The sequence below is a fragment of the Candidatus Mycobacterium wuenschmannii genome, assembly GCF_030252325.1.
GTDB classification, from domain to species: domain Bacteria; phylum Actinomycetota; class Actinomycetes; order Mycobacteriales; family Mycobacteriaceae; genus Mycobacterium; species Mycobacterium wuenschmannii.
This window is the reverse complement of sequence record NZ_CP126981.1, coordinates 3,592,688-3,706,083: the sequence shown is the minus strand read 5'-3', so window position 1 is coordinate 3,706,083 and position 113,396 is coordinate 3,592,688. Positions and strand designations below refer to the sequence as shown.

General features: G+C 67.6%; 113 protein-coding genes, 3 tRNA genes and 1 pseudogene (2 of these 117 running past the window's edge). 62 read left to right on the top strand and 55 right to left on the bottom strand.

Annotation, left to right across the window (positions count from 1 at the left end):
- Window positions 1-504: the 3' portion of a helix-turn-helix domain-containing protein gene (locus PT015_RS17840; RefSeq protein ID WP_285186208.1), read on the top strand. Its footprint begins 261 nt before the window's first position; the window shows 504 of its 765 coding nt (coding positions 262-765); its start codon lies beyond the left edge, outside the window; its stop codon occupies window positions 502-504.
- Between the two features lie 6 nt (window positions 505-510).
- Here PT015_RS17840 and PT015_RS17835 read toward each other — a convergent pair whose 3' ends face one another.
- Entirely contained in the window at window positions 511-939 is a 429-nt protein-coding gene (locus PT015_RS17835) for a cellulose-binding domain-containing protein (RefSeq protein ID WP_285186206.1), read from the bottom strand.
- A gap of 192 nt (window positions 940-1,131) precedes the next feature.
- On the opposite strand from PT015_RS17835, the gene PT015_RS17830 reads away from it, so the two are divergent.
- Window positions 1,132-3,873, top strand: a complete 2,742-nt coding sequence (locus PT015_RS17830; protein ID WP_285186204.1) for an AAA family ATPase — start codon at window positions 1,132-1,134, stop codon at window positions 3,871-3,873.
- Window positions 3,874-3,886: 13 nt separating this feature from the next.
- Here PT015_RS17830 and PT015_RS17825 read toward each other — a convergent pair whose 3' ends face one another.
- Window positions 3,887-4,639 (bottom strand): YoaK family protein, encoded by a 753-nt coding sequence (locus PT015_RS17825; protein ID WP_285186202.1) that lies wholly within the window; start codon window positions 4,637-4,639, stop codon window positions 3,887-3,889.
- Window positions 4,640-4,799: 160 nt separating this feature from the next.
- On the opposite strand from PT015_RS17825, the gene PT015_RS17820 reads away from it, so the two are divergent.
- The 4 genes from PT015_RS17820 to PT015_RS17805 all read left to right on the top strand — a co-directional run bounded on the left by PT015_RS17820 (window position 4,800) and on the right by PT015_RS17805 (window position 8,263).
- Window positions 4,800-6,287, top strand: coding sequence for a neutral zinc metallopeptidase (locus PT015_RS17820; RefSeq protein WP_285186201.1), 1,488 nt, complete (start codon window positions 4,800-4,802; stop codon window positions 6,285-6,287).
- On the top strand, window positions 6,284-6,892 hold the full coding sequence (locus PT015_RS17815) for a DUF4333 domain-containing protein (RefSeq protein WP_285186200.1): 609 nt from the start codon (window positions 6,284-6,286) through the stop codon (window positions 6,890-6,892). Before PT015_RS17820 ends, PT015_RS17815 begins: the two co-directional genes overlap by 4 nt.
- Before the next feature lie 62 nt (window positions 6,893-6,954).
- Entirely contained in the window at window positions 6,955-7,428 is a 474-nt protein-coding gene (locus tag PT015_RS17810) for an SRPBCC family protein (RefSeq protein WP_285186199.1), read from the top strand.
- Between the two features lie 64 nt (window positions 7,429-7,492).
- A complete protein-coding gene (locus PT015_RS17805; RefSeq protein WP_285186198.1) occupies window positions 7,493-8,263 on the top strand; it encodes a hypothetical protein in 771 nt (256 codons plus the stop codon).
- Here the strand turns inward: PT015_RS17805 and PT015_RS17800 are convergent.
- On the bottom strand, window positions 8,226-8,531 hold the full coding sequence (locus tag PT015_RS17800; RefSeq protein ID WP_285186197.1) for a hypothetical protein: 306 nt from the start codon (window positions 8,529-8,531) through the stop codon (window positions 8,226-8,228). The genes PT015_RS17805 and PT015_RS17800 overlap by 38 nt on opposite strands.
- A 126-nt stretch (window positions 8,532-8,657) precedes the next feature.
- Here PT015_RS17800 and PT015_RS17795 point away from each other — a divergent pair, with 126 nt between their 5' ends.
- The gene (locus PT015_RS17795; RefSeq protein ID WP_285186196.1) at window positions 8,658-9,113 is read left to right on the top strand and encodes a universal stress protein; all 456 of its coding nucleotides are present in this window, start codon (window positions 8,658-8,660) and stop codon (window positions 9,111-9,113) included.
- A 32-nt stretch (window positions 9,114-9,145) separates the two neighbouring features.
- On the opposite strand, the gene PT015_RS17790 is transcribed toward PT015_RS17795, so the two are convergent.
- The 3 genes from PT015_RS17790 to PT015_RS17780 form a co-directional block, all read right to left on the bottom strand.
- Window positions 9,146-10,066 (bottom strand): alpha/beta fold hydrolase, encoded by a 921-nt coding sequence (locus PT015_RS17790; protein WP_285186194.1) that lies wholly within the window; start codon window positions 10,064-10,066, stop codon window positions 9,146-9,148.
- Between the two features lie 51 nt (window positions 10,067-10,117).
- A complete protein-coding gene (locus tag PT015_RS17785) occupies window positions 10,118-10,267 on the bottom strand; it encodes a hypothetical protein (RefSeq protein WP_285186193.1) in 150 nt (49 codons plus the stop codon).
- Window positions 10,268-10,361: 94 nt separating this feature from the next.
- Window positions 10,362-12,032 carry a serine/threonine-protein kinase PknH/PknJ gene (locus PT015_RS17780; protein ID WP_285186191.1) on the bottom strand — a complete coding sequence of 557 codons (1,671 nt, stop codon included), beginning with the start codon at window positions 12,030-12,032 and terminating at the stop codon, window positions 10,362-10,364.
- Window positions 12,033-12,675: 643 nt separating this feature from the next.
- Here PT015_RS17780 and PT015_RS17775 point away from each other — a divergent pair.
- From PT015_RS17775 to PT015_RS17760, 4 genes are all read left to right on the top strand, one after another.
- A complete protein-coding gene (locus PT015_RS17775; protein WP_285186189.1) occupies window positions 12,676-14,259 on the top strand; it encodes a Na+/H+ antiporter in 1,584 nt (527 codons plus the stop codon).
- Window positions 14,260-14,352: 93 nt separating this feature from the next.
- Entirely contained in the window at window positions 14,353-14,838 is a 486-nt protein-coding gene (locus PT015_RS17770) for a YkgB family protein (RefSeq protein WP_285186188.1), read from the top strand.
- 2 nt (window positions 14,839-14,840) lie between these two features.
- Window positions 14,841-15,467 (top strand): RNA polymerase sigma factor, encoded by a 627-nt coding sequence (locus PT015_RS17765; RefSeq protein ID WP_285191160.1) that lies wholly within the window; start codon window positions 14,841-14,843, stop codon window positions 15,465-15,467.
- Complete coding sequence (locus PT015_RS17760; RefSeq protein ID WP_285186187.1) at window positions 15,464-15,709, top strand: anti-sigma factor family protein; 246 nt, start codon at window positions 15,464-15,466, stop codon at window positions 15,707-15,709. Before PT015_RS17765 ends, PT015_RS17760 begins: the two co-directional genes overlap by 4 nt.
- A 51-nt stretch (window positions 15,710-15,760) precedes the next feature.
- Here the strand turns inward: PT015_RS17760 and PT015_RS17755 are convergent, their stop codons facing one another.
- The 3 genes from PT015_RS17755 to PT015_RS17745 all read right to left on the bottom strand — a co-directional run bounded on the left by PT015_RS17755 (window position 15,761) and on the right by PT015_RS17745 (window position 17,241).
- Window positions 15,761-16,255: an LGFP repeat-containing protein gene (locus PT015_RS17755; protein ID WP_285186184.1), complete on the bottom strand. Its 495-nt coding sequence runs from the start codon at window positions 16,253-16,255 to the stop codon at window positions 15,761-15,763.
- 55 nt (window positions 16,256-16,310) lie between these two features.
- Window positions 16,311-16,829, bottom strand: a complete 519-nt coding sequence (locus tag PT015_RS17750) for a hypothetical protein (RefSeq protein WP_285186183.1) — start codon at window positions 16,827-16,829, stop codon at window positions 16,311-16,313.
- Window positions 16,830-16,905: 76 nt separating this feature from the next.
- Window positions 16,906-17,241, bottom strand: coding sequence for a DUF732 domain-containing protein (locus tag PT015_RS17745; RefSeq protein ID WP_285186182.1), 336 nt, complete (start codon window positions 17,239-17,241; stop codon window positions 16,906-16,908).
- Window positions 17,242-17,384: 143 nt separating this feature from the next.
- On the opposite strand from PT015_RS17745, the gene PT015_RS17740 reads away from it, so the two are divergent.
- Complete coding sequence (locus PT015_RS17740) at window positions 17,385-18,347, top strand: MerR family transcriptional regulator (protein ID WP_285186180.1); 963 nt, start codon at window positions 17,385-17,387, stop codon at window positions 18,345-18,347.
- A gap of 189 nt (window positions 18,348-18,536) precedes the next feature.
- Here PT015_RS17740 and dnaB read toward each other — a convergent pair whose 3' ends face one another.
- The 8 genes and pseudogenes from dnaB to PT015_RS17700 form a co-directional block, all read right to left on the bottom strand.
- Window positions 18,537-21,164: a replicative DNA helicase gene (gene dnaB, locus PT015_RS17735; protein ID WP_285186178.1), complete on the bottom strand. Its 2,628-nt coding sequence runs from the start codon at window positions 21,162-21,164 to the stop codon at window positions 18,537-18,539.
- Window positions 21,165-21,776: 612 nt separating this feature from the next.
- Entirely contained in the window at window positions 21,777-22,235 is a 459-nt protein-coding gene (gene rplI, locus PT015_RS17730) for a 50S ribosomal protein L9 (protein ID WP_285186177.1), read from the bottom strand.
- 30 nt (window positions 22,236-22,265) lie between these two features.
- A complete protein-coding gene (gene rpsR / locus PT015_RS17725) occupies window positions 22,266-22,520 on the bottom strand; it encodes a 30S ribosomal protein S18 (protein WP_285186176.1) in 255 nt (84 codons plus the stop codon).
- Window positions 22,521-22,550: 30 nt separating this feature from the next.
- A complete protein-coding gene (locus PT015_RS17720; RefSeq protein ID WP_285186175.1) occupies window positions 22,551-23,072 on the bottom strand; it encodes a single-stranded DNA-binding protein in 522 nt (173 codons plus the stop codon).
- Between the two features lie 108 nt (window positions 23,073-23,180).
- Window positions 23,181-23,471, bottom strand: a complete 291-nt coding sequence (gene rpsF, locus PT015_RS17715) for a 30S ribosomal protein S6 (RefSeq protein ID WP_285186173.1) — start codon at window positions 23,469-23,471, stop codon at window positions 23,181-23,183.
- 202 nt (window positions 23,472-23,673) lie between these two features.
- The gene (locus PT015_RS17710) at window positions 23,674-25,317 is read right to left on the bottom strand and encodes a glycosyltransferase family 87 protein (protein ID WP_285186171.1); all 1,644 of its coding nucleotides are present in this window, start codon (window positions 25,315-25,317) and stop codon (window positions 23,674-23,676) included.
- Window positions 25,314-27,826, bottom strand: a pseudogene (locus tag PT015_RS17705) (transglycosylase domain-containing protein). The gene PT015_RS17710 and the pseudogene PT015_RS17705 overlap by 4 nt, the downstream one beginning before the upstream one ends.
- The gene (locus PT015_RS17700) at window positions 27,819-28,250 is read right to left on the bottom strand and encodes a DUF5318 family protein (RefSeq protein WP_285186170.1); all 432 of its coding nucleotides are present in this window, start codon (window positions 28,248-28,250) and stop codon (window positions 27,819-27,821) included. Before PT015_RS17700 ends, PT015_RS17705 begins: the two are co-directional and overlap by 8 nt.
- Window positions 28,251-28,341: 91 nt before the next feature.
- On the opposite strand from PT015_RS17700, the gene PT015_RS17695 reads away from it, so the two are divergent.
- The 13 genes from PT015_RS17695 (at window position 28,342) to PT015_RS17635 (ending at window position 40,938) form a co-directional block, all read left to right on the top strand.
- Window positions 28,342-29,244 carry a DUF1707 SHOCT-like domain-containing protein gene (locus PT015_RS17695; RefSeq protein WP_285186169.1) on the top strand — a complete coding sequence of 301 codons (903 nt, stop codon included), beginning with the start codon at window positions 28,342-28,344 and terminating at the stop codon, window positions 29,242-29,244.
- Window positions 29,245-29,395: 151 nt separating this feature from the next.
- On the top strand, window positions 29,396-29,938 hold the full coding sequence (locus tag PT015_RS17690; protein ID WP_285186168.1) for a PadR family transcriptional regulator: 543 nt from the start codon (window positions 29,396-29,398) through the stop codon (window positions 29,936-29,938).
- 40 nt (window positions 29,939-29,978) lie between these two features.
- The gene (locus PT015_RS17685) at window positions 29,979-31,088 is read left to right on the top strand and encodes an inositol-3-phosphate synthase (RefSeq protein ID WP_285186167.1); all 1,110 of its coding nucleotides are present in this window, start codon (window positions 29,979-29,981) and stop codon (window positions 31,086-31,088) included.
- 132 nt (window positions 31,089-31,220) lie between these two features.
- The gene (locus tag PT015_RS17680) at window positions 31,221-32,348 is read left to right on the top strand and encodes an LLM class flavin-dependent oxidoreductase (RefSeq protein ID WP_285186166.1); all 1,128 of its coding nucleotides are present in this window, start codon (window positions 31,221-31,223) and stop codon (window positions 32,346-32,348) included.
- Window positions 32,345-33,508: a sulfotransferase family protein gene (locus PT015_RS17675; RefSeq protein ID WP_285186165.1), complete on the top strand. Its 1,164-nt coding sequence runs from the start codon at window positions 32,345-32,347 to the stop codon at window positions 33,506-33,508. The genes PT015_RS17680 and PT015_RS17675 overlap by 4 nt, the downstream gene beginning before the upstream one ends.
- A gap of 1 nt (window position 33,509) precedes the next feature.
- Complete coding sequence (locus PT015_RS17670) at window positions 33,510-34,268, top strand: sugar phosphate isomerase/epimerase family protein (protein WP_285186164.1); 759 nt, start codon at window positions 33,510-33,512, stop codon at window positions 34,266-34,268.
- A 1-nt stretch (window position 34,269) separates the two neighbouring features.
- A complete protein-coding gene (locus PT015_RS17665) occupies window positions 34,270-35,463 on the top strand; it encodes a hypothetical protein (protein ID WP_285186163.1) in 1,194 nt (397 codons plus the stop codon).
- 11 nt (window positions 35,464-35,474) lie between these two features.
- Window positions 35,475-36,374 (top strand): alpha/beta fold hydrolase, encoded by a 900-nt coding sequence (locus tag PT015_RS17660; RefSeq protein WP_285186160.1) that lies wholly within the window; start codon window positions 35,475-35,477, stop codon window positions 36,372-36,374.
- A 26-nt stretch (window positions 36,375-36,400) separates the two neighbouring features.
- Entirely contained in the window at window positions 36,401-37,186 is a 786-nt protein-coding gene (locus PT015_RS17655; protein ID WP_285186159.1) for an LLM class F420-dependent oxidoreductase, read from the top strand.
- Window positions 37,183-38,946, top strand: a complete 1,764-nt coding sequence (locus PT015_RS17650) for an ABC transporter substrate-binding protein/permease (RefSeq protein ID WP_285186156.1) — start codon at window positions 37,183-37,185, stop codon at window positions 38,944-38,946. Before PT015_RS17655 ends, PT015_RS17650 begins: the two co-directional genes overlap by 4 nt.
- Complete coding sequence (locus tag PT015_RS17645) at window positions 38,943-39,674, top strand: amino acid ABC transporter ATP-binding protein (protein WP_285186155.1); 732 nt, start codon at window positions 38,943-38,945, stop codon at window positions 39,672-39,674. The genes PT015_RS17650 and PT015_RS17645 overlap by 4 nt, the downstream gene beginning before the upstream one ends.
- Before the next feature lie 54 nt (window positions 39,675-39,728).
- Window positions 39,729-40,238 carry a MarR family winged helix-turn-helix transcriptional regulator gene (locus PT015_RS17640; RefSeq protein ID WP_285186154.1) on the top strand — a complete coding sequence of 170 codons (510 nt, stop codon included), beginning with the start codon at window positions 39,729-39,731 and terminating at the stop codon, window positions 40,236-40,238.
- A 31-nt stretch (window positions 40,239-40,269) separates the two neighbouring features.
- Window positions 40,270-40,938 carry an SDR family oxidoreductase gene (locus PT015_RS17635; RefSeq protein WP_285186151.1) on the top strand — a complete coding sequence of 223 codons (669 nt, stop codon included), beginning with the start codon at window positions 40,270-40,272 and terminating at the stop codon, window positions 40,936-40,938.
- Window positions 40,939-41,010: 72 nt separating this feature from the next.
- Here PT015_RS17635 and leuS read toward each other — a convergent pair whose 3' ends face one another.
- Window positions 41,011-43,863 carry a leucine--tRNA ligase gene (gene leuS / locus PT015_RS17630; RefSeq protein WP_285191159.1) on the bottom strand — a complete coding sequence of 951 codons (2,853 nt, stop codon included), beginning with the start codon at window positions 43,861-43,863 and terminating at the stop codon, window positions 41,011-41,013.
- Between the two features lie 185 nt (window positions 43,864-44,048).
- Between leuS and PT015_RS17625 the strand changes: the two genes are divergently transcribed.
- The 3 genes from PT015_RS17625 to PT015_RS17615 are packed head-to-tail and all read left to right on the top strand — an operon-like array spanning window position 44,049 to window position 46,425.
- On the top strand, window positions 44,049-45,089 hold the full coding sequence (locus PT015_RS17625) for an LpqN/LpqT family lipoprotein (protein ID WP_285186150.1): 1,041 nt from the start codon (window positions 44,049-44,051) through the stop codon (window positions 45,087-45,089).
- Complete coding sequence (locus PT015_RS17620) at window positions 45,020-45,361, top strand: hypothetical protein (RefSeq protein WP_285186148.1); 342 nt, start codon at window positions 45,020-45,022, stop codon at window positions 45,359-45,361. The genes PT015_RS17625 and PT015_RS17620 overlap by 70 nt, the downstream gene beginning before the upstream one ends.
- 11 nt (window positions 45,362-45,372) lie before the next feature.
- Complete coding sequence (locus tag PT015_RS17615) at window positions 45,373-46,425, top strand: bile acid:sodium symporter family protein (protein WP_285186145.1); 1,053 nt, start codon at window positions 45,373-45,375, stop codon at window positions 46,423-46,425.
- A 51-nt stretch (window positions 46,426-46,476) separates the two neighbouring features.
- Here PT015_RS17615 and PT015_RS17610 read toward each other — a convergent pair whose 3' ends face one another.
- Window positions 46,477-47,082, bottom strand: a complete 606-nt coding sequence (locus PT015_RS17610; protein ID WP_285186144.1) for a YqgE/AlgH family protein — start codon at window positions 47,080-47,082, stop codon at window positions 46,477-46,479.
- Window positions 47,083-47,200: 118 nt separating this feature from the next.
- Here PT015_RS17610 and PT015_RS17605 point away from each other — a divergent pair, with 118 nt between their 5' ends.
- From PT015_RS17605 to PT015_RS17590, 4 genes are read left to right on the top strand one after another with little or no spacing between them, the layout of a single operon-like run.
- The gene (locus PT015_RS17605; protein ID WP_285186143.1) at window positions 47,201-48,469 is read left to right on the top strand and encodes an MFS transporter; all 1,269 of its coding nucleotides are present in this window, start codon (window positions 47,201-47,203) and stop codon (window positions 48,467-48,469) included.
- A gap of 9 nt (window positions 48,470-48,478) precedes the next feature.
- Window positions 48,479-49,252 (top strand): TIGR03084 family metal-binding protein, encoded by a 774-nt coding sequence (locus tag PT015_RS17600; protein ID WP_285186142.1) that lies wholly within the window; start codon window positions 48,479-48,481, stop codon window positions 49,250-49,252.
- A gap of 38 nt (window positions 49,253-49,290) precedes the next feature.
- The gene (locus PT015_RS17595) at window positions 49,291-49,902 is read left to right on the top strand and encodes a GNAT family N-acetyltransferase (RefSeq protein WP_285186141.1); all 612 of its coding nucleotides are present in this window, start codon (window positions 49,291-49,293) and stop codon (window positions 49,900-49,902) included.
- A 52-nt stretch (window positions 49,903-49,954) separates the two neighbouring features.
- The gene (locus tag PT015_RS17590; protein ID WP_285186140.1) at window positions 49,955-50,719 is read left to right on the top strand and encodes a sensor domain-containing protein; all 765 of its coding nucleotides are present in this window, start codon (window positions 49,955-49,957) and stop codon (window positions 50,717-50,719) included.
- A 60-nt stretch (window positions 50,720-50,779) separates the two neighbouring features.
- Here PT015_RS17590 and PT015_RS17585 read toward each other — a convergent pair whose 3' ends face one another.
- Genes PT015_RS17585 through PT015_RS17560 form a run of 6 tightly spaced genes read right to left on the bottom strand, consistent with a single transcriptional unit; the run spans window position 50,780 to window position 57,088 of the window.
- Window positions 50,780-52,030: an HNH endonuclease signature motif containing protein gene (locus tag PT015_RS17585; protein ID WP_285186139.1), complete on the bottom strand. Its 1,251-nt coding sequence runs from the start codon at window positions 52,028-52,030 to the stop codon at window positions 50,780-50,782.
- 47 nt (window positions 52,031-52,077) lie between these two features.
- Window positions 52,078-53,226, bottom strand: a complete 1,149-nt coding sequence (gene mbtN / locus PT015_RS17580; RefSeq protein WP_285186136.1) for a mycobactin biosynthesis acyl-ACP dehydrogenase MbtN — start codon at window positions 53,224-53,226, stop codon at window positions 52,078-52,080.
- A complete protein-coding gene (gene mbtM, locus PT015_RS17575) occupies window positions 53,223-54,800 on the bottom strand; it encodes a long-chain-fatty acid--ACP ligase MbtM (protein WP_285186135.1) in 1,578 nt (525 codons plus the stop codon). The genes mbtN and mbtM overlap by 4 nt, the downstream gene beginning before the upstream one ends.
- The gene (locus PT015_RS17570) at window positions 54,797-55,063 is read right to left on the bottom strand and encodes an acyl carrier protein (RefSeq protein WP_285186134.1); all 267 of its coding nucleotides are present in this window, start codon (window positions 55,061-55,063) and stop codon (window positions 54,797-54,799) included. Before PT015_RS17570 ends, mbtM begins: the two co-directional genes overlap by 4 nt.
- 39 nt (window positions 55,064-55,102) lie before the next feature.
- Window positions 55,103-55,621 carry a pullulanase gene (locus PT015_RS17565; RefSeq protein ID WP_285186132.1) on the bottom strand — a complete coding sequence of 173 codons (519 nt, stop codon included), beginning with the start codon at window positions 55,619-55,621 and terminating at the stop codon, window positions 55,103-55,105.
- A gap of 24 nt (window positions 55,622-55,645) precedes the next feature.
- Window positions 55,646-57,088 carry a CCA tRNA nucleotidyltransferase gene (locus PT015_RS17560; protein ID WP_285186130.1) on the bottom strand — a complete coding sequence of 481 codons (1,443 nt, stop codon included), beginning with the start codon at window positions 57,086-57,088 and terminating at the stop codon, window positions 55,646-55,648.
- A 142-nt stretch (window positions 57,089-57,230) separates the two neighbouring features.
- Between PT015_RS17560 and PT015_RS17555 the strand changes: the two genes are divergently transcribed.
- The 8 genes from PT015_RS17555 (at window position 57,231) to PT015_RS17520 (ending at window position 68,157) form a co-directional block, all read left to right on the top strand.
- A complete protein-coding gene (locus PT015_RS17555) occupies window positions 57,231-57,980 on the top strand; it encodes an NUDIX hydrolase (RefSeq protein WP_285186129.1) in 750 nt (249 codons plus the stop codon).
- A 21-nt stretch (window positions 57,981-58,001) separates the two neighbouring features.
- Window positions 58,002-60,425 (top strand): DUF6049 family protein, encoded by a 2,424-nt coding sequence (locus PT015_RS17550; protein ID WP_285186128.1) that lies wholly within the window; start codon window positions 58,002-58,004, stop codon window positions 60,423-60,425.
- Window positions 60,422-64,060 (top strand): murein biosynthesis integral membrane protein MurJ, encoded by a 3,639-nt coding sequence (murJ, locus tag PT015_RS17545; protein WP_390887851.1) that lies wholly within the window; start codon window positions 60,422-60,424, stop codon window positions 64,058-64,060. Before PT015_RS17550 ends, murJ begins: the two co-directional genes overlap by 4 nt.
- A 54-nt stretch (window positions 64,061-64,114) precedes the next feature.
- A complete protein-coding gene (gene sigM / locus PT015_RS17540) occupies window positions 64,115-64,699 on the top strand; it encodes an RNA polymerase sigma factor SigM (protein WP_390887850.1) in 585 nt (194 codons plus the stop codon).
- 34 nt (window positions 64,700-64,733) lie between these two features.
- A complete protein-coding gene (locus PT015_RS17535) occupies window positions 64,734-65,390 on the top strand; it encodes a hypothetical protein (protein WP_285186127.1) in 657 nt (218 codons plus the stop codon).
- Window positions 65,391-65,459: 69 nt separating this feature from the next.
- The gene (gene trxB / locus PT015_RS17530; RefSeq protein WP_285186126.1) at window positions 65,460-66,452 is read left to right on the top strand and encodes a thioredoxin-disulfide reductase; all 993 of its coding nucleotides are present in this window, start codon (window positions 65,460-65,462) and stop codon (window positions 66,450-66,452) included.
- A 14-nt stretch (window positions 66,453-66,466) separates the two neighbouring features.
- Entirely contained in the window at window positions 66,467-66,817 is a 351-nt protein-coding gene (trxA, locus tag PT015_RS17525; RefSeq protein WP_285186124.1) for a thioredoxin, read from the top strand.
- A gap of 122 nt (window positions 66,818-66,939) precedes the next feature.
- A complete protein-coding gene (locus tag PT015_RS17520) occupies window positions 66,940-68,157 on the top strand; it encodes an N-acetylmuramoyl-L-alanine amidase (protein WP_285186123.1) in 1,218 nt (405 codons plus the stop codon).
- On the opposite strand, the gene PT015_RS17515 is transcribed toward PT015_RS17520, so the two are convergent.
- The 9 genes from PT015_RS17515 to rpmH form a co-directional block, all read right to left on the bottom strand.
- Window positions 68,144-68,908: an acetyltransferase gene (locus tag PT015_RS17515; RefSeq protein WP_285186121.1), complete on the bottom strand. Its 765-nt coding sequence runs from the start codon at window positions 68,906-68,908 to the stop codon at window positions 68,144-68,146. The genes PT015_RS17520 and PT015_RS17515 overlap by 14 nt on opposite strands.
- Before the next feature lie 293 nt (window positions 68,909-69,201).
- A complete protein-coding gene (locus tag PT015_RS17510) occupies window positions 69,202-70,188 on the bottom strand; it encodes a ParB/RepB/Spo0J family partition protein (RefSeq protein WP_285186120.1) in 987 nt (328 codons plus the stop codon).
- On the bottom strand, window positions 70,185-71,129 hold the full coding sequence (locus PT015_RS17505) for a ParA family protein (protein ID WP_390887849.1): 945 nt from the start codon (window positions 71,127-71,129) through the stop codon (window positions 70,185-70,187). Before PT015_RS17505 ends, PT015_RS17510 begins: the two co-directional genes overlap by 4 nt.
- Window positions 71,126-71,854, bottom strand: a complete 729-nt coding sequence (gene rsmG / locus PT015_RS17500) for a 16S rRNA (guanine(527)-N(7))-methyltransferase RsmG (RefSeq protein ID WP_285191156.1) — start codon at window positions 71,852-71,854, stop codon at window positions 71,126-71,128. Before rsmG ends, PT015_RS17505 begins: the two co-directional genes overlap by 4 nt.
- Before the next feature lie 56 nt (window positions 71,855-71,910).
- Window positions 71,911-72,486 carry a Jag family protein gene (locus PT015_RS17495; RefSeq protein WP_390887848.1) on the bottom strand — a complete coding sequence of 192 codons (576 nt, stop codon included), beginning with the start codon at window positions 72,484-72,486 and terminating at the stop codon, window positions 71,911-71,913.
- 72 nt (window positions 72,487-72,558) lie between these two features.
- Window positions 72,559-73,545, bottom strand: coding sequence for a membrane protein insertase YidC (yidC, locus tag PT015_RS17490; RefSeq protein WP_390888035.1), 987 nt, complete (start codon window positions 73,543-73,545; stop codon window positions 72,559-72,561).
- 43 nt (window positions 73,546-73,588) lie between these two features.
- Window positions 73,589-73,912: a membrane protein insertion efficiency factor YidD gene (gene yidD / locus PT015_RS17485; RefSeq protein ID WP_285186118.1), complete on the bottom strand. Its 324-nt coding sequence runs from the start codon at window positions 73,910-73,912 to the stop codon at window positions 73,589-73,591.
- 5 nt (window positions 73,913-73,917) lie between these two features.
- Window positions 73,918-74,253 (bottom strand): ribonuclease P protein component, encoded by a 336-nt coding sequence (rnpA, locus tag PT015_RS17480; protein ID WP_285191153.1) that lies wholly within the window; start codon window positions 74,251-74,253, stop codon window positions 73,918-73,920.
- A gap of 23 nt (window positions 74,254-74,276) precedes the next feature.
- Complete coding sequence (gene rpmH / locus PT015_RS17475; protein ID WP_180916038.1) at window positions 74,277-74,420, bottom strand: 50S ribosomal protein L34; 144 nt, start codon at window positions 74,418-74,420, stop codon at window positions 74,277-74,279.
- A 562-nt stretch (window positions 74,421-74,982) separates the two neighbouring features.
- Between rpmH and dnaA the strand changes: the two genes are divergently transcribed.
- From dnaA to PT015_RS17420, 11 genes are all read left to right on the top strand, one after another.
- A complete protein-coding gene (gene dnaA, locus PT015_RS17470) occupies window positions 74,983-76,497 on the top strand; it encodes a chromosomal replication initiator protein DnaA (RefSeq protein WP_285186117.1) in 1,515 nt (504 codons plus the stop codon).
- 595 nt (window positions 76,498-77,092) lie between these two features.
- Window positions 77,093-78,292 carry a DNA polymerase III subunit beta gene (gene dnaN / locus PT015_RS17465; protein ID WP_285186115.1) on the top strand — a complete coding sequence of 400 codons (1,200 nt, stop codon included), beginning with the start codon at window positions 77,093-77,095 and terminating at the stop codon, window positions 78,290-78,292.
- A 7-nt stretch (window positions 78,293-78,299) separates the two neighbouring features.
- Window positions 78,300-79,454 carry a DNA replication/repair protein RecF gene (recF, locus tag PT015_RS17460; protein ID WP_285186114.1) on the top strand — a complete coding sequence of 385 codons (1,155 nt, stop codon included), beginning with the start codon at window positions 78,300-78,302 and terminating at the stop codon, window positions 79,452-79,454.
- Between the two features lie 4 nt (window positions 79,455-79,458).
- Window positions 79,459-80,034, top strand: coding sequence for a DUF721 family protein (locus tag PT015_RS17455; RefSeq protein WP_285186113.1), 576 nt, complete (start codon window positions 79,459-79,461; stop codon window positions 80,032-80,034).
- Window positions 80,035-80,266: 232 nt separating this feature from the next.
- On the top strand, window positions 80,267-82,279 hold the full coding sequence (gene gyrB / locus PT015_RS17450) for a DNA topoisomerase (ATP-hydrolyzing) subunit B (protein WP_285186112.1): 2,013 nt from the start codon (window positions 80,267-80,269) through the stop codon (window positions 82,277-82,279).
- A 47-nt stretch (window positions 82,280-82,326) separates the two neighbouring features.
- Window positions 82,327-84,858 carry a DNA gyrase subunit A gene (gene gyrA / locus PT015_RS17445; RefSeq protein WP_285186110.1) on the top strand — a complete coding sequence of 844 codons (2,532 nt, stop codon included), beginning with the start codon at window positions 82,327-82,329 and terminating at the stop codon, window positions 84,856-84,858.
- A 32-nt stretch (window positions 84,859-84,890) separates the two neighbouring features.
- Complete coding sequence (locus PT015_RS17440; protein WP_285186109.1) at window positions 84,891-85,664, top strand: DUF3566 domain-containing protein; 774 nt, start codon at window positions 84,891-84,893, stop codon at window positions 85,662-85,664.
- Window positions 85,665-85,722: 58 nt separating this feature from the next.
- Window positions 85,723-85,796 (top strand) — tRNA-Ile (locus PT015_RS17435).
- A 26-nt stretch (window positions 85,797-85,822) separates the two neighbouring features.
- Window positions 85,823-85,945 (top strand): hypothetical protein, encoded by a 123-nt coding sequence (locus tag PT015_RS17430; protein ID WP_285186108.1) that lies wholly within the window; start codon window positions 85,823-85,825, stop codon window positions 85,943-85,945.
- Window positions 85,946-85,950: 5 nt separating this feature from the next.
- Window positions 85,951-86,023, top strand: a tRNA-Ala gene (locus tag PT015_RS17425).
- A 90-nt stretch (window positions 86,024-86,113) separates the two neighbouring features.
- Window positions 86,114-86,614: a flagellar basal body-associated FliL family protein gene (locus PT015_RS17420; protein WP_285186107.1), complete on the top strand. Its 501-nt coding sequence runs from the start codon at window positions 86,114-86,116 to the stop codon at window positions 86,612-86,614.
- 247 nt (window positions 86,615-86,861) lie between these two features.
- On the opposite strand, the gene PT015_RS17415 is transcribed toward PT015_RS17420, so the two are convergent.
- Complete coding sequence (locus PT015_RS17415; RefSeq protein ID WP_285186106.1) at window positions 86,862-87,320, bottom strand: hypothetical protein; 459 nt, start codon at window positions 87,318-87,320, stop codon at window positions 86,862-86,864.
- 116 nt (window positions 87,321-87,436) lie between these two features.
- Between PT015_RS17415 and PT015_RS17410 the strand changes: the two genes are divergently transcribed.
- On the top strand, window positions 87,437-87,817 hold the full coding sequence (locus PT015_RS17410) for a hypothetical protein (RefSeq protein WP_285186105.1): 381 nt from the start codon (window positions 87,437-87,439) through the stop codon (window positions 87,815-87,817).
- Window positions 87,818-88,119: 302 nt separating this feature from the next.
- Here the strand turns inward: PT015_RS17410 and PT015_RS17405 are convergent, their stop codons facing one another.
- A complete protein-coding gene (locus PT015_RS17405; RefSeq protein WP_285186104.1) occupies window positions 88,120-88,335 on the bottom strand; it encodes a ribosome modulation factor in 216 nt (71 codons plus the stop codon).
- Window positions 88,336-88,413: 78 nt separating this feature from the next.
- On the bottom strand, window positions 88,414-88,770 hold the full coding sequence (locus tag PT015_RS17400) for a hypothetical protein (RefSeq protein ID WP_285186102.1): 357 nt from the start codon (window positions 88,768-88,770) through the stop codon (window positions 88,414-88,416).
- Between the two features lie 172 nt (window positions 88,771-88,942).
- Between PT015_RS17400 and PT015_RS17395 the strand changes: the two genes are divergently transcribed.
- Window positions 88,943-89,278, top strand: coding sequence for a hypothetical protein (locus PT015_RS17395; protein WP_285186100.1), 336 nt, complete (start codon window positions 88,943-88,945; stop codon window positions 89,276-89,278).
- A gap of 9 nt (window positions 89,279-89,287) precedes the next feature.
- Here the strand turns inward: PT015_RS17395 and PT015_RS17390 are convergent, their stop codons facing one another.
- Both PT015_RS17390 and cwsA read right to left on the bottom strand, forming a co-directional pair.
- The gene (locus PT015_RS17390) at window positions 89,288-89,503 is read right to left on the bottom strand and encodes a hypothetical protein (protein ID WP_285186098.1); all 216 of its coding nucleotides are present in this window, start codon (window positions 89,501-89,503) and stop codon (window positions 89,288-89,290) included.
- 2 nt (window positions 89,504-89,505) lie between these two features.
- Entirely contained in the window at window positions 89,506-89,931 is a 426-nt protein-coding gene (gene cwsA / locus PT015_RS17385; protein ID WP_285186097.1) for a cell wall synthesis protein CwsA, read from the bottom strand.
- A 75-nt stretch (window positions 89,932-90,006) separates the two neighbouring features.
- Here cwsA and PT015_RS17380 point away from each other — a divergent pair, with 75 nt between their 5' ends.
- Entirely contained in the window at window positions 90,007-90,555 is a 549-nt protein-coding gene (locus tag PT015_RS17380) for a peptidylprolyl isomerase (protein ID WP_285186096.1), read from the top strand.
- Window positions 90,556-90,608: 53 nt separating this feature from the next.
- Here PT015_RS17380 and PT015_RS17375 read toward each other — a convergent pair whose 3' ends face one another.
- On the bottom strand, window positions 90,609-91,037 hold the full coding sequence (locus PT015_RS17375; RefSeq protein ID WP_285186095.1) for a PH domain-containing protein: 429 nt from the start codon (window positions 91,035-91,037) through the stop codon (window positions 90,609-90,611).
- A 121-nt stretch (window positions 91,038-91,158) separates the two neighbouring features.
- Complete coding sequence (gene crgA, locus PT015_RS17370) at window positions 91,159-91,440, bottom strand: cell division protein CrgA (RefSeq protein WP_285186094.1); 282 nt, start codon at window positions 91,438-91,440, stop codon at window positions 91,159-91,161.
- Between the two features lie 77 nt (window positions 91,441-91,517).
- Here crgA and PT015_RS17365 point away from each other — a divergent pair, with 77 nt between their 5' ends.
- Both PT015_RS17365 and PT015_RS17360 read left to right on the top strand, forming a co-directional pair.
- Complete coding sequence (locus PT015_RS17365) at window positions 91,518-92,306, top strand: DUF881 domain-containing protein (protein ID WP_285186093.1); 789 nt, start codon at window positions 91,518-91,520, stop codon at window positions 92,304-92,306.
- Window positions 92,307-92,335: 29 nt separating this feature from the next.
- Complete coding sequence (locus PT015_RS17360; RefSeq protein WP_285186092.1) at window positions 92,336-92,995, top strand: aminodeoxychorismate/anthranilate synthase component II; 660 nt, start codon at window positions 92,336-92,338, stop codon at window positions 92,993-92,995.
- Here PT015_RS17360 and pknB read toward each other — a convergent pair.
- The 7 genes from pknB to PT015_RS17325 all read right to left on the bottom strand — a co-directional run bounded on the left by pknB (window position 92,973) and on the right by PT015_RS17325 (window position 102,728).
- A complete protein-coding gene (gene pknB / locus PT015_RS17355; RefSeq protein ID WP_285186091.1) occupies window positions 92,973-94,853 on the bottom strand; it encodes a Stk1 family PASTA domain-containing Ser/Thr kinase in 1,881 nt (626 codons plus the stop codon). The genes PT015_RS17360 and pknB overlap by 23 nt on opposite strands.
- Window positions 94,850-96,163 carry a serine/threonine-protein kinase gene (locus PT015_RS17350; RefSeq protein WP_285186090.1) on the bottom strand — a complete coding sequence of 438 codons (1,314 nt, stop codon included), beginning with the start codon at window positions 96,161-96,163 and terminating at the stop codon, window positions 94,850-94,852. The genes pknB and PT015_RS17350 overlap by 4 nt, the downstream gene beginning before the upstream one ends.
- Before the next feature lie 73 nt (window positions 96,164-96,236).
- The gene (pbpA, locus tag PT015_RS17345) at window positions 96,237-97,712 is read right to left on the bottom strand and encodes a D,D-transpeptidase PbpA (protein WP_285186089.1); all 1,476 of its coding nucleotides are present in this window, start codon (window positions 97,710-97,712) and stop codon (window positions 96,237-96,239) included.
- Complete coding sequence (locus PT015_RS17340; RefSeq protein WP_285186088.1) at window positions 97,709-99,118, bottom strand: FtsW/RodA/SpoVE family cell cycle protein; 1,410 nt, start codon at window positions 99,116-99,118, stop codon at window positions 97,709-97,711. Before PT015_RS17340 ends, pbpA begins: the two co-directional genes overlap by 4 nt.
- The gene (locus PT015_RS17335) at window positions 99,115-100,581 is read right to left on the bottom strand and encodes a PP2C family protein-serine/threonine phosphatase (RefSeq protein WP_285186087.1); all 1,467 of its coding nucleotides are present in this window, start codon (window positions 100,579-100,581) and stop codon (window positions 99,115-99,117) included. Before PT015_RS17335 ends, PT015_RS17340 begins: the two co-directional genes overlap by 4 nt.
- Window positions 100,582-100,633: 52 nt before the next feature.
- Window positions 100,634-101,101: an FHA domain-containing protein FhaB/FipA gene (locus tag PT015_RS17330; protein WP_285186075.1), complete on the bottom strand. Its 468-nt coding sequence runs from the start codon at window positions 101,099-101,101 to the stop codon at window positions 100,634-100,636.
- 112 nt (window positions 101,102-101,213) lie between these two features.
- Window positions 101,214-102,728 carry a DUF3662 and FHA domain-containing protein gene (locus PT015_RS17325; RefSeq protein ID WP_285186074.1) on the bottom strand — a complete coding sequence of 505 codons (1,515 nt, stop codon included), beginning with the start codon at window positions 102,726-102,728 and terminating at the stop codon, window positions 101,214-101,216.
- A gap of 204 nt (window positions 102,729-102,932) precedes the next feature.
- Here PT015_RS17325 and PT015_RS17320 point away from each other — a divergent pair.
- Window positions 102,933-103,015, top strand: a tRNA-Leu gene (locus PT015_RS17320).
- A 236-nt stretch (window positions 103,016-103,251) separates the two neighbouring features.
- Here PT015_RS17320 and PT015_RS17315 read toward each other — a convergent pair.
- The 4 genes from PT015_RS17315 to fadD32 all read right to left on the bottom strand — a co-directional run bounded on the left by PT015_RS17315 (window position 103,252) and on the right by fadD32 (window position 107,492).
- On the bottom strand, window positions 103,252-103,521 hold the full coding sequence (locus tag PT015_RS17315; protein WP_285186073.1) for a hypothetical protein: 270 nt from the start codon (window positions 103,519-103,521) through the stop codon (window positions 103,252-103,254).
- A gap of 52 nt (window positions 103,522-103,573) precedes the next feature.
- Complete coding sequence (locus tag PT015_RS17310) at window positions 103,574-105,220, bottom strand: hypothetical protein (RefSeq protein ID WP_285186072.1); 1,647 nt, start codon at window positions 105,218-105,220, stop codon at window positions 103,574-103,576.
- Between the two features lie 5 nt (window positions 105,221-105,225).
- Window positions 105,226-105,561 (bottom strand): WXG100 family type VII secretion target, encoded by a 336-nt coding sequence (locus PT015_RS17305; RefSeq protein WP_285186070.1) that lies wholly within the window; start codon window positions 105,559-105,561, stop codon window positions 105,226-105,228.
- Between the two features lie 62 nt (window positions 105,562-105,623).
- Window positions 105,624-107,492, bottom strand: a complete 1,869-nt coding sequence (gene fadD32, locus PT015_RS17300) for a long-chain-fatty-acid--AMP ligase FadD32 (protein ID WP_285186069.1) — start codon at window positions 107,490-107,492, stop codon at window positions 105,624-105,626.
- Window positions 107,493-107,759: 267 nt separating this feature from the next.
- On the opposite strand from fadD32, the gene PT015_RS17295 reads away from it, so the two are divergent.
- Entirely contained in the window at window positions 107,760-108,641 is an 882-nt protein-coding gene (locus PT015_RS17295; protein WP_285186067.1) for a TIGR03854 family LLM class F420-dependent oxidoreductase, read from the top strand.
- Between the two features lies 1 nt (window position 108,642).
- Here the strand turns inward: PT015_RS17295 and PT015_RS17290 are convergent, their stop codons facing one another.
- The 3 genes from PT015_RS17290 to PT015_RS17280 form a co-directional block, all read right to left on the bottom strand.
- A complete protein-coding gene (locus tag PT015_RS17290; protein WP_285186066.1) occupies window positions 108,643-108,975 on the bottom strand; it encodes a GNAT family N-acetyltransferase in 333 nt (110 codons plus the stop codon).
- A 6-nt stretch (window positions 108,976-108,981) separates the two neighbouring features.
- Window positions 108,982-110,364, bottom strand: a complete 1,383-nt coding sequence (locus tag PT015_RS17285) for an acyl-CoA dehydrogenase family protein (protein ID WP_285186065.1) — start codon at window positions 110,362-110,364, stop codon at window positions 108,982-108,984.
- Between the two features lie 78 nt (window positions 110,365-110,442).
- Window positions 110,443-110,859: a WhiB family transcriptional regulator gene (locus PT015_RS17280; protein ID WP_285186064.1), complete on the bottom strand. Its 417-nt coding sequence runs from the start codon at window positions 110,857-110,859 to the stop codon at window positions 110,443-110,445.
- A 143-nt stretch (window positions 110,860-111,002) separates the two neighbouring features.
- Between PT015_RS17280 and PT015_RS17275 the strand changes: the two genes are divergently transcribed.
- The 4 genes in view from PT015_RS17275 to PT015_RS17260 are tightly spaced (at most 37 nt apart) and all read left to right on the top strand, a layout consistent with a single transcriptional unit that may run on beyond the window.
- Entirely contained in the window at window positions 111,003-111,758 is a 756-nt protein-coding gene (locus PT015_RS17275) for a helix-turn-helix domain-containing protein (protein WP_285186063.1), read from the top strand.
- On the top strand, window positions 111,755-112,573 hold the full coding sequence (locus PT015_RS17270) for a C40 family peptidase (protein ID WP_285186062.1): 819 nt from the start codon (window positions 111,755-111,757) through the stop codon (window positions 112,571-112,573). The genes PT015_RS17275 and PT015_RS17270 overlap by 4 nt, the downstream gene beginning before the upstream one ends.
- A gap of 5 nt (window positions 112,574-112,578) precedes the next feature.
- Window positions 112,579-112,968 (top strand): DUF4226 domain-containing protein, encoded by a 390-nt coding sequence (locus PT015_RS17265; protein ID WP_285186061.1) that lies wholly within the window; start codon window positions 112,579-112,581, stop codon window positions 112,966-112,968.
- A gap of 37 nt (window positions 112,969-113,005) precedes the next feature.
- Window positions 113,006-113,396, top strand: partial view of a DUF4226 domain-containing protein gene (locus PT015_RS17260; RefSeq protein ID WP_285186060.1) — the 5' end (the start) only. 746 nt of this gene lie beyond the right edge of the window; 391 of the gene's 1,137 nt are visible here — the first part of the coding sequence; it begins with the start codon at window positions 113,006-113,008; the stop codon falls past the right edge of the window.

The window sequence follows — 113,396 nt, the reverse complement described above, 5'->3', positions numbered from 1 at the left end:
GACCCGTCGTCGGGGCGCGCCACCGCGTGCCGGGATCTGTGCCACGAATCGCCCAACGGCGTCTTCGTCGACCACGACGCGCAGCGCACCTTAACCGCGATCCCGTCGGACGCCGACCACGCGCGGCGCTGGATCGAGATTGCCGCACCTGTGTCGGCTCACCCGATGAATCATCGAATCACGTTGGCGGTCAAACGAATACGCAGCTCGCTGCCCGAATCGCCGTCGCTACGCGACCTCGCGGTTGACGCGAGCCTCTCCGAGTCGCGCTTCCTGCAACTCTTTCGCCAAGAGGCGGGCACCAGCCTGCGCCGCTACCGCTCCTGGTCGCGACTCCTCCGGGTGGGCTTGGGCGTCTCCGCGGGACTGACTTTGACCGACGCCGCCGCCGAAGCCGGGTTCGCCAGCCCGTCGCATCTTTCCGACACCTTCAAGGCCACATTCGGCCTGACCGCGTCCCAGTTGCTGGCCAGCGGAACGGCGTTGCACGTGGCGACGGACTGATCGCGGCTACGAGCAGCGGTACTGCCGGTTGAGCTGACAATTCACCGGCGGCGAATACGTGCCGGACAAGACACCTCGCATGCCACCGGTCGCCGACCCACCGGGCGGGATGATGCGATTCCAGCTCACCGGGCTCACCACGAAGTGCGTACCGGACTGGGTGACCGTGCTACTCCACGCGTGCGAGACGGACTCACCGGACGGCATGTCGAATTCGAGCCGCCAATCCGACATCGGCACCGAGCTCGAGTTGGTGACGGTGAAATGGGCGATGAAGCCCGTCTGCCAGGTCGACGACACCGACAGGGTCGCGGCGGCCGCCGCCGCACGAGCAACGGGAACGGAGGCGAGCCCGGCGGTGGTCACCAGCGTTGCGGACAGCGCCACATGAAGCGCTGTGCGCCAGCGCTTCACCCGATTGCCGACTGTGCCCATGCCCGCCACGGTATGGCCGAGCACGCACGACCGCACTGCGCATCGCCGGAGGCTGCCATACCTTTGCGCAACTGAGACCGAGGCGAAATTCAGCCGCTGGCCACGCGAAAATGTGAGAACCACAAAATCTCCTGTGAGCTTTCCGTAAGTTGGCTGGCGGATCCTGAAGAGCGGCAATTGAGGGGATTGCTGATGCGCCAGCCAGAGCCCGACGCGACACGCGACTTTCTGACCCGTGCGTCGTCCGGGCCGGCCGGGATGGTCATCTCCGGCGAGGCCGGCATCGGCAAGACGACCCTGCTCTGGAAGGTCGCCGAAGAGGCTGTGGCCCAGAACTTTCGGGTCCTGTCGACCTGTGCCTCGCCGAACGAGGTTCGCTACGCCTACGCGGCGGTGACTGACGTGCTGCGCGAGGTCGATCCGGACGTCTACGCCGACCTGCCGACGGTGCAGCGAACCGCGCTCGAGCGGGTGCTGCTTCACGAGTGTGAGGGCCAACCGACCGACGAGCGCATTGTCGCGACGGCGTTCCTATCGGTCGTGCAGCAGCCCCGTCTCGCCGCGCCAGTGCTGGTGACCATCGACGACGCACAGTGGCTCGACGCCTCCAGCCAGGCGGTGTTCGCATTCGCGGCGCGTCGGCTGACCGGTCCAGTCGGCATCATGGCCGCGGTCCGTACCGAGGCCGGCGCGGCAGCCGACACGCTCCCGTGGCTACAACTCTCCCGGCTAGATTCGGTGACCCGTCTCACGCTGCGTCCGCTGAGTTTCGGCGGCGTCCACGCATTGATCCTCCAGCGGTTGGGCCACACCCTGCCCCGGCCCGTCATCACCCGCATCCACGAAATATCCGGTGGTAATCCATTTTTCGCGCTCGAGCTGGCCCGATCGGTCGCCGACCAACCGGAGCCGAATGTCGTCGACCTCCCCGAATCCCTGACATCGCTGGTGGCCCAGCGCATCGGCCGGCCCGACGACGAGATCCGCTCAGTACTGCTGGCCGCCTCATGCGCGGCTCCGCCGACCGTCGAACGGGTCAGCGCTATCACCAACCTCACTGCTGACCGTGTTGTCGAGATCATCGAATCTCCCCATGCGACAACGGTTGTCGAGCTGAGGGGCAACACCATCCAGTTCTGCCACCCGCTGTTCGCCCACGGCATCTACACCGGTGTCAGCCCGGCGCGGCGCCGGGAGATGCATCGTCGTCTGGCGGCGGTCGTCGACACTCCAGAGCTCAAAGCGCGGCATCTCGCACTGTCCGCCACCACCAGCACTCCGGATCTGCTCGCGGCGCTCGACGACGCCGCCCGAGCCACCCTGGCCCAAGGCGCTCCGGCCGTGGCGGCCGAATTGACCGAGCTCGCAATAAAACTGGGCGGCGATACACCTATTCGCCGCCTGCGCGCCGCCGAACAGCACTTCCGCGCCGGGGCGCTGAAACAGGCCCAGACACACTTGCAGGCGGCCCTCGACGTGCTGCCGCCCACCGGCGCCCTCCGATGCAGTGCCCTGATCGTGCTTGCCGCGGGGTTGGTCCACGACGAAAGCATGGCCGGGGCGGTCGATGCACTCACCGAGGCGATCGGCGCCGCGGACGAACCCACGATGAAGCTGTACGCCCGGCTGCTTCTGATCCCGGCGCTGAATCAGGCCGGGCGCATGAAGGACTGCGTCGAGCACGCCCGAATCGCCATCGCCGAAGCAGACCAGCTTGGCATCGACGGCCTGCGCAGCCAGGCTTTGGCGATCTGGGCCCTGGTCAGTTTCATGTACGGCCTCGGCGTCGATGACGCCGCCCTGACCAATGCCCTCAACCTGGAGGACCCCAACGCCCGTACGACAGTGACCTTGCGGGCCTGCGCCGTCGCCGCGCTGCTCGCCAGTTGGACCGGTCGACTCGAGTCCGCGCAAGAACAGATGGGCGAAGTACGAAAGGCAGTGCTGCAGAACGGAACCGAGATCGACATCTTGTGGGCAACGGTCGAAGCATCGCGGATCGAGATGTGGCTGGGTCGTTACGACTCCGCCGTCGCACTCAACCAGGATGCCATCCAACGCGCCGAACAGATCGGCGGCCGGCACGTCATGTCCGGCCTGTGGGGGCTGCAGGCCGAGATCGCCTCCCACACCGGGGACGCATTCCTGACGCGCACCGCGGCCCACGCCGGTATCGACGCCGCCCGGGAGACCGGCGCCCTCTACCTCGTCCGCCCGGGTGCCACCGCGCTGGGGTTTCTCGAGGTTTCGCTCGGCAACCACGCAGCAGCCCTTGCGACGCTCCAACCCCTGATCGACGAGTTCGACCCACGGCACGACACCGAAATCGCCATGGCTGGTTGGATTCCCGACGCGGTCGAGGCCCTGAGCGCACTCGGGCGCGCCGATGATGCCGAGCCGCTCGTTGCCGCGCTCGAACACAGCGGCGCCCAGTACGACAGGCCCTGGATGCTGGCCATCGGGGCCCGCGGTCGCTGCCAATTGCACACCGTGCGAGGCGATCTCGACGCGGCAGAGGCCGCCGCCGAGCGAGCGATCCGGCACCACGAACGCCTCCCCATGCCCTTCGAGACGGCCCGGACCCAACTGCTGCTGGGACAGTTGCAGCGCCGACGACGCCGCAGACAGGTCGCCGAACCCAACCTGCGCACCGCCCTGCTCACCTTCGAACGCCTCGGCACCCCGATATGGGCGGAACGCGCCCGCGCCGAACTCGCCCGCCTGGCACGTCCCGTCGACGGCGCCGTGGGGCTCACCGCGGCCGAGCAACGCATCGCCGAGCGCGCCGCCGCCGGATTGTCGAACAAGCAGATCGCCGCCGAACTCTTCCTCGCACCCAAGACCGTCGAGAGCAACCTGAGCAGCGTGTACCGAAAGCTCGGCATCCGATCGCGAACCGCGCTCGCCGCCGCGCTCCAGCCACCGACGGTGTGACGGGTTCCGGCGTCTAGACCCGCGCCGCCTCGCGCCGCAGGCGACTCAACGACATGCGATGCCGCAGCATCGCAGCGCCCGCCATCGCTATGCAGGCGGCCGCGGGCGCCGCGAGCGCGTAACCCCCGTACCGGGAGCCCGCGACGATTCCGGCGGCACCGCCGACCAGGAAGAGGACGAGAGTGAGGCCCAGCGTCAACGCCTTCCACCGATCGACCCCGTGCCGGCGGCTACGCCCGACGATCAGACCCAGGTCGGTGATGGTCCCGGTGAAATGCGTTGTGCGCACGGCCATGTCGCGGAAGCTCGACGTCAGCCCATTTTGTAGCCCGAGCGCGGCGGCGGCCAACAGGGCTTGCACCGCGGGGAGCTCGACGCCGGACGCCGTGATCGCCTCCCTGATGTAGGTCTCCTCGACTCCCGCGGCGGCGACGAGCAACAACACGGCCTCGATGCACAGCACTAGCGCCGAGCGCGAGCTCACGTGGGAGTGCTTCACCGGCAGCACGGAACCGGCCAACACCGCACCGAGGAAGAAACCGATCATCACGGCCGCGAGCACGTGGCCCTCGTACAGCAGCGGGTTGCCCGCCTTCATCCCGAGTTGCGTGGTGACTCCGGTGAGGTTGCCGACCGGCAGGGCGAAGATCAGGATCGCGACGGCGTTGACGAACCCGGCGGTGAGCGCCAGCAACGCGCTGTAGCTGAGGACGATCTGACGCACGACGAGCAGGCTGCGCTCGCGGTTCACGCTGTTCGGTGACATAAGGGGGCGTTACTCACTATCGATGCCGGTACTTGTTCACCCTAACGATCCGTGCGGCGTCGCGCTCACTGATGGCGGTGAACTCACAATTTCGACGCCACGTGCGCGTTTGCGTTAACGTCGCCGCATTGGCAGCGCATTCGATCGCTGGGAGGGGCGCATGCAGCACTGCCCGCACCGGGATGCGGCGCGGCCGTCGCGCCTCCGCACCGCCGTCGCCGTCCTGCTGGCGGCGATCTGTCTGGTCCCCGCGACTGCGGGATGCTCGCCCACCGTGCTGGCCGGTCGTCCGGCATCGATGCTGTACGACCCGGACCGAGTCGGCGGCCTGCCCGCCAGCGGGGGATTCAGCGGCCGCCGGCCGGATGCCGGGCCACCCCGCGGCAGCGTCGAGGGCTCCAACGGCAGCGACGACGATCGGCTGGCGTTGTTGGCCGTCAACGACATTCAAGATTTCTGGACCGCCACCTACCCGCAATTCTTTTCCGGGCAGTATCGTCCCATCGCGAAAGTCAGGTCCTACGACTCGAACACGCGGGGCAGCATCGCGGCCTGCGGTCAGCGCAACGGCTACAAGTCGGTCAACGCGTCGTACTGTCGCACCGACGACTCGATCGCCTGGGACCGGGGTGTGCTGGTTCCCATGACGCGCAAGTACTTTGGTGACATCTCCGTCGCCGGGACACTGGCCCACGAGTTCGGTCATGCCGTGCAGACCCGAGCTCATAGCGTGCACACGTTGACCCGCACCCTGGTCAAGGAGCAGCAGGCCGACTGCTTCGCCGGCGTCTACCTGCGCTGGGTTGCCCAGGGCCATTCGACGCGGTTCGCGATGAACACCACCGACGGTCTCGACCACGTGCTCGCCGGGGGAATCACGCTGCGAGACCCCACGGACGAACCCGAAAACGCCCGCGACGCACACGGTTCCGCGCTTGACCGGGTCGCGGCCTTTCAGGAAGGGTTCAATGGCGACCCGGCCGTCTGCGCCGCCATCGACCGCGACGAGATCGCGCGCCGGCACGTCGGCCTTCCGGCGGCTCTGCAGACGTACTCGGCCGACGAGTCGCCCGCCGGCGAAATGTCGATCACCGAAAACTCTTTGGGCTTGCTGATGGAAACCCTCACGGCGATCTTTCACCCCGCTAAGGCTCCGGCCTTGACTGTCGGCGGCTCCGGCGACTGCGCCCAGACACGGCCGAGCCCGCCCGCGTCCTACTGCCCCGCCACCAACACCGTCAACGTCGATCTCGCGGGTCTGCGCGAGATCGGCACCTACGCGGACAACGAGACGCGGCAACTCTTGCAGGGCGACGACACCGCCTTCTCCGTCGTCACCTCGCGGTACATGCTGGCCGTGCAGCAAGAGCAAGGCGTCGGGTTGACGGGTGAGCGCGCCGCCCTTCGCACCGCATGCCTCACCGGCGTCGCGCAGCGAGCCATGGCCGAGCCCGTCGCGGTTCCGTCCGGCAACAACCTCACCCTCAACGCCGGCGACCTGGACGAAGCTATATCCGGTCTGCTCACGAATCATCTCGTCGCCAGCGACACCAACGGCGACAGCGTCCCGGCAGGCTTCACCCGTATCACGGCGTTCCGCTCGGGTCTGGTCGGCGACGCCGCGCAGTGCTATCGGAACTTCCCGTGAACCGGCCGCCGTCAGGACCCCCGGGCGAACCGCCACCGGGCACACCCTGGCATCTGCGCCGACCCGGCCCCGACGACCGCACAGGCGTCGCCAGACCTCGTCCGCGGCCCGCCCCGCCACCACCGCCCGGCAATCCCCCGCAACGGCCACCGGAGATCCCGTGGTACCTGCAGCGGCCAGATCGCCCGCCGCCACCGCCGCCCGCCGCGCACATCGAGCCGCCCAAGCCCGCCGTCGCCGCACCACGCGACGCCACAACGGATCTCAAGAAGTTCCTGCCGTGGCTGTTCTTGGCGGTGGCCGGGGTGGCCGCAATGATCGCCGCGACGGTGTTGGTCAGCACCATGACGCACTTGGCTCGCATCGGCGGTGCGGTCTTGGATGTGACCAAGGTGCAGGCCGGCGTGCTCCAGACGCTGTCGGACCCGGCCAGCGGCTACGGGGCGAACACGGTCTCCAACGTCAGCTGCAACGGCGGCCGCAACCCCAGCGCGCGGCAGGGGACGACATTCTCCTGCGACGCCACCGTCAACGGCGTCCCCCGTCATGTCGCAGTGCTTGTCTCCGACGACCACGGCACGTATGAAATCGACAGTCCCAGATAGGCCATCCGCGACGTTTCGACGAGTGCTCGTAAAATCGGCACGTACAGAGTTGAGGTGACCCCATGACCGTTCATGTCGTCGATGCCGGCCCACGCCGCATCTGCCGTTCAGTCGAGGTGGCCGCACCTGCCGAGGAGCTCTACGCGATGGCGGCAGATCCTCGCCGGCATCACGAACTCGACGGGTCGGGCACCGTCCGAACCAACATTTCGATGCCGTCGAACCTTGTTGTCGGATCCAAGTTTTCGACGCGCATGAAGGTGCTGGGCGTGCCCTACCGCATCACCAGCACGGTCACCGCGCTCACGCCGAACGAGTTGTTCGAGTGGCGTCATCCGGTCGGGCATCACTGGCGCTGGCAGTTCGAGTCGCTCTCGCCGACGACGACACGGGTCACCGAAACGTTCGACTATCACGATGCCGGCCCGATCAAGAATGCGATCGGCTATTACCACCTGATCGGTGCGACGAAATTCAACGTCACCGGCATCGAGAAGACGCTGGCCAAACTGGAGGATCGGTATGCCAGTCACTAGCGCGGCCTACACCTAGACTCCCCCTGGTCAGCCGTTGGCCGTGACGGCTTGGGAGAGGACGCCGATGCCCGCATTTGTCCGGCTACAGCTGTTCTGGCTGGCCGTCTCGTTGTCGATTCCGGCCGTGTGCATGGTTCTCGCGGTGACACACGCCGCAGACCCACTGCTGTTGACCGATATCGCGCTGCCTGGCCTGCTGAGCTGCTGGATCGTCGCATTGGCGACGCCATTCCTGTTCGGCGGCAACGAAAGTCGCGAGCTGCGACGGACGGGTTTCGTCCTGATGTGGTCCGCGATCGCCATCGTCTTCCCGCTGAGCTGGGACCTGCCCTGGGCAATATTGCACGACTGGGTCAACGGCGCCACCGCTGCGGACACGTCGAAGTGGTATTTCTGGGCCTACGCGGTGGCCGACACCCGCTTCCTGCGCAGCGACCCACTGATGATCCTCGTCGAATACTGGTCCGGCGTCATCGGCATCGTCGAAATCACTTTCGTGACGCTGTTTCTGCGCAATCGCACCGCGGCGGCGATCCGGTTCTTCGTCGCAGCCGGGTGCTTCCAGTTTTACGGCTGCACAGTGTTTTTCGTCTCCCAGCTGATGCGCCACCTGGCCGACATCCGTCCCGATGCACTCAGCTATTTCAAGTTCTTCGGCTTGAACGGCATGTGGATGATCGTGCCCGCCATTTCGGGCTACCTGCTGATTCAGCTGACCAAAGATCCGGACTACGACGCCCGGGCCGCCGCCCGCGCCCTGTTGGGTAAACCGCCGAAAGCCTTGTCCCGCAACGCAGTCAGTTCGACCAGGGATAGGCAAACAGCGGGCCGGTGACGCCGTAGGTCAGAAGCCAGGCCAGCGCGCACAGGATGAGTAGCTGGATCGCCCAGTTCACGAGTCGCAAACGGTTGGCCGACACCAACTCGAACCGGATTGCGGCGCCGAGCCGGGCGAGGTCGCCGGCGCTCAGCACCACCTTGCCCGTTCCCACCCTCAGCACATAGCCACTCGTTCCGGTGGGCTGGTCCACGCGCGCAAGCTGGAGTCGATCCCCGTCGTCGTCCCGCAGACCGATGAGGCTGGTGAGTTCAGGCTGTCGCACGGCTGTGGCTTCCTGCTGGTGGGATCTTCAGGCTACGCCCGGCGGGAGCGTAATAATGCCTCTTGCCTGCATCGCAGTGCCTACTGCATAGTAAGAACAGTTGTTCACTGAAATTCGGGAGGCGTGGTGGCGGACTACAAGGTGATCGTTGTCGGCACTGACGGGTCGGAGACCTCGATGCGCGCGGTCGACAAGGCCGCCGCGATCGCCGCCGAATCGAACGCGCAGCTGATCGTGGCGTCGGCGCATTCGGCATCGAGCGAGCACGGACAGTCCGGCATCGACCCCGACCAGGCGAAGAACGAGAACTATCGCACTCAGGGGAACGCGCCGGTCTACGACCTCCTCCAAGAAGCGGCGGCGCGTGCGAGGCAGGGCGGCGCAACCGATGTGAAGCAGCGAGCCGTGGAGGGCGCTCCGGCTGACGCGCTCATTGCTCTGGCGGACGAGGTGCACGCCGATCTGCTCGTTGTCGGCAGCGTGGGGATGAGTTCGCTCGTCGGGCGGCTCATCGGCTCCGTTCCGAAAATCATCAAGCGCCGCGCCAACACCGAAGTCTTGGTCGTCGAGACGGACGACTGACCGGGAAAACTGCTGTCACTCCGTAGTTCTCGTCAGCCGACTGGTGGCGGACCGATGAACTCGACGCCGGCGTTGATCGCGGGGCGGTGCCGCAGGATTCGATAGTGCGCGAGTCGGCCGAGCCCCTTCGTGGCGAGAAACTGCGCGCCTTCCCAAGCCTTGGCCAGTCGCGCGGTGGCGGCAAACGGACTGTCCGGGTCGTCGGGGTCGTGGATGAGAAGCAAGGGCGGGTAGTTGGCTCGTCGGCCGATATGCGTCATGTTCGTCTCCGGCAGCGTCATGTTGATTCGCTTCTCCAGACGACGGTGCAAACCCGCGCGGATCCGGCGGCCGAAGCCGTGCCGAGCAGCGAACAGGTCGAGGTAGAGAGGGAAATCGGCCATCGGGGCCAGGAAGACCAGGCGCCCGACGGGTGCGCCGTCCGCCGCGGCCAACGCCGTCGCGTTCGAGCCGAGCGAGTGCGCGACCACCGCGTGGGCGGGTCCGTGCGCTTGGATCATCGCCGCAACCGCGCTGGCGCACTCGGTCGCGGTGGTGCGCCCCGGCGCGAGCGCACCCGGATCCGATTCGTTGTGGCTGGGCAGGTCGAAGGCAATGGCCCGGTAACCCGCTTCGACCAGCGGTTTGACGAATACCGCCAGGTGGGGACGCTGGCCGCCCCAGCCGTGCACCAGATATACCGGCGGCCCCTCGCCCCACTGCTCACCGACGACGCGGTGTCCCTCCCAATACGCTTCGACCGGCTTGCCCGGAGACACACCCGGGGGCATACGCAGGCTCGACTCGAGAATCGGTGGGGTGCACCACAATTCGACCGCCCACCGCGACCCGATCCAGGGCGCGAACCGCTCGAGCAGGCCGAAACGCCGGCGCACCTCGTCCGATACCGGGGGCAGGATCCCGGAGCCCTCGACGTCGAGCGGGCCGATCTCGCCAGGTACTTCTTCAGTCATCAACCGCGATCCTAGTGTCGGCCGCCTGATGACCCTGCGGGAAGTCGAAAGTCAGCGGGCCTCGTTGGCATCGCCAGGGTGCGGCACGTTGTCTTCGTCTACGTAGGGGTGGTGGTCGGTGTCGACGTTCTGATGGTCACGCGGTCCTTCGTTGGCTCCGTCAGACTCGTTGGCGTCCGCGGCGTCGCTGGGCATCGTCATATGCAGGTCCTCCCCGTTCTCCCGTCGGACAGAGCCCGACGGATCAGATGTCGGTGGGAGTGTGCCCGCTTCGCAGCGCACCGAACCTCGAGCATCAGGGGGCGGCCGCGACTTTGGCGGCAAGCGCGTTGACGATGGTGATGGCGTGATTGGGGGCGGTGGAGTCACAGGTCGCGGCGTCGACGATGACGTTTCTGCGTGCCGCCATGGCGTGTTGGCAGCCGTTGCTGGTGGGGAAACCCTCCAGGGTGAACGTGATCATCGGAATGTCGTCGGCGTTGGTGACGGGACCGAAACGGTAGGTGGTTTCGTGCTCGGTACGAGTGGTGACGGTCTTGCCGACGCAGGCTTGCCACTGCGCGGTTTGGTCGCTCACAACTCGTTGCGCCGCCTGCGCGCTCGGGAAGGCGATGAGCGCCTGGGTGGCGGTGCTGTGTGAGTTGTCGCCGGCGAGCAGTTGGAAATGTGCGCCCATCGAGCCGGTGCCGTAGAAGGCGGCGAGTTCGCCCGGCTGAAAGGCCCCGGCGCACGGCTTGTCGTCGTCGCTCATCAGCAACGATTGGGCATCGAACGATTTCAGGTCGACGACGGGGGCGATGTCCGGGGTGCCGACGATGTCGGCGATCTGGGGAGCCGGCAGCATCAGGCGGCTGAGGGCCGAGACAAGGATGAGTGGCGTCGCGGTGGTGGTCGGTGCCGCGGCAGTGGTGGTTTGCGTTGGCGCGTTGGTGCGGACACCCTTGACCAGGAACACAGTCGCCCCGACCAGCAGCACCGCCGCGGTCACGGCCGCGGCGATCAGGTAGGCGCGTCGGCGCGGCTTCTTCTCGGTAGTGGTTGCGGGAGTGTCTGATTCGCGCGGATGTGTCACCCGTTGCGGGCTGTCGCGACTGCTCGACCAAGGGTGCGTCTGCGGTTCGCCCAGCGGGGAGGTCTGGCGCAGCGCGTGTGTGGCGGCCAGTGCGAATGCGCGGGCGGACGGGTAGCGGTAGTCGGGGCTTTTGGCCATTGCGGTGGCGATGACGGTATCCATTGCCCGGGGCAGGCCGGGGACGCGGTCGCTGACTGTGGGTGGCGGTTGATGGAGATGTCCGGCGATGGTGGCGGCGGCGCCACTGTCGCCGGCGAACGGGGCTTGTCCGGTGAGTAGCCGAAACAGTGTGCAGCCCAACGAATACAGGTCGGCGCGGCCGTCGACCGGTTGCGCGGTCAGCACTTCGGGTGCGGCATAGGACAGGGTGGCCATCACGGCGCCGGTCGCGGTGATGCCGGTGTGGCCCAGTGCCCGTGCGATCCCGAAATCGCCGAGCAGGACCCGCCCGTCGCCGTCGCTGGACTCGTCGAGCAGGAAGTTGCCGGGTTTGATGTCACGGTGGATGACACCCCGTTGGTGCGCGTAGTCGACGGCCTTGGCCACCTCGCTGATGACGTGCACGGCTCGCGATGGCGGCATCGCGCCCGCACGCCAGGCGGCGTCGGCGTCGATTCCGTCGACGAACTGCATCGCAATCCAGAGTTGGCCCTCGTGTTGGCCGCGCTGATAGACGGAGACGATGTTGGGGTGATCGAGGCTGGCGGCGATGTCGGCTTCCTGGGTGAAGCGCGCGCGAAATTCAGGGTCACCTGACAACTCCGGGGACAGGATCTTGAGGGCTTCGCGGCGTGGTAGATCAGGGTTGCGGGCCAGATATACGGCGCCCATGCCCCCGCTGCCAAGCGGTCGCTCGATGCGGTATCCCGCGAAATACGATCCCGCGCTTAGCATTTCGACCTTTGTCGACCGTTCGGCGTACTCGATGCAGCATCGAGCCGACAGCTGTGCGCCGTCGATCTCTGGTCGAGGGGTGCCACCGCGCCACGATAACGGACCCGCGCCCTCCGAGCGGCCGGAAGTTTGAGCGGACTGCAGGCGGGCCAGCGTTGCCACGACTGGACGTCGCCATCGCCGTCGGGCTCCACCAGCGCAAGCTTGCGCGGCAATGCTTTTGCGCCAAAATGTAGGCCGTCAGCAGATCGACGCAGCTTCGTCTTGTGGGTTCAGGAAGGTGCGAACTCTGTGATATCGGGGTTGTCGTCAATTTTGACCATAGAGAGCTCGTTGGCGCGAGACTCTGCGCTCGACGTGTCGGTTGTGCGGTAGCCGCGTCGGCATGCAGTGAACTCACAGGCGCAGGTGGGAGGCTGTGCCCATCCATCAAGACGCCGAGCGGTGCGCGGCGGCGTGCGGAACCTGGCACCCACCGCTCGCACAAGTAGAAAATGATCTAGACCCTCACCCATCCCCGCAACTGTGAATAACGCCGCTTCCACCGGGGGTGTTGACTGCTCGGCGCGACCGAAGATGAACTGACACAACACCACTCACGCGGACAGACGGTCGGCCGCGCCATCACCCCGGAGGTAAGGCTGTGATTCCGGCCACCTATACGATCCTGTTGCTCTGCGGGCCGGCAATCGCCATTGCCGCGGTGTGGGGCGCCGAACGCATCGGTGTGCCGTTCCCGGTCCTGCTGCTCGGTGTCGGGGTGTTTCTGAGCTGGTTCCCCTGGACACCGTCGCCGGAGATACCGCCGGAGATCGTGTTCTACCTATTCTTGCCGCCTCTGGTTTACTACGCCGCGCTGTTCGTCGCGCCGGACGACCTTCGCAAGTACGCCCGCATCGTCGTCCTGCTGGCGGTGGGGTTGGTGCTGGCGACGGCGGCTGCAGTCGCGGGTGTCTTGATCTGGCTGACCAGCCTGTCCGTAGTGGTCGCGATCGTCATCGGCGCGATTGTGGCGCCGACCGATACGGTTTCGGCGATATCGATCTTCCGGAGACTGGATGCGCCGGAAGGCCTCTCGACCATCGTCGAAGGCGAAGGCCTGACCAACGACGGCACGGCGCTGGTGTTGTATGTGGGCGCCGTCGACACCGCGGTCGCCCAGGTGGTGCACCCCGGCCAACTCACGATCACGTTCCTGCTCGGTCCGGTCGGCGGCGCCGCACTAGGCTTCGCCATCGCCTGGGTGATGGTGCGCGTGCGGATCCGGATGCACCACCCGGCGCTGGAAATCACCATTTCACTGGCCACCCCGTATTTCACGTATGCAGCCGCAGACGCCGCCGGCATGTCGGGTGTACTAGCCACCGCCGCCGCCGGTTTGTATGTGGGCGCCCGAATGAGCGACCTGTACTCGCCCGGCGCGCGGCTGCAGGCATTGGCCTTTCTCGACGTGTTCGTGTTCCTACTCAACGCAGTTCTGTTCATCCTGGTGGGCATCCAGCTGCATCAGCAGGTGCACTGGGCGCTGAACAAAGCGAACCTGCACCTGCTGCTGGTGTTGACGGCGGTGGTCACCGCGGTGATCGTGATGAGGCTGGTGTTCACCCTTGCCGGACCAGCCCTCGACAGATGGCGCGGACGCGCAGTTAACGCCGACCTGTGGCGGGAGCGCTCGGTGGTCGGCTGGGCCGGGATGCGCGGCGGCGTCTCGCTGGCCGCGGCGCTCGCCGTGCCCCTGCACCGAGCCGACGGATCGCCGTTTCCCGGCCGCGACTTCGTCATATTGACCACGGCGGCAGTCATTCTCGCCACCCTTGTGCTACAAGGGGTCACGTTGCCGTGGCTGGTTCGCCGCCTCGGACTCAAGCCTGACGACTTTCAGACCGAAGAAAACGAGGCCCGCCTGCACGCAACGCACGCCGCGTTGGCCTGGCTGGACCAACGAGTTCACGACGGCGACAGCACCGACGCCGCGCACTCATTGCACGTTCTCTACGAGGCGAGGGCACGGCGCCTGGAGGCAAAAGCCCGGGTTGCAGCAGACGCCAGCGGCGCCGAACCTGACATCGACCAACAGCGGAGCTATGTCGCATTGCGGCTCGAGGCGCTGAGCATCGAGCGTTCGGAAGTCTTGAATCTGCGTCGCGAGGGCCGCATCACCGCGGCAGTACTGCGCGCCCTGGAGCGGGGCTTCGACCTCGAGGAGTCCCGGCTCAACAGCCGCTGATGGCGACCCAATCGGCCAAACCGTGTAACGCCCGCGGCTTGCCGACACACTCCCTTTGTGTCACCGCCACATCGGAGCGCAAAGGACGCGAACATGACCGTCTCCCAGGAACACTCAATCAGCCAGCTGCAGGTCGCCGTCGCCCGGACCGGGTCCGCGCTACTTCGATACGGGCTGGTGCTCGTCATCGGCTGGATCGGACTCTTGAAGTTCACCAACTACGAAGCGCACAACATCCAACCGCTGGTGGCCCACAGCCCCTTCATGAGTTGGCTCTACAGCATCTTGTCGGTGCAGGCGCTCTCCGCACTCCTGGGAGTGGTCGAGGTTGGCACCGCGCTGTTGCTCGCAGTCAAGCCGTGGTTGCCCCGACTCTCGGCGGCCGGCAGCGTGATGGCCATCGGGTTATTTGTGGCGACTACCAGCTTCCTGTTCACGACGCCAGGAATCGGCGAGGCCACGGCCGGAGGATTCCCCCGCCTCTCGATGACGGGCCAATTTCTGATCAAAGACGTTGTGCTCCTTGGTGCCTCGGTATGGACGCTCGGCGAGGCGCTGGCCGCTAGGATCCGCACGTAGTGATCGCCGCACCACTCGACGAAGCCGACCTCGTCTCCGCGCTACGCACCGGAGACGAGGCGGCCTTCGCTTCTCTCGTCGACCGGCACACGCCGGCGATGCTGCGAGTCGCCCGCGGCTACGTGCGGAACCACGAAGCTGCCGAGGAGGTGGTCCAAGAGACCTGGATTGCACTCCTGAAAGGCATCGAAAAATTCGAAGGCCGATCGTCGCTACGCACTTGGCTCTTCACGGTCCTCGTGAACATCGCCAAGGCCAAAGGTCTGAGGGAACGCCGTGGCGGCGACGGCCTGGTGTTCCCCGCCCGTACTGTGAACCCGGATAGATTCCAGCCTGCCGGCGACGACTTACCCGGTCACTGGAAGGACCTGGAAACGCCTGTCCCATTTCCCGATACACCGGAAGGGTCGGTGCTGGGGACCGAACTCTTGGCCGTGACTCGTCGTGAACTCGACAAACTGCCGTCCCGGCAGCGCGAAGTCGTCACGCTGCGCGACGTACTCGAGCTGGACAGCGGCGAGGTGTGCGCACTGCTCGACATCACCACCGCCAATCAGCGGGTTCTGCTTCATCGCGGCCGCGCCTCGATCCGGCAAGCTCTCGAGGACTATCTAAAGGGAGCGTCATGACGTCCGGAGATGCAATGGACTGCAACGAACTGGTCGAACTAGTGACCGCCTACCTCGACGGCACACTCGATCTGCACACTCGGGCGCGCTTCGACGCCCACCTACTCGAGTGCGACGGCTGCGAGAGTTATCTGCAGCAAATGCGCGCGACCGTGGACACTCTCGGCAAGATTCCCGACGACACCTTAGACCCAAAATTTCGCGCCAAGCTGTTGACCGCCTTCCGCGAATGGCCGCGCTGACTCGATTAAGTAGTTGAAGCGCAAGCTTTTTCGTCGACTGGGTACCGCAACTCACGACCCCGCAGCGGGCGGGCTGAACTCGACATGAGTATGGCCGTCAGCACTGTCGTTGATGGTGCCGTGCTGGAACCGTTGTTGGGGACCGCCTGGTGCGCTGTGTGCGTCACTGGTCGGATAGCCGAGTGGGCCCGCGGGTCCACCGTGGTCGAATTCCCATGTGTTGCGGATGTTTCCGGCGACGACGTGGGCTCCAGTTTGAGGAGTCCAATAGATGGCGCCGGCTTCGAAGAGGGTGAACCGGCCATTCCCGGGTGCGGGCTTTTCGTTGCTGATCGGCGATCCCAGCGAGCTGGTAGACCCTCCGGCGTCGAGATACTTCTGCAAGATCTGCCCCTGGAGGAGAAACTTCCCCGACGGCGCGGCGACCCATTTCGTCGTCATCTGGGTTGTCGAGACGTCGCTCGGACTCTCTGCGGTCGAGCATCCGGCGCCGAGGATCGCCAGCGTCGCGGCGGCGACGGCAATAGAGGGTCGACGGGCAGACATGGAGGCCTTTCGGTAGCGACTGGTCAGAGACACCCCGCGGGTGAGGGTGGTGGGTTCACCCGCGGGGTGGGTCTGTAGCGCTGCCGTCGAGCGAGCCTTTGGGCCGAGAAGCGGCGCGGCGGCCCCCTGGCAGCCGATCGACGAAACGGCCGAGTCGGGCCACGGTGGTGTCGAGTGGATCGACGATCTCCGTCAATCGCTCCAGGGTCGGCATGATCTGGGAGACCGCCTTGATCTCGGTGGTCAGTTGCCCGGCCTGAACATCAATGCCCTGTGCGGCGTGCGTCAACTCGGCCAGGTTGTTCGCGATTGATTGCGCCGAGTGCCGAAGTTCCGCGATGTCGTCGAGTGCGGTTCCTGCGCGATCCAGCAATCCCATCAGCGCGCCCACCCGGCGCAACGCGACCTGCACTGTCGACGATGTCGAGGTCAGGGCGGGGCCGATCAGCGGAACCCGCTCCGCCATCTCGTCACCGGCCGACGTGAGTACGCGCCACCAAGCGCCGAAGGCGTCCCCGGTCGCGTCGGTCTGCTGCCGTGTCAGCGCCGGTTCCATCACGCCGACCATCATCATTGTTTACATTGAACAATGTCAACAATTGATTCGGCGATGCCGGTTTCGGACGCCCAGGGTGCGCTCTAGTGCTTGCTCAGCAGTGCAGGTTGGTTATCGCCGCGGTCATGAGTTCGACAGCGTCGGCCTCGGATACGCCGAGGTCACGGGTGACCATTGCGACATTGTCGAACCCGTTACGACCACCGTCGACCGCGGCGCAGATCCGGTGGCCCTCCCCGACGAGCTGGCCGGCGGACAAAAAAGCAAACTTTTGATGCAGCGCCGACACGTAGTCGGCCTCGTCCGCCTGCGCCGGTGCCGCCTGCCCCACCAACGCGGCGATCGCCGCAGCACCAGCGATGCCGGCGAGCCGAAGAGGCGCTGTCCGGAGAGAACCTGTAGCCATAGCGCCAATGGTCAATGTCAGCATTGGCCAATGTCAACAATTGTGATGCACACGTCCTGGAGTCGTTTACGTATCCGGCGTCACATGCGGGCTTACAATCACGCGGTGTTCCAGCGCTCGCAGCGGGGCTCGGATTCTGCCGCGACGACCGAGTTATAGGGTCCGGCATGGCTTCAGAGCGTTCCCGACGACCGCACAACAAAGCCGTGTCGGCGATGCTGTCCAACCTGCGCCGCGCCTCCAAGCCGGTGCGCCAACACGGTCGCGATGTGTTCGACACGACCGTTGCGCAGATGTTCGACGCCCTGTCCGCCCCGCCCGCGGAGGACGACGGTCGTGGCGAATACCGCATGGAGGAACTGGCCCGGCTGGCCGGAACCACGACCCGCAACATCCGCCTGTATCGCGATCGCGGTCTGCTCGACCCGCCGCAGCGGATGGGCCGCCTCGCCATCTACAACGACAGTCACCTGCACCGGCTGCGTCTGATTCACCGGCTACTCAAGCGGGGCTACACCATCTCGAATGTGCGCGAACTGCTCACCTTCCACCACGACGGCAAGTCGCTCGCCGATCTTCTTGAACTGCCGCCGATTTCGACCGCGACCGTCGCATGGGCCGCGGAGGAGCCACGCACCCTGTCGCTGAGTCAGGCGCAAGACCTGGTCGCCGATCCGCCTGCCTTCGAACGTCTGGTCGCGATGGGGTTGCTTCGCGTCGACAACAACTCCGCAATTCTGTTGCGGCCCACTCTCATCGACACCTTCAACGAATTGCGCGCGTACGGCATCACCATGGACGAGTTGCTCGACCTGCACGAGCAAGTGCTGCCCCACGTCGGCCAGATCAGTGACGTCCTCGTCCAAGCCGGAGCCGAGTACGCCGCGAACCTGTTGGCCTCCGACCGCCGGCCGTCCAACGACACCGAATTCGCCGACCTGATCGCATCGTTGATCGCGTTCGGTCCGCTGGCTCTCACCTCCATCAACGGCACCCTGACCGCGTCGATCCGCGCGGCCGCCCAAACCGTGGTCGCGCGCATGGTCAGCGATTTCGTGCGCGAATCCGGGTCCGGTCCCGAACAGTCCCAACACACGCCACCGCCCGGGACCGCCCCGCCGCGGGAATGATGCCGGCACTCTCGGTGTCAGCTGGTGCGCCACTGCCATCGTTTTCGCCAGATACACAGGCGAGTTTGCTCGCGACTTCGCGAATGGCCATTGCGACAGCCGATTCCGTGCCCGCCGATAACGGTTAATTAAGTCAACCGCGACAGGTGAAGCTGTTCCACCACACCAACGGCTTCGCTTAGAGGTCTCTCAACGCGCCATGTTCGCGAAGCGCGACAGGTGCAGCTGGTGCGCGACGGTCACCGTCTTGGTTGGGCCGTTACGGTGTTTGGCCACAATGAGATCCGCTTCGCCGCCGCGCGGGTCGTCGCGCTCGAAAGCATCGGGGCGGTTGAGCAGGATGACCATGTCGGCGTCCTGCTCCAGCGACCCGGACTCACGAAGGTCGGACAGCATCGGCTTCTTGTCGGTGCGCTGCTCGGGACCACGGTTCAGCTGGCTGATCGCGATCACCGGAACTTCGAGTTCCTTCGCCAAAAGCTTGAGATGCCTTGAGAATTCGGAGACCTCGATCTGGCGGGACTCGACCTTCTTGCCCGACGTCATTAGCTGTAGGTAGTCGACGACGACCAGTCGCAGGTCAGCCTTCTGCTTCAACCGGCGCGCCTTAGCGCGGATCTCCATCATCGTCAGGTTCGGTGAATCGTCGATATACAGTGGCGCTTCGCTGATTTCGCTCATCCGCCGCGCCAGCCGCGTCCAGTCGTCGTCGCTCATCCGGCCGGAGCGCATATCGCCGAGCTTGATCTTGGCCTCGGCAGACAACAGGCGCATGACGATTTCGGACTTGCTCATTTCCAGCGAGAAGATGACGCTGGCCATCCGGTTCTTGATCGAGCACGACCGCATGAAGTCCAGCCCCAGCGTCGAGTTGTGCGTCGGAACCATGGACTCGCTCGCCAAATACATATGGTCGGCGTTGTCGACCTCCACGCATCGGACCGGGACGCTGTCGATCGAACGCACGTCGACGATGAACCGCGATCCCGAGCGCGCGGTGTTGACGGCACCACGGCGCTCCTTGTGCAACAATGCCTTTCGCTGCAGCCCGAACACCTCGTCATCCGTCGAGAACGTCAGCGTGTAAGCGATGCTGGACGACTCGCGACGACCGGTGACACGCTTCGTTGAGGTCTGGCAGCGGTAGCCGAGGCTCACCACCAGCTCCGCGACGTCGGTCGCCAGCCGGTGGCTAGTGACCGAGAACTGCACGCTGCCGCCCCCGGTCACCGTTCCGTCGGTGTCGAGCAATCCAGCAAGCAGAGCGCGCCGCTGCGCGACCGAGCCTCGTAGGTACTCGACTGGAATGTGTTTGTTTCCTAGCACTCCGATGGTGCGCAGGCGCGCCTGCAAAGTTCCTACCGAGTTGTGGCACCCTTGGCACAGCCGCAAGCCGGCCGACGGACCGCCGCAGCGAGCGCAGGTCGGTGCCGGGACGGGCGCGGACATGAAACGGGCCCGCCCGCCGCACGACCGTCCGCAGGTCCGCACCTGGCTCGTCTGCGGAACGAATTCGCTGCCGCACACCACGCACTCGCGGGCCGCGACCTCGTCGCCGGCAGCCAGTCGCAACTGATACCGGTAGCGGGCGGACTCGGACGCAACCGCTACGTAGCCCTCGGCTTCGATCCGCATGATGATCTCGGGGTCGGCCGAGGTGATCTGAGCGGCGGCGCTGGTGCCATCACCGAGCCATGCCCCGAATGTGTACGGGGCGATGAGGAATTCGCGGTCTGGCAATTCAATCGCAGCCGCGTTGGTCACGCTGTGGTTTAGCCGGGCGTCCAAGGTGTCGCAGCGCACGGTAGTCGCGATCTCGGCGGTCGTCCGTACCGCCGCGAAGGTCCGCTGGCTCCGCATGCGGTTGTAGCCGGCCGCAGCGGCCTGGGCCGATTTCCGCGATGCGCGGGTATCCGTCAGCCACTGGTGCTCCGCATCCGCCACAATCACGGTGCCGTCGGAGAATTCGACCTCGTAGCACGGCCGGCCCAGCATGATCTCCGTTGCAGCCACCACCCGCGTCGGCCGCCCGTCGGCGCCGATCAGCTCGTCGCCGACGGCGACGTCGCCCATGGTCGTCCAGCCGTCCGGCGTCGGCAGCGGCGTGTCCAGCGCCAACGCCTTACCCACACCAGGTCGAGCCGCGACGATGATCATCTGCCCGGCGTGCAGACCGTTGGTCAACTCGTCGAGTTCGGTGAACCCCGTCGGCACACCGCGGGAGATCCCGCCGTTGGAGGCGATGGCGTCGATCTCGTCCATCGTCGGCTGCAGCAGATCTTCCAGCGGGACGAAGTCTTCCGACGTCCGCCGCCCCTCGGTGACCTCGTACATCTCGGCCTGCGCACGGTCGATGACCTCGGCGACGTCTGCCCCCTCGGCGCCGGCGTAGCCGTACTGCACCACGCGCGTCCCGGCCTCGACGAGGCGGCGCAGCAGCGCCTTCTCCGCGACGATGCCCGCGTAGTAGCCGGCGTTGGCGGCGGTCGGCACCGTCGAGATGAGGGTGTGCAGATAGGGCGCCCCGCCGATCCGGCGCAGCAGCCCGCGCCGGTCCAACTCGGCGGCGACCGTCACCGCGTCGGCCGGCTCGCCGCGGCCGTACAGATCGAGGATGGCGTCGTAGACGTTCTGATGCGCAGGCCGATAGAAGTCGCTGGGCCGCAGCCGCTCGAGGACGTCGGCGATCGCGTCCTTGCTCAGCAGCATGCCGCCCAACACCGACTGCTCGGCGGCGAGATCCTGCGGCGGCTGGCGGCCGTAATCCTCGCTCGGCGGAGCCTCGCTGGGACGACCCAGATCATCAACGACAGCCACGAAACTCCCGCCTCCTCCACGACGTTCGAACGCATATTCGACGCCGATGGCACGACGTTAGGTCACACCACCGACATCGCTCGACTCAGCCAGGCCGCCCAGTGCCCCCGACAATCGGGAACCCCACCCCGGGGCGGATCCACGGCCTTCGCCCTCGTGATCGACCTCGTCTCGCAGGCGGCGGGACCTCCACCGCGAGCCGGATTGTCGATCTTCGAACGCCAGCATCACCTCACGACGGGTCGACGTTAAAGGTTGCTGGCGAGGACACAAAACGAGGCTGTTAATAGATCTGTGCATGGTGTGTGCATATCCGTCTGCGCCCGTGTTGAGGGGGTGTGGAGAACTTGTGGAGCAATATGCGACTTTGCAACATCACCGCAGATAAGCGGACCACACACCTGCATATTTCGTGTGTATAGGAATCCCTACGGCGTGTCGCGCGCGGTTGCCACTTCGGGCGTGTTGTGTTTCGCCGAATGATTAACGGCGTAAACGGACGGTAACGTTCGCTATCGGTTGCTGGCCACTGGGTGTTCGCTATGGACACACCAAAAACCCCCGGGGCAGCCGATTCGGGCTACCACCGAGGGTTCAGTGAGCTAAGGGCGCTCAGGCCTCCGCGACGACGTCCAGCGCGACCTTGACGTCCACGTCGGGGTGCACGTGCAAGGTGATCGGGTGGCTGCCGACGGCCTTGATGTGGCCCTTGGGCAAACGCACCACGCGCTTGTCGAGGTTCGGCCCGCCGGCCTTGCGGATCGCCGTCACGACGGCGCCCGTGGTGACCGAGCCGAACAGCTTGCCGGAGTCGCCGGAGGTCTTCACCGGGAGCGAGACGCTGCCCAGGCCCTCGATGGCGGCCTTGATCTCGTTGGCGTGCTCGAGGTCGCGCACCTGCTTGGTGTCGCGGGCCCGGCGGATGTCGTCCGCCTGCTTCTGCGCGCCGCGGGAGGCCACGACGGCCAGGCCGCGCGGCAGCAGGAAGTTGCGGCCGTAGCCGTCCTTGACCTCGACGGTCTCGCCGACGGCACCGAGGTGGTCGACGTCAGCGGTCAAAATGAGCTTCATTGTTCTGCTAATCCGTTCTGCGTGCCGCGGTTACCGCGTCGAAGAGGTGAAGGGCAGCAAGGCCACCTCGCGGGCGTTCTTGACTGCGATCGCGACGTCGCGCTGGTGCTGGACGCAGTTGCCGGTCACCCGGCGGGCACGGATTTTGCCGCGCTCGCTGATGTAGGTACGCAGCAACTGGGTGTCCTTGTAATCGATGTCCTGGCCCTTCTTGGAGCAGAACACGCACTTGCGGGCCTTGACCGGCTTTTCCGGCGCCGGGCGCCGCTTGGTGGACTTCGCCATGGTTTTCTCTTTCGTTCTTTCGCTGAAGTGTTAGAAGGGGGGCTCGTCGTCGCCGCCGCCGAACGAACCCGACGCCGGGGCGCTGCCCCACGGGTCGTCGCCGCCGGCGCTGCCGCCGCCGCCCTGGGATGGTGCCGACTGGCGGGATCCCCCGCCGCCGCCGAATCCGCCGCCACCGCCGCCGCTGCGGCTGGCCTTGTTGACCTTGGCGGTGGCGTACCGCAGTGAGGGGCCGATCTCGTCGACTTCGAGCTCGACGACCGTGCGCTTCTCGCCCTCTTTGGTCTCGAACGAACGCTGCTTGAGCCGTCCGCTGACGATGACCCGCGCGCCGCGGGTGAGGCTCTCGGCCACGTTCTCGGCGGCCTCACGCCAGATGCTGCAGCGGAGGAACAGCGCTTCGCCGTCCTTCCACTCGTTGGTCTGACGGTCGAACTGCCGCGGGGTCGACGCCACCGTGAAGTTCGCGACGGCCGCACCGGACGGCGTGAAACGCAGTTCGGGGTCGGCGGTCAGGTTTCCGATAACAGTGATGACGGTGTCACCAGCCACTATGAGCTCCTCAATCCGGATGGGCACGCCCAAATCGGCGAATGGTCGTGAGTCACGCTGAGCCTACGCAACGGCTCGGACGCACTGCGGCCATTCGCCAACAGGTGGTCAGTGCTTGTCGGTACGCATCACCTTGGTGCGCAGCACCGACTCGTTCAGGCTGAGCTGACGGTCGAGCTCGGACACCGTGGCGGGTTCGGCCTTGAGATCGATCACCGCGTAAATGCCTTCGGCATGCTTGGCGATCTCGTAGGCGAGCCGGCGCTTGCCCCAGATGTCGACCTTCTCCACCGAGCCACCGTCCTTGCGGACGACGTTCAGAAAGGTCTCCAGGGACGGAGCTACGGTGCGCTCGTCGAGAGTGGGGTCGAGGATGACCATTAATTCGTATGGACGCATGGGAACCTCATCACCTCCTATGGTCGTGTGCGGCCACGGGAATCCCCGCGGCAGGAGGGTCGCCTGCGTCGGCAACCGGGTCAGGCTACCGGACGGCGGTCTCACCCGCGAAATCCGGAGCGGCGGGTTGCTCCGCGGACCTCCTGCTGTAGCGCTCCGTCGAGCGTGCACTCAGGGTGAAAATTTCGGCACTTTTCCGCCCTCAGTGCACGTTCGACGCGGTGGCTTCAGTGGCCGGAGCCGATGCGGTTGCACGCTGTAGCCCGCGCGGTCGCAACCACGCCGGAAGTGCCTCGGACGGCGCGTCGGGGGCGCGATCGAACACCCCACCCGCCGGGTCGTCGACCCGCCCGCCCCAGCGGACCAGGTCGTCCTCGGTCCGGTAGATCTGGCGGACCACCAACGCGCACAGCACCAGCACCGCGATGTCGCGCAGCAACACCGTGGTGGTGAACCACTGCTGGGGCAGTCCGCGGTCGGGCACGCTGTACAGGTAGTACATCCGCGGTACCCAGACCAGGGCGTCGATCGTCATCCACACCAACAGGATTCGCCGGTGCGGCAGCGCCAGGACCGCCAGCGGCACGAGCCACAGTGAGAACTGCGGGCTCCAGACCTTATTCGTCAGCAGGAACGCGGCGACAACCAGAAATGCCAACTGCGCGACGCGTGGGCGGCGCGGCGCGGTCAAAGCGACGTAAGCGATTGCCGCGCAGGCCACTACGAACAGCGCCAACACCACGTTGTTGAGCACCTTCGGCGGCTCCCAGAAGCCGGCGTCGGGATCGAAACCCGCCCAGCCGGTGAACGACTTCACGACATTGAACAGCGAGTCCATGTCTTCGCCACGACGGGCGTTGAGCCGGAAGAACTCCGACCAACCCCGCGGAAACAGCAGCAGCACAGGCAGATTCACCAGCAGCCATGTCACCGCCGCGGCGGCGCCGGTGCGGGCCACCTCCCGCAACCGGCCGGTGCGGACGCCCAGCACCAGCAACGGGCCGAGCAGTAACAGCGGATAGAGCTTGGCCGCGCCACCCAGGCCGATCAGCATGCCGGCCAGCACCGGCCGTCGGCGCGCCCATGCCAGCAACCCGCCGAGCGCGAAAGCCGTTGCCAGTGCGTCGAAGTTGGTGAAGATCTGAAAGATAACCAGCGGCGACGCGGCGACCAGAGCGGCGTCCCACACCCGTCGCCCGGCCAGCCCGGCGGTGGCCCACAGCGTCGCCAGCCACGCTACCGCCAACCCCAACGCGGCGATATCGAAGAACACCACCACCTCGGCGACCACCGGTAGCGGGATCGTCTTGCTGACCGCGGTGTAGGTCTTGGCCAGCGACATCGCCACGTACTGGTAGACCCCGGTGAGCACCGGATACTCCATGTAGCGCACCGCGGGCTTGCCGTCGTAACGGGTCTGCGGCTTGCCGCTGTTGTCCCGCTCGATCCAACTCGACTTGTACGGAAAACGCCCTTGGCTCAACAACTCCGCGCCGTACAGCGGCACGGTGTCGGAGTAGCAGAGTTCGTAGTAGGCCCGCTGGTTCTGCCAGTTGGCGACGCGCTGGTCGCCCGGACCGGTCCCGACGGTCTGCAGGCACGGCGCCTTGGTCGACCAGCCCAGCGCCAGGAACACCAGCGCGATCATGAACATCACCCGCAGCGGCGTCAGCGTGCGCGTGCGCCCGATGATGGCGTGCCGACCCACCGGTCCACCGATGACGTTCGACAACGCCGAGCCCAGAAAGTCGTTGCGGCTCGGGCAATCTCGATCGTCGGCGGAGCGTAGGTCGGCGGCCAGTCGCCGCGGTGAGATGCCGGCCTGATCCGCCTCGGCGACGGTCACGGTGGCGGCGGCGCTCCCGCCGGCGCGGGCGCACCGGGCGCGGGCGGTGGGCCGGGCGGCGGCCCGACGGGCACCGTCTGCGGCGGACCGATCGGAATTGTGATGCCCGGCGCGATCTCCATCGTGGGCTGAATGACCGTCATCTGCGGCGGCTGCGGCGGTGGCGGGGTGCCGCCGGCACACCCGCGGAGCCGCCGATCTCCGTCGGCTTCGGGAAGGTCTCATTGGTGGTGCCCTTGAGGGCGCCGTCCATGGTCGCCTTCCAGATGTCGGATGGCAGACCCGATCCGTAGATGGCGGCACCACCTTTGGTCACCAACGGGATGTCGCCGCGCGCGGTGCCGATCCACACCGCGGTCGACAGCGACGGGGTGTAGCCGACCATCCAGGCGTCCTTGTCGGCGTCGCCGGTGTCACCGAACTGGGTGGTACCGGTCTTGGACGCCGACGCCCGTCCACCGGCCAGATTGTGGCCGCGCGACCAGCCGGCGATCGGCTGCATGGCGGAGGTGACGTTGTCGGCGACGTCCTTGGGGATGCGCTGCTCGCCGGAGTTGTCCGACCCGCCCGCGTCGAAGAGCACCTTGCCCTCGGCATTGACCACCTTCTGCACGAAGTGCGGGCGGTGGTAGATGCCCGAGTCGGCCAGCGTGGCGTACGCGGAGGCCATGTCGATCGCGCGAGTCTGGTACTGGCCCAGCACAATTCCATTGTTGGGCGGGCCGCCCTTGCCGTCCTCGGACAGCGTGTGCGAGACGCCGGGGAAGCTGTCCGCCACGCCGGCCTGATGCGCGGCCTGCGCCACGTCTTCCGGGCCGTTCTTCAGCTTCAGCATCAGCCGGTAGTAGGAGGTGTTCAGCGACCGCTTCAGCGCCTCGGCGATGTTGCAGACCCCACAGCCCTCGCCCTCGACGTTGGTGATCTTGATGCCGTTGACGGTCAGCGGCGAGCTGTCGACCTGATAGCCCAGGCCGATGCCCTGCTCGAGCGCGGCGATCAGCGCGAACACCTTGAACGACGACCCGGTCTGCAAACCGGCCTGGGCGAAGTCGAATCCGTTGGCGTCGGCGCCGCCGTAGTAGGCCTTGACGGCGCCGTTGTGTGGATCGATCGATACGACCGCGGTCCGCATCTCGGCGTTCTGCCCGGCCAGGTACTTCGCCACCGCGTCCTCGGCGGCCTTTTGCGCCGTCGGGTCGATCGTGGTGGTGATCTGCAGTCCCTGGGTGTTCAGCGTCTGCTCGTCGATGTTGAAGAGCTCCATCAGCTCCCGGGTGACCTGGCGCTGGATCAGCCCGTTGGGTCCGGTGGTCTGGTTCTCCTCGCGGGCCCGCTCGGGCGGAACCGTCGGCGGGAACTGCTGGGCGGCGCGGTCTTTCGGCGAAAGTGCCTTGTCGTCGACCATTCCGTCGAGCACCCAGTTCCACCGGCCCTGGGCGCCGACCATGTTGACCGCGGGGTCCAGCGTCGAGGGCCGCTGGATGAGCGCGGCCAGCAGGGCGCCGTCGGCGACGGTGAGTTGTTCGACGGGTTTGTCGAAGTAGGCGCGCGACGCCGCGGAGATGCCGTAGGCGCCACGACCGAAGTAGATGATGTTCAGATAGGCCTGCAGCACATCGTCTTTGGACCACTCGCCGGTCATCTTGGTGGCGATGACGAGTTCCTTGGCCTTGCGAACGAGGCCGCCGACACCGGCCCGCTGCGCCCCGACCAACGCGTTCTTGACGTACTGCTGGGTGATCGTCGAGCCACCCTGGGTGTCGCCGCCGAAGATGTTGTTCTTGAACGCCCGCGCGAAGCCGGTGAACGAGAAGCCCGGGTTGGAGTAGAAGTTGCGGTCCTCGGCCGCGATCACCGCCTGCCGGACATGCACCGGGACCTGGTCGATGTTGACGTCGACCCGATTACCCTCGGGCGGAACGATTTTGGCGAGCTCGGAGCCGTCGCTGGCCAGGATCGTCGATACCTGGTTGGTGCGGATGTCGCCCGGCTTGGGGATGTCGACGATCGCATAGGCCATCGCGAACGTGACGATCGGCAACAGCAGGATCACCACGGCACTGACGTAGAGCCCGCGCCGGACCCACTTCCAGTTGATGCGCTCGAGCCACTCCCAGTCGAGGCGCTGCGCCCATCCCGGCAGCGGTGGCTTCTTACGCGGCGGTTCCTTGCGCGACGGGCCCTTGGGCGGGTCGGTCGGCGGCGGGCCGCTCGGCGGTGGCTTGCGCGAGGCCGACTTGGCGTTCAATGCGGACGAGGCCATCTCCAGCGGGTCGCGCCGATCAGACGACCGCGACGTCGGCCGGCCGTCGAGAGCCGCCTTCACCGCGTCGATCGGATCCTTGAAGCGGTTAGGGGTGTCGTCCTTGACCGGGGGCAGGATCGTGGTGAGCCGGTCGTCAGGCGGCGGAGTCGGCCGTGCCGGCCGGGGCCGCTTGGACGCGGCATCGCCCGCTGAACCTTTCCGGTTGTCAGCGGCTGATTGGTCTTGCTGCCCTTCGTTATTCACTGGCCGTGCGGGCGCCGTCGCGCGCCGTCCGGGTGCTGCGCTTGCGCGGCGGACGTGCCGCGGGTGTCGCGCCGAGCACATACGACTTGACCAAGTGATTCCAGCTGCAGGTTCGACATACCTCCACCACATGTACCGCGAATTCTTCGAACCGCGACGCTAGCAAGACAAGCTCTTCGGCAGACCGCGCAGACCCTGACACGGCGCCGAGGTGTTCGCCGAACACCCACGAGACCAGCGTCAACTGCTCCTTGCGGCAGATCGGGCACATGACCGCGCTGACCTTGCCGTGATACTTGGCGGCGCGCAGCAGGTAGGGGTTGGCGTCGCAGACCTCGGTGACGCCGGTGCGGCCGGAGTAGACCTCCGCGAGCAGCGACCGGCGCTTGAGCGCGTAGTCCACCACCTGCCGCTGCAACCGCACGATGACCAGAGTACGTCCGCTCGGCCGGTGCGGAGAGGTAGGTCGGTCACGTTTTCGATCGCGGCAAACCGCTCGACTCTAGGATCATCGCGTGGCTAAGTGGCTTGCAGCGCCCGGGGCTCGCGGCGCTACGGCGGGAACCCGCGCCCGAGACAGCGACCGGCAGGACGCCTGCCGGCTGTTGGACGACGCGCTCAACAGCGGTGAGCTCTCCATGGAGGAGCACCGCGAGCGGGTGAAGGCCGCCACCAACGCCGTGACGTTGGGCGATCTCCGAAAACTGGTCGACGACCTACAGTCCGACGGCGGCGCCTCGTCCGCGCTGCAGTCACGGGAAACGCCCGTCGGGCTGCTCGGCTATGTGCGCGCCCGCATCAGGCGCGCCGGACTGCCCGCTCTGGTGGTCGCCCTGCTCGCGGGACTCGTCTTCGGCATCGGGATCGGTTGGGGCATCTACAGCGACTCCAGCTCCCCGTTCACGGTCTCCTCTGACCCCGGCGCCCGGCCGGACGGCGTCGCCCCGGTGGTGCTGAAGCCGCCCACGCAACTTCATTCGGTCGGCGGGCTGACCGGCCTGATCGAGCAGGCACGCAAGCGGTTCGGCAACGTCATCGGCTACCGGCTGCTCGTCTACCCGACCTATGCGTCCATTGACCGCCCCGACCCGTCGGACGACCGGCGGATTCTCGACTCGGACTACCGCGGCGGCTGGGACGACCCGACGAACAAGGCCAAGAGCGGCATCGATTCGCCCGATCCGGTGGACCTCAGCGCGTTCGACATCCCGACGGTCATCGGCATCCTGCGTGGCGCACCCGACACCCTGCACATCAAGCAGGCCGAGGTGAAGAACACCTACTTGATCATCGAGCCCGCGCCCCGGCCGGTGACGCCGGGAGCGTTGCAGCTGTCGGTGCACGTCTCCAGCGACTTCGGTAGCGGCTCGCTCACCTTCGCCGGTGACGGCACCATCAAACGGGTGGATCTGCCGTAGCCATTGGCGCCTCGGCGACCACCGGTTGAACGTCGCGCTAACAAGAGCTGGCCGCCCGAAGTAGCGGCGAATATATCGGGCCGATACTATGCAGCGAGACTGTTTCTCGACATAACAGCGACGCAATCCGTGCAGCAAAGGAGGTGGATCGATGCTGGAGCTTGCCATCCTGGGACTTCTGCTCGAGTCGCCCATGCACGGTTACGAGCTGCGCAAACGGTTGACCGGTCTGCTCGGGGCGTTCAGAGCATTCTCCTACGGATCGCTGTATCCCGCGCTGCGGCGGATGCAGACCGACGGGATGATCGCCGAGAACGCCGCGCCTGCCGGAACGCCGGTGCGGCGGGCACGGCGCGTGTACGAAATGACCGACGCCGGCCGCCAGCGTTTCAGCGAGCTGGTCGCCGACACCGGGCCGCACAACTACACCGACGACGGGTTCGGTGTGCACCTGGCATTTTTCAACCGCACGCCCGCCGAGGCGCGGATGCGCATCCTGGAGGGCCGTCGCCGCCAGGTCGAAGAACGACGAGAAGGTCTGCGTGAAGCCATTGCGCGGGCCAGTAGCTCTCTGGACCGCTACACCCGCCAGCTGCACCAACTCGGGCTGGAGTCCAGCGAGCGTGAAGTCAACTGGCTCAACGAGCTGATCGCGGCCGAACGTTTAGCGCAGACAAGCGCTGAGCAGGCCTGAGTCCAAAACCCCCCCAAAGAGAAGTCAAGGAGAACGCCGTATGAGTGAGCAGAACGCGCCGCAGGCGTCCACCGAGGTCCGAGTCGCCATTGTCGGAGTCGGCAACTGCGCGTCCTCGCTGGTACAGGGCGTCCAGTACTACTACGACGCCGACGAGAACAGCAGCGTGCCCGGCCTGATGCACGTGAAGTTCGGCCAGTACCACGTCCGCGACGTCAAGTTCGTCGCCGCGTTCGACGTGGACGCCAAGAAGGTCGGCTTCGACCTCTCCGAGGCGATCTTCGCGTCGGAGAACAACACCATCAAGATCGCGGACGTGCCGCCGACCAACATCACTGTGCAGCGCGGCCCGACGCTCGACGGCATCGGCAAGTACTACGCCGACACCATCGATCTGTCCGACGCCGAGCCGGTCGACGTGGTGCAGGTGCTCAAGGACAACGCCGTCGACGTCCTGGTCTCCTACCTTCCCGTCGGCTCGGACGAGGCCGACAAGTTCTACGCGCAGTGCGCGATCGACGCGGGCGTCGCGTTCGTCAACGCGCTGCCGGTGTTCATCGCCTCCGACCCGGTCTGGGCCAAGAAGTTCGCCGACGCCGGCGTCCCGATCGTCGGCGACGACATCAAGAGCCAGGTCGGCGCGACGATCACCCACCGGGTGATGGCCAAGCTGTTCGAGGACCGCGGGGTCACGCTGGACCGCACCTACCAGCTCAACGTCGGCGGAAACATGGACTTCAAGAACATGCTCGAGCGGGAGCGCCTGCAGTCCAAGAAGGTCTCCAAGACGCAGGCCGTGACGTCGAACCTGACCGGCACGCTGGCCGGCAAGGTCGAGGACAAGAACGTGCACATCGGCCCGTCCGACCACGTGGCGTGGCTCGATGACCGCAAGTGGGCCTACGTGCGGCTGGAGGGTCGCGCTTTCGGTGACGCGCCGCTGAACCTGGAGTACAAGCTCGAGGTCTGGGACTCGCCGAACTCGGCCGGCATCATCATCGACGCGGTCCGCGCGGCCAAGATCGCCAAGGACCGGGGCATCGGCGGACCGGTGATCCCGGCGTCGGCGTACCTGATGAAGAGCCCGCCGCAGCAGCTGCCCGACGACATCGCGCGCGCGCAGCTCGAGGAGTTCATCATCGAGGGCTAGACCCTTCAGTACCTGCTCGAACGTCGAGTTGTTGGGGTGAAAGACGCGAAAATCGCCCAGCAACTCGACGTTCGGCATTGGTAGGACCATTCGGCCGCGCGATGCTGAGCAAGTGCTTAGCATCAACTCTCGATGAAGGTTCAGCCCGCCGCGTTCCTGCGCACCACCCTGCCGCTGGACTGGTCGCGGCTCGCCGACCTGGACAGCGGCCGCTACCACTCGATCTGGCTGCCCGACCACATGGTCAGCTTCTGGCCCGATTCGATCTGGACACCCGAATTCACCGACCTGGCAACGGTTTCCCCGTCACCGCATCGCCATCTCGACGGCCTGGCGGTCGCGTCGGCCGCGGCGGCCCTCACCAATAACGTCCCGTTGGTGACCTCCGTCGTCGACACGGTTCGCCGCCATCCCGCGATGCTTGCGCAGACCGCGCTGACCATCGACCATGTGGCCGGCGGACGATTCATCCTCGGCCTCGGCAGTGGCGAGAGTGAGAACACGCTGCCCTACGGGTTCGACTTCGCGCGGCCCGTCGCGCGATTCGAAGAGGCGCTACAGGTGATTCGACTGCTGTGGGAGAGCGACGGTCCCGTCGACTTCGACGGCCAATTCCATCACCTGCACCATGCCCGGCTGGACACCGAAGGCTACAAGGGTCGGTATCCGCCGATCTGGGTCGGGGCCAGCGGTCCGCGGATGCTCGACATCGCCGGCCGCTACGCCGACGGCTGGTGGCCAGCCGGGGCGTGGACGCCGGAGCACTACGCCGAGATGCTCTCCGCCGTAAGGGCTTCCGCCGATCGCGCGGGCCGCGACCCGCTGGCGATTACGCCGTGCTTCATCCAGGTGTGCCTGATCGGCAACGACGAGGCCGCGCTCGCCGAGATCCTGCAGGCCCCGCTGGTGAAGGCCTTCCTGCTACAGGTGTCGGCGGAGACGTTGCGCGGCTTCGGATTTGAGCATCCGATGGGCCCGGCCTGGCGCGGCTTCCAGGACATCGACCCGGCGCTGCTGACCCGCGAGCGAATTCTGGAGTTCCTGGCCAAGGTGCAGCCGGAGATGTTGCTGGCGGTCGTGCCGCACGGGACACCGAAGGAGGTGGCCGCGAAGATCAAGACATTTGTAGACGCAGGTCTGCGGGTGCCCAAGATCCTGGATTACGGCGCGATGGCCGGGCTGGCCTACTCGGCGGCATCGGCGGCGAATGTCGTTGCGGCAGAAGACGAATTGCTCGCGTTGTGCGGAGATATCCGATGAGGCTGAACGCCGCCGAGTTGCTCGCCGCCGCGTCCGCGGAGACGGGTCTGCACGATTACGGAGACCCGACGCTACCGGAGCGATTCGCGGTGGCCGTCGAGCACCTCAACGGCCTCGGCATGGACAGCGCCGGTGTCGACGCAGCGGCCGAGGTGTGCCGGTGGCTGCTGACCTCGCGGCTGGAACTACTCGAGGATCGAAACCGCTACCCGATCGCCGACGAAGCGGTCGCGGCGCCGATGTTCGTCACCGGCGAACCCCGCTCGGGCACAACGCTGATGCACGCGCTGATGGCGGTCGACCCCGCCGCCCGGGCGCTGCGGTTCTGGGAAGTGATGTACCCCTCGCCGCCTCCCGGACTGACCGACGAGAACGACCCCCGGCGGGCGCGGGCGGACGACGACTGGCGGGAGATCAACGCCAAGATGCCGAAGTGGCTGCACAGTCACCCCTACAACGACATGCTCGGCGATGGATTGCCCGAGGACGAGCGCACCTGGGCGTTCGACTTCCGGGTGATGACTCCGACGGCGTGGTGGCGGGTGCCGATGCAGTCGCTGGTCGGCGGCCTGGTTACCGATGCCGTGGCGCAGTATCGCCTGCACAAGGCGGTGCTTCAGCAGCTGCAATACGCGCGGCCCCGGAAACGCTGGGTGCTCAAGGGTTTTCACGGCTTTCGCCTGACCGAGATGTTCGAGGCCTACCCCGACGCGACGTTGGTCTGGTTGCACCGCGACCCGGTGCAGGTCGCCGCGTCGCGGACGATGATGATGGCCGACATCGCCGACGGCATGGTCGGCCAGGTCGACCTGCACGCGCTGGCGAAGATGCACCTCGACCTGACCCGCGTCGGGGTCACCAACACGATGACCAAACCGATGGTCGACGATCCGCGAATCCTGCACGTCCGCTACACCGACTTCGTCGCGGATCAGATTGCGACCCTTCGGCGTTACTACGAGTTCGCCGGGCGCGAGTTGACGCCGGCCGCTGAGCAAGCAATGCGGACGTATCTCGCCGAGAACCGCGGCGACCGGCACGGCAAGTTTCGCTACTCGACGCAGCTGCTGGTCGACATCGGCGAAGACCTCGACGCACTACACGAGGAATTCGCGCCGTTTCGTGCGCGATTCGGCGTCGAGATCGAGAACCGGGGCTGACGTGACGCACGAGCGCCTCTCGGTGCACAACGTGACGTTCTACGGCGCGACGGTGCCCGAGTTAGAGCAACATTGGACCGATCTCGGTCTGACCAGGTTGAGCATCCTCGACAGCCAGCTGGCAGAGGTGTCAATGCTGCTGTCGCACAACGACTATACCGTCGAGGCCGTCTACCACCTGTTCGATCCGACCGCGCTGCCGCAGGTGATCGATGACGCCGCCGCGGCCGGGGCCCGCACGGTGTACATGCTCACCGGCGGCCGCGGCGAACTCACCTGGCGGCAGGCCGCCGAGCGGTTCTGCGACAGGGTCGCGCCGTGTGTGCACCGTGCCCGCGACGCCGGCGTCGCCCTGGCGATCGAGAACGCGTCGAGCCTCTACGCCGATCTGCACATCGCCCACACGCTGCGAGACACCGTCGCCCTCGCCGAGATGAGCGGGCTCGACCTCTGCATCGACCTCTTCCACTGCTGGGCGGAGGCGGGCGTCGACGACCTACTCCGCGACGCGTTGCCCCGGACCCGGCTCATCCAGCTCAGCGACTACGTGCTCGGCGACCGGTCGCTGCCGGGCCGCGCGGTGCCTGGCGACGGAGCGATCCCGATCGAATCCCTTGTCGCGCAGGCATTGCGGGCCGGCTACACCGGCGGTTTCGACCTGGAGTTGATCGGGCCCCGCATCGAGGAGGAAGGCCGGCTCAATGCGGCCCGGCGGGCGTGTGATGTCGTCGGGGCGATGCTGGACAGGTTGGGCGCCTGAGATGGCGTTCGGTGACGGCCGCGACGACGCCTCGCTGCAAGCGGCGTGGCGCGCGTTCTGCGATCGGCTGCGCGACGCCGGCGAGCAGGTGTTCAAGGACGCCAACTCGCCCTCGGGGGCGCAGCGGGTCGACGCGTTCCGCTTCCTCACCCAAAACCTCGGCCAGGCATTCGATCTGGCGCTGGAGACACGGGACACCCGCTACCCGACGCTGCACGCGTTCTGCGGCCCCACCCGCAAACTCGGCGGCGACTGCGGCGACTTCACCTACCAGCAGGCGTGGATCGACGGCGACTCGACGTATCGATTGATCGGAAACCGTGGCACGGCAAGGTTTTTCAACGTGACCGTGCAGGGCCGTCGCACAGCCGGACCCGGCGTGCTGCACGAGCCGTTCGGCGACACCCCGGAAGCCAACACCTTCGACGTCGGCGAGGGCGAATTCGAGCTGTACATCGGCGGGCCTCAGCGCCCCGGCAACTGGCTGCCCACCACTTCGGAATCGCGAAAGCTGTTCATCCGACAGGGTTTTGACCGCTGGGATGAGCAGCCCGCGCAGCTCCGGATCGAGCGGGTCGACATGACCACACCCAAGCCGCTGCCCACCGCCGAGGCGATGCTCGAGGCAATCAGCTGGGCGGGCGACTTCGTCACCGGCCTGATGTCGGACTGGCCGGAGTTCCCGTTCGCCTACGGCGGCGTCGACGCTGACCACCCGAACACCTTCCCGGCGGTCGAAGCGACGGGCGCCGATGCCAAACGCGGCCGCGCCGCGGCCAACATGTACTGGGAGCTCGGCCCGGACGAAGCGTTGATCGTCGAGTTCGACGCCCACGACGGGCTCTGGATGCTGACCAACATGGGCGTCTTCTTCAACAGCATGGACTACCTCTACCGGCCGGTGAGCTACACACCGGGCCGGGCCGCCGTCGACGCCGACGGGCGGATCCGGCTGGTGATGACGCATCGCGATCCCGGCGTGCAGAACTGGCTGGACACCCAGGGCTTCGAGCGCGGCAACCTGACGTATCGGCACATGCTCGAGGGCCAGCCCGCCGTCCTGAGCACCCGGGTCGTCGCGCACGACGAACTGCTCGAAGAACTTCCGCCCGACACGACGCGAGTCACCGAGGCCGAGCGGACCGCCGCGATGTGGGAACGATTCCGCGGTATCCGCCGCCGGTACGTCCTTTAGTGTCGAGAGCCATGACCGACATCTCCGACGACGAGCTGCTGGGACTGTCCGAATTCGGGCTGCTGCCCGAGAACGCCGAGCAGGCCGGCGTCGACGGCCCGCTGCCGTCGGTGCGGCGGATCGAGTCCGGCGGCGTCAGCGCCCTGCAGTGGGGAGACGAGTCGCCGCGGGTGGTGTTCTTCCACGGCGGCGGGCAGAACGCGCACACCTGGGACACCGTCATCGTCGGCCTCGGCGTGCCCGCGCTCGCGGTCGACCTACCGGGCCACGGGCATTCGGCCTGGCGGGAGGATGGCGACTACTCGCCGCAACACAATGCCGCGGCGGTCAAGCCGGTGATCGAGGAGCTGGCCCCCGACGCCGATCTGGTGGTCGGCATGTCGCTGGGTGGGCTCACCGCGATCGGGCTGGGCGCGATCGCGCCGGGACTATTGCGCGAACTGGTGCTGGTCGACGTCACCCCGTCGGCGATGAAGCGGGTCGCCAAGATGACCAAGGAGCAGCAAGGCACGGTCGCGCTGATGCAGGGCGACCGGGAATTCGACAGCTTCGAGGCGATCCTCGACATCACCACCGCCGCGGCACCGCACCGCGATCGGAAGTCGCTGCGCCGCGGCGTGTTTCATAACACTCGTCAGCTCGACAACGGCAACTGGACCTGGCGCTGGGACACCATCCGGGAATTCCCCGACTTCGACGGCCTGTGGGACGCCGTCTCGGGCCTGTCGATCCCGGTCAGGTTGGTGCGGGGCGGGACGTCGGGTTTCGTCACCGACGAGGACGCCGACGAGCTGGCCGGGCGCGCGCGGCAGTTCCGGGGAGTTCAGATCGTCGAGAATTCAGGTCACTCGGTGCAGAGCGACCAGCCGCTGGTGCTGACCGAGATCCTGCGCGGCGTGCTCGCGGGCTGAATCCGGCGCGCGCCTACCGTGGGGGCATGACTTCCTCCGCCCGCCCGATTCGCATCGGCGTCCAGCTGCAGCCCCAGCACGCTCCCGACTACGGCAATCTGCGCGACGCGGTGCGCCGCTGCGAGGACATCGGCGTCGACATCGCCTTCAACTGGGACCACTTCTTCCCGCTGTACGGCGACCCGGACGGCGCCCACTTCGAGTGCTGGACCATGCTCGGCGCGTGGGCCGAGCAGACATCCCGCATCGAGATCGGCGCGCTGGTGACCTGCAACTCCTACCGCAACCCGGAGCTGCTGGCCGACATGGCTCGCACCGTCGACCACATCTCGGACGGCCGGCTCATTCTCGGCATCGGGTCGGGTTGGAAGCAGCGGGACTACGACGAATACGGCTACGAGTTCGGCACGGTCGGCAGCCGGCTCGACGACCTGGGCGGGGCGATACCGCGCATCAACGACCGGCTGGCCAAGCTGAACCCGGCGCCCACCCGTGACATTCCGCTGCTGATCGGCGGCAAGGGACCGAAGAAGACGCTGCGACTGGTCGCCGAGTACGGCGCCATCTGGCACGGTTTCACCACCGTCGACAGCTACCCGCAGGCCGCGGAGACGCTGGCCGAGCATTGCGCCGCGGTCGGTCGCGACCCCGCCACCATCGAGCGCAGCGCGGGCGTCGACGCCGACAATCTGCTCGCCGACGCCGAGGGCCTGGTCGCGCTGGGGGTGACGCTGCTGACCGTCGGCGTCAACGGCCCGGACTACGACCTGAGCAACGCCGAGGCGCTGTGCCGGTGGCGTGATTCGGCATGAGGGCCGGCGCGACGAAACTGGCCGCGCTACTGGCCACGATCCTGCTGACCTACACGCTGACGCCGATCGCGCCGGCCAACGCCGACAACGACCTGTGCAAGCCGGTCGGTAAGGAAGGCGCGATCGCGCTGCCGCGCAAGCTCGCCACCGCCAACAGGCCGCGCGAGGACAAGTACACCAGCGCCAACGTGCAGCCGTTGAGCTCGGTGAACATCGGCGCGCTGGGCCTGCGCACACCCGGCACGCTGGTCGTCGGGACTCAGCCCGGCGGCCCGCCGACCAGCTGCCTGGACGGCACCGGGCGCTACACCGGCTACGACAACGAGTTGCTGCGGGCGATCGCGGCCAAGCTCGGGCTGCATGTCGTCTTCGCCGGCACGGACTTCGCCGGCCTGCTCGCTCAGGTTGCGTCGCGGCGCTTCGACGTCGGCTCGTCATCGATCATGGCGACCGAAGCACGCCGTCGCACAGTCGGTTTCACCAACGGCTACGACTTCGGCTACCTGTCGCTGATCGTGCCGTCGGGCTCGTCGCTGGGCAGCTTCGACGACCTCGCGCCCGGGCAGCGGATCGGCGTGGTGCAGGGCACGGTCGAGGAGGCCTACGTCGTCGACACCCTGCACATCGAGCCGGTCAAGTTTCCCGACTTCACCACCGTCTACACCAGCGTGAAGACCCACCAGATCGATGCGTGGGTGGCGCCGGCGATGGAGGCCACCAACGTGATGCGGCCGGGCGACACCGCGTCGATCGCCGCGTACACGTTCGGGCTCGGCAACTTCGTGGCGTACGCGGTGTCCAAGGACAACCAGCCGCTGATCGCGGCGCTCAACGCCGGCCTGGACGCCGTGATCGCCGACGGCACCTGGTCGCAGCTCTACACCGACTGGGTGCCGCGGCCGCTGCCGCGCGGCTGGCATCCGGGCTCGAAATCCGCTCTGACGCCGCACCTTCCGGACTTCGCGGCGATCGCCGAGCACAATCACCGGGCGATCGACGAGGCCGCGCCGCCGAAGTCGACGCTGACCCAGTTGCGGGATTCGTTCTTCGACTGGGAGCTCTACAAGCAGGCCATCCCGACGATGCTGAAGACGGGCCTGCCGAACACCCTGTTCCTGACGTTGAGTTCGGGGGTGATCGGGCTGGTGGTCGGCATGGGGCTCGCGGTCGCCGGCATTTCGCGGGTCCGCTGGCTGCGCTGGCCGGCGCGGGTGTACACCGACATCTTCCGCGGCCTGCCCGAGGTGGTGATCATCCTGCTGATCGGTCTCGGGATCGGGCCGATCGTGGGCGGGCTGACCAATAACAACCCCTATCCGCTGGGCATCGCGGCGTTGGGTCTCACGGCGGCGGCGTACGTCGGCGAGATATTTCGCTCCGGCATCCAGAGTGTCGAACCTGGGCAGCTCGACGCCGCCCGCGCGCTCGGCCTGAGCTACCAGACTGCGATGCGGATGGTGGTCATTCCGCAGGGCATCCGCCGGGTGCTGCCCGCGCTGGTCAACCAGTTCATCGCGCTGCTGAAAGGTTCTGCGCTGGTGTACTTCCTGGGCCTGATCGCCGGCCAGCGCGAGCTATTCCAGGTCGGCCGCGACCTCAACGCCCAGACCGGCAGTCTTTCGCCGCTGGTCGCCGCGGGCGCCTTCTACCTGATCCTGACCATCCCGCTGACGCATCTGGTCAACGTCGTCGACCATCGGCTGCGACACGGCAAACCCGCGACCGAACCGACGCTGACGGGCAACGAGGAGATGACATGACCGGCTCGGTGTCGTTGGCCGGCAAGGGAATTCACCTGGCATTCGGCCACAACAAGGTGTTGCGCGGCGTCGACATCACCGCGCCCGCCGGCAAGACCGTCGCGGTGATCGGGCCGTCGGGATCGGGCAAGTCGACGCTGATGCGCACGCTGAACCGGCTGCACGAACCCGACCAGGGCGACATCCTGCTCGACGGCACATCCGTCCTGACCGAGGATCCCGACGCGGTGCGGCAGCGGATCGGCATGGTGTTCCAGCACTTCAATCTGTTCCCGCATCTCAGCGTGCTCGACAACGTAACGTTGGCACCGCGCAAGCTCAAACGGCTCTCCGGCGACGCGGCCCGGGAGTTGGCGCTGGCCCACCTCGACCGCGTCGGCATGAAGCACAAGGCCGACAGCCGCCCCGGCGCGCTGTCGGGTGGTCAACAGCAGCGGGTGGCGATCGCCCGCGCGCTGGCGATGGAGCCCCAGGTGATGCTGTTCGACGAGGCCACCTCGGCGCTGGATCCCGAACTGGTCAAGGGCATCCTCGCGTTGATCGCCGACCTGGGTTCTGACGGCATGACGATGCTGGTGGTGACCCACGAAATGGCGTTCGCCAGGTCGACATCCGACGCCGTGGTGTTCATGGACCACGGTCAGGTCGTGGAGACCGGGCCGCCGGCGCAGATCTTCGAGGCAGCGGCGACCGAGCGTTTGCAGCGCTTCTTGTCACAGGTGCTATGAGCACGAAGGCCATTTGCGGGCCCTTGAACAGGCGACAGGTTAGACTGTCGAACTATGACGGAGACTGGGGCTACCAGCCCTGAGCTCATCGAGCTCGCGGAGGGGCTTCACCGTACGCTCTCCAAACTGTTCTCCATCCTGCGCCGCGGCGATCCCAGCGCCGGCAAGGAAGCCGCCCAGGACCTGACGCTGGCCCAGCTGTCGATTCTGGTGACGCTGCTGGACCGCGGGCCGATCCGGATGACCGATCTGGCCGCGCACGAGCGGGTCCGAACCCCCACCACCACAGTCGCGATTCGCCGGCTGGAGAAGATCGGCCTGGTGAAGCGGTCCCGCGACCCCTCGGACCTGCGCGCGGTGCTCGTCGACATCACCCCGCGCGGCCTGGCGGTTCACCGCGAATCGCTGAGCAACCGCATCACCGCGCTGGCCGCGCTGATCGGCAATCTGGATGGCTCCGAGGTCGAGGCATTGACCAAGGCCCTGGCTCCGCTAGAGCGGTTGGCCGCCAGTGAGGCCGTGGCCACCCCGGCCGCGGCCGCCAACGGAGACGCCACCGCGTAAATCGTTGCCGCGCAAAGGTAGCGTGGCTTCTATGCGGACCGCACTCATCACCGGTGCCAGCCGTGGAATCGGCGCCGCGATCGCCGATGCCCTGGCACCCACCCACACCTTGTTGCTGGCCGGACGGCCGTCGCCCGCGCTGCAGGCCACCGCGGAGCAGCTCGGCGCGACGACACTTCCCCTCGACGTGACCGACGCCGACGCGATCGCGGACGCGACGGCGACCATCGGCGAACTCGACGTGCTGGTGCACAACGCGGGGGTGTCGCTGCCCGGGCGCATCGCCGAGTCCACCGTCGAGCAGTGGCGCACCACCTTCGACGTGAATGTCGTTGGTGCCGTTGCCGTTACATTGGCGCTGCTGCCGGCGCTGCGCAAGGCGCACGGTCAGGTCGTGTTCATCAACTCTGGGTCGGGCCGCAAGGCCTCGGAGAACATGGCGTCGTATTCGGCGAGCAAGTTCGCGCTGCGCGCGTTCGCCGATTCGCTGCGGCTGAGCGAGCCGGACCTGCGGGTCACCACCGTCTACCCCGGCCGCACCGACACCGACATGCAGCGCGAGCTGGTGTCCTATGAGGGCGGCGACTACGACGCCGCGAAGTTCCTGCGGGCCGAGACCGTCGCCGCGGCCGTCGCGCAGGCGGTGGCGACCCCGCCCGACGGGCATCTGCAGGAGGTCATCCTGCGACCTCGCGGATAGACGCCTTTGCCGCGAAACTGAAGCCAGGGCTGCGATCTCGCGGCATCCGCGACCCTGACTTCAGGCTCGCGGCTAGACGACGAGGTTGACCATCTTGCCGGGAACCACGATCACCTTTTTCGGGGCGCCGCCGGCCAGGAATGCCTGCACCTTCTCGTCGGCCAGCGCGGCGGCCTCCACGGCGTCGGCAGCGGCGTTGGCGGATACCGTGATTCGGCCACGCACCTTGCCGTTGACCTGAACCGGGTATTCCACCGAGTCCTCGACCAGGTACGCCGGATCGGCCACCGGGAACGGCCCGTGGGCCAGCGAGTCGGAATGTCCGAGCCGCTGCCACAATTCCTCCGCGAGGTGCGGCGCAACGGGGGCCAGCATCAGCACCAGGGGCTCGGCCGCCGCCCGCGGCACCGAGTCGCGGTGCTGCTTGGTCAGGTGGTTGGTGTATTCGATCAGCTTGGCGACCGCGGTGTTATTGCGCAGTGCCGCATAGTCTTCGGACACCCCGGCGATGGTCCGGTGTAGCAGCCGCAGCGTCGCGGTGTCCAGGTCGGTGTCGGTGACCCGGGCCGCGCCGGAGCCCTCGTCGATCACCAACCGCCAGGCCCGCTGCAGGAAACGTTGCGCGCCAACGACATCCTTGGTCGCCCACGGCCGCGACGCCTCGATCGGACCCATCGACATCTCGTACACCCGCAGGGTGTCGGCGCCGTAGTCGTCGCACATCTCGTCCGGCGAGATCGAATTCTTCAGGCTCTTACCGATCTTGCCGAATTCCTGGAAGACCTCGATCTCCTCGCCCTCTCCCGGGTGGAAGAACTTGCCGAGGCGCTCCACCACGTCGGCGGCCGTCACATACGCACCACGAGCGTCGGTGTAGGCGAACGCCTGGATATAGCCCTGGTTGATCAATCGCCGGTAGGGCTCGCGGGAACTGACATGGCCGAGGTCGTAGAGCACCTTGTGCCAGAACCGCGAATACAGCAGGTGCAGCACGGCGTGCTCGGCGCCGCCGACGTAGAGGTCGACCCCGCCCGGGTCGTTCGGCCCATGCTCGGCGGGTCGCGGGCCCATCCAGTAAGCCTCGTTTTCCTTGCCGCAGAACCGATCCGGGTTGTGCGGGTCGGTGTAGCGCAGCTCGTACCAGGAGCTGCCCGCCCACTGCGGCATGACGTTGGTGTCACGGGCGTAGTGCCGCAGGCCGTCGCCGAGATCGAGTTCGACGTTCACCCAGTCGGTGGCCTTGCCCAGCGGCGGCGACGGCTCACTGCCGGCGTCGTCGGGGTCGAACAGCACCGGCGAGTAGTCCGGCACGTCCGGCAGTTCTACTGGCAGCGCCGCGTCGTCGAGCGCGTGCGCACGACCGTCGTCGTCGTAGACGATCGGGAACGGTTCGCCCCAGTAGCGTTGCCGCGCGAACAGCCAGTCCCGCAGCTTGTATTCGATGCGGGCCCGGCCGCGGCCCTCGGACTCCAACCGCTCGGTGATGGTCTGCTTGGCCGCGGCGACGTCGAACCCATTGAGGTAGTCCGAGTTGACCAGGGTGCCGTCGCCGGCGTAGGCGCCCAGCGAAACATCGCCGCCGGCAATGACTTCCACGACCGGCAGGCCGAACGCGTTGGCGAACTCCCAGTCCCGCTGGTCGTGACCAGGCACCGCCATGATCGCGCCGGTGCCGTAGCCGGCCAGCACGTAGTCGGCGATGAAGACCGGCACCTGCCCACCGTTGGCCGGATTGGTGGCGTACGCGCCGAGGAAGACGCCGGTCTTGGTCTTGTTCTCCTGGCGCTCCAGGTCGGACTTCGCGGCGATCGCCTGGCGGTAGTCGGCGACGGCCTGCGCAGGTGTGTCGGCGCCGTAGGTCCAGTGCGCGTTCACCCCGTCCGGCCAGTGCGCCGCGACCAGGCCGTCGACCAGTTCGTGTTCGGGCGCCAACACCAGATACGTTGCGCCGAACAGGGTATCGGGCCGGGTGGTGAATACCTCGATGTCGCCGGCAGCCGACGAGAACAGCGCCTCCGCGCCGGTGGATCGCCCGATCCAGTTGCGTTGCATGGTCTTGACCTTCTCCGGCCAGTCCAGCACGTCGAGGTCGTCGAGCAGTCGGTCGGAGTAGGCGGTGATGCGCATCATCCACTGCCGCAGTCGCTTCCGGAACACCGGGAAGTTACCGCGTTCGCTGCGGCCGTCGGCGGTGACCTCCTCGTTGGCCAGTACGGTGCCCAGGCCCGGACACCAGTTGACCATCGACTCGGTCTGGTAGACCAAGCGATGGCTGTCGATCACGTCGGCGCGTTCGCCGGTCGATAGCGCCGACCACGGGCGACCGTCATCCAATGAGCGCGCGCCGGAATCGAATTCGGCGATCAGCTCAGCGATGGGCCGGGCCTTGGCGGCGTCGGTGTCGAACCACGCGTTGTAGATCTGCAGGAAGATCCACTGGGTCCACTTGTAGAAGTCGACGTCGGTGGTGGAGAAGCTGCGGCGGTTGTCGTGCCCGAAGCCCAGCCGGCCGAGCTGGCGCCGGAAGTTGACGATGTTCGCCTCGGTCCGCGTGCGAGGGTGGGTGCCGGTCTGCACCGCGTACTGCTCGGCGGGCAGTCCAAAAGCGTCGAAGCCCAAGGCGTGCAACACGTTACGGCCCAGCATCCGGAAGTAGCGGGCGTAGACGTCGGTGGCGATGTAACCGAGCGGGTGCCCGACGTGCAGACCCTCCCCCGAGGGGTAGGGGAACATGTCCTGGACGAACATCTTGTCGTCGGGCACCGGGGCGCCGTCGGCCGGCGCCAGCGAGCCGACGGGATTGGGCACGTTGAAGGTCCCCAGCCGGTTCCAGTTGTCCTGCCAGGTCTGTTCGATGCGGCCGGCCAGGTCCGCGGTGTAGCGGTACCGCGGTGCGTCGGGGTCGGAGTCGGTCACGCCCAACAGGTTATAAGGACGACGTCGAGCGACCCGCCGACCGTCGACGGTCTCGGTTGGATTGCGGACCGGTCAGGGGTTGGTTCCAGGTGGGTCAAAGGTCGATTGCAGTCCTGGAAGCCACGACTTCCCGCTGGTTACAGTCGCTTTCTGCGACTTCGAAACGACCCGAGCACCCTCGGAAGGACCCTCTCATGAAGCACATGCCCCGTAGCTGGCGAGCAACGGTCGCGGGTCTGGCCGTCGGTGCCGCCGGCGTGCTCAGCGTTGCCTGCCCCATCGCGTCGGCCGATCCGGTGTTCCCGCCCCGGCCCGGCCCCGTCCCGGTTCCCGCGCCCGTACCGCAGGTCCCGCAGGCCGTGCCCGGCGCGCTCGGCAACCCGATGCCCGGCCTCGCGCCGCAGGCCCCCCTGGCCGTGCCCGCCGCGGCGCCCGTCGCACCCGTGCCGGCGCCTCCCCCCGCGGCTGCCGTCCCACCGGCGCTGATGCCCGCGACCGCCGGCACGTTGCGCGAGTTCTTCAACGGCAAGGGCGTCAAAATGGAGCCGCAGAAGGCCGCCGGCTTCAACGCCCTCGACCTCGTGCTGCCGGTGCCGCAGGGCTGGACGCAGGTTCCCGACCCCAACGTCCCGGACGCGTTCGTGGTGATCGCCAACCGCCGCAGCCCGAGCCTGTACGCCCCCAACGCCCAGCTCGTGGTGTACCGACTGGTCGGGGATTTCGATCCGCATGAGGCCATCTCGCACGGCTACATCGACACCCAGCAGCTGCCGGCCTGGCGCAACACCGACGCCTCGCTGGTCGATTACAACGGCTCCCCGTCGGCGCTCATCGAGGGCACCTTCCGGCAGAACGAGATGACGCTGAACACCTCGCGGCGCCACGTCATCGTCACGTCCGGACCGGACAAGTACCTGGTCTCACTGTCCGTCACCACCGAGGCCGGCGGCGGCGTCGGGGAGGCGCAGGCCACCGACGGCATCGTCAACGGGTTCCGCGCGGGCGCGCCCGGGTCCAACCCGCCCGCCAGCGGCCCGGCCCCCGTTGCTCCCCCGCAGGCCCGGCCGCTCCCCAGCCCCGGCCCCGGCCGTCCCACCACCGGCGGCGCCCACGCGCTGACCAACCGGGCGCTGCACCCGGCGCGGACGCCTCGTATGGTGTCCCCATGCTCATCACGGGAGTGCTGTGCGTCTGCGCGGCGGGTGTTCTGGCCGTTCTCGGACTGCGGTCGCTGACCCGTCCCGCCGTCACCAGCACCGCCGGACTGGTGATGCGTTCGGTCGCGCCGCCCCAACTGGCCGCCGCCACCATGCTGGCCGTCGCCGGGGCGGTGGCCCTGGCCGCGCCGCCGGCCACCGCGCTGACCGTCGTATGCGTCTGCATTGCGGGTGCGCTGGGAACCGTCGCCGCAGGGTCGTACCAGACCGCGCGCTACGCGCTGCGCCAGGAGGAGAACGCCGGGAGCTGCGGCGGCGCCTGTGCCGGTTGCACCCTGACCTGCCACTGACCGGCGTTCGCATGCTGAAGAAGCTGCCGATCGACACTTTTCTGCTGGCCATGGCGGCCACCGTCGCGCTCGCGGCGTTGTTCCCGGCTCGTGGCGCCTTTGCCGATGTCATGTCGGTGGCCGCGAAAGTCGTTATCGCCCTGCTGTTTTGGCTCTACGGCGCGCGGCTTTCGCCGCAGCAGGCCTGGCAGGGCGTGAAGCGCTGGCAGCTGCACCTGTTGGTGCTGGCCACCACCTTCGTGGTGTTCCCGCTGCTCGGCGTGGCCTGCCGAGGCCTGGTGCCATGGGCGCTGAACCTCGATCTGTACAACGGGCTGCTGTTCCTGTGCCTGGTGCCGTCGACGGTGCAGTCCTCGATCGCGTTCACATCGATTGCGCGGGGCAATGTTTCGGCCGCCCTGGTGAGCGCTTCAGTGTCCAACATCGTCGGGATCGCGCTGACACCGCTGCTGGTCGTGCTGCTGATGAACACCAGCGGCGGGGCCCGAATGGACGCCACCGCCGTGCGCGACGTGCTGGTGCAGTTGCTGCTGCCGTTCGTGGCGGGCCAGTTGATGCGGCCGTGGATCGCCGACTGGGTCCTGCGGCACGCCGCGCTGACCAAGGCCGTCGACCGCGGGTCGATTCTGGTGGTGGTCTACACCGCATTCTCGATGGGCATGGTCGAACACATCTGGGCCAGCGTGGATCCGTGGAAGCTGGCCGTCGTCACGGTGGTCGACGCGCTGCTGCTGGCGCTGGTGCTGGCGTTGACCTGGTTCGTCGGCCGCCTGGTGGGCCTGGACCGCGGCGACAGCATCGTGCTGCTGTTCTGCGGGTCGAAGAAGAGCCTGGCGTCCGGGCTCCCGATGGCACTGGTGTTCTTCCCCGCCGCGACCGTCGGCGTGATCATGTTGCCGCTGATGATCTTTCACCAGATCCAGCTGATCGTGTGCTCGGTGATCGCGAGCGGCTCTCGCGCGACTCCCACGACGACGAACCCGCCGCCGCGCCCGCTTAGTCCCGGCTCGCTGAAAGGGCGACCCGCTTCGACCGGAAAAACACCGGCCTCGCGATCGCCCTAGTCTGAAAGGGCGACCCGCTTCGACCGGAAAAACACCGGCCTCGCGATCGCCCTAGTTGCGGCTGACGTCGATCGGGTGCGTCGCGAGCATCGCCAGCGGTTGCGGCTGACGGCGCAGCACGCGTCCCCACAGGTCCACCCGCGGCTCGACCAACACGTCAGAAGGCAACGCGGACAACACAATCCAGTCGTCGCGCTCGATCTCACCTTCGAGTTGGCCGATCGTCCAACCCGAGTAGCCGGCGAAAATCCGGACACCCTCGACCGCGGCGCCGATCGCCTCGGGGTCGGCGTCCAGGTCGACCATCGCCATCCGGCCGGCCACATGGCGCAGGCCGGGCACGTCGTCGGGAACCGCGCCGACCCGCAACACCGCCAGGCACAGCGCCGCATCGCGCTTGACCGGCCCGCCGATAAACATCGTCTTCGGCTTCGACGCCAGGTCGGTCCACTGCGGCAGCACGTTGTAGACCGCCGTCTCGCTGGGCCGGTTGAGCACCACGCCGAGCGTGCCCCCGTCGTTGTGCTCGACGATGTAGATCACGCTGCGCCGGAACGTCGGCTCGAGCAGATCGGTGTTGGCCAGCAGCAAGGTGCCCGCGCGCACTCGATGTGCGGCAGGGGCAATGAAATCCTCTGGGTCCTCGGGCTGCGCCACCCGACCATCATGGCACCCGGGCCCGACGGCGGTGGTCAACCCGAAGCGCGGTCGGCCAGAATTTGTAGTGTTGTGACAGGCGCTCGATAATCGCCCGACCAATCGGGAAGCAGGTTCCGTGACTCATCCGAGCGCGCCGGTCGCCGTATGGCGAACGGTGCGCGCGCTGCCCGACTTCTGGCGGCTGCTACGGCTTCGGCTCGCGAGCCAGTTCGCCGACGGCCTCTTCCAGGCCGGCCTCGCCGGGGCACTGCTGTTCAACCCCGCCCGGGCGTCCAGCCCGCTGGCCATCGCCGGCGCGTTCGCCGTGCTGTTCCTGCCGTACTCGCTGCTCGGCCCGTTCGCCGGGGCACTGATGGACCGCTGGGACCGGCGGCTGGTGTTGATCTTCGCCAATGCGGGCCGGGTGGTGTCCGTCGCCGCCGTCGGCGTCAGCTTGGCGCTGAGCGCACGTGATTCGATCGTGCTGTGCGGCGCGCTGGTGGTCAACGGGCTGGCGCGGTTCGTCGCGTCCGGGTTGTCGGCGGCGCTGCCGCACGTGGTGCCGCGCGAGCAGGTCGTCACGATGAACTCGATCGCGTCGGCGGTCGGGGCGATCGCGGCGTTCCTCGGCGCCAACTTCATGCTGGTGCCGCGCGCGCTGTTCGGCTCCGGCGACACCGGGGCCGCGTCGATCATCTTGCTGGTGGTCGCGCCGTTGCTGGTGGCGCTGCTGTTCTCGCTGCGGTTCGCCGGCCATGTGCTCGGTCCCGACGACACCTCCCGCGCGATCCACGGTTCGGTGGCCTACGCCGTGGTCACCGGCTGGCTGCACGGCGTGCGGACCGTGCTGCAGCGGCCGACCGTGGCGGCCACCCTGTCCGGGCTCGCGTCGCACCGGATGGTGTTCGGCATCAACTCGCTACTGGTGCTGCTGCTGGTGCGCAACGGCCACGCCGCGTCGGTGTCGCCGCTGGGCAGCGCCATGCTGTTCGTCGCGGCGGCGGGCGGCGGTTCGTTTCTGGCCAACCTTGTGACGCCGGCGGCCGTGCGGCGCTGGGGGCGCTACGCCACCGCCAACGGCGCCCTGCTGCTGGCCGCCGGCATCGAGATCGTCGGTGTCGGCCTGCAGCTGTGGGTGCTGGTGGCGGGCGGGTTGCTGCTCGGGGCGCTCGGCCAGGTGCTCAAGTTGTGCGCCGACACCGCGATCCAGATGGATGTCGACGACGCGTTGCGCGGACACGTGTTCGCCGTGCAGGACTCGCTGTTCTGGGTGGCCTTCATCGCCGCGATCACCGTGGCGGCCTGCGTGATTCCCGCGGACGGCCGTGCGCCCGCCCTGGTGATGTCGGGCAGCGTCGTCTACCTCTGCGGGCTGGTGGCGCACAGCGTGATCGGGCGTCGTTAAAGTACGCGGATGGCCGACTTTTCGCAGATTGTCGACGACCTGCGCGCCGAGAGCGACGAGCTGGACGCGCTCGTCGCGTCGCTGCCGGACGACCGTTGGGCCACGCCGACGCCCGCGGCCGGCTGGACCGTCGCCCACCAGATCGGGCACCTGCTGTGGACCGACCGCGGCGCGCTGGTGTCGGTCACCGACGCCGACGGCTTCGCCGACATCGTCAACACGGCGCTGGAGGACCCTATCGGATTCGTCAATACCGCGGCCGACGAGCTGGCCTCGGTGCCGCCCGCAGAGCTGCTCGCCGACTGGCGGGCCACCCGCGCGCAGTTGCACGCCGAACTGCTGACCGTCGACGAGGGCCGCAAGCTGCCGTGGTTCGGCCCGCCGATGAGCGGCCCGTCGATGGCGACGGCGCGGCTGATGGAGACCTGGGCGCACGGCCTCGACGTCGCCGACGCGCTGGGCGTGACCCGGCAGCCCACGGCGCGGCTGCGGTCGATCGCCCACATCGGGGTGCGCACCCGCGACTTCGCGTTCGTCATCAACGAGCTGGCGCCGCCGGCCGAGCCGTTTCACGTGGAACTGCGCGCGCCGGACGGCGAGCTGTGGACCTGGGGTCCGGACGATGCGGCGCAGCGGGTGACCGGGTCGGCCGAGGACTTCTGCTTCCTGGTTACGCAGCGCCGGCCGCTCGGTGAGTTGGACGTAGCGGCTTCTGGTGACGACGCGGCGCACTGGCTGACGATCGCGCAGGCCTTCGCGGGGCCGCCCGGCCCGGGGCGTTAGGCGACCCTAACTTCGCTTCGGTAAGCTCTCCGATCGTTATGAGCTTTGTCCTGCCGCGGGAGCTGACCGAGATCAGCGACGACGTCCGCGCCGCTCCCCCGCCGCCGACACCGGTTCTCACCGATCCGTACGCGCTGCGGCCGGTCGACCCGGACGCCGACGCGCCGATGATCTCGCGGTGGATGAACATGCCGCACCTCGTCGAGGCTTGGGAGTCGGATTGGCCGGAGCCGCGGTGGCGCGACTACCTGCACGCCCAGGTGGCCGGCGACTACTCCCGGCCATTCGTCGGCCGCATGAACGGCGAAGACAGCGGCTACGTCGAGGTCTACCGCGCCGCAAGGGATTCCATCGCCACCCGCTACGACGCCGACCCGTATGACGTCGGCCTGCACGCGGCGATCGCCGAGCTGTCGATCGTCAACAAGGGCCTCGGCCCGTTCCTGTTGCCGCGCATCGTCGCCAGCGTCTTCGAGGTCGAACCCCGTTGTCGCCGAATCATGTTCGACCCCGACCACCGGAACACCTCGGCGCGTCGGCTGTGCGAGTACGCCGGCTGCACGTTCCTCGGCGAGCACGATATGAGCAACCGGCGGATGGCGCTGTATGCGCTGCCGCGCACCCCTGAGGACGTGCCCGCGGCGCGCTAGCGCAGGCGGTCGCCCCATTGGGCCGGGCGGCGCAACCACTACCGTTGGCCTGGTGAGCCATTCGTTGGGGTATGTCCGGATGCTGGCTTGCGGCGTAGTCGTGGTGGCGGGCTGTTCGCACAGCGTCGGCGGACACCCGGTCGCCAGGCGGTCGGAAAGCTCCCCGGCGGCGTCCGCGCAACTTCTCCGGCAGTTCATACCCGACGACGGCGACATATCCGGTGCCGTCCGGGCTCCGATGAAGACCGCCTTGGTCGGGCGTCCCGGCGGGCTCGAGCGGCTGCCCAACGGCATGGCAGAAGCATCGCCGATGGAGTGCCTGGGCGCCGCAACCCCGGGCATGCAACAGACCTACGAACCCGCCCCGGTGCGCGGGACCATCGAAGCCGAGTGGGAGTCCGTTTCCGGCGCCGAGATGTTTCCCGAACCGGATTACCGCCTCTATGTCACGCTGGTGGAGTTGGATTCACCGGCGAGCGCACACTCCTTCTACACCCGGTTCGTCTCGCAGTGGCGACGCTGCGAGGGCAGGTCCGTGCGCACGAAAAGCGCGATCATCGGTGCTGATTCGGATGACTTCGCCGATATCACCCGCGTGAACGAGGACGGTGGCGTCCTCAACGCCATCGTGTTGGACAAGTCCGGGGAGACCGACAACAACCCTCTTCCAAGGATGCGCGCGCTCACCGCCGTGTCGCGTTATCTGGTGGACGTCGGAGTTGCCCAGATCGTCGGTCGGCGCGGCGAGCCGACCACCAGCGCCCCGGCCGTCGCCGTGGCCCGCGTGGTCGCTGATCGCATCGTCTCCACGGGCTGAGCTGCCCGCGGCCCCGCACCTCAGAAGATGTGCCCGCCGCGCGCCAGGTTTCGCCCGCGATTAGTTGGTCGACGGTGGTGGTTGCGGTTGAAAAGGGTCGTACCACCACCAGTCGGCGCGTTCGCCGAGGGGTCCTGGACAGGGCGGGACATCCGGCGGGGGTTGTGTGGGCGGGCGTGCCAGTGATGCCGGGCTGAGTGCGTGACCCTGGTTGTCGGTGACGGTGAGGTTGCTCGCGGGTCCGGTGATGGTGATGACGCCTCGGTGGTGCAACCGGTGATGATAGGGGCACAGCAATACCAGGTTGGCCAACTCGGTGGGGCCGCCGTCTTCCCAATGCTGGATGTGGTGGGCGTGTAGGCCGCGCGTCGCTTCGCAACCGGGAACCGCGCACGTGCGATCGCGATGCTCGAGCGCGCGGCGCAGCCGACGATTGACAGTTCGCGTGGTCCGGCCGGCGCCAATGACCTCGCCGCGGCGCTCGAACCAGACTTCACACGTGGCATCACAGGTCAGATACCGGCGTTCGGCGTCGGTGAGCAGCGGACCCAGATGCAGTGCGGCGGCGCGCTGTTCGACGTCGACATGCACCACCGCGGTGGTGTGCTGCCCGTGCGGGCGTCGCGCAGTCTCGGTGTCCCAGCCGGCTTCGATGAGTCGCATGAACGCCTCGGCGGTGTTGGGTAGTGGGGGTCGCTGATCTGGGTCGCCCGCGCCGCCGCCGTGATCGTGCTTCCACTCGGCGATCAGCGCATCGAGGTGAGATGCCAAGGCAGCGTCGAACTTCGCGGCGTCGTGGTGGTCAAGGGTGATCCGGTAGCGGCTGCCGTGCTCGGTGCGGGTCGTGGTGATCGAGCGCTCGGGCTTGGGCCGAGGATCGGGGTCGGGTCGCGGTTCCAAGCTGACGGCGGTGCGCAGCTGAGCAACGGTGGCGACACTGGCCAGCTGGGCATAGTGCGCGTCGGATCCCTCGCCGGCCCGCGCCGCTATGACGCCTACCTGATCCAGCGACAGGCGGCCCTCTCGCATGCCTTCGGCGCAGCGGGGGAACTCCGGCAGACGGCTCGCGATTGTGCTGACCGTATGAGCGTTTGCGAGCGAGCAGCCGGTCTTCCACGCCACCAACGCCCGCACCGACCGCGCCCCGGTGGCGCCCCACAACCCGTCGTGATCGATCTCGGCGACGATCTCAACGACGCGCCCGTCGATCGCGTTACGCTGGCCAGACAGCTCCGCCAACTCCTCGAACAGCATCTCCAGACGCTCGGCGCGGCTCACCGCCGAAGCATCAACGCATCCGATCGAGGACATGACGCGATCATGACAGACACTACCGACAAGTTCGGGCCGGCAGCTCGTTAGGCGCGCAGCTCGTGATACCCGTCGATGTCGGGTTTCATTGCGGCAGCGACCAATTCCCACAGCACCTCGTCAGTGCCGCCGCCAACGCGGGCCAGCTTCATGTCCCGCCACCATCTGCCGAGCGGCGTCTCGTCGACCAGGTACCCGGATCCGCCGAAGATGTGCATGCACTCCGACAGCACCTCTTCGCCGAGTCGCGCCGCGGTGACTTTCACCGCGGCGGCGGCCCGTAGGTCGAGTTTGCCCTCGGCGGCTATTCCGTTGAGGCCGTGCCGAAGTAGGTCGACGCGAGCCTGCAGATCGGCCATCCGCAGCCGCAGCGCCTGATGCTCGAACAGCGTCGCGCCGAACTGCCGCCGCTCCACCATCCGCGCGTGGGTGATGCCGAGCACCCGTTGGCAGCCCCCGGCGACCTGGCCGGCGATCGACATCCGCTCGTGTGCGAGCCCCCAGGAGATCGCCGCCAAACCCGTTCCGGGACGGGCGATCAGCGCATCGGCGGGCACCCAGGTGTCGATGTGCACGGCGGCGGTGTCAAGTGGTCCGGCCCCGACTTTGCGGTAGGGGGTCTGGACCTCGGCCTGCTCCAACGGGACCGCGATCAGCAACACGTTGCCGTGCCGGCTAGCGGTGTCGTCGTCGACGCCGCGACCGACCACCATGATGTAGTCGGCGACCGGAGACAGCGACACGTACTTCTTGATGCCCTTGACTTCGAATCCGTTTCGGACAGAACGGACTTCGGTCTCGCAGATCTGCAGGTCCGAGCCGCCCGACTCCTCGGAGGCGCCGATGCAGAGCACCGCCTCACCGCGGATGGCCTGTTCGGCGATGTCCTTCAGGTAGTCCGACCGGGCGAAGCGGCGCAGGATGGCGATCGCCGAGTCGTGCAGGCTGACGCCGACGCCGATGCCGGCCGAGCCGAGCTTGCCCAACTCGATCGCCAGCGCGATGAGCTTGGCCACGTCGGGGTGCTGGCCGTTCAGCCATTTCTGGGTGAAGACGCCGCGCTCTCCCAGGTGCTCGATCAGCTTGCGTGGAAACCGTTCGCTCTCTTCGGCTTCCGCGGTCCACTTGAGGACGTCGTCGTTGAAGACATCGCCGAGCAGCGCCCGGTAGTCCTCGATGCTCAGCTCGTCGGTCATGTCGTGGCTCCTGCCAGATTGCGCTTGACCTCGAGGCGGCGCAGCTTGCCCGACGAGGTGCGCGGCAGCGTTCCCGGCCGGACGAACACCACGTTGGCCGGAACGATGCCGCATTCGGAGGCCACCTTGGCGACCAGTTCGCTGCGGGCGCCGGCTTCATCAGGGCCGCGGAACTCGGCGGTGATCACCAGTCCGGGGCGAGTCGCATCGTCGTCGGTGCCGACGGCGACGACGGCTCCCTCACGCACGCCACGGATTTCAGCCGCGACGCGCTCGATCTCGGCGGGGAAGATGTTGCGCCCGGCGACGGTGATGATCTCCTTCGCCCGGCCGCAGACCACCAAGCCGTCATCGGTCAGGTAGCCCAGATCGCCCGTCGGGAACCAGGCGGCGGGGTCGACCGGAGCATCGCCCAGGTAGCCGGAAAACATTGAGGTACCGCGGATCTCGATCTCACCGACGTCCCGGCCGGGCACCTCGGCGGAGTGGTCGGACTCGTGGTTGACGCGGACTTCCATGCCGTCGATCGGCTCGCCCAGCATCGCGTGCCGGCGCGGTTCGCCCGTGCCGGAATCGATGTCGTCGTAGCGCAGACCCCGGCCCGGCTGCGGGATCGTCACCGCGCAGGTCGACTCGGCCAATCCATACGACGGGGCCAGGGCCCCGGCGTCGAAACCGAAGGGGCGCAACGCCTCCGCGAAGCGTTCCATGCCGACGCAGTCGACCGGCTCGCCGCCGTTGATGGAGAACCGCACGCGGCCGAGGTCGACATCGGACACCAGCCGGGCGTACTTGCCGATCATGCTGTAGGCCATGTTGGGGGCGGCCGTCAGCGTCATGCCGCTCTCGCTGAGCCAGCGCAGCCACCGGAACGGCGACGCGGTGAATGCCGACGTCGGCGCGAGCCAGACGGGCACCCCGCCCAGCGCGCCGCTGAGCAGGAACGTCAGCCCCATGTCGTGGTAGAGCGGCAACCAGGTGCAGCCGCCGTCGACCGCCGGGTCGACCCCGAGGCGGTTCAGCAGGCCTTGGGTGTTGTTCAGCACGGCCTCACCGGAAAGCATTGCGGTACGCGGAGTTCCGGTCGAGCCGGCCGTGCCCTGCAGGATCGCCGGTGTCCCGGGCGCGGGGTCGACTGGCGTGAAGGTGGTCGACGGCTCGTGCGCGACAGCGGTCAGGTCGAGGACCGTCGGCCCGTCCCGGCCCTGAAGCAGCGCGAGTTCCTCGCCGTGGGTGAAGACCGTCCGGACGCCGAGGCCCGCGAACCGGGCCAGCGTCGCCTCCGCCCACCGCTGCGGGTCGGCACCGCGGACCGGGCCGGGCAGGATCGACAGGCTCTGGCCGGCCAGCCAGGTCGCCTGGACGGCGGCGACGAAGTCGGCGGTCGGCTCACCGACCAGACCGACCGCGCCCTGCGCGGGCTGGTCGAGGATGCGGGTGGCAATGCCTTCGGCGCGGGCGTGCACCTGCGACCACGGCTGGCGCAACCACCCGTCGGACTCCTTGTCGAAGACGACGAGGTCGTGAGCAGAGGCGCGCATCGCCCTGGACAGGGCGGTGGCCAGCGCGCTCACTGGCCGACCGGGACCTTTGCCCGGATCACGTTCTCGAGGTCGCCGACGGTGTCACAGCCCAGCAGCTCCTGCTCGTTCACCACGACGCCGAGCTTGTCTTCGATCGCGACCATGCCGACCGCGAAGGCCACCGAATCCAGGCCCACGTCGTCGACCAGGCGCGACTCCGGGGTCACGCGGCTGACGTCGATGTTGAGGTCGTCGCGCAGGATCTCGGTCAGGGCAGCGCTCACCGAGTCCGGGCGCGACAAGTCGGAGGTCATGGGCCGTCACAGTACCGGCCGGCCCGCCCCGGCAGGGGCCTACGTTGTCGGCGTCACCGCGCTGGCAGCGTCCGCGGCGCCGTCCCCATCGGTGTCGCTGAGTTTGACGTCCCAGCGGCCGTCGCCGTCGGTGTCGACGTAGCCGGTCACGCCGTCGGCGCCGCTGACCAGAGCGCGGTCCGCCAGGCCGTTGCCGTCGCTGTCCACCAGCCGAACGTCCCCGGCGCCGAAGTCGGTCAGGGGCGCGCCGGTGTGCTCGACCCCGTCGAGGCCGAACCACCGCAGGCCCGCCGCCGGCCGGGGCGGGCGATCGGCGGCGATCGCCCAGGTTCCGGTGCCGTCGTCGGTGACGTAGCGCTCGCCGCCACCGCCGACGTCGTAGACGGCGTGATCGGCGATCCCATCGCCGTCCAGATCGGCCAGCGCGTCGTCGGCCAGTCCGTCATGGTCCAGATCCAGACCGAAAGCGTCCAACCGGCCATCGCCGTCGAGGTCGAGATCCGGTCCGTGATCGAACATCGATGCAGCGCCGTCCCCGGCACCCAAGCAGTACTCCATGCCCAATTCGACGGCGCCGCAGCGCTACTGGTTCCCGCGGGTCGCCCACCAGTTCTTCAGCTCGGTGACCGCCTCGTCATGTGTCAGCGGCCCGCGGTCCAGGCGCAGTTCCTTGAGGTGCCGCCACGCCTCCCCCACCTGCGGGCCGGCCGGGATGCCGAGCAGTTCCATGATCTCGTTGCCGTCGAGGTCGGGGCGGACCCGCTGCAGATCCTCCTTCGCGGCCAGTTCGGCGATCCGCGTTTCGAGGTCGTCGTAGTTGGCCTGCAGGCGGGCCGCGCGACGCTTGTTGCGGGTCGTGCAGTCGGCGCGCACCAGCTTGTGCAGCCTTGGCAGTAGCGGGCCTGCGTCGGTGACGTAGCGGCGGACCGCCGAGTCGGTCCACTTGCCACCGCCGTAGCCGTGGAACCGCAGGTGCAGGTACACCAGCTGCGAGACGTCGTCGACGAGCTGCTTGGAATACTTCAAGGCGCGCAACCGCTTTCGCGTCATCTTGGCGCCGACCACTTCGTGGTGGTGGAAGCTGACCCCACCGTCGGATTCGTGCTTGCGCGTCGCCGGCTTGCCGATGTCGTGCAGCAGAGCCGCCCAGCGCAACACGAGGTCCGGGCCGTCATCTTCCAGCGCGATGGCCTGCCGCAGCACGGTCAGCGAATGCTCGTAGACGTCCTTGTGCTGGTGATGCTCGTCGATGGCCATTCGCATGCCACCGACGTCGGGCAGCACGACGTCGCCCAGACCGGTCTGCACCATCAGGTCGATGCCGGCCACCGGATCGGCACCGATCAGCAACTTGTCCAGCTCGGCCGCGACCCGCTCGGCGGTGATCCGCTCCAGCTGCGGAGCCATGTCGAGGATCGCCTCGAGCACCCGCGGCGCGATGCCGAAGCCGAGTTGCGACACGAAGCGCGCGGCCCGCAACATCCGCAGCGGGTCGTCGCCGAACGAGATCGACGGCGCGGCCGGGGTGTCGAGCACGCGGGTCCGCAGCGCGGCCAGACCGTTCAGTGGATCGACGAATTCGGCTGCGCCAGAAGCGGTTACACGCACCGCCATGGCGTTCACGGTGAAGTCGCGGCGCACCAGGTCGTCGTCGAGCGAGTCGCCGAAACGGACCTCCGGGTTGCGCGACACCCCGTCGTAGCGGTCGGCCCGGAAGGTGGTGATCTCCAGGCGCTGGCCGTTCTTCTCCGCGCCGACGGTGCCGAACTCGATGCCGGTGTCCCACAGCGCATCGGCCCACGGCCGCAGCAACTTCTGCAACTGTGCGGGACGCGCGTCGGTCGCGAAATCGAGATCACTGCTCAGGCGCTGCAGGACGGCGTCGCGCACCGAGCCGCCGACCAGATACAGCTCGTGGCCCGCCGCGGCGAACAGGGCGCCGAGCTCGCTCAGGACGTCGGCGTGGCTGTTGAGCGCGACCGCGGCAGCGGTCAACAGCTCGGCATCCTGGGGGTCGTCGGGCACGGGAGTAGAGCGTAGCCGGATGACGAAGCGCCGTCTTTCGGCGCTGAGGAGTGCGGCAAATCGGGCCCGGTAGCCCGATCCCGCAGCTCACTACCGGCGAGTGTGCCCAGAGCGTCTGAGCACGCCAGCTACCATCGCTTAGGTGTCCGACGGCGAAAATCCGCAACCACGTCGGCGTCGGGGAAGGCGCCGTGGTCGGCGCTCGGCGGGGTCTGGTGAAGCCAAATCCGGCAACGAGGCGACGGCCGCCGGCACATCGGCCGCTCCGGCGAAGCCCAACCAGCGTCGCCCGGCCCGCCGCGGCCCCGAGCGGCTGCGCACGGTGCACGAAACCTCGGCGGGCGGACTGGTCATCGACAACATCGACCGCCCCCGCGACGAACAGCTCGCGGCGCTGATCGGGCGGCTGGATCGGCGGGGCCGGATGTTGTGGTCGCTGCCCAAGGGGCACATCGAGCTTGGCGAGACGGCCGAGCAGACCGCGATTCGGGAAGTGGCCGAGGAGACCGGGATTCAGGGCAGCGTGCTCGCCGCACTGGGCCGCATCGACTACTGGTTCGTCACCGATGGCCGACGCGTGCACAAGACCGTTCATCATTATCTGATGCGTTTCTCCGGCGGAGAGTTGTCTGACGAAGACGTCGAAGTCGCCGAGGTGGCGTGGGTGCCGATCCCCGAGCTGCCGTCGCGGCTCGCGTACGCCGACGAGCGCAAGCTGGCCGAGGTTGCCGACGAGCTGATCGACAAGCTGCAGAGCGACGGCGAGTCCGCGCTGCCGCCGCTGCCGCCCAGCACGCCGCGGCGTCGGCCGCAGACCCATTCACGCACCCGCATCCGCCGGGCCGACGAGCCCGTTCGGGGCCGGAAGAACGGGTGGCGTCCGGAGCCCTGAGGGCCGGGGTCGCCGACAACGATGCAGAGCTATTCGAGGTGGAGGCGCCACCCGCTCGCGGGGATCGACAGCGGTTCGACGGCACCGCGACCCCGGCGGGGCGTCTCGACGCGCCTTCTGACCGTCGTCGCGATCCTGGCCGCACTGAGCGTCGGCGGCCTGCCGACCGCCGCGGCGGGTGAGCCGGGCGCCACCCCGTTCGTCCAGCTCCGCATCGATTCGGTTGCCCCGCAGGTCGTCACCACCACCAGCGAGCCGGCGGTGACCGTCGCGGGCACCGTGACCAACATCGGCGACCGTCCGGTCCACGACGTGATGATCCGGCTGGAACACGCGGCGGCGGTACCCACCTCGACGGGCCTGCGGACCAACCTCGACGGCGACACCGATCAGTACGAGCCCGCGATGGACTTCGCGACGGTGTCGCCCGTCCTGCAGCGCGGCCAAAAGGCGAAGTTCTCGCTGACCGCGCCGATGCGCTCGGCGAGCAAACACTCGCTGGAATTCAACGGCCCCGGGGTCTACCCGATCCTGGTCAACGTCAACGGCACCCCCGACTACGGGGAGCCCGCGCGGCTGGACAACGCCCGCTTCCTGCTGCCGGTGCTCGGCGTGCCGGCGGATCCGCTGGATCCCGCGGACAACACGCTGAACGCCGTGATCGCGCCGGACACCTCGAGGCCGGTCCCGGTCACCATGCTCTGGCCGCTGGCGGACCGGCCGCGGCTGGCGCCCGGCGTCCCGGGCGGCACGATCCCGGTCCGGCTGATGGACGACGAGCTGGCCACGTCGCTGGCCCCCGGTGGTCGGCTGGACGTGCTGCTGGCCGCGGCCGAATTCGCCACCAGCCACGACGTGGACCCCGACGGCGCTGTCGGCCGCGCGGTCTGCCTGGCCGTCGACCCCGACCTGCTGGTGACCGTCAACGCGATGACCGCCGGCTACGTCGTGTCCGACGGGCCCGCCGGGCCCGCTCAGGAACCGGGCACCCCCACCCATCCCGGAGCCGGGCAGGCCGCCGCGACCGGCTGGCTGAACCGGCTGCGCAGCCTGGCGCACCGGATGTGTGTCGCGCCGCTGCCGTACGCGCAGGCCGACCTGGACGCCGTCGAGCGCATCGGCGACCCGGGTCTCAGCGCCACCGCCACCAGCGCCGCCGGCGACATCGTCGACCAGATCCTGGGCGTCGTCGCGGTCCGCGGCGCCACCCTGATCCCGGACGGGTCACTGACCCGCCGCGCCGTCGACCTACTCAGCATCAACGGCAACACTGTGGTGATCGCGCCGGCCGAGTCCACCGCCGGCGACTCCACCTCCCCCCTGCCGCCGACCCCCGACACCGCGCCGCGCCGGTTGTCGCCGCAGGTAGTGCTCGCGCCGTTTGACCCGGCCGTCGGCGCCGCGTTCGCGGCCGTTGGCACCGATCCGGTCGCGCCCAGCTACCTCAACGCGGCCCTGCTGATCCGGCTCAAGCACGACTCCGAAATCGCCCGCCGGCAGGATGCGCTGGGCTCGATGCTGTGGCGCGACCTCGAGCCGAAGGTCAACCCGCGCCCGCAGGTACTGCTGCCGCCCACCAACTGGAACCTGCGACCCGACGACGCGGGCGCCATCCTGACCGGCCTGGCCACCGCGATCCGGTCCGGTCTCGCCTTTCCGCGGCCGCTGCCCGCGCTGATCGCGGAGGCTTCGACAATTCCGCTGGTCAACGGGACACCAGAGCCGTCCGCCGAAGCCGCCGGCGGCCGCGGCCGGTTCAGTGACGCCGTCGTCGGCAAGATCGCCGCCGCGCGGGGCCGGCTGGCGGGGCTGACCGCGGCCCTGACCACCGACGTGCGGACCGGGCTGACCGGCGTCAGCTACACCGCGCCGCTACGCGAGGACATGCTGCGCGCGGTCAGCCAGGCCGACCGGCCCGACACCCGCAACGGGCTCGCCCAACAGCGGCTCGACGTGCTCGGACACGCGCTGGACGACCTGTTCGACGCCGTCACCATCGTGACGCCGGCGGGCTCCTACACGCTGGCCACCGAGCACAGCCCGCTGCCGCTGGCCCTGCACAACGGGCTGGCGGTGCCGATCCGGGTGCGGCTGCACCTCGACGTCCCGCCCGGCATGACAGTCACCGATCCCGGCGATGTGGAGCTGCCGCCGGGTTATCTGCCGATGCGGGTGCCCATCGAGGTGAACTTCACCCAGCGGGTGGCGATCGACGCGACGCTGCACACCCCCGACGGTGTGCAGCTCGGCGAGCCGGTCCGGCTGTCGGTGCATTCCAACGCCTACGGCAAGGTGCTCTTCGCGATCACGATGAGCGCGTTCGCGGTGCTGATCGCGCTGGCGGGACGACGGCTGTGGCACCGCTTCCGCGGCCAGCCCGACCGGGCCGACCTGGACCGGCCGGACCCGCCGGACGCCCCCGTCGACGAAGAGCAGCACGCGTGAGCCGGGCCGTCCCGCCGCGGCTCGCGCGCAACCCGGGCCCGCCGACCGGGCCGCTGCCGCCCACCGGCCTGGTGTCGTCGCAGGGCTCGCAGCCGCCGGCCCGCCCCGAGCTGTCCGACGCCGCGCTGGTCTCCCGGTCGTGGGGCATGGCGCTGGCGACCCTGATCAGCCGCGTCACCGGCTTCGCCCGCATCGTCCTGCTGGCCGCGCTGCTCGGTGCCGCACTGTCGAGCGCGTTCTCGGTCGCCAACCAGCTGCCGAACCTGGTCGCCGCCCTGGTGCTGGAGGCGACGTTCACCGCGATCTTCGTGCCGGTGCTGGCCCGCGCCGAGCAGGACGATCCCGACCGCGGTGCCGCGTTCGTCCGTCGCCTGGTCACGCTGGCGACCGCCGTGCTGCTGGCGGCCACGCTGCTTTCGGTGGCGGCGGCGCCGCTGCTGGTGCGGCTGATGCTCGGCCGCAGCCCGCAGGTCAACGAGGGGCTGACCGTCGCGTTCGCCTACTTGCTCCTCCCCCAGGTGCTGTTCTACGGCCTGTCGTCGGTCTTCATGGCAATCCTCAACACCCGCAACGTGTTTGGGCCGCCGGCCTGGGCGCCGGTGCTCAACAACGTCGTCGCGATCGTGACGCTGGGGGCCTATCTCGTCGCGCCCGGGCCGCTGTCGGTGGACCCGGTCGAGATGGGCAACGCCAAGCTGCTGGTGCTCGGCATCGGCACCACCCTCGGCGTGGTCGCGCAGACGGCGGTGCTGCTGGTCTCCGTCCGACGCCACCGGATCAGCCTGCGGCCGCTGTGGGGCATCGACGCCCGGCTCAAGCGCTTCGGCGAGATGGCCGGCGCGATGGTGCTCTACGTCTTCATCAGCCAGATCGGCCTGATCGTCACCAACCAGATCGCCAGCACCGCATCCGCGTCCGGCCCGGCGATCTACCAGTACACCTGGCTGGTGCTGTACCTCCCGTACGGCATGGTGGGCGTCACCGTGCTGACGGTGGTGATGCCGAGGCTGAGCCGCAATGCCGCCGCCGACGATACCGCCGCGGTGCTCGCCGACCTGTCGCTGGCCATGCGCTTGACCATGATCACGCTGATTCCGACGGTCGCGTTCATGACCGTCGGCGGTTCCGCGATGGGCAGCGCGCTGTTCGCCTACGGCCACTTCGGCGACGTCGACGCCGGCCACCTGGGCGCGGCGATCGCGATGTCGGCGTTTACCCTGCTCCCCTACGCCGTCGTGCTGCTGCAACTGCGGGTCTTCTACGCCCGTGAGCAGCCGTGGATTCCGATCGTGATCATCGTCGTCATCACGCTCGTCAAGATCGTCGCGTCGCTGATCGCGCCGCAGCTGGCCGGCAACCCCGATCTGGTCGCGGCCTACCTCGGGCTTGCCAACGGCGTGGGCTTCCTGGCGGGCGCGGTCGCCGGTTACGTCTTACTGCGTAATGCGTTGCGGCCCAATGGCGGTCACCTACTCGGCGTCGCGGAGGTTCGCACCATCCTGGTGACGGCGACCGCGTCGCTGCTGGCCGGCCTGGTGGCCTACCTGGTCGACGTGCTGCTGGGTATGCAGCGACTGACCGCGTACGGCGGCGGCGCCGGTTCGCTGCTGCGGCTGTTTGTGCTCGGGGTGGTGATGGCGCCGATTGTGGCCGTGGTCATGGTGCGCGCGCAGGTCCCCGAGGCGGTCGCGGCCCTGGCCGCGGTGCGTCGCCGGATCGGGGCCGCGCCGGCCCCCTCGCCCACCCCGGCGGCGCCGTCTTCTGCCAGGTCAGCCCCCGTCGCGACGGGCTCAGCCAGTGGCGGAGATCGATTGTTGCGCCCCGGCGTCGTCACGTACCCTGAGCGCAGGATTTCGTCTGCGCCGGCGGGGTATCCCGCTCCGGACGCCGGACGTGCGGGCCAGCCGACCGGGGAGGGGACGGGGAGAGGAGCGGAGATGACCGACGGTCCATCGGACAGCGCCTCGGCCAAAGCTGTCGCCGACTCACCCGCCGACGACTTCCACCCGGACGTGCCCGCCGACCTCCAGGTCGCCGCGTCCGAGTCGGCCCAGCCCGCCAACGGCGAGGCGTCCGACTCCGATCTCGAAACCACCGCGTTCGGCGCGGGCGATCCGCTGTCGGCCGACGCCGACCCGGGCGCGGTCGCCCCCGGACAGCAACTGGTGCCCGGCGTCAGCATTGCCCGCGGCCGCTACCGGCTGCTGGTCTTCCACGGCGGCGCGCCGCACCTGCAGTTCTGGCAGGCGTTGGACACGGCGCTGAACCGCCAGGTGGCCCTGACGTTCGTCGACCCCGACGGCGACCTGCCCGACGAGCAGATTCGCGAAATCCTGGCTCGCACCATGAAGTTGAGCCGTATCGACAAGCTCGGGATCGCCCGGATCCTCGACGTCGTACACACCGGCACCGGCGGCCTGGTGGTCACCGAGTGGGTGCGCGGCGGCTCGCTACAGGAGGTGGCCGACACCTCGCCGTCGGCCGCCGGCGCGTCCCGGGCGATGCAGACCCTGGCCGCGGCCGCGGAGGCCGCCCACCACGCCGGCGTCGCGCTGTCCATCGACCACGCGGCCCGGGTGCGGGTCAGCATCGAGGGCGACGTCGTACTCGCATTCCCGGCGACGATGCCGAACATCAGCCCCGAGGACGACATCCGCGGAATCGGCGCCGCGCTGTACGCATTGCTCGTCAACAAGTGGCCGCTGCCCGAGTCCGGCGAGCCCAGCGGGCTGGCGCCGGCCCCGCGCGATTCGGCCGGCCATGCCCTCGAGCCCAACTCGATCGACGGCGAGATCCCCTTCCAGATCTCCGCCGCGGCCACCCACTCCATCCAGCTGGACGGCGGAATACGCAGCGCCGCAACCCTTTTGAACCTACTGCAGCAGGCCACCGTGGTCGCCGATCGCACCGAGTTGCTTACCCCGATCAACGAGAACGACCCGCCGCCGGAACCCGCCCGCCCGGGCCGCGAACGCAGCGACGACGTCGACGAGGCGCAGGCTCGCGTCCGCCGACGCCGGGCCGTCACGATCGGGATCGGCGTCGGAGCCGCCATCATCGTGGTCGCCCTGGTGGTGCTCGCGTCGGTGCTGAGCAAGATGTTCAGCGATGTCGGCGGCCTCGACAAGGACCAACTCGGCCTCAACGGCCCGTCGACCAGTTCGGGCTCCGAAGCTGCCGCGGGCGGCATCGTGAAGCCGGTGGGAGTCACCGTGTTCTCCCCCGGCGGCGAAGGCGACAACCCCGCATCGGCCGCGCTGGCCATCGACGGCAGCCCCGGGACCGCCTGGGAGACCGACGTCTACCACGACCCGATTCCGTTCCCCGGCTTCAAGAGCGGCGTGGGCCTGCTGCTGAAGCTGCCGCAACCGACCGTGGTCGGTGCCGTCAACGTCGACCTGCCCAGCACCGGCACCAAGATCCAGATCCGCTCGTCGTCGACCGCGACCCCGAGCAAGCTCGACGACACCGCGGTACTGAGCCAGCCGATGCCGATGCACCCGGGGCACAACACCATTCAGGTCAACGCGGCGTCACCCACTCAGTATGTGCTGGTGTGGATTTCGACGCTCGGCACCGAGAACGGTCAGAGCAAGACCAGCCTCTCGGAAGTCACGGTGCAAGCGAAGTCCTGACAGGCCCGACCGAGTGAAGTGCCCGGCAACGGGCGATTGATTACTGTCCGGCGAGTGGGCTTCGCGCAACGGATTCGGCCGCCATCGCCAGGGCAACGCAGCGATGCCGAACTGCTCGCGGCCCACGTGGCCGGCGACCGCTCCGCCTTCGCCGAACTCTTCCACCGCCACCACCGCCAACTCCACCGCGTCGCGCGGCTGACCAGCCGGTGCACCGAGGACGCCGAGGACGCCCTGCAAGAGGCGATGGCGTCGGCCCATCGCGGAGCCGGTGCGTTCCGGCATGACGCGGCGGTCGGCAGTTGGCTGCACCGCATCGTCGTCAACGCCTGCCTGGATCGGTTGCGCCGCAACAAGACTCACCTCACGACCACGCTCGACGACATCTACCCGGTGCCCGATCGCACCGCGCAGGTCGAGACCGCGATCACCGTCCAGCAGGCGCTGATGCGGCTGCCCGTCGAGCAGCGCGCCGCGGTGGTCGCCGTCGACATGCACGGCTATTCGGTCGCCGACACCGCGCGCCTGCTCGGCGTCGCCGAGGGCACCGTGAAGAGTCGCTGCGCCCGGGCCCGGACCCGGCTGGCCGCGATCCTGGGCTACCTGCAGACCGACGCTCCGCGTCATCCGGCCCGCTAGCCGCGGTGTCGCGCGATGACGGACACTGGGGGCAATGGACTCAGCCGACCCGGATGACCCGCCGCTGACCGCGGACACCCTCGCCGATCTGCAGGCGGGCCTGTTCGATGACGAGACCGCGACCCGGTTGCGGCAGCGAATCCGCACCGACGCGGCGGCGCGTCAGACCATGGAGGCGCTGAACCGGGTTCGCCGCGACCTCGCCGCGCTCGGACCCGAACCATCGACCCATACCGTCGACCGCGCGCGATTTCCCCGCCCGGCGCGCATAGCGGTCGCGGCCCTCGGCCTGTCCGCGGTCGCCGCCGCGGTGTGGCTGGGCGTCGGGGCGTTGCTCCCCGACCCGGTGCCGCTACCCAGCCGGCCCACCACGATCGAGCCCATCACGGTGTCCCGGCCACCGGCCACCATCCCGCTGTCGGATCGGGAGGTCGTCGCGCTGCTGGACCGCGCGCCGGACTACGGACCGCTGGACGACGCGCGCCGCCGGGCGTCCTGCCTGGCCGGCCTCGGCTACCCGGCGAACACCCGCATCCTCGGCGCCCAACCGGTCGACATTGCCGGGCACCCAGCCGTCCTGCTGGTGCTGCCGGGCGACGCGCCGGGGCTGTTGGCGGCGCTCGCGGTGGCGCCGACCTGCAGTTCCGCAAACACCGGCCTGTCGGCTGACAGGATCGTCCACCAGCCGTAGTGTCGCGGGAACAGCACCGCCTACCCTGGCGTTCCAGTGCACGGGTTTTCAAGTATCGGAAAGGTTGGAATGAGTTCCTCAACCATTCACGACGTCATCGTCATCGGCTCCGGACCGGCCGGTTACACCGCGGCTCTCTACGCCGCCCGTGCACAGCTGGCTCCCGTGGTCTTCGAGGGCACCGCTTTCGGCGGCGCGTTGATGACCACCACCGAGGTGGAGAATTTTCCCGGATTCCGCGAGGGCATCCAGGGCCCCGAGCTGATGGACGAAATGCGCGAGCAGGCCCTGCGCTTCGGCGCCGACCTGCGGATGGAAGACGTCGAATCGGTGTCGCTGGACGGCCCGGTGAAGTCGGTCACCACCTCCGAGGGCGAGACGCTGCAGGCCCGTGCCGTCGTGCTGGCAATGGGCGCCGCCGCCCGCTACCTGGGCGTACCGGGCGAGCAGGAGCTGCTCGGCCGCGGCGTCAGCGCCTGTGCGACCTGTGACGGCTTCTTCTTCAAGGACCAGGACATCGCGGTCATCGGTGGTGGCGACTCGGCGATGGAAGAGGCCACGTTCCTGACCAAGTTCGCCCGCAGCGTCACCCTGGTGCACCGCCGCGAGGAGTTCCGCGCCAGCAAGATCATGCTCGACCGGGCCCGCGCGAACGAGAAGATCACGTTCGTCACCAACACCGCCGTGGTGTCCGTCGAGGGCGAGAACACCGTCACCGGCCTCAAGGTGCGCGACACCGTGACCGGCGACGAGTCCACGCTGCCGGTGACCGGGGTTTTCGTCGCGATCGGCCACGACCCGCGCTCGGAGTTGGTGCGCGGCCAGGTCGACCTCGACGGCGACGGCTATGTGCAGGTCAAGGACCACACCACCTACACCTCGCTGGACGGCGTGTTCGCCGCCGGCGACCTGGTCGACCACACCTACCGCCAGGCCATCACCGCCGCCGGCACCGGTTGTTCGGCGGCCATCGACGCGGAGCGCTGGCTGGCCGAGCACGCGGAGCCGGGCGAGCGCACCCAGACCAAACCTGCCGGCGAACCGGCAGCAGCGACCCTCTGATAGGAGTAGATGCGATGACCCAGACCGAATCCGGAGCACCCGTGGAGGTCTCCGACGCCTCATTCGCCGGTGACGTATTGGCCAGCAATACGCCTGTGCTGGTGGACTTCTGGGCCACCTGGTGCGGGCCGTGCAAGATGGTCGCCCCAGTGCTCGCCGAGATCGCCAAGGACTCCGTCGGCAAGCTGACCGTCGCCAAGATCGACGTCGACGCCAACCCGGAGACCGCCCGTAACTTCGACGTCGTGTCGATCCCGACGTTGATCCTGTTCAAGGACGGCGAGCCGGTGAAGCGCATCGTTGGCGCCAAGGGCAAGGCGGCGCTGTTGCGGGAGCTTTCCGACGCCGTTCCCGGGGTCGGCTGACTCGGGAAACATCGGCGCGGTTTGCCTGGCGTTTTACCGAAATCCTTAAGGGTCTGAGAGAATACCGCTAAGCCTGTCAATAAGCGGCAGGGCTGCTCACACGGCTCACCGGAGGCCTTGCAATGTCGAGACCGCACCGCGGCGACGGCGATCAGCTGCGCCGTGGTGACCGTAACGCGGCGGTCACCGAGATCCGCGCGTCGCTGATCGCGCTCGGTCACCTGGACGGCACGGACGCGGATCTCAGCACCGGTCGGCACGTCGCCGTCGACCTCTTCGACGACGAACTCGACCACGCGGTGCGGGCGTTCCAACAGCACCGCGGTCTGCTGGTGGACGGTATCGTCGGCGAGGCCACCAACCGCGCGCTGCGTGAGGCGTCGTATCGGTTGGGTGCGCGCACACTGCATCATCAGTTCGGGGCGCCGATGTACGGCGACGACGTCGCGACGCTGCAGAACCGCTTGCAGGATCTCGGTTTCTACACCGGCCTGGTCGACGGCTACTTCGGTCTGCAGACCCACAACGGGCTGATGTCGTATCAGCGCGAGTACGGCCTGTACGCCGACGGCATCTGCGGCCCGGAAACGTTGCGCTCCTTGTACTTTCTCTCTTCTCGGGTCACCGGCGGCTCGTTGCACGCCATCCGCGAAGAGGAACTGGTGCGCCGGTCGGGGCCTAAGCTGTCGGGCAAGCGGATCATCATCGACCCGGGCCGCGGCGGCAACGACCACGGCCTGATCGCGCACGGATCGGCGGGGCCGATCAGCGAGTCAGACATCCTGTGGGACTTGGCAAGTCGGCTCGAGGGCCGGATGACGGCGATCGGCATGGAGACCTTTCTGTCCCGGCCGACCAACCGGAGCCCGTCCGACCACGAGCGGGCGGCCACGGCCAACGCCGTCGGCGCCGACCTGATGATCAGCCTGCGCTGCGAGACCCAGGCCAGCCCGTCGGCCGGCGGTGTCGCGTCGTTCCATTTCGGCAACTCGCACGGTTCGGTGTCGACGATCGGCCGCAACCTTGCGGACTTCATTCAGCGAGAGGTGGTGGCGCGCACCGGTTTACGCGACTGCCGCACCCACGGCCGGACCTGGGACCTGCTCCGCCTGACCCGCATGCCCACCGTTCAGGTCGACGTCGGCTACATCACCAACCCGCACGATCGCGGAATGCTGACGACCACGCAGACCCGCGACGCGATCGCGGAGGGCATTCTGGCCGCGGTCAAGCGCCTCTACCTGCTCGGCAAGAACGACCGCCCCACCGGCACCTTCACGTTCGCCGAGCTGCTCGCCCACGAGCTGGCTGTGGAAGCCGGCCGCGCTAGCGGCTCTTAGTAGACGCGGTCGGCTCCGCAGACGCCGCCGAGCCCGCCGAAGCTCCCGCCGCGACCGGTTGTTGCAGCGACGCACTCTCCAGCAGCCGCTCCAGGGCGGCCTCCACTTCGGCCTTCCACCCCAGGCCCTTGTCCAGCTCGAGCCGCAGCCGCGGGAAGTACGGATGTGGCGCCACCACAACGAATCCCGCGTCGAGCAGGAACTCGGCGTCGATCACGCACTGCTCGGTCGAGCAGTCCCCCAATACCTCGAGCACCGGCAACAATTCGGGGTCGGTCTCCGGCAAGTTCGTCAATTCCGCGACGGCCTCGGTGCGACCGAACGCCTCGAGCGCGCGGACGCCGCGTCGGACGAGTTCCTCGACGACGCGCGCGATGAGACTGCGCGGTAGATCGTCGGCCTCCGGGCCGGGCTCCACGCGCATCGATGTCAGCAGCACGGCGTCCGCCGACACCGGTGCCGTCGGAAATCGGTGCGCCCGTGGGACGGTCCGCGGCGGCGCGTAGAACGCGTAGCCGAGGCAGGCCGTCTCGCCTTCATCGTCGGTCGGCGCGGTGGTGGCAACCAGCGCGCACGAACCCCATTCGAGCATGACCATCGACAGCCATGCTTCTTTTTCGAATTCGGGATCGGCGAGATGATCTTGTTGGCCGACGACCGCCGGATCGACCTCCCAGAAGACGCAGCGGCGCGCATGCTTCGGAAGCTGGTCGAACGCTTCGAGGCGCAGCGGCGTGATTCGAGCAGACACTAGACTCCTGGGCCTTCGTGGGGGGCGGTCACTGACGGTCCGTCTTCCCCGCGAGCAGGTGGTGCCCCACCTCGCAGCCGAGCGTACCCCGATGACAGCGGCCGCGATACCCGCGCGGGCCCCGCTCGACCGCCGATGGCGCGATTTCGGGTCCGTCGGCGGCCGGCAAAGGTGCCGTCACCGCCCCGACGGCGAAATCGCCTAGCGCACAATCGAATTCGCGGTTACGCGGCATTTGGAGGCAGCTGGATCTGGCGGAATGTCACAGTGACGTAACGGGTCGGTATGACCGGTCAGCGTTTCGACGAGTTCATCAACTCGACAATCCGTTGCAGATCGTCCACCGAGCCGAACTCGACCACGATCTTGCCTTTGCGCTTGCCGAGGCTCACCGTGACGCGGGTGTCGAAGGCACTGGAGAGTTGCTCGGCGACGTCTTGGAGGCCCGGCATGTGAATCGGCTTGCGCTTGGGTGCCGCCGGCTTGCTCGGGCCGCTGCTGTTCGCCAGCGTGACCGCCTCTTCGGTCGCCCGGACCGACAACCCCTCGGCGACGATCCGCGCGGCGAGCGCTTCCTGCGCCTCGGCCCCCGCTTCGAGCGACAGCAGCGCCCGGGCGTGACCGGCCGACAGGACACCCGCCGCCACCCGACGCTGCACGGCGATCGGCAGCCGCAGCAACCGGATCATGTTGGAGATCAGCGGTCGCGACCGACCGATGCGCGCGGCGAGTTCGTCGTGAGTGACATCGAATTCGTCGAGCAATTGTTGGTAGGCGGCCGCTTCTTCCAACGGATTCAACTGCGCCCGGTGGATGTTCTCGAGGAGGGCGTCGCGCAACAGATTGTCTTCAGCGGTCTCCCGCACGATTGCGGGGATGGCGGTCAAGCCGGCGGTCTGGGCCGCGCGCCAGCGCCGCTCCCCCATGACGAGTTGGTAGCGCGGGCCGCTCGGCTTGTCGAGCGCGCGCACCACGATCGGCTGCATCAGCCCGAACTCGCGGATCGAATGCACGAGTTCGGACAGCGCCTCGTCGTCGAAGACCTGCCGCGGCTGGCGCGGGTTGGGCTCGATATCGGTTGGCGCGATTTCGCGGTACACCGCGCCGACGTCGGAGACGACCGGGGCCGGCGGGCCACCCATCAGAACGTCGGCTGCGGCGGCACCGATCTTCGGTCCGCTGAGTCCGGTCGAGTCGCCCTCCCCCTCGGCCGGGCCGGTGGGAATGAGAGAGGCGAGGCCCCGCCCAAGGCCACCTTTTCTGCGCGTCGGTTGGCTCATCGTGCATCCCCTCCATCGGGTGTCGTGCTGCGCTCGGCGAGTTCGCGGCTGGCGTCGAGATAGCTCATCGCGCCGCGCGATCCGGGGTCGTAGTCGATGATCGTCATGCTGTACCCGGGCGCCTCGGAGACCTTGACGCTGCGCGGGATCACGGTCTTCAACACCTTCGGGCCGAAGAAGCGGCGGACCTCGTCGGCGACTTGGTCGGCGAGCTTCGTCCGGCCGTCGTACATCGTGAGGATGACGGTGCTGACATCCAAGGCGGGGTTCAGGTGTGCCTTCACCAAGTTGATGTTGTTCATCAACTGCGACACCCCCTCGAGCGCGTAGTACTCGCACTGGATCGGGATCAACACCTCGGGCGCCGCGACCAACGCGTTGATGGTCAGCAACCCCAGCGACGGCGGGCAGTCGATGAAGACGTAGTCGAAGTCGACCGTGTCGAGTTCGGCGAGCGCGGTGCGCAACCGGTTCTCGCGGGCGACCATGCTGACCAATTCGATCTCGGCGCCGGCCAGGTCGATGGTGGACGGGACGCAGTAGAGGCGTTCGCTATGCGGGCTCTGCCGCATCGCGTCCTTCAGGGGAATCTCGCCGAGCAGAACCTCGTACGACGACGGCGTCCCGGAGTGGCGTTCGGAGATGCCGAGTGCGGTGCTGGCATTGCCCTGCGGGTCGAGGTCGATGACGAGCGTCCGCAGGCCCTGGACCGCCAGCGCGGCGGCGAGGTTCACCGCGGTCGTCGTCTTCCCGACGCCGCCCTTCTGGTTGGCGATGGTGAACAGCCGTCGGTGACTCGGCCGGCTCAGTGGCGCGTAGGACTTTGACAGCACCTGCATCGCGCGCTCGGCGGCGGCCCCGATCGGGGTGTCGAATTCCGATGTTTCACGTGAAACATACACCCCGCTCGCGGGGCCGAACGAGTCTTGCGGCGCGCTCATAGGCTCTCCCTGCTCGATCGTCGGCGGGACGGTTTCCGGACCGCGTCCGGCTTGTCCCGCCGAGCCACCACCACCGTTGTCGGTGGGGACAAAAGACTCACGCCACATTCCACCACCCTGGCATCGGCGGCGCCTAACTTGGCCATCACACGCCGGTGCTCGCGCACCTCGTCCGGTGCCCGCTCCCCCTTGATCGCGACCAACCGCCCGCCCGTGCGTAGTAGCGGGATGCTCCACCGGGCCAGCTTGTCCAGCGGAGCGACCGCACGCGACGTCACCGCATCGGCGCCGCCGGCCGCGTCGCGCACTTCGGCATCCTCCGCACGACCGCGCAACACCGCGACCTCCAGACCGAGATCGTCGACAACCATGCGGAGGAATTCGGTGCGGCGCAACAGCGATTCGACGAGCACCACCTGTAGTCCCGGCTTCGCGATCACCATCGGCAGTCCGGGCAGCCCCGCCCCGGTGCCGATGTCGACGATCCGGTCGTCGTCCTCGACAAGCTCCGAAACCACCGCGCAGTTCAAGACGTGGCGATCCCAGATCCGATCCACTTCGCGTGGACCCAGCAGGCCCCACTCGACTCCGGCGGTTGCGAGCAGCTTCGCGTAGCGCTCCGCCAGCGGAAGCCGATCGCCGAAGATCGTCGCGGCGGCGGAGGGCGCGGCTGGAATCACCGGCGTCGCTGCGTCGCGGGAATCGACATGTTTCACGTGAAACATTCCTCCCATCCACGCCCACCGTAGGCCGCACGAACTACATGGCTGTAACTCGGCGCCTAGTCGACCAGGACGACGACGCGGCGGCCCGGCTCGACGCCCTCGCTCTCGCTGTGGACGCCGCTGACGGCGGCCACGGCGTCGTGCACAATCTTGCGCTCGAATGGCGTCATCGGTGCGAGTTCTTCGCGTTCGCCGCTGTCGAGTACACGCTTGGCGACCTTGTCCCCCAACGCCGCCAGCTCCTCGCGGCGACGGCGGCGCCAACTCGCGATGTCCAACATCAGGCGGCTGCGCACACCGGTCTTTTGGTGCACCGCCAGTCGCGTCAGTTCCTGGAGCGCGTCGAGCACCTCGCCCTTGCGGCCGACCAACTTGTTCAGGTCGTCGCTGCCGTCGATGCTGACGATGGCGCGGCTGCCCTCGACGTCCAAGTCGATGTCGCCGTCGAAGTCCAGGAGGTCGAGCAGCTCCTCCAAGTAGTCGCCGGCGATCTCGCCCTCGGCTACCAAGCGCTCTTCCTGATCGCCCTCGCCGTCACCCTCGGTCGCGGCGGCGCCGTTTGTCGCGTCTTCCAACTCGTCCTGCGCCGCCGGGGCGTCGTGTCCGTTGGTGGTTGCTTCGGTGTCTGTCATGTCTGCCTATTTCCCTTCCCGTGCCCGGGACCTACCCGGTGAAGTCTTGTGTCCGATCCGACGATCGGGGTGTCAGCGCCCGCGCTTCTTCGGCTTGGCACCAGGGCGCGGCGCGCGGTTCTCCGCGTCGGCCTTCGGTGTCTCCGCCGCGGCGTCGCCGTTGGCTGCCGGCTTCCCCGCCACGCGTTTGGGCTTAGCACCGGGCGCGGGCGCATTCGCGGCCCGGCGTTCGAGCGCCTCGCGCTTCTTCTCTTCTTCTTCGCGCTCGATCATCCCGAACACGTAGTGCTGCTGCCCGAAGGTCCAGATGTTGTTGGCGAACCAGTAGAAGATGATCGCCAGCGGCAGGAACGGTCCACCGACCACCACGCCGAGCGGAAAGACGTAAAGCGCGAGCTTGTTCATAATCGCGGTCTGCGGATTAGCCGCGGCCTCCGCGCTCTGACGGGCCACCGATGCCCGACTGTTGAAGTAGGTGGCGATGCCGGCCAGGATCATCACCGGCACGCCGACCGCCGCAACGGCCGGCCGGCTGAAGTCCGTGAACGCCTGCAGGCTCGAGCCGCTCTGCGTCATGCTCGCGCCCAGCGGTGCACCGAACAACCGCGCGTCCAGGAAGTGCTGCACGTCTGAGGCGCTGAAAAGGTAGTTGCCCAACTCCCGGTTCTGCTTGGCCGACAGGCCCAGTTGGCCGATTCCGGTCGAGGTCCGATTGAAGCAGCGGAGCACGTGATACAGCCCGAGGAATACCGGCACCTGCACCAGCATCGGCAGGCAGCCGAGGATCGGGTTGAACCCGTGTTCCTTCTGTAGCTTCTGCATCTCGAGCGCCAAGCGCTGGCGGTCCTTGCCGTACTTCTTCTGCAGCGCCTTGATCTGGGGCTGCAACTCCTGCATCTGCCGCGTCGTGCGGATCTGCCGGACGAACGGGTTGTACAGCAGAGCCCGGAGGGTGAAGACGAGGAACACGACCGACAGCGTCCAGGCGATGCCGTTGGTCGCGTGGCTCTTGTCTCCCAGACCCGGCACCGCAGAAAACGCCTTGTACCAGAGCCACATGATGGCCGAGACCGGGTAATAGAAGTAGTCCAGGCTGAACGGATCAAACGACAACAGAATCACTCTTCCCTAGCGTTGCTGGGGTGTCCCAGGCCGATTTCTCCGTCACCGCGGCGCTCGGTCGCTCCGGCACGGGGTCCCATCCTCCGGGATGCCACGGCGCACATTTCGCCAACCGCACCATCGCCAACCAACTCCCGCGCACCAAGCCGAATTCGGTCAGCGCGTCCACCGCGTACTGACTACAGGTCGGGTTGAAGCGACACGTCGGCAACCGCAGCGGCGACACCATGTGCCGGTACAACTGGATGACAAAGATCAGCCCGCGGGCACCGGCGGACTCGGCGGACCGGATCCGCGCCGTCATCGCACTCACCGCTTGGCCTCGATACGCCGGAGGCCGGCGCGCAGTTCCTCGCTCAGGCGCACCGATCCGACATCGCGACTACTGGGCAGCGCCCGGATCACCACGTGTTCGGAGTGGGTCAGATCGGCGAAGACATCGCGCGCCACATGGCGGAGTCGACGGGAGAGACCGTGTCGTTGAACGGCCGATCCGACCGATCGCGAGACGATCAGCCCAAGTTTGGGATCGCCGGTTGCGCGCCTCATATAGATGACCATGTCCGGTTGCACGGAACGCCTGCCGTGCTTGACGGTCGCATCGAAATCGGTCGACCGCCTCATGCGGTTACGCGCCGAAAGCACCGCCATCACACCGGATTTGGAGATCAGGCAGTCAGCGAGCGCCGGCCCTTGCTACGCCGATTCGAGACGATCGCCCGGCCGGCCCTGGTCCGCATCCGCAGCCGGAACCCGTGCACGCGAGCACGGCGCCGGTTGTTCGGCTGGAAGGTCCGCTTGCCCTTTGCCACGACTCTCTCCTTGCTGCATCTGACATCGTGGTCGCCACGGATTCCCGTGCCGGCGGGTCACGCTCAACCCCCACGACGCCTCGATAGGCTTTGTGTCTCGCTGGTAACCGGCGCGGCCTCCGGGCGGTGGTGCTCGGATCGCAGCCGTATCGCCTACTTTCGGGCGACTGTATGAGGGTACTGACCGCTCTTGCCCCGGTCAAACCACACCCTGACCGCCGCTGATCCTTCACTGACGCCACACCCGCCACCGGGCCGCGGAGCAATCTTTCGCAAGGGGTCGCCAATGTTGCGGAACGGTTGGCGCGCGCGTGGAAAACTGTTAGCTTCGGGCGGTGCTGTTTCATACCGAAACGGCGCTAGACAACGAAGCAAGGATGGCAGATCGGCCTCCTCGCCAGCTGAGTTTCACTGGTCGTCTCGAGCGCCGATCTCGCGAGCCGTCGGGGGTACGCTGCGGCGCGGCGGGCGCTGTCCTTTCCACACCTGTGGATAACGGTGTGGACAGTTCGTCGTCGAAACATATGGTTGGACTCATTAGTCGTAGCAGGGGGACCCGTCGTTGACCGAGGACCCCGGATCAAGTTTCGCGACGGTCTGGAGCGCGGTCGTCTCCGAACTCAACGGAGAGCTCGCCACCGACGGCGCCGCACTCAACGGTGAACCGTATGTCGCACCACTGACACCGCAGCAGCGGGCGTGGCTCAATCTCGTCCAACCGCTGACGATCGTCGAGGGCTTCGCTCTCCTGTCGGTGCCGAGCAGTTTCGTGCAGAACGAGATCGAACGTCACCTCCGCCCTCAGATCACCGAAGCCCTCAGCCGTCGACTCGGACAGCAGATCGAACTCGGTGTCCGCATCTCGCCACTGGCCACTGACGACTCCGACGATCGCGCCAACGTCAACGCCAACGCGGTTCTCGAAGAAACACTCGACGACCTGGACGAGATCGACGAAGACGGCGAGGCGCTCGCCAGCGCGCATCAGAGCTGGCCGTCGTATTTCTCCGAGCGTCCGCACAGCCAGGCCGCCGACGCCGCAGCGGGTCTGAGCCTGAACCGGCGCTACACGTTCGACACCTTCGTCATCGGTGCATCCAACCGATTCGCGCACGCCGCGGCGCTAGCCATCTCCGAAGCCCCGGCCCGGGCTTACAACCCGCTGTTCATCTGGGGCGAGTCCGGTCTGGGCAAGACGCATCTGTTGCACGCCGCCGGCAATTACGCGCAGCGACTCTTCCCCGGGATGCGGGTCAAATACGTCTCCACCGAGGAATTCACCAACGACTTCATCAACTCGCTGCGCGACGACCGCAAGGTGGCGTTCAAACGCAGCTACCGCGACGTCGACGTTCTGCTGGTGGATGACATTCAGTTCATCGAAGGCAAAGAAGGTATCCAGGAAGAGTTCTTCCACACCTTCAATACGTTGCACAACGCCAACAAGCAGATCGTGATTTCCTCCGACCGACCGCCGAAACAGCTTGCGACACTTGAAGATCGGCTGCGTACGCGGTTCGAATGGGGTTTGATCACCGACGTCCAGCCGCCCGAGCTGGAGACGCGCATCGCCATTCTGCGCAAGAAGGCGCAGATGGAACGGCTCAACGTTCCCGACGACGTGCTGGAGTTGATCGCCAGCAGCATCGAACGCAACATCCGCGAGCTCGAGGGCGCGCTGATTCGTGTCACCGCCTTCGCCTCGCTGAACAAGGCGCCGATCGACAAGTCCCTGGCCGAGATCGTGCTGCGCGACCTGATCGCCGATGCCAGCACCATGCAGATCAGCGCCGCGACGATCATGGCGGCCACCGCGGAGTACTTCGACACCACGGTCGAGGAATTACGTGGTCCGGGCAAGACCCGCGCGCTGGCCCAGTCGCGGCAGATCGCCATGTATCTGTGCCGCGAGCTCACCGACCTGTCGCTGCCCAAGATCGGGCAGGCGTTCGGCCGGGATCACACCACCGTGATGTACGCGCAGAAGAAGATCCTGTCCGAGATGGCCGAGCGTCGTGAGGTCTTCGATCACGTCAAGGAGCTCACCACTCGGATTCGTCAGCGTTCCAAGCGCTGATTCATCCCGCCGCTCGAACGCCGAGTGGTGAGTTGTTGCACCGGATTTCGGCCTCGCGCCGTCATAACAGGGCGTCGGCGCGCGTCCAGGCGCCGGAAATTCCAAAAAACTTTGGCATCGTCGTCACCACTAGTCACAGCGCAGGCTGTGGATGGTGCTGTGCGCAAACTGCTGACATCTCTCGCATGAACAGCCGGGTCTTCCACAACCGCGACCGATCCCCAACCGCTGCACACAAACCACACAGTCCGTCCCACTGTCATGCACAACCCGGCCGGCGCTCCCAGCAGCACAGACATCATGCTGTCCCCAATCTGCACAGGCCTTATTACTGTTATTGAAATCTCTACGTAGTTTGTTCTTCAGAAAAGGCTGTTGGGGACGAGCCGTTCCACACCTCCCAATCCAGGCTCGAAAGACCCGAGTGTCACTGCTTCCGATTAGCTTTCAAGAACGCCTCCGACGCTCTACGGTTGTGGTTCGACAGCCGGGTTCGGTCGTCGGAGTGATTACGGGCACGGGCGTCCGTCGGCGGGGATCTCACACGATCGGCCGCTGAAGTTAGCCTTGCTGTTCGAGGTGATGAAGGGACGCAATGGACGTGGCGACGACCACCGTCGGCCTGACCGACTTGAAGTTCCGCCTGGTGCGGGACGACTTCGCGGATGCAGTGGCGTGGGTGGCGCGGACGTTGCCGTCCCGGCCGACGGTGCCGGTGCTGGCCGGCGTGCTGCTGACCGGCTCCGACGACGGCCTGACCATCTCGGGATTCGACTACGAGGTATCCGCCGAAGTACGACTGGCCGCTGAAATCGCTTCTCCCGGAACAGCTTTGGTGTCCGGTCGGCTGCTTTCCGACATCACCCGCGCGCTGCCCAACAAACCGGTGGACGTCCAGGTCGAGGGCACCCGGGTGTCGCTGGCCTGCGGAAGCGCGAAGTTCTCGCTGCCGACGATGGCGGTCGAGGATTACCCGACGTTGCCGACCCTGCCCGACGAAACCGGAACGTTGTCCTCCGATGTCTTCGCCGAGGCGATCGGTCAGGTCGCCGTCGCGGCCGGCCGCGACGACACGTTGCCGATGTTGACCGGAATCCGGGTCGAAATCTCCGGTCAGTCAGTGGTTTTGGCCGCTACCGACCGGTTCCGGCTGGCGGTTCGTGAGTTGACCTGGTCGGCGGGCGCGCCCGATGTCGAGGCCGCGGTGCTGGTGCCGGCGAAGACGTTGTCCGAGGCGGCCAAGAGCGGTACCGACGGGTCCGAGGTGCATTTGTCGTTGGGTGCCGGGCCGTCGGTCGGCAAGGACGGACTGCTCGGCATCAGCGGAAACGGCAAGCGCAGCACTACCCGCCTGCTCGATGCGGAGTTCCCGAAGTTCCGGCAGCTGCTGCCCAGTGAGCACACCGCCGTCGCCACCGTCGGGGTCGCCGAACTCACCGAGGCGATCAAGCGCGTCGCGCTGGTCGCCGATCGCGGCGCTCAGGTACGGATGGAATTCTCCGACGGCACCCTGCGGCTGTCCGCCGGCGCCGACGATGTCGGTCGCGCCGAAGAGGACGTGCCGGTGGACTTCGCCGGCGAGCCGCTGACCATCGCCTTCAACCCGACGTATCTCACCGACGGGTTGGGCTCGCTGCACTCGGACCGGGTGTCGTTCGGTTTCACGACTCCGAGCCGGCCCGCGGTGCTGCGTCCGGCCGGTGATAATGACGCGCCGCCCGCCGACAGTGGACCGTTCCCCGCGCTCCAGACGGAGTACGTGTACTTGCTGATGCCGGTTCGCCTGCCCGGTTAGTCGTTAGGTGTACGTCCGCCATCTCGGCTTACGCGATTTTCGGTCCTGGGCGAACGTCGAGCTCGACCTGACCCCGGGCCGGACCGTGTTCGTTGGCTCGAACGGCTTCGGAAAGACGAATCTCGTTGAAGCCCTGTGGTATTCGTCCACTCTGGGGTCGCATCGGGTCGCCACCGACGCGCCGCTGGTGCGGGTCGGCGCGCAACGCGCGGTGGTGTCGACGATCGTGGTCAATGAGGGTCGCGAATGCGCGGTCGACCTCGAGATCACCGCCGGCCGGGCCAACAAGGCACGGCTGAACCGCTCCCCGGTGCGCAGTCCCCGCGAAATCGTCGGGGTGCTGCGCGCGGTGTTGTTCGCACCGGAAGACTTGTCGCTGGTCCGCGGCGATCCAGGTGACCGGCGCCGTTACCTCGACGATCTGGCCGCGCTGCGCCGACCGAGGGTCGCCGGTATTCGGGCGGACTACGACAAAGTGTTGCGTCAGCGGACGGCGTTGTTGAAGTCCGCGTCCGGCGCGCGATTTCGCGGCGACCGTGGCGCGCTGGACACGCTCGACGTATGGGACGGCCACCTCGCGACGCACGGCGCGGAGTTGATGGCGGCCCGCATGGCATTGGTGAACGAGTTGGCGCCGGAGGTGCAGAAGAGTTATCAGCTGCTGGCGCCGGCGTCGCGCCCGGCGTCGATCGCCTACAACGCCAGCATCGAGATCGAAGCCGACCGTCCCGACGTCGAGATTCTGCGGGCCGCGCTGCTGGAGAAAATGGCGGTACGCCGTGACGCCGAACTCGAACGCGGGGTCTGTCTGGTCGGACCTCACCGCGACGACCTCGAGCTGCGACTCGGCGAACAACCCGCGAAAGGCTTTGCGAGCCATGGGGAATCGTGGTCGATGGCTTTGGCGCTGCGCCTTGCGGCGTACGAACTGCTACGCGCCGAGGGCAGCGACCCGGTGTTGCTCCTCGACGACGTTTTCGCCGAACTCGACACCGCGCGGCGCGAGGCGCTAGCCGCGGCCGCCGCCACCGCGGAACAGGTGCTGGTGACCGCGGCGGTGGTCGATGACATCCCGCGCGAGTGGCTGGCGGACCGCGTGAACATCACAATGCGCGACGACGACACCGGCCCGGCCTCCGCGGTCGTGGCGGAAGAGGAGTGAGGCAGTGGATCCCGACGACGACCCGCAAGAGACCCCGGAGGCCGGCCCGCCCGAGCACCTGAGCGGAGTGAACGGCATGGATCTGGTGCGCCGCGTATTAGAGGAAGCCCGCGGCGCGGCCCGCACCCAAGGTAAGGATGTTGGCCGCGGCCGACGGCTCCCCCCGGCCCGCCGAGTGGCCGGCTCCGCTAGCCGGCGCCGCTGGTCCGGGCCCGGCCCGGACTCTCGTGACCCGCAACCGCTCGGCAATGCCAGCCGCGACCTCGCGAAGAAACAGGGATGGTCGCCGCGGGTGGCCGAGGGCACGGTGTTCGGTCGGTGGTCGACGGTGGTCGGCTCCCAGATTTCCGAGCACGCGACACCGACCGGCCTGCGTGACGGGGTGCTGAGTGTGACCGCCGAGTCGACGGCGTGGGCCACCCAGCTCCGGTTGATCCAGAGTCAGGTGCTGGCCAAGATCGCGGCGGAGGTCGGCGACGGTGTGGTGACGAGCCTTCGGATCACCGGCCCGACCGCTCCCTCGTGGCGCAAGGGCCCGTTGCACATCGCCGGCCGCGGCCCGCGCGACACCTACGGATGATGTCGCGGGGCCCTTGCGCTGAGGGCCGTCACAACGCGGGAAACCCGCTCGTCAAGCGTCAGGACGCAAGACAGACCGAAAAATTCCGCACACGGCGCAAATAGCTGTGCAGAAACGCCCTTGCAGCATCAGTCCGGAACCACCTTGACGGTAGAGTGGATGTGATCCGCGCGGGGCCGACGGTCCCAGGCCCTTTAGGCCCAGAGAAATACCCGAGGAGAGCGTCCCGCTAGTGGCTGCCAAAGAACAGTACGGTGCCGATTCGATCAAGGTCCTCGAAGGCTTGGAGGCCGTCCGCAAGCGCCCCGGTATGTATATCGGCTCGACCGGCGAACGCGGCCTGCACCACCTGGTCTGGGAGGTGGTCGACAACGCGGTCGACGAGGCCATGGCGGGCTTCGCCACCAAGGTAGACGTCCGGATTCTGGAAGACGGCGGCGTCGAGGTCACCGACGACGGCCGCGGCATTCCGACAGCCATGCACGCGACCGGAATCCCGACCGTGGACGTCGTGATGACGGTCCTGCACGCCGGCGGCAAATTCGAGGAGGGCGCCTACCAGGTGTCCGGCGGTCTGCACGGCGTCGGCGTTTCGGTGGTGAACGCGCTGTCGGTTCGGCTGGAAGCGGACATCCGCACCGACGGGTTCGAGTGGTTCCAAACCTACGACCGCTCCGTGCCCGGCACCCTGAAGAAGGGTGACAAGACCAACGCGACCGGAACCACCATCCGGTTCTGGGCCGACCCGGACATCTTCGAAACCACCAACTACGACTTCGAGACGGTCGCGCGGCGGTTGCAGGAGATGGCCTTCCTCAACAAGGGCTTGACGATCAACCTGTCCGATGAGCGCGTGAGCCAGGACGAGGTTGTCGACGAGGTCGTCAGCGACACGGCCGAGGCGCCGAAGACCGCGGAGGAGAAATCAGCGGAATCCGCTGCGCCGCACAAGGTCAAGCACCGCACGTTCCATTACCCGGGTGGGCTCGTCGACTTCGTCAAGCACATCAACCGGACCAAGAACCCGATCCACACCAGCATCGTCGACTTCTCCGGCAAGGGCCCCGGCCACGAGGTCGAGATCGCAATGCAGTGGAACGGCGGCTACTCGGAGTCGGTACACACCTTCGCCAATACCATCAACACCCACGAGGGCGGTACCCACGAAGAGGGCTTCCGCAGCGCGCTGACGACCGTGGTGAACCGGTACGCCAAAGACAAGAAACTGCTGAAAGACAAGGACCCCAACCTCACCGGCGACGACATTCGCGAGGGCCTGGCCGCGGTGATCTCGGTGAAGGTCGGCGAGCCGCAATTCGAGGGCCAGACCAAGACCAAGCTGGGCAACACCGAGGTCAAGTCATTCGTGCAGAAGATCTGCAACGAGGAACTGCAACACTGGTTCGACGCCAACCCTTCGGACGCCAAGACCGTCGTCAACAAAGCGGTGTCGTCCGCGCAGGCACGTATAGCGGCCCGCAAGGCGCGAGAGTTGGTGCGCCGCAAGAGCGCAACCGACCTCGGTGGGCTGCCGGGCAAGTTGGCGGACTGCCGCTCGACCGACCCCCGTAAGTCGGAACTGTATGTGGTGGAAGGTGATTCGGCCGGCGGCTCGGCCAAGTCCGGCCGCGACTCGATGTTCCAGGCGATCCTGCCGCTGCGCGGCAAGATCATCAACGTCGAGAAAGCCCGTATCGACCGCGTGCTGAAAAACACTGAAGTGCAAGCGATCATCACCGCGCTGGGCACCGGTATTCACGACGAGTTCGACCTCACCAAGCTGCGCTACCACAAGATCGTGCTGATGGCCGACGCCGACGTCGACGGCCAGCACATCTCGACCCTGCTGCTGACTCTGTTGTTCCGGTTCATGCGACCGCTGATCGAGAACGGCCACGTGTTCCTCGCGCAGCCACCGCTGTACAAGCTGAAGTGGCAGCGCAGCGACCCCGAGTTCGCCTACTCCGACCGCGAGCGCGACGGCCTGCTCGCCGAAGGCCGCAAGGCCGGCCGCAAGATCAACGCCGAGGACGGCATCCAGCGCTACAAGGGTCTCGGCGAGATGGATGCGAAGGAACTGTGGGAGACCACCATGGACCCGTCGGTGCGGGTGCTGCGCCAGATCACCCTCGACGACGCCGCCGCGGCCGACGAGTTGTTCTCGATCCTGATGGGCGAGGACGTCGACGCCCGCCGCAGCTTCATCACCCGCAACGCCAAAGATGTTCGCTTCCTTGATGTCTGACGCTTGACAGCCCTCTCCCCCACTGAAATCTCACCGATGAGGAACAGATGACAGACACCACGCTGCCGCCCGGCGGCGACGCCGCCGACCGCATCGAACCGGTCGACATCCAGCAGGAGATGCAGCGCAGCTACATCGACTACGCGATGAGCGTCATCGTCGGCCGCGCGCTGCCCGAAGTGCGTGACGGCCTCAAGCCCGTGCACCGCCGGGTGCTCTACGCGATGTTCGACTCCGGCTTCCGACCGGACCGCGGGCACGCCAAGTCGGCGCGCTCGGTCGCCGAGACGATGGGCAACTACCACCCGCACGGTGACTCGTCGATCTACGACACCCTGGTCCGGATGGCCCAGCCGTGGTCCCTGCGCTATCCGCTTGTCGACGGGCAAGGCAACTTCGGCTCGCCGGGCAACGATCCGCCGGCCGCGATGAGATACACCGAGGCGCGGCTGACTCCGCTCGCGATGGAGATGCTGCGTGAAATCGACGAGGAGACAGTCGATTTCATCCCGAACTACGACGGCCGGGTGCAAGAACCGACCGTGCTGCCGAGCCGGTTCCCGAACCTGCTCGCCAACGGCTCCGGCGGCATCGCGGTCGGCATGGCGACCAACATCCCGCCGCACAACCTGCGCGAGTTGGCCGAGGCCGTCTACTGGTGCCTGGAGAACCACGAGGCCGACGAGGAAGCCACCCTGGCCGCGGTCTGCGAGCGGGTCAAGGGCCCGGACTTCCCGACCCACGGACTGATCGTCGGGTCGCAGGGCATCCACGACGCCTACACCACCGGCCGCGGATCCATCCGGATGCGCGGAGTCGTTGAGATAGAAGAGGATTCGCGCGGTCGCACCGGCCTGGTGATCACCGAGTTGCCGTATCAGGTCAACCACGACAACTTCATCACCTCGATCGCCGAGCAGGTTCGCGACGGCAAGCTGGCCGGCATCTCCAACATCGAAGACCAGTCCAGTGACCGGGTCGGCCTGCGCATCGTCGTGGAGATCAAGCGCGACGCGGTGGCGAAGGTGGTGCTGAACAACCTCTACAAGCACACCCAGCTGCAGACCAGCTTCGGCGCCAACATGCTGTCGATCGTCGACGGGGTGCCGCGCACGCTGCGACTCGACCAGATGATCCGCCACTATGTGGCCCACCAACTCGACGTCATCATCCGGCGCACCACCTACCGGCTGCGCAAGGCCAACGAGCGCGCGCACATCTTGCGCGGTTTGGTGAAAGCCCTTGACGCACTTGATGAAGTGATCGCGTTGATCCGCGCGTCGCAGACCGTCGACATCGCCAGGACCGGCCTGATCGAGCTGCTGGACATCGACGAGATCCAGGCGCAGGCCATCCTGGACATGCAGTTGCGTCGCCTCGCCGCGTTGGAGCGCCAGCGCATCGTCGACGACCTCGCCAAGATCGAGGCCGAGATCGCCGACCTCGAGGACATCCTGGCCAAGCCGGAGCGGCAACGCGGGATCGTCCGCGATGAGCTCAAGGAGATCGCCGACAAGCACGGCGACGACCGTCGCACCCGAATCATCGCCGCCGACGGTGACGTCGCCGACGAGGACCTGATCGCCCGCGAGGACGTCGTCGTCACGATCACCGAGACCGGCTACGCCAAGCGGACAAAGACCGACCTGTACCGCAGTCAGAAGCGCGGCGGCAAGGGCGTGCAGGGCGCGGGTCTGAAGCAGGACGACATCGTGCGGCACTTCTTCGTCTGCTCGACGCACGACTGGATCCTGTTCTTCACCACCCAGGGCCGGGTGTATCGCGCCAAGGCGTACGACCTGCCGGAGGCGTCGCGCACCGCGCGCGGCCAGCACGTCGCGAACCTGCTGGCATTCCAGCCCGAGGAGCGGATCGCCCAGGTCATCCAGATCAAGAGCTACGAGGACGCGCCGTACCTCGTGCTGGCCACCCGCAAGGGCCTGGTGAAGAAGACCAAGCTGACCGACTTCGACTCCAACCGCTCCGGCGGCATCGTCGCGGTGAACCTGCGGGACGGCGACGAGCTGGTCGGCGCCGTGCTGTGCTCGGCCGAGGAGGACCTGCTGCTGGTCTCCGCCAACGGCCAGTCGATCCGGTTCTCGGCGACCGACGAGGCGCTGCGGCCGATGGGCCGGGCCACCTCCGGTGTGCAGGGCATGCGGTTCAACGAAGACGACTACCTCTTGTCGCTGAACGTGGTTCGAGAGGGCACATACCTGCTGGTGGCGACCGCGGGGGGCTACTCCAAGCGGACCGCAATCGAGGAGTACACCGCGCAGGGCCGCGGCGGCAAGGGCATCTTGACGATTCAGTACGACCCGCGGCGTGGCAAGCTCGTGGGTGCGCTGATCGTCGACGACGACAGCGAGGTGTTCGCGATCACCTCCGGCGGCGGAGTGATCCGGACGAAAGCCAGGCAGGTGCGCAAGGCCGGTCGGCAGACCAAGGGCGTTCGGTTGATGAACTTGGGCGAGGGCGACACACTGTTAGCCATTGCGCGCAACGCCGAAGAGGCCGACGCCGAGGAGGCCAACGCCGACGCCGCCGACGAAGAGTCGGGCGCCGAGTCCGAGGATTGAGCGATGGCAGGTCGCACGGTTAGGAGCAGTGGGTGACGTCACCGAACGAGCCGGGTCATGCCGGACCGGGCGACAACCCGAACGGGACCGGGGGAGGCACGGCCGCGACGCCACGCAAGCGGCCCCCGGCGCGTCCGGCGCCGGGTCAGCAGCGGCAGCCCGCCCGGGGCGGGGCCGCACCCAACGCCGAGGCCCGACTCAACCGGTTCATTTCCGGCACCGCCGCGCCGGGCGCACCCAAGGCGCCGTCACATGAAGCCGAGCCGGTACCGGCTCCCACGCAGAACGAGAGCCGGGAGACCGATGCTTACGCCAGTGAACTGCCCGACCTGTCCGGCCCGATTCCCCGTGGGACACAACGGAAGTCAGTCCCCGATCATGCGGACGGTCCGATGACGGCGCCGGTTCGGTCGGAGGGCCGCATTCAGGTGTCGTCGCGGACGCCGGGACCCGTCCGAGCGAGCATGCAGATCCGGCGGATCGACCCGTGGAGCACCTTGAAGGTGTCGGCGGTGCTGTCGGTCGCGCTGTTCTTCGTCTGGATGATCGCCGTCGCATTCCTCTATCTGGTGCTCGGCGGTATGGGCGTGTGGAGCAAGCTCAACAGCAACGTCGGCGATCTGCTGAACAACACCAGCGGCAGCGCCGAGCTGGTGTCCAGCGGGACGATCTTCGGCGGCGCCATCCTGATCGGCTTGGTGAACATCGTTCTGCTCACCGCGGCGGCCACCATCGGCGCATTCATCTACAACTTGACCACGGACTTGATCGGCGGCGTCGAGGTGACGCTGGCCGACCGCGACTAGCGTTTTGGGCGCAGACGCTCGGGTGCGGTAATCTCGTCGCTCGTCCGTATGCGCGTGCGGGCCTATAGCTCAGGCGGTTAGAGCGCTTCGCTGATAACGAAGAGGTCGGAGGTTCGAGTCCTCCTAGGCCCACAACCATGTGTTCGCCAAGAGGTTTCGTGAGACTGGTGTTGCCGCTGGCAGCGGTCACGTTGCTGGCAGTGGTAATCCGGTCGCACCAGAGCGTCGAGGTCTGGCATGTGGCCGCCGACCAGATCGATGGCCGGCTCCCCACTGATTGATATCAGGGGCCTTAGCTCAGTTGGTAGAGCGCTGCCTTTGCAAGGCAGATGTCAGGAGTTCGAATCTCCTAGGCTCCACAATCGAGACGCCGGAAGTCTGCGGCGCCGAAGGATCGATCCCTCGCCCATCGCGCGAGAGCGGTGCGATCGCCGGGTATGTTCGCCTCCATGGCAGACGACGCCTCTTCGTCGACTTCACGCCGGCGAGTAACCCTGCTGATCGGAATCGTCGTGCTCGCCGCCGCGGGGATCGCGGCCACTGTCTGGTTCAACCAGGGCCGTCACCACAGCGCGGGTCCGCAGGATGACTGCGGCATCGTCGAGCAGCTCGGGCCCAAGTGGACCAAGATGCAGGAATCAATCACCACGCTGCAAAACGGGCCGGGTGAAACAAAAGATTTGTTAGCGATCGCAGATGCCGAATCGACAATGGCTGACGACATTCGCGCCGCTCAAGGTTCGGTGACGGGGGCCGACCTCAAGACGCAGTTGGGTGGCTGGGCCGATGGCACCGCGCTGACAGCGAAGGGTCAACGCGCGGCCGCCAATGGGGTGCCGACCGGCGCGGACAACGACAGCATGCGCGCAGCCACCCTGACGTTCAACGCGACATCGGCACTGAAGAAGGCGTGCCCCAACCTGCAACTGTCCCCGACTTCGCGAAGCTGACCGGCTGCCCAGCATGTTGCTGATCGCGGCGAAAGCCGTCCTCGCGGCGTTCATCGTTGGCGGATTGGTTGCCATCTTCATCCGAGGCGTTCGACGGAGTCGCGCCAACCGGGGCGACCCACGCTGGAACCAAGTCCGAACGCCGCCAGGCCATGAAGCCTCGGCATATGGAGCGGCGCCACTGACACCGTTACCGGAGTGGGCGTATTGGGATACCGATGACGACCGTGACGGGTAATCCCCTCGTCTACGGTGGCGCGGCGATCATGCTGGGAATCGTTGGCGGCGGAGCCATCCCGCCCACGGGAACGCCGCCACTGAACGTGAATTGGCCGCCGCACCCGTCAGGTATGTAGTACGTCGCTGCTGGGCTGCCGGCCGACCACGACGCGATCTGCGGCAGCGACACCGGTTTCCACGCCTCGATGATTGGTGGCGGCGTGATGCCGGCAAGGCCCCCGGTTGCTGTGCCGCCCAGCTCGCCGGTGACTTCGTTCGGCCCTTTCGGTGCCCATGCCTGCGCGCCGACGTTGTACTGGACATAATGCTGGGCTTCGTAGGTATAGGCCACCCACTGCTGCTGCTGGCCGTTCACCACGCGGGTGTAGCCGGTGTAGTCCTCGCCCGAGATGCGGAAGCGATACTGCTCGGTGCGGTAGAGCGCCGGTGCGGCGGCGTCATCCGCCCACGTCTTTCCGCCCGGCACGTAGAAGCCGGACGGTCCGCCCGGGCCCTTGCCGGGCAGACCCTCCAGTGATTTGTGTCCGGTCCACGGCGGGGTGGTGTCGCCCCCGTGTACGGCGGTGGGACGACGTTCTCCCAGTGCCCGAATCGCGGGTCGTCGACGAATGGGTTCCTGGGGTCGAACTGCACGCGGGGTCCTGCGGGCAGTGGTACGTCACCGTCAGCCATGTTGATGGCGGCGGCCAACTCCGCGTCGACCGCGTCGGCTTCGGCCAGAATCTTAGTCAGCCGGGGCTGCAGCTCCAGCATGGCGACCAGCGCCTCCGACGGAAGGGTCTGGTCCGATGTCGGGACCAGCTTGTTCGTCAGCGGATCGATGGTCATATGCAGCTCGGCGGCATCGTGCTTGAGTGTGCGCAGTTCGGACTGCACGTGCTCGATGTCGTTGGCGGCCTTGTTCGCAGCCATGGCAACCGCAAAGGACTCGTTACCGTGGGCGTCGAGGTCTTGCCGGATTGAGGCGTTGGTGTGCTTTCTCGCCTCTGCCGTCTGGCCGGCCCAGGTGTCGAATACCGCGAGCGTGCCGAGCTGACGAGACGCCTCCAGAGTGGCATTACCGCGGGCAGTGGCGATATGGAACACATCGCGCACTGCTCCGGCGTTCCACCGCTCAATGTCGGCGACTGTCAATACCATCTGTCTGACCAAACCGGCACGGTCACCACCTACAGAATGCTCCAGCTATGGGATAACAGCCTCCAGTGTCGCCGGTCTGGTCGACATGCGCCAGACACCAGCACGTTTCGCCCTAAGCTCCGCAATCAATTCCATGGCGCCCGCGCGGCCATTCCGTCTCTCGCTGCTTGGTATCGCAGCATGGCCCGCGTCCCTTTGACCTTCTTTTCCAGCATTCGCTTGTAGCCGAGCCGCCACAGCTTGGCGCACCCTCCGGTGCCAGCGTAGGGATTGGTGGCACCGATCTCCGCGTCAAGGCCGTCCTGGTATGCACGCAGGTATTGCTCGCGTTTTTCACTCACCGCTCACCGCTTCCCGTCGGCAATTGGGGGAGCGCCTAGTCAAGCGTGCCGGTGCGCCCTGGGCCAGCGCCCACGCCGTCAGCAGGGTGTGACTGGCTGGACCGGGACCATGCCGGCAACACCCACGTCCCAGTTGTGGAAGCACGTCGGGACCCCGTTGACGAGGTACAGATAACCGACCTGCGATAGCGGTTTGTTTCGTGGGTCCTGCTGTTGCTGTTGCTGCTGCAGCGCTCGCTGAGCCTTGTCGGCGCCGTCCTGAACCTTGTCGATGACCTTGCCCGCCACGTCGCCCGCCTGGCATTGCTGATCGGGGCTCTGAGCACTCTGCTGGTCGGGACACTGCTGACCGCCGTCTGGCGGGTCGGCATCGGCAACCGGGACCCCGGCCAGCAGCAACGCCGCCGCCAGAATGATCGTCCGCCCCATTTTCATCGCTGGTTCCCCTCTGCCGTGCTGCGATCAGATGTATTTCGTTGGAGGTTAGTGAGCATCCAGCCGCCGAGATACAGGGATTTCCCTGGAGATTCGCCGATCACCAGGGAAATCCCTGTATCAGGCCAACGCCGGGCTGGTTAGCGTTCGATCGGTGAGATATCAGAAGAGAGTGACCGCCGCCGCCCTTGCTGTCGCGGCGATCGTATTGGCAGCTCCGGCATCCGCCGACCTGGCCGACGGCTCCTATACCCCGCACGCAAGCAGCCCCGGTCCGCTGGCCGGCGGGCCTTGGGTGTTCACGTCCTGCGGTGCGGGCTGCAAACATGTCCAGAACCCGATGGGCGGCATGGATTTCCATCTGGATGGCGATACCTGGACCGCTACTGATCCCAAGACATCGTTTCGTCACGAGGTGTCGATCAACGACGGTTCGCTGGCCGGCGTCGACCGCACCTATCTCGGCAACACGGTGGTCGACATACCGTTCACGCTCAGTAAGAACTAGGCCGACGGTTCACAACTCGCCGCCCTCGCCGTCGTCGGCCAGGTAGCGCACCTGGTACCAGCGCCGCGACCGGTCGTAGTCGTCGGTTGCGGTCGCACTCTCCAGACGGACGTCGCACAGGCGCGAATTGTCCAGACGGATAAAGCTTTCCAATTCGGTGTCGCGCGCTTCGCCGGTCAGGGCGCTGTCCGCGAGCGCCCGACCCTCGTAGCGATGCCAGCCCAAGGTCAGGGGCGGTGGTCGACGTCGACGCTGGGCGGCAACGTCGCCGGCTCCGGCTGCGACGAGCGGCGGACGATCGAGAAGGCGACGGCACCGACGGCGAGCACCCCGACCGCGGCGCCGGCCAACAGCCACGGCCGTGGCGTGCGGCGCTGCGACCGACGGGCCTCGGCGAGCGCCTCGGGCAGACCGGTCACCACTTCTTGGGCGGCGGCCAACTCCTGGACCAGCGCCTCCTGGGCGGCGCGCAGGTCGCGGGCCAGCCGACCCTCCCGGTAGCGCCGCTGCAAGCTGGACGCGCCGACCTGGGCGGAGTGCGCGCCGAGGCCGACCAGGCCGCGGGTCACGTCGACGGGTCCGACCGCGGTGTAGGTCAGACCGCGGTTCAGCCGCTCCCGAGGGGTCAGGTGAGTGTGGTTCTTAGCGCGCATTTCTCGCCCTTTCGCATGACCGCCTTGGGAATGGGTTCAGACTGCCACACCGGCTGTCCGGTGGGGCGGACGGTGATGGCAGACTGTGATCCCGTGACTTCCAGCCAGATTCAGACCGCCACTGCCACCCTGCACACGAACCGCGGCGACATCAAGATCGCGCTGTTCGGCAACCACGCACCCAAGACCGTCGCGAACTTCGTGGGCCTGGCTCAGGGCACCAAGGAGTACTCGACCGAGAACGCCTCCGGCGGAAGCTCCGGCCCGTTCTACGACGGCGCGGTGTTCCACCGGGTGATCAGCGGCTTCATGATCCAGGGCGGCGACCCCACCGGCACCGGCCGCGGCGGCCCGGGTTACAAGTTCGCCGACGAGTTCCACCCCGAGTTGCAGTTCGACAAGCCCTACCTGCTGGCGATGGCCAATGCGGGCCCGGGGACCAACGGCTCGCAGTTCTTCGTCACCGTCGGACCGACCCCGCACCTGAACCGCAAGCACACCATCTTCGGTGAGGTCGCCGACGCGGACTCCCAAGGCGTCGTCGACGCCATCGCGACGACGGCCACCGGCCCGGGCGACCGTCCGACCGAGCCGGTCGTCATCGAATCGATCACCATCTCCTAGAGCCTCGAACCAGAAGCCAGGGCCGCGGATCCGCGCGGATCGCAGCCCTGGCTTCAGTTTCGAGGAGCACCTCCCGCATAGCCGGCGGCCGTCAGCGCGTCGAGCACATCGAGCGGGTCGGTACCCAGGTCCCACCGGGAGAAGACGAACAACCGACCGTCGTGGGCGTCGATCTCCAGTAGCCGCATCTTGCGCCCGATCCGGCGGAACTCGGTGATCCGGATGTGCTTGATGTCGGGCCGCCGCAGCAGCTGCGGGCGGATCCAACCGCCTATCTGCAGGCCGTCGTCGGTGATTGCCAGCTTCGGCCGCGCGCGCCATGTTCCGCCCGCGAACAGGATCAATCCGACGGCGGAAATGCCCAGCAAAAGCCGTCCCGGAGCATCTGTGACAACGGTCACACATGTGGTAGCCATCACAACTCCCGCGAGCCCGCACGCTGCGGTTCCGACCGGAGACGGCGCCCACTGAGTTTGCTGCACGGGGCTCCTAAGGGGGTCTACCACTGCCGATGCAGTTATCCACAGCAGCTATCAACAATGGGGATGAATCACACGCGTGTGATCCGGGCTCTCACCCGTTGCTGGCCGGGCAGAAGCAGGCTTAACGCCACCGCATCGTGAGCAACAGGCCGCTGATCATGAAGGCAAACGCCACGGCGTAATTCCACGGCCCGAGATTGGCCATCCAGTTCAGTGCCGCGGGCGCGTCCGGGCCGGTGGCCGCCAACTGAAAGACCATCAGCCAGACCAGGCCGATCAGCATCAGGCCGCAGAACAACACCACGAACCACACGCTGGACGGCCCGGCTTTCACCTTGACCGGGGTGCGGCTCACCGCGCTCACGGTGAAATCGGTCTTCTTGCGGACTTTGGACTTGGGCATTTCTACCTCGGGTATAACTCGGAGCTACGGTAGGCAGAGCGAGCGTAACGCACTCACCAGCAGCGGACGGAGAGCCGATGGCCAGACGGATCCCCCGGCTGCTGCCCGCCCGCTCCAACGACGACGAGCACGCACAGCCCTCCCGGTGGCGGGTGGGTGTCCCGGTCGTCTGCTTACTGGCCGGTCTGATGATCGGCGCGACGCACGGCGTTTCCCGCGGCGGTGAGATTCGGCGCAGCGATGCCCCCCGGCTTGTCGACCTGGTACGTAGCGAACAGTCCGCCGTCGACCGGTTGACCACCGATCGCGACAAGCTCTCCGACACCATCGACTCCACCCACGGCCGCTCCGCGGACGCGGCGCTGGCGGCGATGCTGCGCCGCTCGGCCGAGCTGGCCGACGACGCCGGCCTGGATCCCGTGCACGGCCCCGGGCTGACCGTCACACTCAACGACGCCCAACGCGACGCCAACGGCCGTTTCCCGCGCGACGCCTCCCCGGACGACCTGGTCGTGCACCAGCAGGACATCCAGGCGGTCCTCAACGCGCTGTGGAGCGCCGGCGCCGAGGCCATCCAGATGCAGGACCAGCGGATCATCGGCACCTCGGTGGCCCGCTGCGTGGGTAACACCTTGCTGCTCAACGGGCGGACCTACAGCCCGCCGTACACGATCACCGCGATCGGCGACGCCACCGCGATGCAGAGCGCGCTGGCCGGCGCTCCCCTGGTGATCCTCTACAAGCAGTACGTGGTCCGGTTCGGCCTCGGCTACACCGAGCACGCCGTCTCCGACGTCCACGTCGTGGGCCACAGCGAGCCGGTGCGCACGCACTACGCCGAGCCGGCGGGCCCGGTCAGCTACTGACTTCACCAGGGCTTGAGTAACCTGTCACGGTGCAGATCTTGGTCGTCGACAACTACGACAGCTTCGTCTTCAACCTGGTGCAGTACCTCGGCCAGTTGGGTGTCGAGGCGACCGTGTGGCGCAACGACGACCCGCGACTGGCCGACCCGTCGGGCACCGCCGCCGAGGTCGACGGGATTCTGCTGAGCCCCGGCCCGGGCACGCCCGAGCGGGCCGGCGCCTCGATCGACCTGGTCCGGGCGTCAGCCGCGACGCGCACGCCGCTGTTGGGGGTGTGCCTCGGCCATCAGGCCATCGGGGTCGCCTTCGGCGCCACCGTCGACCGGGCGCCGGAGCTGCTGCACGGCAAGACCAGCAGCGTCCACCACCTGAATACCGGTGTGCTGCAAGGACTCCCGGACCCCTTCACCGCGACCCGGTACCACTCGCTGACGATCACGCCTGAGACGTTGCCCGCCGAACTCGAGGTCACCGCCAGAACGGAGAGCGGCGTGATCATGGGCGTGCGCCATGTCGACCTGCCGATCCACGGGGTGCAGTTCCACCCGGAGTCGATCCTCACCGAGGGTGGGCACCGGATGCTGGCCAACTGGCTGGCCGATTGCGGTCAGCCGCGCGACGACGGCCTGGTGCGCAGGCTGGAGAGCGAGCTGGTCGACAGCCTGGCTATTGACCGAACTTCAGCGTGATGCTGCCGTCCCGGGTGGCGCCCTGACCCGCGGTCGGGCTCTGGTAGACCACCCGGTTGTGCTGCGAGCCGCCGGCATCGACGTCAGGCCCACGGTCGAGGACACCGGTCCAGCCCAGGGCGCGTAGCCGCGGCTCGGCGTCCGTCCAGAACATGCCGGTGATGTCGGGCATCACGAACTGGTTGCCCTTGGACACCTGCAACTCGATCACAGTGTCCACCGGAACGTTGGCGGCCGCCGGCGGATTGGTGCCGACGACGGATCCGGCGGGCCGGGGACTGTCGACCGCGGCCTGCGCGAACTTGGAGAAGCCGTACACCGTGAGGTTCTTCTGGGCTTCGTCGGCGGTCTGCCCCGCGACGTCGGGGATCTGCTTGCTCGACGGACCGGAACCGACGATCACCGCGATCTCGTTGGTGATGGCCGAGGTCTGGTTGGCCGGCGGGTTGGTGCCGATGACCTTGTCCTTGGTCTCCGGCGTCGACGGCGAATTGACCTGCTTGAAGCGGGTGAACCCGGCGGCTTTGAGCTTCTTGACCGCCGAGGAGTAGCTCAGCGACGACACGTCCGGCACCTCACGCTGCTCCGGCCCGGTCGATACGCTGACCGTAATCAGTTCGCCCGCACCGACTTTGGTGTTGGCGCCGGGATCGGTGCCGATGACGTGGTCCGGTGGCACTGTCGAGTCGGGCTTCTGCTGGGTGCGGGTCTTGAAGCCGTGGTTCTGCAGGGCCGCGATCGCGTCGGCCGAGGCCTGGTTGCGCACGTCGGGCACCTGCACGTTGCGCATGCCGCCGCCGAGGGTGTTGATCAGGACGGTGACGACGACGGTCAGCACCGCCAGGGCGGCGACTGCGATCACCCAGCGGCTCACCGAACCGGGATTGCGGTCGCGGACGAAGTCGAGTTGCTGGCGGGGCAGCGGATTGGTTTGCGAGCCAGTCGAATCCGACGAGTGCGGCGCGGTCATCAGCGACGAGCGCTCGGCCTCGGTAAGCACCTTGGGCGCCTCGGGCGGCTCGCCGTTGTGCACCCGGACCAGGTCGGCCCGCATCTCGGCGGCGGTCTGGTAGCGGTTCTCCGGGTTCTTCGCCAGCGCCTTGAGCACGACGGCGTCGAGGTCGGCGGAGATGCCCTCGTAGCGCCGCGACGGCGGAATCGGGTCTTCGCGGACGTGCTGGTACGCCACCGCAACCGGCGAGTCACCCACGAAAGGTGGCTCCCCCGTGAGCATTTCGTAGAGCACGCAGCCCAGCGAGTAGACGTCGGAGCGGGCGTCGACGGTGTCGCCGCGCGCCTGCTCGGGTGACAGGTATTGCGCGGTACCGATCACCGCCGCGGTCTGGGTGACGCTGTTGCCGCTGTCGGACAGCGCCCGCGCGATGCCGAAGTCCATCACCTTGACCGCGTTGGTGCTGCTGATCATGATGTTGGCCGGCTTGACGTCGCGGTGGATGATGCCGTGCTGGTGCGAGAAGTTCAGCGCCTGACACGCGTCGGCGATCACCTCGATGGCCCGCGTCGGCGTCATCGGCCCGTCGGTGTGGACGATGTCGCGCAGCGTCACACCGTTGACGTACTCCATCACGATGTAGGGCAGCGGTCCGCCGGCCGTCTCGGCCTCGCCGGTGTCGTACACCGCGACGATCGCCGGGTGGTTGAGCGCTGCGGCGTTCTGCGCCTCGCGGCGGAAACGAAGGTAGAAGCTGGGGTCGCGGGCCAGGTCCGCGCGCAGCACCTTGACCGCTACGTCGCGGGACAACCGGACGTCTCGGGCCAGATGGACTTCGGACATGCCACCGAAGCCGAGGATCTCGCCGAGTTCGTAGCGATCGGACAGGTGCTGCGGGGTGGTCATCGCGGTTTCTCGTGTTGGGACGCCGTCGCGCACGAGTACGTCAGCGCGGACGCCCGCCTGGGGGTGGGCAGGGTGCATTGCCCTTCAGGATTACCCGCCTGCCCCCGATACGTCCAATTAGTTGGATGCGCCGGCGCCGATTCAGGGTTGCTGGACGGGGCGTCGGTCTGGCTCACGGTGGGTGGCGACGGTTGCTGCTCCGAATTGCTCTTGTGCGAGTTCATCACGATGAGGATCGCGATGATGATCGCCAGCGCCCCCAGGACGCCGGCGGCCCACAGCAGCGCGCGCTGACCGGACGAGAACGTGCGCCGCGGCGGCGGCGTGCGGTGCCCGCCGGTGGCCGGCCGGGTCCGACGGGCGGCGGGCGCCCGGGTGGTGGCCGCAACCGAGGCGCGCGTCTGCGCGCCCGACGACGGAATCGCGGCCGGGGTGGCGCGGGCACCGCCGGCGCCCTGGTTGGGTCGGGGCGGGCGACGGCCGGCGCGCACGGCGGCGACGGCGTCGGCGAACGGCCCGCCGCTGCGGTAGCGCATGCCCGGGTTCTTCACCAGGGTGATCTCGATCAGCTCGCGCACATTCGGCGGTAGGTCCGATGGCAGCGGCGGCGGGGCTTCTTTGATGTGCTTCATCGCTACGGTCAGGGCGCCGTCGCCGGTGAACGGCCGCTTGCCCGAAACCGCTTCGTAGCCAACAACTCCCAGCGCGTACACGTCGCTGGACGGGGTGGCGTCGTGGCCGAGCGCCTGCTCGGGTGCGATGTACTGCGCGGTGCCCATCACCATGCCGGTCTGGGTCACCGGTGCGGCGTCGACCGCCTTGGCGATACCGAAGTCGGTGATCTTCACCTGACCGGTCGGGGTGATGAGGATGTTGCCCGGCTTCACGTCACGGTGCACCAACCCGGCGGCGTGGGCGACCTGCAGCGCCCGGCCGGTCTGCTCGAGCATGTCCAGGGTGTGCCGCAGCGACAGTCGTCCGGTCCGTTTGAGCACGGAGTTCAGCGGCTCGCCGTTGACCAGCTCCATCACCAGGTAGGCGGTGCGGCCTTCGCCGTCCATCTGCGTCTCGCCGTAGTCGTGCACGCTCGCGATGCCCGGGTGGTTGAGCATGGCGGTCGTGCGCGCCTCGACCCGGAACCGCTCGATGAACTCGGAGTCTTGCGAGAATTCAGCCTTGAGCACCTTGACCGCGACGCGCCGGCCCAGCCTGCTGTCGACGGCTTCCCACACCTGGCCCATGCCGCCGGTGGCAATCAGTCGCTGCAGGCGGTAGCGGCCGGACAGCGTCACACCTACTCGCGGGCTCATGGCTCGTCTCCCGCTCGCTCCGGTCCTCGCTCGTTCCTCGCTGCGATCCTCACTCGCGTCGTCTTCGCGGGGCTCATGGTCCTCCCTGCAGCGCGGCCTCGATGACGGCGCGCCCGATCGGTGCGGCGAGCGCACCTCCGGTCGCCGACAACCGGTCAGCGCCGTCCTCTACAAGCACAGCGACGGCCACCTTCGGAGCCTTCGCGGGGGCAAAAGCGATGTACCACGCGTGCGGTGGTGTGTGGCGCGGGTCGGTGCCGTGCTCTGCGGTACCAGTCTTGGATGCGATCTGCACGCCGGGGATCGCCCCTTTCTGCTGTGTCACATTCTCGGCGCCGACCATCAACTCCGTTAGCTTAGCCGCGACCTGCGGGGACACCGCACGGCGCTGTTGGTGCGGCGCGGTCGTGCTGATGTTGGCCAGGTCAGGTCCCTGCAGGCTGTCGACGAGGTACGGCTGCATGGCGATGCCAGCATTGGCGATGGTAGCGGCAACGACCGCGTTCTCCAGCGGCGTCAGCGCGACGTCCTTCTGGCCGATGCTGGACATGCCCAGCGCGGCGGCGTCGGGAATCGGGCCCAGGGTGGACTCGGCGACCTGCAGCGGCGTCGGTTCCGGGACGGCGTCCAGGCCGAACGACTGGGCCATCGCGCGCAGCGCGTCGGTGCCGTTGAGCAGACCCAGCTGCACGAAGGCGGTGTTGCACGACCGCGCGAAAGCCTCACGCAGCGTGACGGTTTCGGCGTTGACACAGGGTTGGCCGCCGTAGTTCTCCAGGCTGGCAGTGCTGTCCGGCAGCGGGATCGACGATGCCGCGGTCAGCTCGTCGTCCTCGGACGCGCCGTTCTGCAGCGCCGCCGCGGTGGTGATGACCTTGAACGTCGAGCCCGGCGGATACGTCTGCGAGATCGCGCGGTTGATCATCGGCGAATGCGGGTCGTCGCGCAGCTGCTGCCAGGTGTGGGCCTGCTGTTCCGGGTCGTGCGAGGCCAGCTGGTTGGCGTCGAACGACGGCGAGGACACCATCGCGAGGATCTTTCCGGTGGACGGCTCCAGCGCGACGACGGCGCCGCGGCACGGCCCGTTGCAGCCCTGCTGCATCGCGTCCCAGCCGGCCTGCTGGATGCGCGGGCTGATCGTCGTATCGACCGTGCCGCCGCGGGGATCGCGGCCGGTGAAGAAGTCGGCCAGGCGGCGGCCGAACAGCCGCTGATCGGATCCGTTGAGCATCGGGTCCTCGGCCCGCTCGAGGCCGGTGCTGGAGTAGCGCAGCGAATAGAAGCCGGTGACCGGCGCGTAGACCGCGGCGTTGGGATACACCCGCAGGAATCGGAAGCGGCTGTCGGTGGCCACCGAGTACGCCAAAAGCTGTCCGCCCGCGGTGATCTGGCCGCGCTGCCGGGAGTACTCGTCCATCAGCACCCGCTGATTGCGCGGATCCGACCGCAACCCGTCGGCGGTGAACACCTGGGTGAGGGTGGCGTTGAGCAGCAACAGCACGATCAGTGCCATCACGGTCATCGAGATCCGGCGCAATGAGGTGTTCATACCCGCTCGATCACCTCGGTGTTGGAGCTGGCGATCGGCGAGGTGTTAGGCGCAGGCGAGCGGAACGGGCGACGAGCCGCATGCGAGATGCGGACCAGGATCGCCAGCAGGATGTAGTTCGCCACCAGCGACGAGCCACCGTAGGACAGCCAGGGCGTCGTCAGACCGGTCAGCGGGATGAGATTGGTGACGCCGCCGACGACGATGAACAGCTGGATCGCCAGCGTGGACGCCAGGCCCGCGGCCAGCAGCTTGCCGAAGCTGTCCCGCACGGCGATCGCGGTCCGCATGCCGCGCACGATGACGATCGTGTAGAGCATCAGGATCCCGGCCAGTCCGACCAGGCCGAGCTCCTCGCCGAACGCCGCGGAGATGAAATCCGTTGCGGCAGCGGGCACGGTGTCCGGCTGGCCGTTGCCCAGCCCGGTGCCGAACACTCCCCCGGTCGCGAAACTGAACAGCGATTGCACGATCTGGTAGCCGGCGCCGTCCGGGTCGGCGAACGGGTCCAGCCAGGTCTGCACCCGAACCCGGACATGGCCGAAGGCGTAGTAGGCCAGCACGCTGCCCAGCGCGAACAACGCCAGCCCGATCACCACCCAGCTGAACCGCTGAGTGGCCAGGTACACCACGACGAGAAACGACGCGTACAGCAAAAGCGATGTGCCCAAATCTTTTTCGAAGACCATGACCGCAATGGACGCCGTCCACGCGCCCAGCAGCGGGGCGAGGTCGCGTGGCCGCGGCAGATCCATCCCCAGCACATGCTTACCCGCGCTGGTGAACAGCCCACGCTTGGCGACCAGCACGGCCGAGAAGAAGATCAGCAGCAGGATCTTCGAGAACTCGGCGGGCTGAATGGAGAAGCCGGGCAACCGAATCCAGATCTTCGCGCCGTTCTGCTCGGACAGCGACTTGGGCAGCAGCGCGGGAACCGCGAGCGCGATCAGGCCGGCGAGCCCGGACACATAGCCGTAGCGGGCGAGCTGGCGGTGGTCCTTCAGCAGCACGACGACGGACGCGAAGGCGCCGACCCCGACCAGCGTCCAGAGGATCTGGGGGTTGGTGACGGCGCGGCCACTGCCCTCGGCCAGCCGCTCGTCGAGATCGAGCCGATGGATCATCACCAGGCCGAGCCCGTTCAGCAGCGCCACGATCGGCAGCAGCAGCGGATCCGCGTACGGCGCATAGCGTCTGATCGCCATGTGCGCGACGCCGAATACCGCCAGGAAGCCCAGGGCATAGGTGAACAGCTGCCAGCTGAGGCCGCGTTCCTGATTGGCCTGCACGATCGCGAATGCCGCGGCGGTGATCACTGTCGCGAAACCCACGAGCATCAGCTCGGCATTGCGCCGGTTCGGCAACGAGGGTGTGACAGTGACGGGCGCCTGCGGCTGCGTCGTCATTCCGGAGTCCGGCAGTCGGTGCCCGGCTGGGGTGGCGGCGGGGAGAGCGCGGGGGCGGTCGGAGCGGCCGGCGACTGGGTCGCCGAAGACTCTTGCGGCGCAGTGGTTCCCGCGCCGGGCTCGGCGGTGGCCGAGGCGGAGGGGGTAGGGGCGGACGACGGGGCCGGGGTGGGTGATTGCGCGCGCGCCAGCGGACACAGCGGCAGCAGCGAGTCGGTGGCGAGTTGGCGCAGCTGCGCGTTGGCCTGCTCCAGTGTGCCGACCGGAAGCCCGGCGGCGACCTGCGCGCGGGGCGACTCGGCCAGGTCCGACGGCTTCATCAGCCGGCAGTCTTTGTTCGCTGGCGTGCCGAAGCGGATCACCGACAACTGGTTTCGACTGTCCAAGCAGCCCTGCGAATAAGGTTGGTGCAGAGGCACTCCCAGGATCGATACCTGGATGCCCTGCATGATCGACACCGCGCCGTTGTAGTCGGTCACGTAGTAGTAGCTTCGGATCACGGTGCGGCCGACCGCCAACCCCGCCAGCACCAGGAGGATGGCCAGCGCCACGCCGATCAGCATCCGGCGGCGCGTCCGCCGCGGCGCCGGGGCCGTATCTATTTGGGGCACAGCCCGTTTGGGTGCCTCTTTGCGCGGGGTCAGCGCCGAGGCGCGGCTGGCCGCGGTGTTGGGCCGGGTCAGCTGCGCGTGTACGTCGGCGTCACCGGACACCGCGCCCGCGATGATCGGCTGGGTGGGACCGAAGTCGTTGTCGACGACGTCGGCGACCACCACCGTCACGTTGTCGGGTCCGCCGCCGCGCAACGCCAACTCGATCAGCCGGTCGGCACTATCGGTGACGTCCGGGATCTTCAGCGCTTCCTGAATCGTCTCGTCGCTCACCGGATCGGAAAGTCCGTCGGAGCACAGCAGATAACGATCGCCGAGGCGCACCTCGCGCATGGTCAGCGTCGGCTCCACCTCATGGCCGGTGAGCGCGCGCATGATCAGTGACCGCTGCGGGTGGCTGTGCGCCTCCTCTTTGGTGATCCGCCCGTCGTCGACCAGCGTCTGGACGAACGTGTCGTCCTTGGTGATCTGGGTGAGTTCGCCCTCGCGCATCAGGTAGCCCCGCGAGTCGCCGATGTGGGCCATCCCAATTCGATTGCCGGCGAACAATATTGCGGTCAATGTGGTGCCCATGCCCTCGAGGTCGGGTTCCATCTCGACCTGCGCGGCGATCGCGGAGTTACCGGAGTGGATCGCGGCGTCGAGCTTGGCCAGCAGATCGCCGCCGGGCTCGTCGTCGTCGAGGTGGGCGAGGGCGGCGATCACCAATTGCGAGGCGACTTCACCGGCGGCGTGCCCGCCCATGCCGTCGGCGAGCGCCAGCAGGCGCGCACCGGCGTACACCGAGTCCTCGTTGTTGGATCGCACCAAGCCGACATCGCTGCGCGCTGCATAGCGCAAGACCAAAGTCACGGACGCCACTCCTCGATCCCGGCTACGCCGGCATCATCGTCATCGGCGGGCGTCACGGACGCAACTCGATCACCGTTTTGCCGACACTCACCGGCGTGCCAATGGGAACCCGTACCGCCGTCGTCACTTTCGCCCTGTCAAGGTATGTACCGTTGGTCGATCCTAGATCCTCGACGTACCATTCTGTCCCCCGCTGCGAAAGCCGCGCGTGCCGCGTCGACGCATAGTCGTCGTTGAGTACCAACGTAGAGTCGTCGGCCCGGCCGATCAGCACCGGCTGGCCGCTCAACGTGATTCGCGCCCCGGACAGGGCGCCTTCGGTCACCACCAGATAGCGCGCCGCACCCCCCCGTTGCCGCGATGGCAACAGCGTGCCGCGCAACGTCAGCCCGCGGCGCACCATCACGGCCCCGGTTGGCGCGTAGATGTCGGTGCGCAGGATCCGTAGGACCGACCAGATGAACAGCCACAGCAGCATCAGGAACCCGGCGCGCGTCAGTTGCAGTACGAGTCCCTGCATCTGGCGTCCTCTCCGTCCTAGTGCCGCGTGCCTCACGTGCCCGGATTTAGCAACGTCACGATACTTGGACGGTGGTCGACGCGGGGTGAAGCTGGCTGCGCGACCTGCGGGCCTAATGGATGTGGACGACGATCTCCGAGTGTCCGAGCCGGATCACGTCGCCGTCGGCCAGCTGCCATTCCTGGACAGGGGCGTTGTTGACGGTGGTGCCGTTCGTAGAGTTGAGGTCGCTGAGCAGCGCGACGTGACCGTCCCAGCGAATCTCCAAGTGCCGCCGTGACACCCCGGTGTCCGGCAACCGGAACTGGGCGTCCTGGCCGCGGCCGATGACGTTGGCGCCGTCCCGCAGTTGGTAGGTGCGACCGCTGCCGTCGTCGAGTTGCAGCGTGACCGCCGAACCGGCGCCCGAGGAGTAGCCGCCGGCTTGGCCGTAGCCGCCCTGGCCATAGCCGGCGTCCTGCTGCTGGCCGTAGTCGTGGCCGCCCTGGTCGTAACCACCCTGGTCGTAGCCGCCGCCACTGGGCGCGGCGTAGGACTGGCCGTAGTCCTGCCGGCCGTAGTCGGCCTGCTGGCCGTAATCCTGGCGCCCGTAGTCGGCCTGCTGGCCGTAGTCCTGGCGGCCGTAGCCGCCCTGGTCGTACCCGCCGCCCTGCTCGGGGTAGCCGCCGCGCTGGTCGGGTGCGCCGTAGCCGCCCTCGTCGTGACGGGCCGGCCCGCGACCGTAGTCCGAGTACTCGTCGTAGCCTTGGCCGCCGCCGGCCGGCTGGCCGTAACCGTGCTGGCCGCCTTGGCCGCCCTGACCGTAGCCCGCGTCCTGACGCTGACCGCCGCCGTAGCCGCCCTGGTCGTAGCCGCCGCCCTGGCCGTAACCGCCCTGGCCGTATCCCCCGCCGCGCTGCTCGGGGGCGCCGTAGCCGCCCTGGTCGGGGTAGCCGCTGCGCTGCTCGGGGGCGCCGTAGCCGCCCTGCTCGGGGTAGCCGCCGCGCTGGCCGTAGCCGCCCTGGTCGGGGTAGCCGCGCTGGTCGTACCCACCCTGTTCGTAGCCACCGCGCGATTCGGGTGCGGCATGCGGGTCGTCATGTCGCGGCTGCGCGTAGGGGTCGTCGTAGTAATCGTCGCCGGGCCGACCCTGCCCGTGGCCACCGCCGTAGTTGTCGGTCATCGCTGATACTCCTGGTTCTGCGTTGAACGCATGATCTGATTGTGGCGGGGCGAGCTCGCCGGCGCTTGGCCGGGGCTCGACATCGGGGTTGACAGCACCGCGGGTGCGGAACTGGCCGGTGTGCAGGTTCGCCGACTGCTCGAACCGGACGACCACGTCACCATATGTTTGCCACCCCTGTTCGCCGATGTATTCCGCCAAGTGCTTGGCGAAAGCGTCCGACGTGACGTCCGGGTCGGCGCCCACTTTCTGGTAGTCGTGCATACCGAGGGTAATGATGTATTCGTTGGGAGCCAAAAGGCGATTGCCAGCGACGGGACGGATTCCCTCGCCGGCCTCCCGTCGCAGCGCCGCTTCGATCTCCTGCGCGACGATCGAGCCGCCGAACACGCGAGCGACGGCGTCGCCGACGGAGACCTCGAGTTTGCGCTCGATGCGTTGAACTAGCCCCCTCTGGCTGCTCATGTCTTGACGTCCTCGTGTCTGAAGCTGCGCGGAGCCGGGTTGCGGCGTGTCGCACAGCGCGTGTCGTATGCAGCATGCTATCCGCCAAGCGCAGCGCAGCGGCACCTCCGGAACTCTGAGAATCCCGTTGTGGCAGGTCAATACCGGCGCCCCTCCGATTTGGGGATGGCCGCTACTACAGTGATAGGCTCCACCGGTTGTTTAGGGCGAGTGGCGGAATGGCAGACGCGCTGGCTTCAGGTGCCAGTGTCCTTCGGGACGTGGGGGTTCAAGTCCCCCTTCGCCCACCGAATTGAGCGGCTAGGGGCCACGATCTCGAAAGAGGCCGTGGCTCTTATCTTTTGCGCTGGGTGGCGACTCCTGCGAGCGTGTAGAACACGCGTTCTCCACCCGGATGTCGCGGCGAGCGCGAAAACGTCTGCGGCCCAATCCAGCTCGCGCAGAATGCGAAGTCGTTCGGCCGCAATCTCTGTGGCCCGTTGCTTCTGGAGTCAGTGGCCGGCACCGGAGTGGCCGATCGACGCTACTTTGCGGCCGTTTGATTGTGGCGATGCTGAGCAGATGCGAGGCGCTGTAATTCCGTAAAACCCGGCTGAACCGACGATTGCAGGTCTGGCTGCAAATTTCCGAGATAACTCGGCAGGCCTTCGACTATTGTTTTGACGATTAGACCTTGAGACGGTTCACGCAAATCCAAAATCAGAACGTTGTTATCGCGTAGCTCGACCACGTCGGACTTGTCTACGCCCTCCGGCAGCGAATCGGCCAGGTAGTCGAACAGCAGGCGCGTCATCGACGAGCTCCAGGCCCAGTCACCGTCGATGAACCGAACGAACCCGCTCATTTCACTGCGCTCCAATGATGATTACGTTTGGGTTATTCAATCCCTGAACGAATTGTCTGACCAGGGTTTGCTGTTCAACCGTGAATTGGGATACGTCCACGGGAACTATATCAGCCTTGATTTCAGCGTGGCGAATTATTTGGGCCTGGAGATTGCTCCACTGTTGGTCGAAGAATTTCGACGAAAAATTCCCCACCGCATCGTAGGTCGTACCTGTCGGGTCGATGAAGTCGTAGGGTTTCCCCGCCTCGGCGCGGGAAAGATTGACGCCCAATTCGTTCTCGATTCTCAGCCCGGTCTCCGCTTCACGCGCCACGAACGAACCGCCTCGCGCTGGGTCGGCTCCGAGTTCCAAGGCGTGGTCGGTGGTCAAGTCGAGTACTGGCGCCGGTTCGTGGACGAGCGGTGGGTCGGGGTGTAGCGCGGCCGTGTCGGGGGTGTCGACGTGAGTGTGCGGGGTTGGGATGTCGTCGCCGTGCCGGACGACGTCGCTCAGTCCGCGGAATCCGTCGTGGGCCCAGCCGAGCACCTTCCCGCCTGGTATCAAGCTCGCGGAATCCAGGACCGCCTCGGTGCGTTCACCGGCCCCGGCCTCGCCCCAGTTGCCGAAGGTTTTGATGTCTTTGGCGACGTCGGGGACGATTCCCAGGGTGTACTTGTTGATGTCGTGACTGGCGTCGGACAGACCCTCGGCCGCTTGGCTGGCGACACTGGGCCCCGGTGGGAACGCTTGTACCTCGGCGTTGGGCGGTAGCGGCGGAGCGGGAATGGGTCGAGCCGCGCCGGTCGCGGCGGCGGATTTGTTGAGGTTGTTGAGGATTTCGGTCTGCTGGGTCAGGGTGCGGCGGGCATCGAAGACCGCTTGGCTGAGTGGGTCGGTGACATCGCGGCCGGGCCCGGAGCCGGGCCCTTGGGTCACAGCCTGTTTGGCGGCGGCGTCGAGTTTGGCTTGTGCGTCGTCGAGGGCGCGACGCGCTTGGGCGACCTTGTCGGCTTGGCGGGCGATCACCGATGGGTCACCGGCCACGATCGGATCGGTCAGCGGGGACGTGGTGTAGCGCGGGGCGGTCGGATCGGGTCCGCCTGGGCCGGCTTGGCCGGGGGAGCCTTGCGGCTGGGTAGCTGGGGGCGGTGCTGGTGAGGGTGGCGCAGCAGCCGGGATGGGTGCGTCACCATCGGCCATGTTGATGGCAGCGGCCAACTCGGCGTCGACCGCGTTGGCGTCGGTCAGGATCTTGTCGAGACGGGGCTGCAGCTGCATCTGCGCGAGCTCGGCTTCCATCGGCGGCATCGCCTCCGCCGCAACGATCTTGTTGCTCGCTGCGTCGATCTTCATGTGCAACGCGGTGGCATCGGCGCGCAGCGTCCGTAGTTCGGACTGCACGTGCTCGATGTCGTTGGCGGCCTTGCCGGCCGCTCGGGCTACCGCCAGAGACTCGTTGCCGTGCGCGTCGAGGTCTTGGCGGATCGAGGCGTTGGTGTGCTTCCTGGCCTCGGCTGTCGCGCCCGCCCAGGTGTCGAAGACCGAGAGCGTGCCGAGCTGACGGGACGCCTCCAGGGTGGCAGTGCCTCGCGCGGTGGCGACATGGAAGACGTCACGCACCGCCCCGGCGTTCCACCGCTCGATGTCGGCGACCGTCAACACCATTGGGGTCAGGCCGAATCGACGGGACCCTCAGCGCCGGGGTGCAGCGCCCGCAGCTGCTGGACGTGGCTGCGCTCCATCTCGGCGAAGCTGTGGCCATCGTTGTGGAAATCGGTGGCGTGATTGCCGACATCGGTGACCAGTCGCCGCGAGGTCTGCACCCACGCCGCCGTCTTGGCGTTCAATGCGGTGGCCGAACTGCCCACCCAGCCCGCTTGGGCCGCCACCAGCTGGTCGTCGGACGACACATGAGCCGTGGCCAAGTCCTCACCCTGCCCGGTGATGTGCGCAGCCGAGGACGCCAACGCCTCCAGATCAACCCTGGGCCCGTTGTTGGCTGCCATGACCACCACCTCGCAGAAGAAGCGCTGACTATGGAATATCCGACGCCGAGGCCCGCCGCAAGTCACCCAGGGATTGATGCGGCCGGATCCGGTCCCCGCCCGCCGCGCAGGCTGCCGTCGAGATAGGCCGCCCGGCAGGCGGCATGGCCGACCTTGCCGCTGGACGTCCGCGGTATCGCACCCGCCGGCACCAGCAACACGTCGCGCGCGGTCACGCCGTGGCGCACCGCAATCGCCGCGCGGATGGCGTCGATGACCGCATCGATATCGGTTTTGTGTGCGCCCGGGGTGCGCTCGCCGACGATCACCAACTGCTCGGCGGAGTCGTCGACGTCTCCCGCGTCCGGCAGCTGGTTGGCCGGCACCGAGAAAGCAGCCACGTAGCCCGCGCGCAGCGCAGCGCTGGTTTCCTGCGCGGTGTACTCCAGGTCCTGCGGGTAGTGGTTGCGGCCGTCGATGATCACCATGTCTTTGACCCGACCGGTGACGTAGAGGTCGCCCTCGAAGTAGGTGCCGTAATCGCCGGTGCGCAACCACCGGGCGTCGTCCGGCACACCCTCGGCGTGCGACCCCGCGATCCGTACTGCCAGACGGTTGTCGAAGGTCTGTTCGCTGTCGCGTTCGTTGCCCCAGTAGCCCGCGCCAATGTTGTTGCCGTGCAACCAGATTTCGCCGATATGCCCGTCGGGCTGCTCAGCGCCGGCGTCGGAGTCGACGATGGCGGCCCACTGGTCGATCGCGACGGCGCCGCTCGACACCTGGGCAACCGCCGAGGCGGCGTCTTTGGCGACGGTGCGGAAGCGGTCCTGGCCCAGCTCCTCGCGGTCTACATAGATGGTCTTGGCCACCTGCTTCATGTCGGTGGTCGAGACGAACAGCGTCGCCTCGGCCATGCCGTAGGACGGCTTGATCGCGGTGGCGGGCAGGCCGTAGGGCGCGAACGCCTCGTTGAACTTGCGCATCGACGCGGTCGACACCGGCTCGCTGCCGTTGAGCAGCGCGAAGACATTGCTCAGGTCGAGCTCGGGGTCGCCGTCCTTCGGCAGGCCTCGCAGCGCGGCGTGCTCGAAGGCGAAGTTCGGCGCCGCGGAGAAGGTCGGCCCGTCGTCGTCCGGTTGCACCGCGAGCTCCTTGATCCAGCGCAGCGGCCGGCGCACGAAGGCCGTCGGGCTCATGATCGTGATGCAGTGCCCGACGACCGACGGGACCATCGCGGTGACCAGGCCCATGTCGTGAAACAGCGGCAGCCACATGACGCCGCGCTGGCCCTCCTCGCACTGGAGGGCGGAGATGAGCTGCGCCAGGTTGGTGGCCACCGCGCGGTGGGTGATCTTCACACCGGCCGGGGCCCGGGTCGACCCGGAGGTGTACTGCAGATAGGCGATGGAGTCGTGTTCCACCGGCACGGGTTGCCAGGTGTCGGCGACTTCGTCGGGGACGGCGTCGACGGCGATGACCCGGGGCCGCTCGCCGGCGGGCCGGTGCTGACGGAAGAACTTGCGGACACCGTCCGCGGAATCGGCGGTCGTCAGGATGGCCGACGGTGCGCAGTCGCCGAGCACCGAGTGCAGGCGGCCGGTGTGCCCGGGTTCCGCGGGATCGAACAGCGGAACCGCGATGACCCCGGCGTAGAGCGCGCCGTAGAACGCCACCAGATAGTCCAGGCCTTGCGGGGCGAGGATGGCGACGCGGTCGCCCGGCTTGGTGACCTGTTGCAGGCGGGCACCAACGGCGCGGTTGCGCGCGCTGAACCGCGACCAGGGCAGGTCGATGTACACGCCGTCGCGCTCGGTGGAGAAGTCGAGGTAGCGGTATGCCAGCCGGTCGCCGCGCATCTTGGCCCACCGCTCGACGTGACGGACCAGACTGCCGTTGTCCGGGAACGTGATCCGCCCCGTCTTGGCGTCCACGAACGGGTTCGGCACTGGCATGGCAGTTCTCCTTTGGCGCGCGTGCGTGTTCAACCGGTTTCTCGTCGCCGGCTATCGACAACCGACCAGCAGCCCTGACAGAAGGACGCTGTGCTCGCCACGTGGGAAAAGACTCGAGTTCGCCCGTGATCTACCCGCTACCGTCCCACACTGGCCGGCAGACCCGGCCCGCGACGCCCCTTCTCAGGGACCTTCACAGAATTGACCAGGAAGACTGGGCCGGCATGTCGCGTTGCGACAGGCAGGTCAGGACGAAGGGGGACGCGGGTGAAGGTCCGGTTCGGGATCAGCCTCGGCATCAACTCGCCGCACGATCAGCTCGGGACGATCGTCGATCACCTGGAGGCCAGCGGGGTGGATTCGCTGTGGTTCTCCGAACTGGTCTACTCCCCCGCCGTCGACCCGATGGTCGGCATGGCCTACGCGCTGGCACGCACGACGACGTTGAAGGTCGGCACCTCGGTGGCGGTGCTGCCGGGCCGGCAGCCGGTGCTGGTGGCCAAGCAGTTGGCGTCGCTGGCCGCGCTCGCACCCAAGCGGGTGCTGCCGGTCTTCGGGCTGCAGTCCGCCATCCCCGCCGAGCGCGAACTGTTTCCGGTGCCCGAAGGCAAACGCGGCGCGGTGTTCGACGAGGCGCTGGAGTTGCTGCGCGCGGCGCTCGCCGAGGACTCCGCCGACTATCACGGGCGGTACTTCTCTGTCACGGCGGCCGCGGTCGCCCCGCGACCCAATCCCCCTTTGGACATCTGGCTGGGCGGTTCGGCCCCGGCGGCATTCCGGCGGATCGGCCGACTGGCGGATGGCTGGCTGGGTAGCTTCTTGACTCCCGCCGAGGCCGGCGCCGGACGCGAGGCGATCCAACGCGCCGCCGCGGATGCGGGTCGCGAGATCGAACCCGACCACTTCGGCATCTCGCTGGCGGTGGCCGACGGTGAGCTGCCGGCAGAATTGGCCGCCGCGGTGCGCCGCCGCCGCCCCGACGTCGACCCCGCGGATCTGGTCGCCGCCAACTGGGACGAGCTCCATCGGCAGCTGGACGGCTACATCGAGGCGGGTTTGACCAAATTCGTTATCCGCCAAGCACATTCCGGACCCAGCGAAGAATTCATAGACCAGTTCGTCGCAGAATTGGCCGGCCGGGAGAACTGAGTCAGAGCGACTCGACCCAGCGGATGATCGCCGGAGTGGGCTCGTCGGTGATGTCGCTGAACTCGGCATGCTTCTTGATGTACTCGCCTACCGTCGGGCAGACCGGCACGACGCGCTTGCCCTCGGCGCGGGTCGCGGCGAGCGCTTCGCCGATGAGAATCGTCGCCAGGCCGCGTCCGCCGAACTCTTCGTCGATCTCCGTGTGGTAGAAAACGCGCTGCTCGCCGCGGTCGGCGACGGCTTCGAGGCCGACGGTCCGGCCGTCAACGGCGATCGTGTATTTCCCGTCGGTCGCGCTCACGGTGGCCTCGGCGCCGGTCTTATCGGTGGGCATGAGTCCTCATTTCCGCGGCGGTCGGATTACCTGCATCGCCAACCGCATCACCGGTCCGGGCACCCGGTCCTTGACCGACAGCGCGGCGTCGGCGACCCGGCCCCGCAACGGCGTCCCTCGGCCGAACGCGCGATTGAGCGGCCCACCGGTCGGTTCGAGGTCGACGTGCAGCGGCGGGGCTCCCTCGTTGTGGCCGAGAGCTGTGGAGATGACGATGCGCTGGATTTCGCTGGTGCCCTCAAAGATGGTGTAGAGCTTGGCATCTCGATACCACTTTTCGACGGGGTGGTCGTTGATGTAGCCCCAGCCGCCGAGCGTCTGGATGGCTCGCTCGGTGGCCCGCACCGCGACCTCGCTAGCCGCCATCTTCGACATCGAGCCTTCGCCGCGCTCGAACGCGATGCCCTGGGCGGCCATCCACGAGGCCCGCCAGGTCAGCAGTCGCGCCGCGTCGATCTGGGTGGCGATCTCGGCGAGCGGGAACGCGATGCCCTGGTTGTCCATGATCGGCCCGCCGAACGCCTCGCGCTGGGTGGCGTAGGTGGTCGCGTATTCCAGCGCGGCCCGGGCGATGCCGATGGCCTGCGCCGCGACCATCGGACGGGTCTGCTCGAACGTCCCCAATGTGGCTGAGCCGGAACGCTTTCCGCCAGCCACCACCTCACGGGCCTTGGCCAGCTTGTGCTCGAGCTTCTCCTCGCCGCCGAGCAGATTGGCCCCGGGAACCCGGACGCCGTTGAATTTCAGCTCGGCGGTATGCGACGCCCGGCAGCCCAGCTTGTCGAGCTTGCGCACCAACTCCAGGCCGGGTGTGCCGCCCGGCACGATGAACAAGGCCTGGCCGCGGTGGCCGAGTTCCTCGTCGACGACGGCGTTGACCACATGGACGTCGGCGATGCCGCCATTGCCGATCCACATCTTGTGGCCGTCGAGAATCCAGTCATCGCCGTCACGCTTGGCCGTGGTGCGTAGGTTGCGGACGTCGCTGCCGCCCTCGGGTTCGGAGATCGCCAATGCCGCGAGCTTGAGATCGCCTGGGGAGCCGAAACATTGGGGCGCCCACTCCAGCATCTGCTCGGGGGAGGCGGCCTGGCCGATCGCCGACAGCGCCAGCGCCGGCATGACGATCGCCAAACCTATTCCGGCGCAACCCCAGAACAGTTCCTCCATGAACATCGGCAGCGACAGCCCGCTGGGATCGCCGATCAGGTCGCGATAGAACAGCGGGCTGTAGAAGCCGGCCTGCGCGGCCTCCTCGAGTACCGGCCACGGGAACTCCTGCTTCTGGTCGTAGTCCAGCGCGACCGGCCGGATGACGTTCTCGGCGAACTCATGGGCGCGCTTGGCCAGGTCGTGTTGCGCACCGGTCGGCGTCAGGTCGAAGGTCATAAAGGGAGGTCCTCCGTGTCGGTTGACCCTCTATTACCCCCGCGGCGACGCGTTCAACCCCGTTGGGTAGACAAGTGTTCACGCCGCGGAGCGCGGCCCGACCTCGCGCATGGGCAGGTGGAACACCGTGGCGGTGACCGGAGCGGCATCGTTCTCGCGCCGCGCGAGCAGTGTGGCATTGTCGGCCAACTGTCGCGGGCTGATCTCCCCCGCGGCGATCTTGCGCAGAGTGGCGTGCGCCTCGGCGAGCTGCTCGCGCTTGCGGTACTGGCCGCCGGGCAATTTCACCCCGGCCCACACGCCATACTCTTCGCGGTTCTCGACGGCGTAGCGGGCGCACAGACGCTGCTGAGCCAGCGGGCACCGGCGGAGGCACAGCAACCGCGCCTCGGTGGCCGACTGTTCATAGGCACGAGCCTTGGCGGCACCGTCGCCGCCATCGTCGTCGGCGTAGCCGAACCACATCTCCGGGTTGACTGAGCACGGGTGACCCATTGGTCCGCCTCCTTCGGTTCTAAAACGTATACAGAAACATATACACACCAGACCCGCGTCCGCAAGGGAAGCGAGACAAAAACATATATGCCGAGGCGGTTCGGTCGCGCTGTGTAATATCCGGATATGGCCGGAACGCTGCGATGAGCCGTGAATCGGCGGGCGCAGCGATTCGAGAGCTTCGCGAGTCGCGCAACTGGTCCCTCGCCGACTTCGCCTCGGTCACCGGCGTCAGCATCATGGGCCTGAGCTATCTCGAGCGGGGCGCGCGCAAGCCGCACAAAGGCACAGTTCAAAAGGTGGAAAACGGTCTGGGCCTGCCGACCGGCACCTACTCGCGGCTCGTCGTGGCGGCCGATTCCGCCGCCGAACTCGAGCGCCTGACCGCGCCGCGGCCGGCCGAACCGATCCCGGTAAGGTCCGATGGACCGGTCGTCGTAGTACGGCACAACACCGACACCGCGGTGCTGGAGCGATCCTCCGAAGCACAGCTCGATGCCATCAAATCGGCGATCGAGCGAGCGCCGGCGAATACATCAAACGAATATGAGTCGTATATTCTTTCTGTGATCGAACAGTGCGTGCGGGCCGAGATGCTGGCAGCCGACTCCTGGCGCCTCGCGGCCGGTGCCGATGCCGAGTCCGCCGGTCGACTCATGCAGCATCTCGAGCAGCTGGAAAGCGCCCGCGGCGACCTCCTGGAGCGCGTGCCGGCGAGCCTGAGCGCGCGACTCGACCGGGCCTGCGTGCGCTCGGCCCTCCCCGACGCCGTGATCGCGGGAATGCTCGGGGTCACCGGCGCAGAGTTGTGGGACATCCGCAACAGAGGAGTCATCCCGCCGGGCGCTCTCCCCCGGGTCCGGGCATTCACCGAGTCGACCGAGGGAGAGCAGCAGTGACCGGAGATGACGTGGCGGCACTGCGCCACGCTCACGAACTGTTCGCGGGGAACACCCGGGAGGCATCGTTCGACGCGCGGCTGGCACCCTACGATCGACTGCTGGCTCGGGCTGCGGACCTGAATAGCGCTGGGGGACAGGCATATTACCGCGCGGTGGTCGACCGCAGCCGGGACGACCTGCGGGCGGCCGCGAGCGTCGACGCCGAGGTGGCCGCCACCGCCCATGCAGCGCGCCGGGACCACGCGGCCGCGCAGGCGCTGACTAGAGCCGTGCTCGACGAGGCGCGGGCCGACAACGCGGTGCCGGATACCCCCCTCGCACAGCGTGAGGCGATGCGCCGCCGGACCGCGCGGCTGCGCGCTCAGCACGCCCATGTGCTGGCGGCCCGTCGCCGATCGCGTAGGCACCGCTCGCGGTGGCGGCCAGTCCGCTATCGGGTGCGCCACCACGGCCTACGCCTGCCGCCGCCCAGCAGCCGAGCGGGGATCGCGGTGCGGGCCGCGCTGTCGCGGCTGGGCCGTCCCTACGTCTGGGGAGCGACCGGCCCCGATCAGTTCGACTGTTCCGGGTTGACCCAGTGGTCCTACGCGAAGGCCGGAATTCACTTGGACCGCACCACATATCAGCAGATCTACGACGGTATCCCGATTCCGCGCGCACAGGTCCGCCCTGGCGATCTGGTCTTCCCGACGGCGGATCACGTCCAATTGGCGATCGGCAACAACCTCGTCATCGAGGCGCCCGAACCCGGTGCGACCGTGCGCATCAGCCCGCTCGGCACCGGGGTGCAGATCCGGCGACCGGTGGGGTAGCGACGATGGCCGACGCGCAGGGACAGGGAGCGGCCGGACAGGCCGGCGGCTCGATCGAGGCGAGCGAGGCCGGTCAGGCGGCGCTGTCGGCACGCCACGCGGCGTCATCCGATGCCGACCGGGCTCTCACCGAAGCGCTCGCCGCCGCCCACGCGGCAACTGTCGAGGCGACCCAGCGCCTCGACGCCATTGCCGCCGACATCGACGGCGCCGTCGCCAACCAGGCCGCCCTTGCGCTCGATACGGCGATGGGTGCGCGGGAGTTCCAGAAGTTCCTGCTCACCAAGCAGCACGAGATCGGTGCGGTGGTGGCACACGCGCGCGACCTCGCCGGCGCGGCCGCCGCGAAATTGGACGGGTTGCGTGAGCACTACACCGCTCCTGCACAGGACTGAATTGTCGGCGCCGACGGCCGTGGCTACTGTCCCCACCATGCCCGACGATGCGTCCTCCGCCGACCATCAAGAAGGCGCCGCGGCCGAGGCCATTCGGAGCGCGGAAATCGCTCTGGCACATCAGAATTCGTCGACAGCACAGGTCGATCTGCAAGTCGTGACCGCGGTGCTGAACGCGCATCAGAAGGCCGCCGCCAGTAGGGAAGCCCTGGACGCCCTGCAGCGCGACATCGAGGGCGCCGTCGCGGCGCGGTCGGATCTGGACACCCCCGCAGGTGCGCGCGACTTCCAGCGCTACCTGATCGGCAAGCTGCGTGACATCCAGGCCGTCGTTGCCGGGGCAAGCCTCGACGACGTGTCGAACTCGGCGCTGATGGCGGCCTGGACGTCGCTGTACAACTCTTCCCAGCCCGACGCCGAGCCCGCGG

Bases quoted from the DNA above. Each gene is read 5' to 3' on its own strand.
- PT015_RS17835 (WP_285186206.1), bottom strand. From the start codon at position 939: ATGGGCACAGTCGGCAATCGGGTGAAGCGCTGGCGCACAGCGCTTCAT.
- PT015_RS17830 (WP_285186204.1), top strand. From the start codon at position 1,132: ATGCGCCAGCCAGAGCCCGACGCGACACGCGACTTTCTGACCCGTGCG.
- PT015_RS17825 (WP_285186202.1), bottom strand. From the start codon at position 4,639: ATGTCACCGAACAGCGTGAACCGCGAGCGCAGCCTGCTCGTCGTGCGT.
- PT015_RS17820 (WP_285186201.1), top strand. From the start codon at position 4,800: ATGCAGCACTGCCCGCACCGGGATGCGGCGCGGCCGTCGCGCCTCCGC.
- PT015_RS17810 (WP_285186199.1), top strand. From the start codon at position 6,955: ATGACCGTTCATGTCGTCGATGCCGGCCCACGCCGCATCTGCCGTTCA.
- PT015_RS17805 (WP_285186198.1), top strand. From the start codon at position 7,493: ATGCCCGCATTTGTCCGGCTACAGCTGTTCTGGCTGGCCGTCTCGTTG.
- PT015_RS17790 (WP_285186194.1), bottom strand. From the start codon at position 10,066: ATGACTGAAGAAGTACCTGGCGAGATCGGCCCGCTCGACGTCGAGGGC.
- PT015_RS17785 (WP_285186193.1), bottom strand. From the start codon at position 10,267: ATGACGATGCCCAGCGACGCCGCGGACGCCAACGAGTCTGACGGAGCC.
- PT015_RS17780 (WP_285186191.1), bottom strand. From the start codon at position 12,032: ATGCTAAGCGCGGGATCGTATTTCGCGGGATACCGCATCGAGCGACCG.
- PT015_RS17770 (WP_285186188.1), top strand. From the start codon at position 14,353: ATGACCGTCTCCCAGGAACACTCAATCAGCCAGCTGCAGGTCGCCGTC.
- PT015_RS17760 (WP_285186187.1), top strand. From the start codon at position 15,464: ATGACGTCCGGAGATGCAATGGACTGCAACGAACTGGTCGAACTAGTG.
- PT015_RS17755 (WP_285186184.1), bottom strand. From the start codon at position 16,255: ATGTCTGCCCGTCGACCCTCTATTGCCGTCGCCGCCGCGACGCTGGCG.
- PT015_RS17750 (WP_285186183.1), bottom strand. From the start codon at position 16,829: ATGATGATGGTCGGCGTGATGGAACCGGCGCTGACACGGCAGCAGACC.
- PT015_RS17745 (WP_285186182.1), bottom strand. From the start codon at position 17,241: ATGCTGACATTGACCATTGGCGCTATGGCTACAGGTTCTCTCCGGACA.
- PT015_RS17740 (WP_285186180.1), top strand. From the start codon at position 17,385: ATGGCTTCAGAGCGTTCCCGACGACCGCACAACAAAGCCGTGTCGGCG.
- rplI (WP_285186177.1), bottom strand. From the start codon at position 22,235: ATGAAGCTCATTTTGACCGCTGACGTCGACCACCTCGGTGCCGTCGGC.
- rpsR (WP_285186176.1), bottom strand. From the start codon at position 22,520: ATGGCGAAGTCCACCAAGCGGCGCCCGGCGCCGGAAAAGCCGGTCAAG.
- rpsF (WP_285186173.1), bottom strand. From the start codon at position 23,471: ATGCGTCCATACGAATTAATGGTCATCCTCGACCCCACTCTCGACGAG.
- PT015_RS17690 (WP_285186168.1), top strand. From the start codon at position 29,396: ATGCTGGAGCTTGCCATCCTGGGACTTCTGCTCGAGTCGCCCATGCAC.
- PT015_RS17685 (WP_285186167.1), top strand. From the start codon at position 29,979: ATGAGTGAGCAGAACGCGCCGCAGGCGTCCACCGAGGTCCGAGTCGCC.
- PT015_RS17680 (WP_285186166.1), top strand. From the start codon at position 31,221: ATGAAGGTTCAGCCCGCCGCGTTCCTGCGCACCACCCTGCCGCTGGAC.
- PT015_RS17675 (WP_285186165.1), top strand. From the start codon at position 32,345: ATGAGGCTGAACGCCGCCGAGTTGCTCGCCGCCGCGTCCGCGGAGACG.
- PT015_RS17665 (WP_285186163.1), top strand. From the start codon at position 34,270: ATGGCGTTCGGTGACGGCCGCGACGACGCCTCGCTGCAAGCGGCGTGG.
- PT015_RS17660 (WP_285186160.1), top strand. From the start codon at position 35,475: ATGACCGACATCTCCGACGACGAGCTGCTGGGACTGTCCGAATTCGGG.
- PT015_RS17655 (WP_285186159.1), top strand. From the start codon at position 36,401: ATGACTTCCTCCGCCCGCCCGATTCGCATCGGCGTCCAGCTGCAGCCC.
- PT015_RS17650 (WP_285186156.1), top strand. From the start codon at position 37,183: ATGAGGGCCGGCGCGACGAAACTGGCCGCGCTACTGGCCACGATCCTG.
- PT015_RS17645 (WP_285186155.1), top strand. From the start codon at position 38,943: ATGACCGGCTCGGTGTCGTTGGCCGGCAAGGGAATTCACCTGGCATTC.
- PT015_RS17640 (WP_285186154.1), top strand. From the start codon at position 39,729: ATGACGGAGACTGGGGCTACCAGCCCTGAGCTCATCGAGCTCGCGGAG.
- PT015_RS17635 (WP_285186151.1), top strand. From the start codon at position 40,270: ATGCGGACCGCACTCATCACCGGTGCCAGCCGTGGAATCGGCGCCGCG.
- PT015_RS17625 (WP_285186150.1), top strand. From the start codon at position 44,049: ATGAAGCACATGCCCCGTAGCTGGCGAGCAACGGTCGCGGGTCTGGCC.
- PT015_RS17620 (WP_285186148.1), top strand. From the start codon at position 45,020: ATGCTCATCACGGGAGTGCTGTGCGTCTGCGCGGCGGGTGTTCTGGCC.
- PT015_RS17615 (WP_285186145.1), top strand. From the start codon at position 45,373: ATGCTGAAGAAGCTGCCGATCGACACTTTTCTGCTGGCCATGGCGGCC.
- PT015_RS17600 (WP_285186142.1), top strand. From the start codon at position 48,479: ATGGCCGACTTTTCGCAGATTGTCGACGACCTGCGCGCCGAGAGCGAC.
- PT015_RS17595 (WP_285186141.1), top strand. From the start codon at position 49,291: ATGAGCTTTGTCCTGCCGCGGGAGCTGACCGAGATCAGCGACGACGTC.
- PT015_RS17585 (WP_285186139.1), bottom strand. From the start codon at position 52,030: ATGTCCTCGATCGGATGCGTTGATGCTTCGGCGGTGAGCCGCGCCGAG.
- mbtN (WP_285186136.1), bottom strand. From the start codon at position 53,226: ATGACCGACGAGCTGAGCATCGAGGACTACCGGGCGCTGCTCGGCGAT.
- PT015_RS17570 (WP_285186134.1), bottom strand. From the start codon at position 55,063: ATGACCTCCGACTTGTCGCGCCCGGACTCGGTGAGCGCTGCCCTGACC.
- PT015_RS17565 (WP_285186132.1), bottom strand. From the start codon at position 55,621: ATGGAGTACTGCTTGGGTGCCGGGGACGGCGCTGCATCGATGTTCGAT.
- PT015_RS17550 (WP_285186128.1), top strand. From the start codon at position 58,002: ATGCAGAGCTATTCGAGGTGGAGGCGCCACCCGCTCGCGGGGATCGAC.
- PT015_RS17535 (WP_285186127.1), top strand. From the start codon at position 64,734: ATGGACTCAGCCGACCCGGATGACCCGCCGCTGACCGCGGACACCCTC.
- trxB (WP_285186126.1), top strand. From the start codon at position 65,460: ATGAGTTCCTCAACCATTCACGACGTCATCGTCATCGGCTCCGGACCG.
- trxA (WP_285186124.1), top strand. From the start codon at position 66,467: ATGACCCAGACCGAATCCGGAGCACCCGTGGAGGTCTCCGACGCCTCA.
- PT015_RS17520 (WP_285186123.1), top strand. From the start codon at position 66,940: ATGTCGAGACCGCACCGCGGCGACGGCGATCAGCTGCGCCGTGGTGAC.
- PT015_RS17510 (WP_285186120.1), bottom strand. From the start codon at position 70,188: ATGAGCCAACCGACGCGCAGAAAAGGTGGCCTTGGGCGGGGCCTCGCC.
- PT015_RS17505 (WP_390887849.1), bottom strand. From the start codon at position 71,129: ATGAGCGCGCCGCAAGACTCGTTCGGCCCCGCGAGCGGGGTGTATGTT.
- rsmG (WP_285191156.1), bottom strand. From the start codon at position 71,854: ATGTTTCACGTGAAACATGTCGATTCCCGCGACGCAGCGACGCCGGTG.
- PT015_RS17495 (WP_390887848.1), bottom strand. From the start codon at position 72,486: ATGACAGACACCGAAGCAACCACCAACGGACACGACGCCCCGGCGGCG.
- yidC (WP_390888035.1), bottom strand. From the start codon at position 73,545: ATGTGGCTCTGGTACAAGGCGTTTTCTGCGGTGCCGGGTCTGGGAGAC.
- yidD (WP_285186118.1), bottom strand. From the start codon at position 73,912: ATGACGGCGCGGATCCGGTCCGCCGAGTCCGCCGGTGCCCGCGGGCTG.
- dnaN (WP_285186115.1), top strand. From the start codon at position 77,093: ATGGACGTGGCGACGACCACCGTCGGCCTGACCGACTTGAAGTTCCGC.
- gyrA (WP_285186110.1), top strand. From the start codon at position 82,327: ATGACAGACACCACGCTGCCGCCCGGCGGCGACGCCGCCGACCGCATC.
- PT015_RS17420 (WP_285186107.1), top strand. From the start codon at position 86,114: ATGGCAGACGACGCCTCTTCGTCGACTTCACGCCGGCGAGTAACCCTG.
- PT015_RS17400 (WP_285186102.1), bottom strand. From the start codon at position 88,770: ATGAAAATGGGGCGGACGATCATTCTGGCGGCGGCGTTGCTGCTGGCC.
- cwsA (WP_285186097.1), bottom strand. From the start codon at position 89,931: ATGCGCGCTAAGAACCACACTCACCTGACCCCTCGGGAGCGGCTGAAC.
- PT015_RS17380 (WP_285186096.1), top strand. From the start codon at position 90,007: ATGGCAGACTGTGATCCCGTGACTTCCAGCCAGATTCAGACCGCCACT.
- crgA (WP_285186094.1), bottom strand. From the start codon at position 91,440: ATGCCCAAGTCCAAAGTCCGCAAGAAGACCGATTTCACCGTGAGCGCG.
- PT015_RS17365 (WP_285186093.1), top strand. From the start codon at position 91,518: ATGGCCAGACGGATCCCCCGGCTGCTGCCCGCCCGCTCCAACGACGAC.
- pknB (WP_285186091.1), bottom strand. From the start codon at position 94,853: ATGACCACCCCGCAGCACCTGTCCGATCGCTACGAACTCGGCGAGATC.
- PT015_RS17350 (WP_285186090.1), bottom strand. From the start codon at position 96,163: ATGAGCCCGCGAGTAGGTGTGACGCTGTCCGGCCGCTACCGCCTGCAG.
- pbpA (WP_285186089.1), bottom strand. From the start codon at position 97,712: ATGAACACCTCATTGCGCCGGATCTCGATGACCGTGATGGCACTGATC.
- PT015_RS17340 (WP_285186088.1), bottom strand. From the start codon at position 99,118: ATGACGACGCAGCCGCAGGCGCCCGTCACTGTCACACCCTCGTTGCCG.
- PT015_RS17330 (WP_285186075.1), bottom strand. From the start codon at position 101,101: ATGCAGGGACTCGTACTGCAACTGACGCGCGCCGGGTTCCTGATGCTG.
- PT015_RS17325 (WP_285186074.1), bottom strand. From the start codon at position 102,728: ATGAGCAGCCAGAGGGGGCTAGTTCAACGCATCGAGCGCAAACTCGAG.
- PT015_RS17315 (WP_285186073.1), bottom strand. From the start codon at position 103,521: ATGACGCGCCTGCTGTTCGACTACCTGGCCGATTCGCTGCCGGAGGGC.
- PT015_RS17310 (WP_285186072.1), bottom strand. From the start codon at position 105,220: ATGGTGTTGACGGTCGCCGACATCGAGCGGTGGAACGCCGGGGCGGTG.
- PT015_RS17305 (WP_285186070.1), bottom strand. From the start codon at position 105,561: ATGGCAGCCAACAACGGGCCCAGGGTTGATCTGGAGGCGTTGGCGTCC.
- fadD32 (WP_285186069.1), bottom strand. From the start codon at position 107,492: ATGCCAGTGCCGAACCCGTTCGTGGACGCCAAGACGGGGCGGATCACG.
- PT015_RS17290 (WP_285186066.1), bottom strand. From the start codon at position 108,975: ATGCCCACCGATAAGACCGGCGCCGAGGCCACCGTGAGCGCGACCGAC.
- PT015_RS17285 (WP_285186065.1), bottom strand. From the start codon at position 110,364: ATGACCTTCGACCTGACGCCGACCGGTGCGCAACACGACCTGGCCAAG.
- PT015_RS17280 (WP_285186064.1), bottom strand. From the start codon at position 110,859: ATGGGTCACCCGTGCTCAGTCAACCCGGAGATGTGGTTCGGCTACGCC.
- PT015_RS17275 (WP_285186063.1), top strand. From the start codon at position 111,003: ATGAGCCGTGAATCGGCGGGCGCAGCGATTCGAGAGCTTCGCGAGTCG.
- PT015_RS17265 (WP_285186061.1), top strand. From the start codon at position 112,579: ATGGCCGACGCGCAGGGACAGGGAGCGGCCGGACAGGCCGGCGGCTCG.